Consider the following 115,343-nt stretch of genomic DNA (forward strand, 5'->3'; position numbering starts at 1 on the left):
ACCGAAATACACCACCACCTTGGGGTTGGACAGGTTGGTGGCGAGCCCGGCGCGCAGTGCCTGGCGGGCACTGGCCGCCGCTACGGTGGCAACGGCCGCCGTGGGCAGCGGGCGCAGTGCACCGCGCAGCAGGTGCGCGCCCATCCACACGAGGTACACCCCGCCAGCCACTGCCACCACCTGCGCCAGCACGCTGGCCCGCGCGAACAGCCACGTCAGCCCGGCCAGTGCCAGCGCCGCCCAGATCGCGACCCCGAGCGCGATGCCCGCCACGCCGGCCAGCGCCTCGCGCCGGGAGCGGCTGGCCGCGGTCTGCGACACATAGAAAAAATCCGGCCCCGGACTCATCAGTGCCACCCATTGCACCAGCGCCAGCGTCAACCATTGCCCCACGCACTTCTCCTTCCTGTCCAGCGGCTTGCCGCGTCAGCAACCCATCTTCTACGCTGCGACGATTCCAGCACCAAGGCCACGGGCTCGTTCCCGGCCACCCCGGGGAGATGCCATGCGCCTCAAGCTGCGCCTGATCGTGATGAACTTCCTCCAGTTCTACATCTGGGGGGCGTGGCTGCTGACGATCGGCACCTGGTGGTTCCACACCCAGCACTGGTCGGGCACCAGCTTTGGCGCGATCTTTTCGACCATGGGCATCGCCTCGCTGTTCATGCCCTCGATCGCCGGGATCATCGCCGACAAGTGGATCAACGCCGAGCGGCTGTACGGGCTGTTCCAGATTGCCGGCGCGCTGGTACTGCTGGCGCTGCCAATGGTCGGCGACCCGCACCTGATGTTCTGGGTGATGCTGCTCAACATGTGTTTCTACATGCCGACGATCGCGCTGTCGATTGCGGTCGCCTACAACGCGCTCAAGCAGGATGGCCAGGACGTGGTGGTGGCCTACCCGCCGATCCGGGTGTGGGGCACGGTGGGTTTCATTGCGGCAACCTGGACCGTGAGCCTGCTCGGCTTCGAGGCTTCCGCCACGCAGTTCCACGTGGCCGCCGGCGCCTCGCTGCTGCTTGGCGTGTACGCCTTCACGCTGCCCAAGTGCCCACCCAAACTCGATGCCGCGCACAGCCGCACGCTGGTCGATCGCCTCGGCCTCACCTCGTTCGTGCTGTTCAGGAACCGCAACATGGCGGTGTTCTTCATCTTTGCCATGCTGCTGGGCGCCGCGCTGCAGCTCACCAACGCCTATCAGGCTGTTGAGAAACTCCCTGCGGCGCCGGCTGTCATAGACGCGATCAATCACCAGGCCCACTTTGATGCGCAGCCCCGACGTCCAGCAGCTTGGCATGTTTTCGTACGTATCCGTCGAACAGCGCGTGCCGACCGATCATCCGATCCGCAAGCTGCGCGTGCTGGTGGACGTGATCCTCGGTGAGCTGGACGGGCTGCTGGACGAACGCTACGCCGAAGGCGGACGGCCTTCGATCCCGCCCGAACGCATCCTGCGCGCCTCGCTGTTGCAGGTGGTCTACAGCGTGCGCAGCGAGCGCCTGCTGATGGAGCAGATGAACTACAACCTGCTGTTCCGCTGGTTCGTCGGGCTCAACATCGACGACGCGGTGTGGGATCACTCCACGTTCTCGTTCAACCGCGAGCGGTTGTTCGATGAGCAGGTCGCGCAGCGCTTCTTCGAGCACACCGTGCTGATGGCGCGCGTGCGCGATCTGGTCAGCGACGAGCATTTCTCGGTGGACGGCACGCTGCTGGAGGCGTGGGCCTCGCACAAGAGCTTCCGCCCGAAGGATGGCAGCGGCGGTGACGGCACCGACTTCCGAGACGAGAAGCGCAACAACGACACGCACGCCTCCACCACCGACCCGGACGCGCGCTTGATGCGCAAGGGCAAGGGCAAGGAAGCCAAGCTTAGCTACCTGGCCAACAGCCTGATGGAGAACCGTCATGGCCTGGTCATTGGCGTGGACGTCCGCCACGCCAGCGGCACCGGGGAGCGCGATGGCGCACTCGATTTGTTGGACGCAGAGGGTGTGCGTCAAGGCGCCACGCTGGGTGCGGACAAGGGCTACGACACGCACGATTTCGTGGAAGCGTTGGATCGACGCGGCATCAAGCCCCACATCGCACGCAATACCAAGGGGCGACGCAGCGCCATCGACGCGCGCAAGGCGCGAGGCAAGGGGTATGCAATGAGCCTGCAGGTGCGCAAACGCATCGAGCAGGGTTTCGGCTGGATCAAGACGGTTGGCGGGCTGCACAAGCTGCCGCTGGTGTCGCTGCCCAAGGTGCGCGGTTGGGTGACATGGACCTTTGCCGCCTACAACCTGATTCGCCTCGGCGGCATCGGCGAGTGGTGGAATCCCTCGCCAACATGAACCAAGACAGGAAACGTGCGTCCCGTGTTCGAGAAACAGGCCTTGCCGAAGCCGACATGAACCCCCGACGATAGAAATACCCTATCGCGATGCCCTCGGAAGAGGCATTCTCAACAGCCTGCTATGGCGACACCTTCCTCAAGGATTTTTCCAAGGTACCGGCCTACGCCAACCTGCTGACCGTCAAATACTCGGCGATCATCATTTCGATCTCGCAGTTCTCGGAAACCGCGTTCATCCTCACCATCCCGTTTTTCCTGAAGCGCTTCGGCATCAAGGCGGTGATGACGATGAGCATGCTGGCGTGGGTGCTGCGCTTCGGCCTGTTCGGTTTCGGCAACCCCGGCGACGGGCTATGGATGATCGTGCTGTCGTGCCTCATCTACGGCATGGCGTTCGACTTCTTCAACATCTCCGGCTCGCTGTTCGTCGAGAGCCAGGCCGACCCGAAGATCCGCGCCAGCGCGCAGGGGCTGTTCATGCTGATGACGAACGGGGTCGGCGCGGTGCTCGGCAGCCTCGTCGCCGGCTGGATGATCGACCGTTTCTTCACCAACCCGGTGTGCAACGACGCGGTCGCCATCTGCAAGAACTGGCAGGGCATCTGGCTGGCGTTTGCCGCCTATGCGCTGGTGATGGCATTGCTGTTCGTGCCGCTGTTCAAGCAAAAACACGACCCGGCGGCAGCCCGCCGGGTCGTGCCGACACACTGACTTCCGTGCTCAGCCGGCGACCGCCACCGCCGCGGCCGGCATCACCGCCGGCGCGGTGGCCGTGCGCGCTTCCATCGACGCCAGGAACCGCCACACGAACAGCACCGTCACCAGCAGCAGGCCGGGATAGCCGATGCCAGCCAGCAGGTACGGCAAGGTCGGATCGCCATCCACGCGTACCCGCGGCAGGTTGTAGCTCAGGAGACTGAGCGTGACGATACCGCCGAACACCCACATCGCGGTCAGCCAGATCCCGGCCTCGAACCCCGACAACGGCCGCCCCCAACCGGATGCCGCACGCGGCGCACGATGGTTGGCCATGACACTGCGGGTGCGTTTGCCGATGGTCGCCAGATCGAACGCGATGAGTCCGGCACCCACGGCCAGCAGGAAACCGAACACCGCCACCAGCAGGCGATACACACCCATCGCCGGGAACAGGTCGCCACCAAACCAGTGCAATCCGAGCGTGCGGTAGACGTAGATCTGCACCGTGCCGCCCAGCGCAAAGGAGAGCGCCATGCCGAGCACGCCGATCATCACCATCCAGAACGCCAGGCGCCCGATGCGCTGGTCGAAGTTGGCCGCCTCGCGCATCGCCGGCACTGCGTAATACGCCGCACCGATGCCAAGCATGCCAAAGGTGCCGAACAACGCCAGATGCGCGTGCGCCGGCGTGATCCAGGTGCCGTGCGACCATGCGTTGGTGAGCGCAAACGTCATGCTGAAACCGAGGATGCCGGCACCCACCTGCTCCAGTACCACCGAGCCCAGGATGAAGTAGAACGCGGGCGCGTTTTCCAGTGGTCGACGATTCTGGTGCGCATCGAGATAGATGTGCCAGAAACAGAACACCAGCGGCAACGGTTCCATCGCGCTCAACAGCGAGCCCCAGAACTGCCAGAACTCCGGCGTGCCGATCCAGAAGTAATGGTGTGCATTACCCAAGAGTCCGGATAACCATACCAGCGCCACACCCCAGAACACGGCATAACCGACCGATTTCACATCCACCTTGAACAGCAATACCAGGAGGAAACCAATCAGGCTGATGTGGATCACCTCCCACACGCCTTCCACCCAGTAATGCACGACAAACCAGCGGAAGTATTCCTGCAAATCCAGGCGGCTTACGTAAAACATGCCGAACAGCCAAACCGCGGTCAACGCCACCACGCCAATCGCCAACCCCCAGTGGATTTCATTCCACTCCTTGCGGGGCGGGAATGTGCGCAATACCACGCCGGCAAGAATGCTGAAGCCAATCAGGATCACGACCTGCGCAGCGCGCCCGGCTTCGAGATATTCCAACCCTTGCTGCAACCACGGCTGGCCTTCCCACCATCCGGCAATGCCCTTCATCGCCAGCGATTGGGTGGCCATGTTCCAGACAATGGTGACGATCAGCGCATAGAACAGGAACTTGATGAGCCATGGTGCCGCCAGCTCGCGCTTGGACAGCAGCGGACCGACAAACAGGATGGCGCCGATGAACCCGGAGAGGATCCAGAATATGCCGAGGCTCAGGTGCTCGGCGCGCACCACGTTGAAATTGAGCGTGCCGGCGAGCACCGTCGGGTCGGCCTGCTGCAAGCCCAGCAACAGGCCAAAGCCCACTTGCACGACAAACAAGGTGGCCATCAGCATGAAGAACCGCATGCTCAAGCGTTGTGTCTGGTATGAAATCTGCATCATCGCTTCTCCAGGCTGCGGATATACGCAACGATGGCCTTGACGTCATCCGGCTTGAGCAGTTGGTCGTACTGCTGCGGCATCACGCCAGGGGTATAGCCGGCCACGATCTTCGCGTTCGGCTTGAGGATCGACTCGGTGAGGTAGGCATCGTCGGCGGCCACACTGCTGCCGTCGGTCAACTTGACCTGCGCGCCGTACAAATGGCCCCAGTCCGGGCCGACCAGCGGCTTGCCGTCGACCGCGTGGCAGGCGAGGCAACCAAAGTCCTTCGCCACCGCCTCGCCGTGTTCGGCAAGATCGTGCGTGTCTGCCACATTGGCTGCCGCTGCGGGTGCAACCGGTGCGGCGACCACGAGTGGTGTGCCGTGCAGCAGCGCCAAACGGTGATCGAGGGTGCCGGTCATGACCTTCGGCGGCCAGCCTTCGGTATCCATTTCCGAGGTGTACTTGAGATAGGCGATCAGCTCGCCGACCTCGTTGCCGTGGAACGGCAGGTTCGGCATGAACGTGGTTTTGCCGCCACGCCGATCAACGCGATCCTTTGCGCCCGGATACTTGCGGTAATACGCATCCAGTGAATCGACACCGGCATCCGCCGCCACCTCCTTGTTCAGGAGCTGGGTGCGCAGCGCGGCCTCGGTCGGCCAGCCACCGGCGGAAGGCAGGAACGCGGCCAGCCAGGCCGGGCCGGCATCCTGGTACTCCTTGGTGAGGTCGGGTGCGAGATACGCACCATTGCCAACCAGCGTGTGGCAATCCATGCAGTTGTACGCCTGGAATACCCGCTTGCCGGCGGTGGCCTGATTGGCGCCGAACGAAACCTGGTCGGGCGTGACCTGCCCACGCGAGCTGAGGAACGAGAAGCCGGACAGCACGATGAATACCAGCATCATCAAGCCGAACATCACCAGCGCGAGGCGCCGTCGGCGCACCTCCGGGCAGTTTTTTTCGTCGAGGCAACTCATGGCGCACGCCCCTCGTCTTTACCGTTGATGGGGGCCTGCTTGCCCAAAGCGTCGTGCGCAAACAAAGTGCGCAGACAAATGACGAAAACGTAGAACACGTAAATTGCCAGCAAGAAACCGGTGCCGATATAAACCCACCACATTTCCGGCGATTCGGCCCAATAGCGGTGGTCGCGGAAAAACGGCCACGAAAGCAGAACGCCGGCAAATGCCGCCAGCGTGGAAAGCGATAAATCGATGGTGCGTTGAGACATGGGACAACCCCTTACACGATGGCCGAGATGGATCGGTACCGCGCCACCGTGTCGAACGCGCAACGGACACTGTGGACACGGACGAATATAGAAAGTGTGGCCGGGGTTTGGGCTTGACGCGTATCAAGAGTGGCGGCACTTCGGCACGGCGCACATTGACCAGCACCGGGGATTGAAACGGGATGCCACAAGGCTTGCGCAGCGATTGCCCCGGCGCCACGCGCACCTGCGGCAAATTGTCCCAGCGCTTGAAATAGCCGTTATCAACCCACGGCAGCGTTCACGCCGCGCGCGGCGGCGCCACTCATGAGCCAGCCACGACGCTCGCGGCCACGACGCGGTTGCGCCCATAGGATTTTGCCGAATACAACGCGCTGTCCGCCGCCCGCATCCAGCCGCTGAGGTCGCGGCAGCAGCGGCCGTCAAACATCGCCACACCGATGCTGATCGTCATGCGTTGTGTCTCCACGGCCGCCGGCATCGGCAGCGCCGCCACCGCGGCACGCAAACCCTCCGCCAGCCGCACACCGCTTTCCGCCCCCACCCGTGGGCACAGCACGGCAAACTCCTCACCGCCGACGCGCGCCACCAAGCTGGGCTCGAGCACGCGTTGCGCGAGGCAGGCAGCCACCAGCGTCAACACACGGTCGCCCACCGGATGGCCGGCGCTGTCGTTGATGCGCTTGAAGTGATCGAAGTCGATCAGCATCAGCACATGCCCGGCGGTCGGGCCGGGGTCGGTCGCCAACAGCTCACCCGCGCGCTGCATGAACGCCCGCCGGTTGGGGATGCCGGTCAACGGATCGCGCAACGTCTGCTGCTGCAGCTCGGCGGCATACCGGCTCTTGGCGCGCAACAGCAACACCAGCATCGCCACTACCGCCAGCAAGCCGATAGCCACGGTCACGATGGTGACACTGACCATGCGTTGCCGCTGCTCGTGCTCGTGCCGCCGCGCCGCTTCGGCGCGCACCGCTTTGAGCTGCAGCGCCTGCATCTGGTTGGCGCGCTCCAGTTCGTTGATGCGCAGCTCCTTCTCGCGTACCGCGTAACGCTGGGACAGCTCCGCTTCGATCGCGCGCACGGCCGGGGTTTCGTAACGGGCCTCCAGCGCGGTCGCTTCGCGCTCGTCGGCCAATGCCTGGTGCAGATCGCCGACGCGCTCGGCGAGGCCGCCTTCGATCCGCAGAAAGTCGATCAATTGCCCTTTGATGCCGGCCTTGCGCGCCTGCGCCACCACGGCGCGCATGCCGGCGTACGCCTTGCGGTGATGGCCAAGCGCCGCTTCGGCGCGCGCGATGTCGGTCATCGACCCCAGCGCGTCGCTGACGCGGCCAGAGGCCTGCTCCTGCTTGAGCGAGGCTCGCGACAAGGCCAGCGCCTCCCGTGCGCGGCCCTGTTGCAGATACATCTGGGCCAGGTTGTCGCCCACCATGACCACCAGCTCGTCCGCACGTGCTTCGCGGAAATGCTGGCGCGCGCGGTGGTACGCGGCAGCGGCGTCGTCCACGCGGTTTTGCGTGGCCAGCGCCAGTCCGACGTCGTTCTCCGCGTCGCCCATGCCATACGCGTCGCCGAGCGCGCGGTATGCCGCCACCGCCTGGTAACAAGAGGGCAACGCCTTGTCTGGCTTTTCGTCCAGCGTATAGGCGTCGCACAACTGGAAGCGCGCCCACGCAGCCAGCGCCGGCTCGACCTGCCCCTGCACCGCGCTCGCGGCGCGCAACGCCTCGCCCAGACCGTCGCCATCGCCATTGGCAATGCCGTGCCGCGCCCGCAAAAAGCCGGCGGTAGCAGCGGCCACGGGATCATGGGTTGCCGTGGCAAGACCATCCAGGCGCAGCGTGGCCTCGGCCAGCGCCGCATCGTCGTTGAGGTTGATCGCGGCAGTGCCCATGCCCCAGAGCATCGCGCGTTCACGCTCCGGTGCCAGCGTGGACCCGGCCTGATCCAGCGCCCGGCGCACATCGGCAATCACGCCGCGCGGGTCGACCACCGCACGTTCGCGATACGTGTTGATGGACGTCGCCAGCGCCGGCAACGCCGCCACCAGCAGCAGACATCCAAAAGCCCCCTGTCGTCGCATCGGTCGCCCGCCTCCCATCAAGCGCCTGATCGGTGCCGATCATACGGATTTCGATGCCAATCTGCGCCCCATTACAATGCGCGCATGCAGATCGGGCTCTACCGCATCGACCCACCGCTCGCGCTGGCACCGATGGCCGGCGTGACCGACAAACCGTTTCGCCTCCTGTGCAAGCGGCTCGGCGCAGGGCTGGCGGTATCCGAGATGACCACCGCCGACCCCACGCTGTGGCATACGGCCAAGTCGCTGCACCGCATGGATCACGCCGGCGAGCCGGAGCCGGTCAGCGTGCAGATTGCCGGCGCCGACCCGCTGGTGCTGGCCGAGGCCGCGCGCGTCAACGTGGCGAACGGTGCGCAGCTGATCGACATCAACATGGGCTGCCCGGCGAAGAAGGTGTGCAATGTGTGGGCCGGCTCGGCGCTGCTGCAGGACGAAGCGCTGGTGGCGCGCATCCTGCACGCGGTGGCCAGCGCGGTCGAAGTGCCGGTGACGCTCAAGATGCGCACCGGCTGGGATCGCGAGCATCGCAACGCGCTGGCGATCGCGCATGTCGCCGAGGACGCCGGCATCGCTGCGCTGGCGATCCACGGCCGCACGCGCGCCGACAAGTACCTGGGCGAGGCGGAGTACGCCACCATCGCCGCGGTGAAGGCCGCGGTGCGCATTCCGGTGTTCGCCAATGGCGACGTCGCCTCGCCGCTGCAGGCGCGCCACGTGCTGGACGCCACTGGCGCCGACGCGCTGATGATCGGCCGCGGTGCGCAGGGGCGGCCGTGGATCTTCCGCGAGATCGCACATTACCTCGCCACCGGCGAAACGCTGCCGGAGCCGACGCCGGCGGAAGTGGCGGCGATCCTCATCGGCCACCTCGAAGCGCTGTATGCGTTTTACGGCGAGGAGACCGGCGTGCGCATCGCGCGCAAGCACCTCGGCTGGTACGCCAAGGATCGCCCGGAGAACGCCGCGTTCCGGCAGGTGGTCAACCGTGCCGAAACCGCGCGCGAGCAACTGCGCCTCACCCGCAATTACTTCGCCGCGCTGGCCGCCGGCGTCGCGCTGGCGGCCTGATCCGGATTCAAGCCTCGCCGCTGCCACGCGCCCAGCGCCGATGCAGCCATTGCGCGGCGCCGTCGAGCAGAAAGCCGAGCGCACCAATCAGAAGGATGGCCGCCATCAGCTCGGAATAGGCGAGGCGGTCGCGGGTATCCAGGATGAAATAGCCGAGGCCGGAGCTCACGCCGAGCATTTCGCACGGGATCAGCAAGATCCAGATCATGCCGATCGCGACCCGCACACCGGTCAGCACGTGGCCGAGGATGCCGGGCACCACGATCCGCCGCAGCATCTCCCCGCGCGTGGCGCACAGGCTGCGGCCGAGCAGCAGCCAGCCGGGGTCGAGCTGGCGCACGCCGGCGGCGGTGTTGAGGATGATCGGCCACACCGCGGTGATGGTCAAAAGAAAATAGATCGGCATGTCGCCGATGCCGAACGCCATCACCGCGATCGGCATCCACGACAACGGCGAGATCATGCGCAGGAACTGGAATGGCGCGCTGGTGGCGGCATCCAGCGTGTGCGAGCTGCCGACCGCGACGCCGATCGGCACGCCGAGGATCAGCGCGGCGGCCAGGCTCACCAGCACCCGGCGCAGGCTGGTGAGCGTGTGGCGCGTGAGCTCGTTGTCGGCGATGAGTTCCCACAGGCTGCGGAACGCGTCGGCGGGCGCAAGGTTGGCGGCCATCGGGGTGTCGTCCCGGAGCAGACGGATACCGACCGACCACAGGGCCAGCAGGGCGCCGAGGCCGATGAGGCCAAGCGCGATGCGGGTGCTGGAGCGGGGAACGGCGATACGGGCATTCATGGCAAAAACCGGTGGCGTGGTGCCGCGCAAAGTCAGGTGGTGATCTGTTCGGTGCGGGTGAAACCGTTCGGCACGCCGAACGCCTGCATGCCGCCCGCGGCCGCAATCGCCTGCTTGACGAAGCGGTCGTCGACCAGGTCGCGCGCGGCAAACGCCGGGTCGAGTTTGGCGAGAAATTCGTTGCGGCCTTCGACGTAGGTGCCTTTGAGCATCTGCACCAGGGTTTCGGTGTAGCTCGGGTACGGATACGGCTGGAAATCGATGCGGTGCTCGTGCCACTCCGGGTGACGGATGGCGCCGCTCTTGACGTAGGCGGCATCGTCCGACGCCGGCGGCGCCAGCACCTTGGCCAGCGCCGGGTAGCCGTGCGGGGTGTAGCGGCCGGGCGCATCCTTGGCCAAGAGGCGCGCGGTGTCGTCGCGGTGCGTGCGCGTCCACGCCTGCGCCTGCACGATGGCGTTGACCACTTTCTGCGTCCACTGCGGTCGCTGGTTCAGATCGCGCTCATGCATCTGCACCACGCAGCAGGCGTGGTCCTTCCACACGTCGCCGGTGAAGCGCAGCACCTTGCCGACCCTCAAAATCTCGGCCAGCGCCACGAACGGCTCGGCCACGATGTAGCCCGAGATGCGCCCGCCGGCGAGCGCAGGCAGCATGTCCGAAGGCGCCATCACCGCCAGCTTCACCTGCTTCGGCCCCGGCTTGCCGCTGCCGATCGAGGTCAGGCCTTCGTGCTTCAAAAGGTGCTGCAGCACCACGTTGTGCACCGAGTACCAGAACGGAATGGCGAACGTGGTGCCGGCGATGTCGGCCAGCTTGGCCACGTTCGGCCTGACCGCGGCGGCGAGCGCCGAGCCGCACACGTGGTTCCACGCCACCACCTTGGAGGGCGACTTGGAGCCGTAGCGCGCCCACACCGTCATCGGCGAGAGCATGTGCACCACGTTCACCTGCCCGCTCAGGAACGCCTCGACGATCTCGGCCCAACTGCGGAACAGCCGCGGGCGTTCGACCTTGAGTCCCTGGGCCTGATACAGACCGCGCTCGTGCGCCACCAAGAGCGGCGTGGCATCGGTAATCGGCAGGTAGCCGATGCGCAGCGGCGCATCCGGCTCGGCCGCCACGGCACGCTCGAAGTTCTGCAGCAGCGGCAAGGCACCGGCGGCAGTGAACAGCGCCGACAGCTTGAGAAAGCGGCGGCGCGAGGAAACGGTATCCCCAGTATCGGCAGTCATGGTGATCTCGATCGGAAAAGGGTAGCGCGGCGTCAGGCGACGGCGCGTTCGGCCGCGGCCGGCGCGTCCGTGCGCGCGGCGCGCAGCGCCTGCACGATGTCCACCCGCATGCGCGTCAGCTCGCCGGACACCGCGTCGCGCGGCTGCGCGGCGGCGAGCGTCCATTCGCCGAGCAGTTCAGCCGGCACGCCACCGAGCAGCAGGATGCGGTCGGCGAGCAGCAAGGCCTCGTCGATGTCGTGGGTGACCAGCACCGCTGCAGTCTGGCTGCGCTTGGCCAGCACGAGCAGCAGTTGCTGCATCTCGCCGCGGGTGATCTCGTCCAGCGCGCTGAAGGGTTCGTCCAGCAGCAGCAGCTCCGGCCGACGCACCAGGCTGCGCGCGAGCGCCACGCGCTGCGCCATGCCGCCCGAAAGCTCGGACGGATAGCGCCCGAGCGCCGAAGTCAGGCCAACCTCGTCGATCAAGGCATGCACGCGGCGACGACGCTCATTGCGGTCCAGCACCGGCTGGCGCGCAAAATCCAGGCCGAAACCGACGTTCTCTTCGAGTGTCAGCCACGGCAACAGGCAGGGGTCCTGGAACATCAGGCTCACGCGCGGATGGGTGTCGTGCAGCACTTCGCCGCGCACGCGCACGCTGCCGCGGTCAGGCTTCTGCAAGCCGCCGAGCACGCGCAGGAGCGAGGATTTGCCGGCGCCACTCGGGCCGAGCACGGCGACGATCTCCCCCGCGCGCAGCTGCAACGAGAAATCGCGCAGCACCGGGTACCGCACCTGGCCGTGGCGGCCGTAGCTCAGGGCGATGTGGCTGGCATCGAGAAGGGCCGGATGTAGCGGCGTGGGTTGGTCGGTCATGGCGGTGAAGCTCGCAGCCGGAGAGAGGGGTTCGTCCTTGCGTACAGCCGTGTCAGGGCCACACCCTGCGTCCGACTTCCATGCGTCGACCGCACGCACCGTCACGCCGCCTCGGCGCGTGACGCCGCCTGCTCAAGGTCATGGATCTCCTTGCGCAGATGCTTGAGTGCCGGAGTGACAATGGCGACGAACACCGCTTCGCGCAGCAGACGCTGCGCCGCGTGGCGGCGAATGTAGCCGCGTGCGCCGGCATGCAGCACCGCCGCGTTGCCAGCGCGCAGCGCCAGCTCCGAAGCCTCCGCGCGCAGGCGCAACACCGGCAGCAGCGCGGCCTTGCCCACTTGCGCCTGGGCGGCCAACAACGCCGTCTCGGCCACCAACACGTCGCGGGCAGCCTGCAGATCGTCTTCCTGCACGTCGAGATAGGCGTTGACGTCGTTCTGTCCACCGCCGTGTTCGTGCAGCACCTTGATGCAGGCGTCGACCACGCCGAGGCCCATGCCAACCTGGCCCAGCAGAAAACCCGGCTTGATGCGCGCGATGAAGGCGTCGAACTGCTCCGGATGCGCCAGCACCTGGTCGGCGGCGACCCGCACCTGCTTGAAGCGCAGGCTGAGCGTGCGCGAGCCCTCCATGCCGGAAAACTCCGGGCACGGATGATTGGCGTAGCCGGGCGTGCCGGTTTCCACCGCAAACATCGCGTAGCCGCCGGTATCCACCGCGGCGGCCACGATCACCAGATGGTGCGCGGCCAGGTTCGACACCCACGGCAACACGCCGTTCAGCACGTAGCCGTCGCCTTCGCGGCGGGCGCTCAAGCGGATCTTCTCGATGCCGGCAAGGTGCTTCATGGTGTTGGACATGCCGGTGCCGGCCAGCAGCTCGCCGCGCACCACGGCATCGAGATAGCGCGCGCGCGTTGCCGGCACCGTCGCGTGGCGCAAGTACCACGCGCAGGTGAACTGGCACCACACCGCAAACGCCGCCGCACCGGATACCGCGCCCACGTGCGCAGCCACCGTCAGCACGTGGCGCAGATCGAGCGGATGGTGCTCGTCGGCCACCAGGCTGGCGCCGTAACCACCCAGCGCACCGAGGTGACGCAGGAACGCCTCCGGGTAGACGCCGTCGACGTCGATATCGACCGCCAGCGGCGCCAACTCGGCGTGCACCGCGGCGTCGATGGCCTCAAGGGATGGCAAGGAAGCGTTCACGGCAGGCCTCGCGGGACTCAGGCGTACGCCTGCAGTTCGGGATTGATCGGCGTGCGGGCCAGGTTGTTGCTGTAGTTGCACAAGGTGGCGAGGCTCACGCCCAGCACCACTTCGAGCGCATTGCCTTGGCTGTAGCCGGCGGCCAGGAACTGCTTGAGTTCGTCATCGGTGACGCCGCCCTTGTGCTCGATCACGGCCAGCGTGAAGCGCGCCAGCGCATTGAGTTTGGAGTCTTCCAGCGCATGCGTGTGGCGCAGCGCATCGACCAGCTCGGCCGGCAGGTTGAGCTTGTTGCGCGCGATCTTGGTATGCCCGGCTACGCAGAACCCGCAACCGTTGCGGCTGGCGGCGGTGATCTGGATGACCTCGCGCTCGGTCGCGGTGAGGCCGTTGCGCGCATTGATCGCGCTCACGGTCTGGTAGGTCTCGAGCGCAGTCGGTGCGTTTGCCAGCACCCCGAGCAGATTGGGCACGAACCCGCTGGCCTTGCGTGCCGATTCAAGACGTGGGCGCGCCTCGGCCGGTGCACTGTCGGGGGTCTGGATGGCGATGCGACTCATGGTAAGGACCTTCATTTGGACGTCTGGACGTCTGCGCACGTTACTTATTGGCGGCGTGCGGCAACAAAGGACGCTTGCGCATTCCGATATAACCAGAACGCATGTTTGCCAAACCGGATCGCCTGACCATGGTCATTGACGCGCGCTCGTCCGACTCACTACCGTTGGCGTCAATTGCTTGCATCTTTCTATTCGAATCGAAAGATATACGACAGAAAACCGCGATCGGTCCGGCCCTGCCAACCGGCTCACCAGCGGAACAACGACGGCAAATGCACCCGCTGGCACACCGCCGCCTTTGGTTCGCCACACCATTGCAACGAGGAATCAACCGATGTCTACCGTCACCTATGCAGGCTTCCCGCGCATCGGACTCAAGCGCGAGCTCAAGCGCGCGCTGGAAGCCCACTGGAGCGGCGAGTTGGATGCCGCCAGCCTGCTGGAAACCGCACGCACACTGCGCGCCCGCCACTGGCAACTTGGCCGCGATGCCGGCGCCGGCGTGGTGCCCAGCAATGATTTCAGCCTGTACGACCACGTGCTCGACACCGCGGTGCTGTTCGACGCCATCCCGGCGCGCTACCGCCCGGTGTTTGCGAAGGATCCGCTCGCCGGCTACTTCGCCATGGCGCGCGGCCACAAGCGCGATGGCTTCGACCTGCACGCGCTGGAAATGACCAAGTGGTTCGACACCAACTACCACTACCTGGTGCCGGAGCTCGAGGCCAGGCAGAAGTTCCGGCTGGTGGGCGACAAGCCGGTCGCGGAGTTTCTCGAAGCCCGGGCGCTCGGCCACCGCGCGCGGCCGGTGCTGGTCGGTCCGGTCACCTTCCTGCTGCTGTCCAAGACAGTGGACGACAGCGACCGCCTCGCCCTGCTCGATGCGCTGCTGCCCGCCTACGCCGAACTGCTGCAGAAGCTGGCGGCTGCCGGCGCCGACTGGGTGCAACTGGATGAACCCTGCCTGGTGCTCGACCTGGACGCCGCGACGCACGCCGCCTACCGCAAGGCCTATGCCGCGCTGGCGGCCGCGGGCGGACCGAAGATCCTGCTGGCCACGTATTTCGGCGCGCTCGGCGACAACCTTGCGCTGGCCGCGAGCCTGCCGGTGGCCGGCCTGCACGTGGATCTCGTGCGTGCGCCGCAGCAGCTCGACACCGTGCTCGCCGCGCTGCCCGCCGACCGCGTGCTCAGCGCCGGCGTGATCGACGGCCGCAACGTGTGGCGCAGCCGGCCGAACGCGGTGCTGGCGCGCCTGCACCAGGCGCAGGATCGGGTCGGCAGCGAACAGCTCTGGATCGCGCCCTCGTGCTCGCTGCTGCATGTGCCGATCGACATCGAGGCGGAAACCGCGCTCGATCCCACCCGCCGCGCGACGATGGCATTTGCCCGGCAGAAGCTCGAAGAGCTGCGCGTCTACGCCGATGCACTCGCCGGCCAGACCGAAGCCGCCGCCGCGCTCCAGGCGCAGCAGACCCTGCTCGACCACCAGGCCGAACACGTCGGCGTGAAAAACCCGGCGGTGCGCGCCCGCCTGCATGCGATCAGCCCGCAGATGGCGCTGCGCCGCTCGCCTTACGCTACCCGCCGCGTGGCGCAGGCCGAAGCACTCACGCTGCCGCCGCTGCCCACCACCACCATCGGCTCGTTCCCGCAGACCGAGGAGGTGCGCAAGGCGCGCGCCGCGCACCGCGCCGGCAAGCTCGACGACGCCAGCTACGAGGCCCGCATCAAGGCCGAGGTGGAGCGCGTGATCCGCTTCCAGGAGCGCATCGGGCTGGACGTGCTGGTGCACGGCGAGCCGGAGCGCAACGACATGGTGGAGTATTTCGGCGAGCAGCTCGACGGGTTCCTGTTCACCAAGCTCGGCTGGGTGCAAAGCTACGGTTCGCGCTGCGTGAAGCCGCCGGTGATCTGGGGCGACGTCGCGCGCCCGCAGCCGATGACCGTGACCTGGGCCACCTACGCGCAATCGCTCACACCGAAGCCGGTGAAGGGCATGCTCACCGGCCCGGTAACCATGCTGCAGTGGTCGTTCGTGCGCGACGACCTGCCGCGCGAAACCGTGTGCCACGAAATCGCGCTCGCGCTGCGCGACGAAGTGCACGACCTCGAAGCGGCCGGCATCCAGGTGATCCAGATCGACGAGCCGGCGTTCCGCGAAGGGCTGCCGCTGCGGCGCGCCGAGTGGCCGGCATATCTCGCCTGGGCAGTGGAGTGCTTCCGCATCACCGCTGGCGGCGTGCGCGACACCACGCAGATCCACACCCACATGTGCTACTCGGAGTTCAACGACATCATCGAGGCGGTGGCCGCGATGGACGCCGACGTGATCTCGATCGAGACCAGCCGCTCGCGGATGGAACTGCTGGACGCCTTCGTGCGCTTCAAGTACCCGAACGGGATCGGCCCCGGCGTGTACGACATCCACTCGCCGCGCGTGCCAGCCAAGGCCGAGATGACCGAACTGGTGCACAAGGCGCTCAAGGTGCTGCGCCCCGACCAGCTGTGGATCAACCCCGACTGCGGGCTGAAGACCCGGCGCTGGGCCGAGGTGGAGCCGGCACTCGAACACATGGCGGCCAGTGCGCGCGAGTTGCGCGGCGAAATCACTGTGTAAACGCGCTGGCGCGGGCCTCGACCGCCCGCGCCAGCGCCTGCCGCCGGCACCCATTCCCACTAGAATCACGGCGTCCTGCCTGGCCGGAGCCGCCAATGGAACCAGTGCAACCCGATTCGCCGACGCTTGCCTCGATCGAACAGATCCAGCAACGCGAGCAGCAATGGCGGCGGGTGGGTGAACTGCTGCACCGGCTGCTCGCCCAACTGGCAAAACCCGCAGAAACCGGCGGCGCCGCGCTGGATGCGACGCTGGGAGAGTTGCGCCGGATTGTGCGCCAGCCGACCGATGCCGCCCGCATCCCCACCCTGCTGCGCGCCCTCGCACAGGCGATGCAGAACGTTGACCCGCCAGGCAGCGCGCCAGCGCCTCTCCCGGCTGCGGCCACGTCGCCCGTGCCGGCGCTGGATGAACTCCTGCTTGCCGTGCTCGACCGGCTCGACCCCGACGAAGGCTCGGCCGCCGAGATGACGGCCTTGCGTACGGCCATCGTCGGTTGCACCGACGTTGAGGCTCTGCGCGAACACGGCCGCAAACTCGCCGAGCTGGTGAGCTGCCAGTTGCACCGGCTCGCCACCGACCACCGCGCCGCCTTGCGCCTGCTGCACCAGATCGGCAGCGAGCTGGGCGACATGGCGGAGTTCATCGAGGAAAACGCGGCCGAGTACAGCGACGCCGCGGCAGCGCGCGTCACGCTGGACGCCAGCGTGCTGGACGATGTCGAAGCCATCGATGACTGCATCGAAACCGCCAGCGACCTTGCCGAACTGCGCACCACGTTACGCGCCCACCTGGCGACGATCCGCGGCCACCTCGCCGCCACCCAGAAACGCGAGCACGCACGCGAAGACGCCTGGCGCCAACGCGTCGACAACCTGCGCCGGCGCGTGCAAAAGCTCGAACAAAGCACGCGCGACATGGAAACCATGCTGGTGACCAAGGGCCACCTGCTGGATACCGACGCATTGACCGGCCTCGCCAACCGGCGTGCGCTCGACGCGCGCATGGCCACGCTCAAGGCGCCGGCAACCGGCACGTTGTGCGTGCTGATGATGGACATCGATCATTTCAAGAGCATCAACGATCGTCTCGGCCACGGCGCCGGCGACCGTGCACTGCGCATCGTGGCCGAGCAATTGCAAACCACGCTGCGCCCGGGCGATTTTCTTGCCCGTTACGGCGGCGAGGAATTCCTTGCCATCGTCGAAGCCGATCTGCCCGAAGCGCTGGAAATGGCCGAGCGCCTGCGCAGCCGACTCGAACGCACACGCTTCCGCAGTCAGCAAGAGCCGGTGCAACTGACGCTTTCCTGTGGCGTCACCGCGGTGCGCACGGGCGACACACCTGAAAGCGTGATCGAGCGCGCCGACCAGGCGCTGTACCGCGCCAAGCGCGCCGGACGCAACCGTTGCGAGTCGCTGTAACACCAGCCCCGTCACGCAGGGTGGTTCAGGTCCTCCGGCGCACCGCCACCCGCCGGCGGCCCCAGTCAGTGCACGGCTACACCCCGTGTCGGGCCGAGAATGGCGAATGCGGCGATGGTGCATTGCACGGAGCCGTCAGCACGTCCGCCAGACGTCCATCCGTCCATTTGCCCGACATGGTTGCTGCATCGGCATCGCGCCAAATGCTATGATGTCGAACCTTTGTTTATCTCTCTATCCGTAGAGAAGGATATTTCCCGCGATGAGCAACTCCCTGTTCACCTCCGAATCGGTTTCCGAAGGCCATCCGGACAAGGTTGCCGACCAGATTTCCGACGCCGTGCTGGACGCGATCATCGCGCAGGATCCGCGCGCCCGCGTCGCCTGCGAGACCATGGTCAAGACCGGCGTGGCGATCGTCGCCGGCGAGATCACCACCAATGCGTGGATCGACCTTGAGGCCATCACCCGCAAGGTGATCCTGGACATCGGCTACAACTCGTCCGACGTCGGCTTCGACGGCGCCACCTGCGGCGTGATCAACCTGATCGGCAAGCAGTCGCCCAACATCAACCAGGGCGTGGACCGCAAGAAGCCGGAGGAACAGGGTGCTGGCGACCAGGGCCTGATGTTCGGCTACGCGACCAACGAAACCCAGGACTACATGCCGGCGGCGATCTACTACTCGCACCGGCTGGTCGAGCGCCAGGCCAAGGTGCGCAAGCAGAAGAACTCGCCGCTGCCGTGGCTGCGCCCGGACGCGAAGAGCCAGGTCACGCTGCGCTACGAGAACGGCGTCGCCACCGCCATCGACGCGGTCGTCCTCAGCACCCAGCACGCGCCGGGCGTCAAGCAGAAGGACCTGATCGAAGCCGTGCGCGAGCACATCATCAAGCCGGTGCTGCCGGCCAAGCTCCTGCACAAGGGCACCAAGTTCCACATCAACCCGACCGGCCGGTTTGAGATCGGCGGTCCGGTGGGCGACTGCGGCCTGACCGGCCGCAAGATCATCGTCGACACCTACGGCGGCTGGGCCCGGCATGGCGGTGGCGCGTTCAGCGGCAAGGATCCGTCCAAGGTCGACCGTTCGGCCGCCTACGCCGCGCGCTACGTGGCCAAGAACATCGTGGCCGCCGGCATCGCCGACCGCTGCGAGGTGCAGGTGAGCTACGCCATCGGCGTGGCCGAGCCGACCTCGATCTCGGTCACCACCTTCGGCACCGGCAAGATCAGCGACGACAAGATCGAACGGCTGATCCGCAAGCACTTCGACCTGCGGCCCTACGGCATCCTCAAGATGCTTGACCTGATCCACCCGATCTACCAGCGCACCGCCAGCTACGGCCACTTCGGCCGCAAGCCGGTACAGGTCAAGGGTGCCGACGGCAGCGTGTTCACCGCGTTCTCGTGGGAGAACACGGACAAGGCCGAAGCGCTGCGCGCGGACGCCAAGCTCAAGTAAGCCGGCAACGGCTCTCCGCCATGCAAACGGGCCGCCCTTGAGCGGCCCGTTCCTGTTTCGGCGTCGACGCCCTGTACCTGCAGGTCGGATGTAGGTCGGACTTCAGTCCGACAAGCCGGCCGGCGACGCGGGGTGTGCGGAAAATCGCCACAGAACACGCGGCCATATCGCCGCAAACTCCGCCTCTGCGCGACGCGCCACACAAAACCCCCGGCACCCCAAAGCCGCATTCCCGCGGGTCGGGATTCAGCCCGGCAGGCTTTCCGCAACGTGTTGTCGGGCCGAAGCCCAACCCACAAAGGTGGATTTCAAGCGGCTCCGCGCTCAGCCATCCACCTGGCGGCGGGCGGCAACGACCACCGCCTTCTTCGTCGGGTGATGGGCGGCGACGCGGGTGGTTGCCGCGTGGCGCACACGGCGCGACGCGGTCGCGCGGCGGCAAGCGGCAGTGTGCCGGGTGCAAGCGCTGGCCGCGGCAACCTTGCGATCCGACCGCGACTGGTGGGTGTGCGCGGCAACCCGCACCGAATGCGCGGACTTGGCGCGCCGCGAGGCCACGGCGGGCAACGGCGTGCGCGAGGCATCGGCGATGACGGCCAGCGGCGTTTCCTGCCCCGCGAAGCCGTCGTCCAGCAACCGCGCCATGAGGTTGTCGCGCACCGCAGCGGTGCGCCCGCCCAGCACCACGGCAAACAGCCGGCGCCCGTCGCGCACGGCGGTGGAGGCAAGGTTGAAACCGGAAGCGTCGATGTAGCCCGTCTTCAAGCCATCCATGCCGGGGTAGCGGTACATCAGGTGGTTGTGTCCGCGCACGATCTGGCCGCGAAACACGAACTCCTGGGTGGCGAAGAAATGCGCGTATTGCGGGAAATCGCGATACAGCGCCATTGCCAGCCGCACCAGGTCGTGCGCGGTGGAGGTGTTGTCGGGGTTGGGCAACCCGGAGGCATTCGCGAAATGGGTTTCGCCCATGCCCAGCAGATGCGCCTGCGCAGTCATCATGTCGGCAAACGCCGGTTCGCTGCCGCCAATGTTCTCGGCCATCACCGCGGCGGCATCGTTCGCCGACTTGGTGATCATGCCAAGGATGCAATCCCGCACGGAAATGGTCTGTCCGGCGCGCAGGCCAAGCCGGGTCGGCGACATGTTGGCGGCATGCGCGGAAACCTGCATTGGTTCATCGAGCTGCAGCTTGCCGCTCTTCAGCCCCTGAAACGTGAGGTACAGCGTCATCATCTTGGTGAGCGAAGCCGGATAATCGCGCTGGTCGGCATTCACCTGCTGCAGCACCTGGCCACTCGACGCGTCGACCACGATGGCGGCGTAACCCGCGTGCGCGGCACCGGCAAAGCCGGTCAGACACAGCAGCGCAACCCACGCGCGCATGCGCCAGCGCCGCAACACGCCCCCCCACGTCATCGGCTTCATTGTCACCCGGATTCCTCGCAACAGCCACATCGTCACCACATATTGCCGCCGACCATAACGCAACGCCGCCGTCAGTTCCACACGCGGTGCATCAACTCGCTGCGTTAAATATATGTTTTGGCACACAATGTCGACGGCGAAGCATCGCGCGTGCCGGTATTGGCTTGGCAGCCCGTTAGAATAAGGCATGTCCCTGATCCAATTGCAGCGCGTCGACTTCAGCATCGGCGGCCCGCTCCTGCTCGAACACGTCGATCTTGCGATCGAACCCCGCGAACGCATCTGCATCGTCGGCCGCAACGGTGAGGGCAAATCCACCCTGCTGCGCCTGATCGACGGCGAGTTCAAACCCGACGACGGCGAAATCCGCGTGCAAAGCGGCACCGTGATTGCGCGCATGGCACAAGAAGTGCCGCAACACACCGCGGGCAGCGTGTTTCACGTCGTGGCGCAAGGGTTGGGCGACCTCGGCGCACTGCTGGCGCGCTACCACCAATTGCTGGGCGCCAACGATCTCGATGCACTCGGCGAAGTGCAGCAGGCGATCGAAGCGCGTCACGGGTGGGACCTCGACCGCCGCGTGGCCGGCGTGCTGGAGCGGCTGGAGTTGCCGGGCGATGCCGATTTCGCCGCGCTTTCCGGCGGCATGAAGCGCCGCGTGCTGCTCGCGCAGGCGCTGGTGGCGCAGCCCGACGTGCTGCTGCTGGATGAGCCGACCAACCACCTCGACATCGAGGCGATCGACTGGCTCGAAGGCTTTCTCAAGGCGTTTGCCGGCACCCTGCTGTTCATCACCCACGACCGCAGCTTTCTGCAGGCGCTGGCCACGCGCATCGTCGAGATCGACCGCGGCGCAGTGACGGACTGGCCGGGCGACTACGCCAATTACCTGCGCCGCCGCGACGAACGCCTGCACGCCGAGGCGCAGGCCAACGCGCACTTCGACAAGAAGCTGGCGCAGGAGGAGGCCTGGATCCGCCAGGGCATCAAGGCCCGGCGCACGCGCAACGAAGGGCGCGTGCGGGCGCTGAAATCGCTGCGCGTCGAACGCGCGCAGCGGCGCGAACTGACCGGCAAGGCACGGATGACGGCCGCCACCGCGCAGGCTTCCGGCAAAAAAGTGATCGAGCTGGAGCACGTGTCCCAAAGCTTTGCCGGGCACGTGCTGTTTGACGACCTCTCCACCACCGTGATGCGCGGCGACCGGGTTGGCATCATCGGCCCGAACGGCGCCGGCAAAAGCACGCTGATCCGCATCATGCTGGGCGAGCTCACGCCCGCGCACGGCAGCGTGACGCGCGGCACCGGCATCGAACTGGCGTATTTCGACCAGCACCGCGTGCAGCTCGACGACACGCTGAACGCGCTGGACAACGTGGCCGAGGGTCGCGAGTACATCGAGCTGAACGGCCAACGCAAGCACATCATCGGTTACCTGCAGGATTTCCTGTTTTCCCCCGAGCGCGCCCGCGCGCCGATCACCCGACTTTCCGGCGGCGAGCGCAACCGCCTGCTGCTGGCCAAGCTGTTCGCCCAACCGTCCAACCTGCTGGTGATGGACGAGCCCACCAACGACCTCGACGTGGAGACGCTGGAGCTGCTCGAAGAACTGCTCACCGACTACACCGGCACCCTGCTCTTGGTGTCGCACGACCGCGCGTTTCTCGACAACGTGGTGTCCTCCACGCTGGTGCTCGAAGGCAATGGCCACGTGGGCGAATACGTGGGCGGCTACAGCGACTGGCTGCGCCAGCGGCCGGTCGCCGCCACCCCGGTCGTACCCGCACCTGCGCCGGCGGCGGTACCGCCACCCGTTGCCATCGCCAAGCGCAAGCTGAGCTACAAGGACCAGCGCGAACTGGAACAGCTGCCGGCCCGCATCGAAGCGCTGGAACAGGACATTGCCGCACGCGGCGCAGCGATGAATGCACCGGCTTTCTTCCAGCAGGAAAGCACCACCATCGTCGCCGCCAACGAGGCCCTGGCCAAGCTGCAGGGCGAACTCGACGCCGCCTACGTGCGCTGGACGGAACTGGACGGCTGAGCGCCGCGTATCATCGGCGGATACATCCTATGGAACGCGCCATGTACACGCTCTATTACGCCCCCGGATCGGCCAACCTCGTCGTGCATCTCGCACTGATCGAAACCGGCGCCCGCTACGAGCTCAAGAAGATCGACATCGAAAACGGCGAGCAGCGCACGCCGGCTTACCTCGCCATCAATCCGCTCGGCGTGGTACCAACGCTGATCGTCGATGGTGTCGCGCATACCGAGGCCGCGTCGCTAGCGATGCTGCTTGCCGAACGCCACCCGGATGCACGCCTCGCCCCAGCCGTCGGCAGCGCCCAACGTGCCGATTACCTGCAGTGGATGTTCTATCTCGCCAACAACCTGCAGTCGCTGTTCCGCCAGTGGTTCTACCCGGGCGACCACCTCGCCGAAGGCGCTGAGGCCGTCAAGGAACATTCGCGCATCGGCATCGAGAAGGGCTGGACCTTCCTCGACCGCCATCTCGCCGAACACGGTCCCTACCTGTTGGGCGACACCTTCACCCTGCCCGACCTCTACGCCCTGATGCTGATGCGCTGGGCGCGCCACATGCCCAGGCCCGCCACCGAATGGCCGCACATTGCGGCGCTGGCCACGCGGCTCAAGGCACGACCGGCGTGGCAGCGGATGTGCGAGGAAGAAGCGCTGGTGGAGTGGGCCTGAAAGGCCGGGATTCGGAAACGCTGTTCCCTTCGCCCCTGGCCGATCTACGCGATGACCTGCAGGGCGGCGTCGCCGCCCTGCACCGCGCTGGTCACCAGGCGCTTGTCGAAAGTGGCGAGTTTGCCGCCGCGCTGCACCGCCAACGCGAGCAGCCAGGTGTCGGTGACCTGCTCTGAAGTGAGCAGCCGGCTGCGATCGATCAGCGGCGAATCGAGCAGACTGAGGTCGGCGGGCCAGTACACGTGGCCGGGCTGACTGCACAGCTCAGCCAGCAAGTCGGCGGCGATGGCCGTGGTGGCCACGGCGTTGCCATAGCGCGGATGCGACATGTTGTGCAGTGCGCCGTTCTCGGTGAGGTTGCAGCTGGCCCGCGACGCACGCGCGGTGGCAAACCACGCGTGCGCCGGGGCGTGGTGCGGATGAGTCGGATCGAGCAGCGCGAGCAGCACGTTGACGTCGAGTAGCCACGTCGTGGCGCCGTTCGACCACTCGCCGCGTGCGTCGCGCACCCCTTGCTTCGCCTTGCGGGTCACGGTGCCCATGGCGACTCGTCGCGCAGGGCATTGATCTCGGCCAGGCTGGTCGGCTTCGCATCGGCGCGCACTGGCATCAGCCGGATGCCGTTGCGGAATTGCGGCGCTGCGACCGGTGCCAACCCCTTGCGGGCCAGCTCGGACACCACCTCGCCCAGCGTGCGCCCTTCGCGCTCCGCCAGCGCCCGCGCTGCGGCCAGCACGTCTTCATCGAGTTGGATCGTGGTGCGCATGGCAGGCTCCAGACGCCAGCTGCACGACTGGCCGGTGTCAGGCATCACGCATCACGCATCACGCATCACTGGTCAACTCGTGCGGCCGCATCGCATAGCGTCGCCCAGCATGGCTGGCGCTCCGCATGCACCGCCTCAACCCGTGTTCTGCAGCCCCTGCGCCACGCCGTTGACGCAGGCCACCAGCGACTTCAGCAGCGCGGCATCTTTCCGGTCGCTGGCCCGCCAGCGCTGGAGCAGGTCGACTTGCAGCAGGCTGACGGGGTCGATGTAGGGGTTGCGCAACGTGATCGAGGCGGCCAGCCGGGGGTTGCCGGCGAGCAGGTCGGCGTGGCCCTGCAGACGCAGCAGCCAGTGGCGGGTGCGCTCATATTCGTCGCGGATCAGCGCGTAGAAGCCGCCATGCAACGAGCCGGAAAGCCGGGAATAGGTTTCGGCAATGTCGAGGTCGCACTTGGCCAGCACCATTTCCACGTCGTCGACGACGTTGGCGAAGAACGGCCAGTCACGCGCCATTTCCGCCAATGCCTGCTCGCCGAATTGCTGCGCGCCGCGTTCGAGCGCGCTGCCCAGGCCATACCAGCCGGTGAGGATCGAGCGGTTCTGCGTCCACGCGAACACCCACGGGATGCAGCGCAGATCCTGTACGCCGTGCATGCTGCGGCGGCTCGCCGGGCGCGAGCCGAGCGTCATCTTTTCGATCACGTCGATCGGCGTCGCGCTGCGAAAATATTCGACGAAGCCTTCGCGCTCGACGAATGCGCGATAGGTTTGCCGGCTCACCGCGGACAGCACGCCCATGCGCGCGATCCATTGCTCCTCGCGTGGCTCGGCGCTGCGCGGACGCAGGCTGGCGCGCAGCACGGCACCCACGGTCTGCTCCAGGTTGCGCAGCGCCAGCGCGCGGATGCCGTACTTGCGGTGGATCACCTCGCCCTGCTCGGTGACGCGCAGCACGCCGGCCACCGAGCCGCGCGGCGAGGACATCAGCGCCGGGGTGACGCGCGCGCCGCCGCGACTGGCCGAGCCGCCGCGGCCGTGGAAAAACGCCAGCTCGATGCCGCCCTCACGCGCCACTTTCAGCAGCTCCGCCTGCGCGCGCTGCAAACCCCAGCGCGAGGCCAAGGTGCCGCCATCCTTGCCGCTGTCGGAGTAGCCGAGCATCACCCACTGCTGGTCGTTGCGCGCACGCAAGTGGTCGCGATACACCGGATCGGCCAGCAGGGCGCACAGCGTTGCCGGCGCGCTCTCCAGGTCGTCCACGGTTTCGAACAGCGGCGCAATGTCGATCGGCACCCGGCTGCCGGCCGCATCGACCAACCCGCCGTGGCGCGCCAGCGCCAGCACCGCGAGTACGTCGGCGGGCGTGCGCGCCATGCTGATGATGTACAGCCCGGTCGCATCCACGCCATAGCGCGTGCGGCTGGTCTTGACGGTGGCGAACACCGCCTGCAAGCGGGTGACGACGGGGTCGTCGGACGCCGCAAACGCCGCTTCGCCGCGCGCATACGGGCGCAGACGCTCGGCACGCGCCTCGGCGCTGCGGCCCGCCCACTCGGGGTCGGCAAACAGGATCGCCAGTGCGTCGTCGTGCACGCGCGAATCCTGGCGCACGTCGAGCCGCGCCAGATGGAAACCGAAGCTGCGCACGCGCCACACCAGGCGACGCACCGCATAGGCGCCGGCGTGGTCGCCCTTGTTGGCGGCCAGGCTGGTCTCGATGAGGCGGAGATCGCCGAGCCATTCGTCGACGCTGGGGTAGCCGCCTTCGGCATCGTCCTGGGTCAGTGCGAGACGCGCGCCGATCAGGTGCAGCAGGCAGCGGTACGGCATGTCCGCGTGGCGTGGGCGGATGGTCGCCGCCGCCTGCGGGAAACGCGCGCGGTAGGCGGCAAGGCGTTCCTGCAAGGCATCCGTCACCGCCACGCGGTCGTCGGTCTGGCTGAGCAGGCGGCCAAGCGCCGCAACATCCTCGCGATAACGCGCCAGTACCAGCTCGCGCTGCGCGTGCAGGCATTCCTCAATGGTGTCGGCACCCACCGCCGGGTTGCCGTCCATGTCGCCACCCACCCAGCTGGCAAACCGCAGCAGGCGCGGCAGGGGCACTGCCACGCCGTACACCTGGTTCAGGGCCTGCGCCAGCGATTCATACAACGCCGGCACGATGCGGTAGAGCGGATCGGCCAGATAGAAGTCCACATGCTCGCGCTCGTCCTGCACGCTCGGCTGCACCGGCGAGGCTTCGGCCGTTTGCCAGCCGGAGGTGAGCGCCATGTACATGCGTGCCTCGTCCTCCTGCTGCTCCTGCGGAGTACGCCCGCCGTCAAAGCCGTCGACCAGGGCACGCACGATCGCCTGCTCTTTTTCCAGCAACGAAGCGCGCACGGCTTCGGTCGGATGCGCGGTGAACACCGGCTCGACGTGCAGGCGGTTGAGCCACGCGATCAGCTCATCGGCCGTGACGCCGGCGGCTTTGAGGCGGGTGAGCACATCCAGCAGCGACTCCGGCTGCATCGCGTCGCCGGCACGCTGGTAGTCGCGACGCCGGCGGATGCGATGCACCCGCTCGGCAATATTCACTGCCTGGAAATAGGTGGCGAACGCGCGCGCCAGCGCTTCGGCGTGCGCCGGCGGCAAGCCGGCAAGCGGGTCGGCAAGCTTTGCCAGCGGGGAGTTTTTCTGTCGCCGTGCAATTGCTGCGGTGCGTATGCGCTCCACCTCCGCGAGAAAGCCGGGGTCGGCTTGCTCGGCCAGCATCTGGCCGACAAGCGCGCCAAGCCGCCGCACATCGTTGCGCAACGGCGCGTCGGGCAGGGCGGCATCGGGACTGCGGGAAGCATTCGGCACAGCGGCGTCAACTCGCACGAAGGAAGTCCAAGCCTAACGCAAGCGCCGTGGTTTTGTGCATCGCCGCAAAACTTTTTTTGCAAATGGACGTCTGAATGCGGAAAGCCGCCGCGGCAACCCGGGGCATGGGGCAAAGCCGTTTGGCGTCAGCGCGTACGCAGGTTCCCCTGCCCGGTGCTGTGCCACTGGCCGCTCAAGACGCCCAGGACGGATGCGGTCGCAGCGGCTGGCGTCGCTGCCATCCCCGACTCCCCAGCCCGCAACGGTCTGCGCGTGGCAGGTGCGCCGCTATACTTTGCAGCTCCCGTCGAGGGGCGCTGCGACCACGGCAATCGAACCGTGGCCAGGCTCGGCGGAACCTGACTGCAACGGCGCCCGGTTGGCTGCAATGCACCTGTCTGACAGGCGCGGCGCGGCACCGGCCACACGGCCGGCCCCCTACAAGAACCGGAGTACGCATGAACGCTGTCACCCAGATCCTCGCCACCGCCGCCAACAAGGTGCGCGACATCGGTCTCGCCGATTTCGGCCGCAAGGAGCTCGACATTGCCGAGCACGAAATGCCCGGCCTGATGGCGATCCGCAAGAAGCACGCCGCCACGCAGCCGCTCAAGGGCGTGCGCGTGTCCGGCTCGCTGCACATGACGATCCAGACCGCGGTGCTGATCGAGACGCTGAAAGCCGTGGGCGCCGACGTGCGCTGGGCTTCGTGCAACATTTTCAGCACCCAGGACCACGCCGCGGCCGCGATCGCCGCCACCGGCACCCCGGTGTTCGCCTGGAAGGGCGAGACGCTGGAGGAATACTGGGATTGCACGCTCGCCGCGCTCTCCTTCCCCGACGGCAACGGCGGCTTTCTCGGCCCGCAGCTGGTGGTGGACGACGGCGGCGACGCCACGCTCCTGATCCACAAGGGCTACGAGCTGGAAAACGGCAGCGACTGGGTCAACGGCGCCGCCGGCAGCCACGAGGAGCAGGTCATCAAGAACCTGCTGAAGCGCGTGGCGCAGGAGCGCCCGGGTTTCTGGCACACCGTGGTGCGCGACTGGAAGGGCGTTTCCGAGGAAACCACCACCGGCGTGCACCGCCTCTACCAGCTCGCCGAGGCGGGCAAGCTGCTGGTGCCGGCGATCAACGTCAACGACTCGGTGACCAAGAGCAAATTCGACAACCTGTACGGCTGCCGCGAATCGCTGGCCGACGGCCTGAAGCGCGCGATGGACGTGATGCTCGCCGGCAAGGTGGCCGTGGTGTGCGGCTACGGCGACGTCGGCAAGGGCTGCTCGCACTCCCTGCGCAACTACGGCGCGCGCGTGATCGTGACCGAGGTCGACCCGATCTGCGCGCTGCAGGCGGCGATGGAAGGCTTCGAGGTGAACACGGTGGAATCCACGCTCGGCGTGGGCGACATCTACGTCACCACCACCGGCAACTGCGACATCATCCGGCTGGAACACATGCAGGCGATGAAGGACCAGGCCATCGTCTGCAACATCGGCCACTTCGACAACGAGATCCAGGTGGACGCGCTGAACGAGTGCGGCGCGGTGCGCCTCAACATCAAGCCGCAGGTGGACAAGTACACCTTCAAGGATGGCCACGCGATCTTCCTGCTCGCCGAAGGCCGGCTGGTGAACCTCGGCTGCGCCACCGGTCACCCGAGCTTCGTGATGAGCAACAGCTTCGCCAACCAGACGCTGGCGCAGATCGACCTGTGGGAACACAAGGACAGCTACCAGCCCAAGGTCTACATGCTGCCGAAGAAGCTCGACGAGGAGGTCGCCCGCCTGCACCTGGACAAGATCGGCGTGAAGCTCACCACGCTCACCGCCAAGCAGGCCGCCTACCTCGGCGTGCCGGTGGAAGGGCCGTACAAGGCGGGGCATTACCGTTATTGAGCCGCTGGTTCAAGCCGGTGAAACACAACGGGCGCCGCGGGGCGCCCGTTGTGTTTCAGGCCAGCTGCACAATCTGGTTCAGTACCAGCAGCACCTCGGCAAACGGCCGGTCATCCAGGCTGCGCATCGGATGCGGCCTGCCGCCGCGCAGGCGCCAGTCGAACGACTTGGGCTGGTGGCACAGCACATAGCCGGTTGCGCCGGCTTTGCGTCCGCCGACCACACCTGCCGCGACCGCGAACGGGTTGGAGGCGTTATGGGCGGCCGTCGTCATGGGCAGTCCGACGACCAGCGAGGTGTGTTCATTGAAGGCTCGTGGCGAAAGCACCAGGAACGGACGCACATCGCGCATTTCCCGCCCGGCCTGCGGGCTGCAGTCGATCCAGATCACATCCTGACGATCCGGTACCCAGCTCTGCTTCGCCTTGGCTACCACCGTTCGGCACCGATTCGCCCATCGGCAACCATGGCCTCGCCGCCGTGCTTGCGTGGATCGAACCGGGCCAACCGTTGTTCGAGCGTCAGTGGCACGCCTTCCATTGGCGTCACCACCACGCGGCCATCTTCCACCGCCACGCTCACCCGTTGATCCGCGCGCAGACGGGCTGCGCGCACGATGGCCGCAGGCAAGCGCACGCCGAGATTGTTGCCCCAGTGCTTGATGTCCAGCTCGACGCTCGTCATGGCATGTCCTGTCCGATGTTTATACGCGGTTTAAACAAAGGTGCGTACAACGGCAACGGTGCGTCACCGGCGGACCGTCTCACATCACAGCCCCGGTCGGCATACATCCCGCCCTACCGATCACCGGAGCGGCACGCGGCATTCAACCATGCCCCATCACGCCCGCCAGTTCGCATGCCGCTCCCAGAAATCCACGCTGTGGCGGTACGCGGCGTGGTTGAGCGGCACGCCGGAACCGCCCTCGTCGACGCCCAGCGCGTTGCGCATCATGGTGATCGGCGCCATCGGGATTTCTTCCGGCGCCAGCGTATACAGGCAACCAACGATGCCCCACTGGGCAGTGATCGGCTCGTGCTCCTTGGCCAGTTGCTCGCGGCTGTAAAGAATCACGACGAGGTATTCGGCCACCGGCGGCTCGACGCCTTCGAACCAGCGCACCAGCACCGGCAGTTCGGTCTTGGTGCGCGCCTCGTAACCGCTGCGCAACAGGTGCCGGTTGGCGTCGGTGATGGGCTGGGTCAGGCAGCGTGTACTGGTCCAGTTGCGGTGGACATGCAACTTGCAGAACGGCGCGTAACCATCCAGCACACGCAGCGGCGGCTCGGCGTTCAGGCGTTCGACAAAGCTTTCGGGCGTGCAGTCGCGAATGGTGTTGGCCCGCGCCTCGCGCGGAAACAGGCGGGCACGGGCAAACGGGGTGAGTTCGATCGACATGGCAGGGTCGCTGCGGAAACCGGCCGCCAGCGTAGCCCAAGCGCCGGCAGGGCATTTCCTACCTTATGCATTCGGACGTCTATCTTTGCATCGCGATAGATGTATACAATGACTGCCGCCACGCCCCGAAGGACCTCCATGGCCGCGTTCAGCTTTGAATTCTTTCCGCCCAAGACCGACGAACAGCGCGCGCAGCTCGACCAGACCGCTGCGCAGCTGCTGGCCTGGCACCCGGATTACGTCTCGGTGACCTTCGGCGCCGGGGGCTCCACCCTCAGCTACACCGCGGAAACCGCGCAGCACCTCAAGCAGACCCACGGGCTCAAGGTGGCCCCGCACCTGTCATGCATGGGCGGCAGCCGCGCGGAGATTGCCGCGCTGCTCGACCAGTACCGGACAGCGGGCTTTCGGCGCATCGTCGCGCTGCGCGGCGACCTGCCCTCGGGCATGGCTTCGCCGGGCGATTTCCGCTACGCCGCCGAGCTGGTGCGTTTCATCCGCGAGCACGCCGGAGATCAGTTCCACATTGAGGTGGCCGCCTACCCGGAAACCCACCCGCAGGCGGAAAACGCGCATGCCGACCTGCGCAACTTCAAGGCCAAGGTGGACGCCGGCGCAAACGGCGCCATCACCCAGTACTTTTTCAACCCGGATGCGTATTTCCGCTTTGTCGACGATGTGCGCAAGCTCGGGGTGAACGTGCCGGTGGTGCCGGGCATCATGCCGATCGCCAATTACAGCCAGCTGCAGCGGTTCTCCGACATGTGTGGCGCCGAGATTCCGCGCTGGATCGGCAAGCGCATGCAGGCGCACGGCGACGATGCCGCGTCGATCCGCGCGCTGGGCGCCGAAGTGGTGGCGCAACTATGTCGCCGGCTGCTCGATGGCGGTGCGCCGGGGCTGCATTTCTACACGCTCAACCGCGTGCGGGCGACCCGTGCGGTGCTGGAGCAGCTCGACTGACGCACGGTTCGCGGCGGGCGCACACGCTACGCTCGAGGCCATGCGTTGCACGATCTTCCTGTGGTGGCTGGCCTTGCTTGCCTGCGCCTTGCCGGCGCACGCGCAAACCACCGTGCATCGCTGCATCGACGCCCATGGCTCGCCGGTGTTCAGCGATCAACCCTGCGCCACGCTGGCTGCCACACCGGTGCAGCAACCCGCTGCCGCGCGCAGCGCAGCAGGGCCGACAGGTGGGCCGGTCCCGCTGCAGCGTTGCGCTGCCTCGCCCGCAGCGTTGCGCCAGCACGTGATCGACGCCTTCGCCGCACGCGACCCCAACCGACTCGCCGGCCTCATGCTGTGGCGCGGCTACGGCAGCCATGCAGCCGTGGGCGATATCCGCACCCTGGACGCGCTGGTGCGCGCGCCACTGATCGGCATCCATCTGGGCGACGAGGAAGAAACCGAAGCCGCGCCCGCGACCAGCGCGCCACCTCCCACACAAACCGTTGACGCCCGCAGCTTGCAAGTGCGTACCGGCGGCGCCGGCGGACGCCGCGCACGTTTCGAGATCGCGCGTCGGGCGGGCTGCCTCTGGCTGCGTTTCGCCGGCTGATTGCGTGCGGGCGCAGCATGCTTGCGTGCGGGGCGCGGACTACCATACGCAGTCCCCCAATGGAGCATTGTCATGGCGCAGCAGTACCCGGATTGGCTTTGGCAGAACGGCGAGATGAAGCCGTGGGCCCAAGCCACCACCCACGTGATGTCGCACGCGTTGCATTACGGCTCCTCGGTGTTCGAAGGCATCCGCAGCTACGCGACGCCGGACGGCGCAGCGATTTTCCGCCTTACCGACCACCTCAAGCGCTTCTACAACTCCGCCAAGATCTATGACATGGCGCTACCGTACACGCGCGAGGAACTCGCGGCGGTATGCCGCGACGTGTTGCGCAAGAACAAGCAGACGGCGTCCTATATCCGACCGGTCGCCTGGCGCGGCCTGGGCGGCTTTGGCATCTCGGCCGAAACCCCGATCGAAGTGGCGGTTGCCGCCTGGCCGATGGGCCCTTACCTCGGGCCAGAGGCGCTGGAAAACGGCATCACCGCGTGCGTGTCGAGCTGGCACCGGTTTGCCCCCAACACCATCCCGGCCGGCGCGAAAGCCGGCGGCAATTACCTTTCCGGCCAGCTGATCGCGCGTGAAGCGCGCAGCCGCGGGTTCGGCGAAGGCATTGCCCTTACGCCGAACGGCCTGCTGTCCGAGGGTGCCGGGGAAAACCTGTTCCTGGTGTTTGACGGCGCGCTGCACACCACCCCGGCCAGCGCATCGATCCTGTCCGGCATCACCCGCCACTCGCTGATCACGCTGGCGCACGAAAACGGTATCGAGGTGATCGAGCGCGACCTGCCGCGCGAGTATCTCTACCTCGCCGACGAGGTGTTCATGTGCGGCACCGCCGCCGAAATCACCCCGATCCGCGAAGTGGACGGCAAGCAGGTCGGCGCCGGCAAGGCCGGCCCGGTCACCCGCCACCTGCAGGAGTTGTTCTTCGGCCTGTTCAACGGCAAGACCAACGACCAGTGGGGGTGGCTGGAAGCGGTCTGACCGGACGGTTGGCCGACGCGACACGACGAGGCCCCGGCGCAAGCCGGGGCTTTGTTTTGCCGGATCGCCGGCGCCCAAGGCGCGGGAAGCCGGACAACGACCGCTATCATGGCCACATGCCCGACTCCCCTGCCGCACTGCCCGCCATCCAGCTCAAATCCGACCGCGCGCCCGGCCACCCGTGGGTGTGGTCGGCCCAGGTGGTCAAGCCCGAAACCCGGCTGCCGCCCGGCAGCGTGGTCGACGTGCTAGATGCCAAGGGCCGCTTTGTCGGCCGCGGTTTCTGGAACGGCCACGCGCGCATCGCGCTGCGCCTCCTGACCCAGCACGCCAATGAAATCATCGACGCCAACTGGATCGCCGCGCGCATCGATCGCGCTGTGCGCCTGCGCCGCGAGCTGCTGGATCTCGACCGCGACACCGACGCTTGGCGCGTCGTGCACAGCGAGGGCGACGGGCTTTCCGGCCTGGTCGTCGACCGTTACGCCGACGTGCTGGTGGTCGAATACTTCGCCGCCGGCATGTGGAAGTTCCGCGATGCGATCCACGCCGCGCTGCTCACGCAGTTTCCCGGCGCGCGCATCTACCGCTTTGCCGAAGCCCACGTGCAGAAGCAGGAATCCTTCGACTGCCGCGCCGAGGAGCCGCCCGCACCGGTTGCCGTGCATGAATTCGGCCTCACGTTCCACGCCGCCCCCGGCGCCGGCCACAAGACCGGTTTCTTTGCCGACCAGCGCGATAACCGCCGCCGCTTCGCCCAGCTCGCCCGCGGCCGCCGCGTGCTCGACCTGTGCTGCAACGCCGGCGGCTTCGCGGTGCACGCGCGGGCACACGGCGCACAGGCGGCCATTGGCGTGGACATGGATGCCGGCATTCTCGACATCGCCCGCGCCAACGCGCAGGCCAACCGCGTGGCGGTGGATTTCCAGCAGGCCGACATTTTCGACTGGCTGCGCGCCGCCGTTGCGCGCGGCGAGCGCTACGACGCGGTGGTGCTCGACCCGGCGAAGCTCACGCGCGACCGCAGCAAGCTCCACGACGCGCTGAAAAAATATTTCGCCATGAATCGCCTCGCGCTGGATGCGCTGGCGTCCGGCGGCATCCTCCTCACCTGCTCATGCACCGGGCTGGTCACCACCGCGGATTTTCTCGAAATGCTGCGCCGGGTGGCGCTCAACGCCGGGCGCGGGATCCAGATCCTCGGCGTGCATGGTGCCGGCCCCGACCACCCGGTGCGCACCGACGTGCCGGAAAGCCGCTACCTCAAGGCGGTGTTCTGCCGGGTGGAATGACGTCTCGCCGCGCGGCTTGCGGCAATCCCGGTCGGGATGAATCCCGACCCACAAGACGCGGCGCTTCGTGGATCGGACTTCAGTCCGACAACGACCTCGCGAAAAGCCCAGTCGGGCCTCAGCCCGACCGGCTTCTACCTAAAGCGCCGCCATCACCCCGCCACCGGCAACCGCCCCTTGAGCGTGGTGGCGTCGAACGGCCCCTTCTCCGCGATCAGCGCGCGCGCGGCGTCGACCTGGCCCCACACGTTCCACAGCAGCACGCCGCGCACGCGGCCGTGCTCGAGGTAATACACGACCCCTTCGCGGTACGGCACCTTCCAGTCCTCGACCATCTGCAGGCGCGCGTCGAGCAGGCCGACGGCCTCGTAGCCCAGGTCGAACAGGTCGGAATAGAAGAACGGCAGAGTGTCGTAGCTGGCGTCCTTGCCGGCCATCGACAGGCCGGCAACGCGGCCCTGCGAAAGCGCGGCGTCTTCGTGCTCCACGCGCAGGTTGCGTTCGAGCGCATCGCTGCGGAAATTGGCGACGTCGCCGGCGGCCCAGATGTCCGGGTCGCTGGTGCGCATGTGCGCGTTGACCAGGATGCCGTTGTCCACCGCCAGCCCGGCCTGCTCGGCCAGCGCCACGTTGGGCACCACGCCGATCCCGGCTACCACCAGTTGCACGCGCAACAGCTCGCGCTCGGGCAGGGTGAGCTCGACGCCGCCGTCAATCGGCTGGCTGCCGGCGATGCGGGTGTCGTTGCGCACGATCACGCCGTGCTGGCGGTAATAGTCGTCGAGAAACTTCGCCAACCCATCGGGGTAGCGCAGTGCGCCGATGTGCGCGTCCGGAAACAACATGCACACCTCGCAGCCCACGCCGGCAAGTGCAGCGGCGATTTCGGCGCCGATGAAACCGGCGCCGACCACGCCGACGATCGACCCGCGCTCAACCTGCCCGCGCAGCGCCTGATAGTCGTCCAACGTGCGGAAGTGAATGATCTTTTCGCCGCCTTCCAGCGGCAACTGCCTGGGGCTGGTACCGGTCGCCAACAGCAACCGCCGATAGTGGTACTGGTCGCCGCGGTCGTCGTGCACCACGTGCGCCTTGCGGTCCGCCATCACCGCGCGTCGGCCGAGGTGCAACGTGGCACCGGTGGCGGCAGTACCGAGATCGATCTCGGCCACCGTCTTGTCACCCTTCCACAGCGCCTTGGACAGCGGTGGGCGCTGGTACGGGGCGTGGTTCTCGGCGCCGACGATGCCGATGCTTGCTGCCGCATCCACTTCGCGAATGGCCTTGGCTGCCGCATCCGCGGTCATGCCCCCGCCGACAATCAGGTAATCGTGCGTATGTTCCATCTCCACTCCCCTCGCTGGGCGGCTGGCGTCGTCGGTGACGATGGCGAAAGCCGCGTGAATCCGGCGTCGCAAGCCGTGCGACGTCAGGTCGTAAACTGCCGGTCGATCCTACCTGCGTGAAACCCGTTCATGGAAGCTGGCTCCATCATGCTGATCGTCCTGCTGTTGCTGCTCATCCTCGTGCTCGTGCTGCAAGGCGTGCTGCTCGTGCGTGGCCGCGGCGACGACGGCCTCGCGACGCGGCTGGACGGCCTGCGTGACGACAACGAACGCCTCGAGCGCGCGTTGCGCGAGGAACAACGCAGCGGCCGCGAGGAGCTGCAGCAGGGTTTCGAGCGCTTCCGCGGCCACGTCAACGAGCAGCTCGACGGCATGTCGCGCGCGCAGGCCGAGCGCATCGACGGCTTCGGCCAGCGCCTCGCCACACTGACCACGCAAACCAGTGGCGGACTGGACACCCTGGCCCAGCGGCTCACCGAGGACGCGCGCAAGAGCCGCGCCGAGCTGGCACAGGCACTGGCGAACTTCGGCGAGCAGCAGCAGCAACGCCTGGGCGCGCTCGGCGCCGAGCACGAAAAGCGCATGGGCGAAGTGCGCGCCACGCTCGAAGGCCAGCTCAAGACGCTGCGCGAGGACAACGCCGCACAGCTCGAAAAAATGCGTGCCACGGTGGACGAAAAACTGCAGAACACGCTGGAAAACCGCCTCGGCCAATCGTTCAAGCTGGTCTCCGAGCGGCTCGAAGCGGTACAGCGCGGGCTGGGCGAAATGCAGAGCCTCGCCACCGGCGTGGGCGACCTGAAGCGCGTGCTGGGCAACGTCAAGAACCGCGGCATCCTGGGCGAAGTGCAGCTCGGCGCGCTGCTGGAACAACTGCTCACGCCCGACCAGTACGCCGCCAACTGCGCCACCGTGCCGGGCTCGAACGAGCGCGTGGAATACGCCATCCGCCTGCCGGGCGCCGAACGCGACCACCCGGTATGGCTGCCGGTGGACGCGAAGTTTCCGCGCGAGGACTACGAGCGCCTGCTCGACGCCCAGGAGCGTGCCGATGCCGAAGCCGCGGGCGCCGCCGCCCTCGCGCTCGAACGCCGCATCCGCGACGAGGCCAGGACCATCCGCGACAAATACGTGGCCCCGCCGCACACCACCGACTTCGCCATCCTGTTCCTGCCCACCGAAGGCCTGTACGCCGAAGTCATCCGCCGCCCCGGCCTGTTCGAGGCACTGCAGCGCGAGCAGCGGGTGACGGTGGCCGGGCCAACCACGCTCAGCGCGCTGCTCAACAGCCTGCAGATGGGCTTTCGCACGCTGGCGATCCAGCAGCGTTCGAGCGAGGTGTGGCAACTGCTGGGCGCGGTGAAAACCGAGTTCGGCAAGTTCGGCGACATTCTGGACAAGGCCAAGCGCCAGCTCGACAGCGCGCGCAACAACCTTGACGACCTGGTCGGCAAGCGCAGCCGCGCGATCGCGCGCAAGCTGCGCGGCGTCGAGTCGCTTGGCGGCGACGATGCGCAACGCCTGCTTGGCGGCCCCGCGGTCGACGACGAGATCGGTGACGAGGCCGGCGACGATGAAGCGTGAGCGGGCGCGAACGCTACACTGATGCTTTCGGAACCTTCGAGAATCCCATGAGCGAACCACCGTCGCCGCGCACCGTCACCCGCGAACAGGCCGAAGACGCCGTGCGCACGCTGCTGCGCTGGGCCGGCGACGATCCGGCGCGCGAAGGCCTGCTGGACACCCCGGCGCGCGTCGCGCGCGCCTACCGCGACTGGTTCTCCGGCTACGACGAGGACCCGGCCGAATTCCTGCTGCGCACGTTCAAGGAAGTGGACGGCTACGACGAGATGGTGGTGCTGCGCGACATCGAGTTCGAGAGCCATTGCGAACACCACCTCGCGCCGATCATCGGCCGCGCGCACGTGGGCTACCTGCCGACCAACCGCGTGGTCGGCATCTCGAAGCTCGCGCGCGTGGTCGACGGTTTCGCGCGCCGCCTGCAGGTGCAGGAAAAACTCACGGCGCAGATCGCCCAGTGCATCCAGGACACGCTGCAGCCGGCCGGCGTCGCGGTGGTGATCGACGCCACCCACGGCTGCATGACCACCCGCGGCGTGCACAAGACGGGGGTGTCGATGATCACCAGCCACATGCTCGGCGCGTTCCGCAACGACGCCCGCACCCGCGCGGAGTTCCTCGAATTCATAGGCCTGCACGGCAGCATGCGGCGGTGAGAGCCGCGGCAGTCGCCGCGCTGCTTGCGCTGCTGCCGCTCGCGGCGGCGGCGCAAACCACGCGCCACGCCTACCTGGATCAATTCGACACCGACGGCGATGGCTGCGTGAGCGAGGCGGAATACGTGGCCTACATGATGCGCGGTTTCGACCAGATGGACACCAACCACGATGGCGCGCTCGCAGCCGAAGAGCTGCCTGGCCACCATGGCAAGCCGGTCACGCGCACGCAGTGGCAAGCCGATCTGCACCGCCAGTTTCATCGGCTCGACCGCCGCCATACCGGCTGCCTCGACGCGCAAGAACTCACGGCGCCGCCGGGCTGACCGGCGCATTTCGCCACGGGCCAGCCGCACGGTGCGGCACTGCGTTATCGTTGTCCATTCGTTGCCGTTTCCGCCTGCATGAACGAGCCTGCCCTCTCTGCGTCGCGCCACCATGCCGCGCTCGCCTTCATCTTCGTCACCGTCACGCTCGACATGCTGGCGTTCGGCATCATCATCCCGGTGCTGCCGCACCTGGTGCTGGAGCTGACCGGCGGCGGGCTGGCGCACGCGGCGATGTGGGTGGGCGTCATCAGCACCTTGTTCATGCTGATGCAGTTCGTGTTTTCGCCGGTGCAGGGCGCGCTGTCGGACCGCTACGGGCGGCGCGCGGTGATCCTGGTGTCGAGCTTCGGGCTCGGTGTGGATTTCATCCTGATGGCGCTGGCGCCGGTGATGTGGCTGCTGCTCATCGGCCGTGCGGTGTCGGGTATCTGCTCGGCGAGTTTCTCCACCGCCAACGCCTACATTGCCGACGTGGTACCGCATGAAAAACGCGCGGCGGCATTTGGCATGCTGGGCGCGGCCTTCAGCATCGGCTTCGTGCTCGGGCCCGCGCTGGGTGGCGTGCTCGGCCACTGGCACCTGCGCCTGCCGTTCTGGGTCGCCGCTGCGCTGGCGCTGGCCAATTTCGTCTACGGCTGGTTCGTGCTGCCCGAGTCGCTGCCGAAGGAGCGCCGCACGCCGCGGGTTGTCTGGCGCGACGCGAACCCGCTGGGCGCCATCGTGCTGCTGCGCCGCTACCCGCAGGTGTTCGGCCTGGCGGTGGTGTTTTTCCTGATCAACCTCGCGCAGTTCTCGCTCAACTCCACCTACGTGCTGTATGCCGATTACCGCTTCGGCTGGGGCCCGCAGGCGGTCGGCTATGCGCTGGCGCTGCTCGGCGTGTGTGCCGGCATCGTGCAGGGCGGGATGGTGCGCCGGCTGATGCCGCGGCTGGGCGAGCGGCGCATGATCATCGCCGGCCTGGCGTTGTGCGTGGCCGGCTACCTGCTGTTCGGGCTGGCCGGTTCGGTGACGCTGTTCATCCTCGCCATCCCGGTGTTCAGCCTCGGCGGCCTCGCCGGCCCGCCGGCGCAATCGCTGATGACGCATCAGGTCGATCCGCACGAACAGGGCCGCCTGCAGGGCGCGCTGTCCAGCCTGCGCGGGCTCGCCGGCATCGTCGGCCCGGTGCTGTTCGCCGATCTGTTCGCGCTGTCCATCAGCAAGCACGCGCCGGTGCCGCACCTGCCCGGCGCCGCGTTCCTGCTGGCCGCGCTGCTGTGCGCGCTGGCGGTCTGGGTCGCGCTGCGTGCGATGCGGATGCGAACCGCCGACAATGGCGGCAGCCACAAGGATTCTTCCCCCGGTTCCATGGAGCAAACGTCATGAGTCTTTCGATGCACCAATCTTCCATCGCCGTTTTCGCCCGCGCGCTGCGCAACCTGCGCCACGTGCTGCAACAGGGCGAGGCATGGGCGAAAAGCCACAACGTCAGCGACGCCGTACTGCTGCAGACGCGGCTGATCCCCGACATGTTCCCGCTGGTGAAGCAGGTGCAGATCGCCTGCGATACCGCCGCGCGCAGCGCCGCGCGGCTGGCGAACGCCGAGGCCAAGTCGTTCCCCGACAACGAGGCCACACTGGTTGATCTCTACGCCCGCATCGACGGCACCATCGCCTACATCGAGAGCTTCAAGCCGACTCAGATCGACGGCGCGGAAACCCGCACCATCACCCTGCCGCGCCACTCCGGCGACGTGAAGCTCAGCGGCGAGGCCTATCTGCACGAGTACGCGCTGCCCAACTTCTTCTTCCACTGCACCACGGCCTACGCGCTGCTGCGCCGCGCCGGCACGCAGATCGGCAAGAGCGATTTCCTCGGCAAGATCTGATTCGTCGCTGCAACCCGCCCTTGCCGTTCGCGGCAGGGGCGTTTTTTCGGGCTGACGGCTGCGATCTGCGAGAATCGCCGCATCTTCTCCACCTCCGCCCGCCATGCTTCGCCTCACCGATCTCAAGCTGCCGCTCGACCACGCCGAGGAGGCGCTGCCCGCCGCCATCTGCGCGAAGCTGGGCATCGCGCGCGCCGCGCTGCGCAGCTTCCGCGTGGCGCGCCGCGGCTACGACGCGCGCAAGCGCGGGCACATCGCGCTGATCTACACGGTGGACGTGGAACTGGCCGACGAGCCGGCGCTGCTCGCACGCCACGCCGACGACCGCCACGTGCAAGTCACACCGGATACCGGCTACCACTTCGTGGCGCGCGCGCCGGAGCAGTTCGAACACCGGCCGATCGTGATCGGCTTCGGGCCGTGCGGCATCTTTGCCGCGCTGATCCTCGCCCAGTCCGGCTTCCGCCCGATCGTGCTCGAACGCGGCAAGGCGGTGCGCGAGCGCACCAGGGACACCTGGGACCTGTGGCGCAAGCGCGAGCTGCACCCCGACTCCAACGTGCAGTTCGGCGAAGGCGGCGCCGGCACGTTTTCCGACGGCAAGCTGCACAGTCAGATCCGCGATCCGCTCCATCACGGCCGCAAGGTGCTGGAGGAATTCGTCAAGGCCGGTGCGCCGGAGGAAATCCTCACCGTCAGCAAACCGCACATCGGTACCTTTCGGCTGGTGACGATGGTGCAGAGTCTGCGCGCCAGCATCGAGGCGCTGGGCGGCGAAATTCGCTTCGGTGCGCGCGTGGATGATCTTCTCGTGGACACCGACGCGCGCGGCGAGCGCCACGTGCGCGGCGTGCACCTGACCGACGGCAGCACGCTGCGCAGCGACCACGTGGTGCTCGCGCCAGGCCACAGCGCGCGCGAGCTGTTCGCGCTGCTCGCCGCCCGCGGCGTGCATCTGGAGGCCAAGCCGTTCTCGATCGGCTTCCGCATCGAGCATCCGCAATCCTTGATCGACCACGCGCGTTTCGGTCCGCAGGCGGGCAACCCGATTCTCGGCGCCGCCGACTATCACCTGGTGCATCACCTCGGCACCGGCCGCTCGGTGTACAGCTTCTGCATGTGCCCCGGCGGCACCGTGGTCGCCGCCACCAGCGAACCGGAGCGGGTGGTGACCAACGGCATGAGCCAGTACTCGCGCAGCGAGCGCAACGCCAACGCGGCCATCGTGTGCGACATCGCGCCGGCCGACTACGCGGCCTACGGCAGCGGGCCGCTCGCCGGCATCGCGTTGCAGCGGCACTGGGAGTCGCACGCCTACCAGCTCGGCGGCGGCGACTACAGCGCGCCGGCGCAGCGGGTGGGTGATTTCCTCGCCGGCCGCGCCACGCGCGCCCTTGGCGACGTCGTGCCGTCCTACCAGCCCGGCGTGCAGCTCACCGATCTCTCCACCGCGCTGCCTGACTACGCCATCGCCGCCATCCGTGCGGCGATCCCGGCGTTCGAGCGCCAGATCCGCGGCTACTCCCTGCCCGACGCGATGCTCACCGGCGTCGAGACCCGCACCTCGTCACCCGTGCGCATCCGCCGCAACGACGGCGACCTGCAAAGCGTCAATACCCACGGCCTGTACCCCGCCGGCGAAGGCGCGGGCTACGCCGGCGGCATCCTCTCCGCCGCGGTGGACGGCATCCGCGTCGCGGAAGCCGTGGCTCTTGCCATCACCGCGTAGAAGCCCGTTCCGGGCGACACTGCAAAAAAGCCATCAATGCCAGGCCACGCGACCCACCACGCGGCCAAGCGCGGCATCCATTTTCTTGCACAGTTTCGGCGTGCCGTTGACCAGCACCGGCTCAGCCGCAACCTTGAGCATGGGCACATCCTGCAGCGCGTCGGTGTAGGCACAGCGGCAGGCGTGCACGCCGTGCTCGGCCAGCACCTTGAGCTTGTTGGCGCCAACGTTGTGGAACCCGGTGCGCATGCCGAGCCAGGTGGGCCGCAGGCGCGAGGCACACAGCTCGACGTCGCCCAGCCCGAGCTCGCGCATGATCGCGCCCACCAGCGCCTCTTCGCAGCCAGTCACCACGATCACCCGTTCGCCGGCCTGCTGATGGTGGCGCAACTGGCGCAAGCCATCGCGGCAAAAGCGCCGCGAGTGGCGCACGAGGTCCGCTGCATAGGCGCTGGCGCGCGCGCGATAGTGCGCGGCGCTCATGCCAAACAGCGCCGCGTGCACCAGCGCGCGCGCGGCCAGCCGCCGCGAAAACGGCAACATCACGACGAGCCACGGCACATATGGCAGCACCAGCAAACAACGCAGCCACGAACGCGCGTAGCGGTTGCGGATGAACAGGTTGAACGCGTCGCCGTGCAACAGCACGCCATCGAAATCAAACAGCACCACGCGCGCAGGGGACGCGGGCGCGCCGGCCGCCGGTGGCGGCACGGTTTCCAGCATGGGCATGGGTTTCACTTTGTGGCAAACAGCCGCTTGAGTTCCGCACCGGGGTCCTCGGCGCGCATGAACGCCTCGCCGACCAGGAACGCATTGATGCCACCGGCACGCAGCACGGCCACGTCCTCCGGCGTGCGGATGCCGGACTCGGCCACCAGGATGCGGTCGTACTCCATCTGCTCCTGCAGCCGCAATGAGGTTTCCAGCGAGGTTTCAAAGCTGCGCAGGTTGCGGTTGTTGACGCCGATCAGCGGCACCGGCAATGCCTGCGCGCGTTCGAGCTCTTCCTCGTCATGCACCTCGCACAGTACGTCCAGATCCAGCTCGGCGGCCTGCAGCGAAAGCTCCAGCAGCACGTCGTCGTCGAGCGCGGCCACGATCAGCAAAATGCAATCGGCGCCAATCACGCGCGCCTCGTGCACCTGGTAGGGGTCGATGATGAAATCCTTGCGCAGCACCGGCAGTTTGCAAGCATCGCGCGCCTGCTGCAGAAACGCCTCGCTGCCCTGGAAAAAATCCGCGTCGGTCAGCACCGAGAGGCAGGTGGCACCACCGTGCGCGTAACCCTTGGCAATCTTTGCCGGGTCGAAATCGGGGCGAATCACGCCCTTGCTCGGGCTGGCTTTCTTGACCTCGGCGATTACCGCCGGTTTGCCGGCGTTGATTTTCGCTTCGATCGCCGCCGCGAAGCCGCGTGTGCCCGGCACGTCGGCGATGCGTGCCACCAGCTCGGCCAGCGGCTGCCGCGCCTTGCGCTCGGCGACTTCTTCCGCCTTGCGGGCGAGGATGCGGTTGAGGATGTCGGTCATGGGTGTCATGGCGTGCAAAGTCAAAAGCATCGTGGTTACGCAAACGTCGTCATGCCGTCAAGCCGGTTGCGGCTGCGCGGCAAGGCGCACGGTGGCGGCCACGAAAGCGTGCATTTTCGCACGCGCCGCGCCGCTCGCAATCGCTGCGCGTGCCTGCGCAATGCCGGCTTCGATCGACTCCGCGCGATCGACAGCGTATAGCGCGGCACCGGCATTCAGGCACACGATGTCGTGCGCCACACCGGCTTTGCCTTCGAGCACGCCAAGCAGTATCGCCTTGGATTCGCCCGCATCGGCCACGCGCAGGTTGCGGCTGGAGGCCATGGCCAGGCCGAAATCCTCCGGCTCGATCTCGTACTCGCGCACCACGCCATCCTTGAGCTCGCCCACCAGTGTGGCGGCGCCAAGCGAAATCTCGTCCATGCCGTCGCGCCCCCACACCACCAGCGCGCGTTGGGCACCCAGTTGCTGCAACACGCGCACCTGGATGCCGACGAGGTCGGGGTGAAACACGCCCAACAGGATATTCGGTGCGCCGGCCGGGTTGGTGAGCGGCCCCAGGATGTTGAAGATGGTGCGCACGCCCATCTCCTTGCGCACCGGCGCCACCGCCTTCATGGCCGGGTGGTGGTTCGGCGCAAACATGAAACCGATGCCGGTTTCGGCCAGGCATTGCGCGACCTGCGCGGGCTTCAGGTCGATTCGCACGCCGAGCGCTTCGAGCACATCGGCGCTGCCCGATTTGGACGACACGCTGCGCCCGCCGTGCTTGGCCACCCGCGCGCCGCAGGCGGCGGCGACGAACATCGAGCAGGTGGAGATATTGAAACTGCATGCGCCATCGCCGCCGGTACCAACGATATCGAGCAGATGGCTGGTGTCGCCCGCCACGTCGACCTTGTTCGCCAGCTCGCGCATCACGCGCGCGGCGCCGGTGATCTCGCCCACGGTCTCCTTTTTCACCCGCAGGCCGGTGATGATCGCCGCCGTCATCAGCGGACTCACCTTGCCGGCCATGATCTGGCGCATCAGCGCGATCATTTCGTCGTGGAAGATCTCGCGGTGCTCGATCGTGCGCTGCAAGGCTTCCCGCGGGGTGATGGTGATTTCGCGCGCGCTCATGCGGCAAGCCTCCGGTGCGGCAGACCGAGAAAGTTTTCGAGAATGGCGTAGCCCTGCCGAGTGAGAATCGACTCGGGGTGGAACTGCACGCCTTCGACCGGCAGCGTCTTGTGCCTGAGGCCCATGATCTCATCCAGCGAACCGTCGGGGTTTGCCGTCCACGCCGTCACTTCGAGGCACTCGGGCAAGGACGCCTGCTCGACCACCAGCGAGTGATAGCGCGTGGCCTCGAACGGCTCGGGCAAACCGGCAAACACGCCGTGCCCGCGGTGATGCATCGGCGAGGTCTTGCCGTGCATGATCTGCTTGGCGCGCACCACCTTGCCGCCAAACGCCTGCCCGATTGCCTGATGGCCAAGGCACACGCCGAAAATCGGTACCTCGCCCGCCATCTCGCGCAGCAGCGGCAGCGTCACGCCCGCATCGTCCGGCGTGCCCGGCCCCGGCGAAATCATGATGTGCCCAGGATGCAGCGCACGGATGCCGGCGACATCGATCGCGTCGTTGCGCACCACCTTCACTTCCTGCCCCAGCTCGCCCAGGTACTGCACGAGGTTGTAGGTAAAGCTGTCGTAGTTGTCGATCATAAGCAGCATAAAAAGCCTATCTACTTGTTTTACTTAGAGTGCATGCCGACATCATCGTCTTGATACCCGCATGGATACCCGCAATTTCACTGGATACCCTGTAGACGGCCAATCGGTGCCACACAAGCATTCTTGCACGTATCCCGCGGCTGCCAAATGAAAGGCACACGTGCGCTTATGCACTGCGGCCCACACAAGAGCCAACGGCGGCGAGTAGCCGCATCGTGTCCAGTGTCCGTAAGAATTGGCTAGACTTGGCCAGCTATAGCCGACAGGGGGCGAAGCCACAACATGACCGGTTCCGACGGAGAAATCCTCACGCTCGACGAAGTTGCCGCCTACCTCAAGGCCGGCAAACGGACGGTCTATCGCTTTGCCCAGAACGGCGACATCCCGGCCTTCAAGCTCGGGGGCACCTGGCGCTTCCGTCGCTCCGAACTGGAGCGCTGGATTGACGCCAACAGCAACCAGCACAAGACGACAGGCAAGGGACGCCGCTGATGGAAATCCTCGACAACATCAATCACCTCTTCGGCGACGACCTCAAGCAAGCGCTCAAGCCGGGAGCCAAGCTCAAGATCGCCGCCTCCTGCTTCTCGATGTATGCCTACGAGGCGCTGAAGACTGAGCTGGAGCAGATCGAGGAGCTGCGCTTCATCTTCACCTCGCCCACGTTTGTGACCGACGAAGTCACCGATCAGGTGAAGCGCGAGCGGCGCGAATTCCACATCCCCAAGTTGGATAGGGAACGCAGCCTCTATGGCAGCGAGTTCGAGATACAGCTGCGCAACAAGCTCACCCAGCGCGCCATTGCCCGCGAATGCGCTGACTGGCTGCGCCGCAAGGCGCAGTTCCGCAGCAACCGGAGCAAGGCACCGATGCAGCAGTTTGCCGGTGTCGTGGCCCCCTTGGGGGCCACGGCATATATGCCGCTGCATGGCTTCACTGCCGTCGATCTCGGCTACCAACACGGCAATGCCGTCTCCAACCTCATCAACAAGTTGGACGACCACGCCTCAACGGCAACGTATCTGAATCTCTTCGAGCAAATCTGGAACGACTCCGAGAAACTTGAAGACGTCACCACGCAAATCTGCCAGCACATTGCTTCCGTTTATCAGGAGAACTCACCGGAGAACGTCTACTTCCTGATGCTCTACAACATCTTCAACGAGTTCCTCGACGACCTCGACGAAGACGTGCTGCCCAATGACCGCACGGGCTACCAGGACACTCTGGTCTGGAACAAGCTCTTCAACTACCAGCGCGACGCTGCCATCGGCATCATCAACAAGCTGGAGACCTACAGCGGCTGCATCCTCGCCGACAGCGTTGGCCTGGGCAAGACCTTCACGGCGCTGGCCGTCATCAAGTACTACGAGCTGCGCAACAAGTCAGTGCTTGTGCTCTGCCCCAAGAAGCTTGCGGACAACTGGCTCAACTACAACCGCAACCTGAAGACCAACCTATTCGCGAAGGATCGCTTCAACTACGACGTGCTGTGCCACACCGACCTTTCCCGCACCAGCGGCGAGTCCTTCGGCACGCCACTCAATCGCATCAACTGGGGCAACTATGACCTGGTGGTGATCGACGAGTCGCACAATTTCCGCAACAACGATGCGGTGAAGGAGCGCGAAACCCGCTACCAGAAACTAATGCGCAAGGTGATGCGCGAGGGCGTCAAGACGAAGGTGCTTATGCTCTCGGCCACGCCCGTCAACAACCGTTTCAACGACCTGCGCAACCAGCTGGCGCTGGCGTACGAGGGTGACTCGGAAAACCTCAACAAGAAGTTGCGCACCAGCAAGTCGGTCGAAGAGGTATTCCGAAACGCGCAGAGGGCCTTCAACGCCTGGTCGCTTCTGCCGCTGGAGCAGCGCACGCCCCGCGCTATCCTCGACGCACTGGACTTCGATTTCTTCGAGCTGTTGGACAGCGTCACCATCGCCCGCTCGCGCAAGCATATCCAGACGTTTTACGACACCCGCGACATCGGCCCTTTCCCGGAACGCCGCAAACCGTTGTCGTTTCGCTGCCCGCTGACCACGCGGACTGACGTGATGAGCTTCAACGAGATTTTCGAGCAACTTGCCAAGCTCAACCTCGCGATTTATGCCCCACTGAGCTACATCCTTCCCAGCCGCATCAAGAAGTACGAGGAGATGTACGACACCCAGGTATCGAGTGGCGGCGGCGCCCTGCGACAGATAGATCGCGAGCAAAGCCTGAAGAAGCTGCTCACGGTCAATCTGCTCAAGCGCCTGGAAAGCTCGGTCGCTGCCTTCCGACTGACCTTGAAGATGTTGCTAGACAACCACCAGCACACATTGGGCAAAGTCGAAGTCTTCGATACCAATGGCGGCAAGGGCAGCGTGAGCGACCATACTGCCGCGCTGGAAAACCTCGAAGCGGATGACGACGACTGGCTGGACGAAGGCAACAGCGATTTCAACGTGGGCGGAAAGGTCAAGATCGACCTGGCGGACATGGACCTGCCGCGCTGGCAGTTCGATCTGCAGCGCGACCTCGACGTGATCGCCACGCTGTTCGCGGAAATGGAAAAGATCACGCCCGCGGACGACGCCAAGTTGCAACACCTGAAATCCCTGCTGCACGACAAGATCGCCCATCCGATCAACCCAGGCAACAAGAAGGCGCTGGTCTTCACCGCTTTCGCCGATACCGCCAACTACCTCTACACCAACCTGGCGCCGGAGCTTTGGGCCAAGGGGCGGTTGCACAGTGCCAAGGTCACAGGCAGTTCCCGACCTCAATCCACCCTCGCTACCCGCTACGACTTCCAGGAGCTGTTGACGCTGTTCTCGCCACGCTCCAAGGAAAAGGCCGTCGTGCTGCCACAAGAGCCGGCTGAAATCGACTTGCTGATCGGCACCGACTGCATCTCCGAAGGCCAGAACCTGCAGGACTGCGACTACCTCGTCAACTACGACATCCACTGGAATCCGGTGCGCATCATCCAGCGCTTCGGCCGCATCGACCGCATCGGGTCGCCGAACAGCAGCATCCAGCTGGCGAACTACTGGCCTGACATCTCGCTGGACGAGTACATCAACCTCAAGGAGCGCGTGGAAAGCCGCATGACCATCGTCGACGTCACCGCCACTGGCGACGACAACGTGCTCTCGGCCCAAGCCAATGACGTGGCCTACCGCAAGGAACAACTCAGGCGCTTGCAGGAGGAAGTGATCGAACTGGAAGACGTCAAGGCCGGCGTGTCGATCACCGACCTCGGTCTCAACGACTTCCGCATGGATCTCTTGAACTACGTCAAGGCCCACGGCGAGCTGAAGAACGCCCCCAATGGCCTGCATGCCGTCGTACCCGCCCATGCCGAACTCGGCCTGCCGCCCGGCGTGCTGTTTACCCTGCGCAATCGCAACGCGGGCATCAACCCGACAGCCAATCAGCCTCAGCACAACCGCCTGCATCCGTACTACTTGATCTACATCGGCCGCGACGGCAACGTCGTCCACGACCAGACCGAAGTGAAGCGTCTGCTCGACCTGGCGCGTACTTGCTGCAAGGGGCAAGACGAACCCTTCCTTCCACTGTGCGACCAGTTCAACTGGGAGACGGCGGACGGCCGCAACATGCAGGCCTACTCTGACCTCCTGGGCAAAGCCATTCGCACGATGGTGGAGGTGAAGGAAGAAAGGGACATCGACAGCTTGTTCTCCGGGGGCAAGACCACCGCACTAACCCAAACCATCGCCGGGTTGGACGACTTCGAGCTGATTGCCTTCCTCGTCGTGCTGGAAGCGGAATGACGCGGCGCGCACGTACAGCCCTGTTCGCCTATCCCGGCAAGGCCGCCTTCGGGCGCGTCGTCCCCAAGGCCAAGCTTTACGAACACGGCACAGTCGGCGGCCGTCTCAAAGGCCTGTTCGCCGAACAGGTCGAACAGATCGTGTGGCAATACAAGCTGGCACCTGAAACCACCAATTTGTCCGCTTCACCCGGCGCACCCGAGATCCAGGTCTTCAGCGTGCGGCTCAGGGCGTCAGAGCTTCACCACGACATCCTGCGGTGCATCGACAAGGCCATCCCGTTTCCGCTCCTGTTTGAGCTGCATGACGAGGATCGTCTTCAGGTGGTCGCCTGCTACAAGCGCCCCAGCGAAACCGAGGCCAGCCGCTGGGTATGCTCGGATTATTTCGCTACCGATTGGATTGCCGCGGAGAGCCCACGTGCCGCCCTGCCGGTCGCGCTGAACCTGGGCGGGCTGTACGAGCAGCTGCTGCACGCGCTGATCCCGCTGACCCATCGCTCGAAAGAGTCGTTGTCCGATCTGGTCGAACGCGTGAGCAAGGTGCGTATGCTACGGAAAGAGATGGACAAGACAGTCTCGCAGCTTGCGACGGAGAGGCAGTTCAATCGTAGGGTGACGATCAACGCCACGGCGCGAGAGCTGAAGCACAACCTGAAATTGCTGGAGAGTGGCGAATGAGCGAGGCTGAGATAAGCGTACCGACAACGGCACGCAAATATGACGCCGCCATCCAAAGTCGAGCCGATGGCAAGTTCATCAGCCGATTCAAGGAACAGACGCGGATTATGTTCGCCACCAATTACGGCGGCCCGTTTTTCGCGATATCCCGTCTTGCCCCCGAGCTCTACGCCAAGCCGAACGTCAACCTTCTGCTTGCCGACGCTGGAGGCTGGTACGCGGAGGCGGGCGGGCGCTGGCTCACGCTCTACGCCAAGGCACTCCAACCAGCGCGCAAGCACACCATCACTGTGTGCTCATCCAGGCGCCCCGAGTACGGGAAGGCCCCTAAGCCAATTCTGTTCCAGCCTCCGCAACAAGTATTGCTGAAGAGCTGGGACAAGCATCTGCAGGGCCTGGATACCCTGCCAGATCTTACAATCCTGCCTGTTCCGGATGATTTCGAGCGCACGGTGGCGCTAGTGGAGTCGCTACGCACAATTGCCGCCGGCCACAAGGCCCTGATCTCTTGTCATCTCCACGCCCAGGCGCTCCTCGTGGGCGCGCTACTCCGCGCCTACGGATTCAAAACCAGCCAAATCGTTGGATTCGATCTCGCCGACGGCGAACCCCAACACCTTGCACAGGGCACTTGGTGGTTGTCGGCCATTGTTCCCACGAAGGAACACGCTACCCAGCCCGCCAAGGAAGTCATTGATGAGCTCGGCCTTACCTTCCACTGCCTGCGAAGTCAGGTCGCTCAAGGGGCGACAAGGGAGGATGCCGCCCTGGTCGCAGCCACAATTGCCACGCGAGCGACCGTCCCTGTGGAGGGAAAGGACATCCGTGCTGTCCGCGTTCCACCGCTTGGCGGCATCGACCTTTGTACGGGGCGATTTTTCAACGTCACCGAAGAATCCAAAGGCAAACCCATAGCCTGGGACGCCCTGACCACGAATGCGGACCTCTTGGCCCAAGCACCCACGGAGGACAAGGACCATTCGGCAGACGATGATCGCCTCAACCTGATGCTCTGGGTCGCGAAAGTCCTGGCCGAACTCGACAAGCGCGAGCCCGATGAGCCCGAGACCAGTCCTGCCCTTCAAGGCTCCGACCAAGAAACACCGGCTGACAGCAAGTCCGAGGGGCTCCAAAAGAAGCCTGTAGCAGATGGTGCCGTTGACGCCGACGCTAATCACTCTCGCGAAGTTCGACCCGACACCATACGTGCTACGCGTCCGCAACGACCCCGCCTCTCGCGACGCGCCGGCACCATCAACGTGCTTGCTCTCGCTGCGCGACTGGGACGCGCAGGGCAACGCACGGAAAAGACCTTCGACACGACCAGGGCACGTATCCTGCTCTGGCTGAACAACAAGGGCTTCCACACCACCGATCCAATGGGCAATAACCACATCGAGTCGCTGGACGGCGAGGTGACCATCGAGAGCGATGGCTCACGCATCTGGTCGCTGCGCTTCGACGACCGACGGTCCATGGAACAAGGTGCCATCTGGCGCGTGGAAGCAACACTCATCAATGGCGATCACCCCGCCATGGGCCTGCGCTTGATTCAGGTTCGGAGCACCGAGGAAGCGCCCCTTCCAGTGGCCAGCGGTGTACCGCAGGTTGTCGCAGACATCGCCAAGGATATCGGCCTGATGGATGCGGGCACCGCCCTACTCAACACGGCCACGCACCTGTCCGGCGAGGACGATGCACCACGTCTTATCCAGCTACTCCTTAACGCCGAGCGTATCCAGCCCGTCATCGTGATCGCTGGCGATATCGACGCTTCGGCTGACCGCCTGGCCAGGCGCCTCACCGGCGTGGCCCACATCGTCTGCATCGACACGCCTGTCTCGCATCAGCTTGTCCGACGGCTTGGCCGTGAGCGCTCGGTCTACGGCCATGCCGTGCGTTTGTACCGACCCGGATTCAATGCCGAAGCCGACCCCTACCTGCACCCGGTATGGCCCCTGAAAACCAACCAGTTGCCCAAGTGGCTGGTTAACGACCTCTTCGAGGAGGCTTGCGCCACCAGTACGGCCGCCGAGGATCTGGACGAACGCGTCCCACCTTTCCAGGCCATACGCCAACACCTAGCCACCGAGCGCGTCCGTAACTCGGAAGCGCGACTGGCGACCTTGCGAGAACAGTCCACCCATGCCGCGGCCTCCAAGGATGAGCAGATAAGCCAGCTCCTGACCATCCGAGCGGAGCTGGAATCTGCACTGACCGCGCATCAAACCAAGGCCAGCGAGCTTGACGCAGAGATGGCCGACCTGCAGGAGGAACTCAGGGCAACCCGCCGCGAACGCGATGAGGCTCGCGGCGAATTGCGCCGGAGTCAATACCAATTCCACGCCCAGTGGAATGAAAGCGAAGAGCAAGAAACGGGAACGGCCGACGAGAGCTACTACCCCGATACCTGGGACGAGCTGGAGGATTGGGTGGAGATTTACGGCGACAACAAACTGGTGCTGTTGCCGCAGGCCGCCAAAGCTGCCCACGAGTCGCCGTTCAAGAACATCCCGCTGGCCTACAAGGCGCTGGACTACCTGGCGCACTACTACGTGCCCATGCGCACTCGCGATACGGACGACACCGCCTCCTATCAAGCCAGCCAGCAAGCCTTGGCCGAACTGGGGCTGGAACTTTCCGCTGTGGGCACGGCGCTGGACGACAGGCGCTACAAACAGGACTATCGCCGCCAACATGAAGGGCGAGATATCTGGCTGGATCAACACTTGAAGGCCGGCGTCGGCTTCGATCCTGCGACTATATTCCGGTTGTACTTCTGGTACGACGCAGACACCGCAAAGGTGGTGGTGGGTCACCTGCCCACCCACCTGACCAACCGCACCACTCACTCGGGCTGACCGCTCGTCACCAGCTACGCCATGCAAACAGAATCGAAACGCAAGAGAACACCATGGACAAACTAAAGATGCACTCGCCCGACCTCACCCAGGACAACATCGCGCGCATACGTGAGCTGTTTCCGGACTGCGTGACTGAGGCCAAGGGTGAGGGCGGCGGAGTGCGGCTGGCGGTGGATTTCGACCAGCTAAGGCAGGCCTTGTCCGAATCGTTGGTGGAAGGGCCGCAGGAGCGTTACCAGCTCAATTGGCCGGGCAAGCGCGAGGCGCTGCTGACGGCGAACGCACCGATCGCCAAGACCTTGCGGCCTTGCCGTGAGGAAAGCCTGGACTTCGACACGACGAAGAACCTGTTCATCGAGGGCGACAATCTGGAGGCGCTCAAGCTGCTGCAAGAGACGTATCTGGGTAAGGTCAAGATGATCTACATCGACCCGCCGTACAACACTGGCAACGATTTCATCTACGAAGACGACTTTGCCGAGGAAGCTGGCGAATACCTACGCCGATCCAATCAGGTGAGTTATGAAGGCGATCGAATGGTCGCTAACACCTCAGCCAACGGACGATTCCACTCGGATTGGCTGAGCATGATCCTTCCCAGACTGAAGTTAGCTCGAAACCTTCTTCGGGATGATGGCGTCATCTTTGTTTCCATAGACGACAACGAAGCCGACAACCTTAAAAAGTCTTGCTGTGAGGTGTTTGGAGAAGCAAACTTCATTGCCCAGCTCGTCTGGGAGGGCGCCAACAAGAATGATGCACGCCAAGTCGGAGTTTCACACGAGTACGTCATCGTCTTTGCGAAAAGTAGGCAAGATGTTCCGAGGGAATGGAGCATCCGCAAGGAGGGGGTTGATGAAGTCATAAAGGAGGTTTCACGCCTGAAGAAACACTACGGCACTGATTTTGAATCAGCAACGCTGGATTTGGGTGGGTGGTTTCGCGCCATGAAGGCCAAACCAGCATTCGCCTTGCGTCGCTTCCGCTACGTCGACTCTCGTGGTGCCTATAAGGAAGATGACCCGACAGCACCAGGTGGTCGTCGATTCCAATTGGTCAATCCCAAGAGTGGAGATTTAATTCCGCTAAGACGCAACCGCGGGTGGAGCTTTGATCAAGCAGAATTCAACCGTCTAGTTGACGAAGATAGAGTGAGCTTCGTAACCCCAACAAGCATAATGATCCGGCGGTATTTGCACGAGACGGACGCACTAACACCACCCAGTGTCTTCTACCAGCCTGCCCGATCAGCGTCGGAGCGTCTCGCCTCACTTATTGGGCCAGGCATCTTCGATTTCCCTAAGGACGATACAACCCTTGCTAAATTTGTAGAGATGGCAACCACGGGAGGCGACGACGATTGCATCGTTCTCGATTTCTTCGCTGGTTCAGGCACTACTGCTCACGCAGTTATGGCACAGAACGTCGAGGACGGCGGTAATCGCCGCTTCATCATGGTGCAGTTGCCTGAAGAGTGTGCCGAGAATTCTGATGCGTTCAAGGCCGGCTACAAGACTATCGCCGACATCAGCAAGGAGCGTATCCGCCGTGCCGGCAAGAGGATTAGGGAGGGCAGCCCACAGGCAGACACCGGGTTCCGCGTCCTCAAGATCGATACCTCAAACATGGCCGACGTGTTCTACACGCCTGACGCCATGACCCAGGAAGGCCTGTTCGCTGCCGTGGACAACATCAAGCCCGACCGCACGGCCTTCGACCTGCTGTTCCAGGTGATGCTGGACTGGGGTGTAGACCTGGCCCTGCCCATCGAGAAGAAGGTGATTCAGGGCAAGGACGTGTACTTGGTGGACGGCAACGCACTGGCTGCTTGCTTTGATAACGCAGGCGGCATCGACGACGCCTTCGCCAAGGAGCTGGCCACGAACCAGCCGCTGCGCGCCGTATTCCGCGATGCCGGTTTCAAGGACAGCACGGTGAAGATCAACATCGAGCAGATCTTCAAGCTGCTCTCACCCGCCACCGAAGTGAAGTGCCTGTGAGGTGGTGCCATGGAGCCAGTTGACTGACGCGATTGCTGGACGGTCTGATCGTTACCTGGGAAAACGAGGTGGCGGAGTTCAAGCAGGCCGGCAGCGACTACTGCACAAGTACTTCTCCGCGTCGGCCCACGAGGCTACCTAGGCTGGACGTATGCAGAATGAAAGCGCGCCTTGCTTAGTCATAAGCACTTATAAATCAAATCGTTATGTCTTTCTGCAAGCAAGGCTTGCAGAGTACTTGCAGAAAGGAACGCCGCAGGAAAACCATGAAGCTCAAGTTCAAGATCCAGCCTTACCAGACCGCCGCCGTACAAGCGGTGGTGGACTGCTTTGCCGGCCAACCGCCCGCCAGCGCCCGCGCTGTGAGCTACCGCATCGACCCGGGCAAGGTGGCCAAGGGGCAGACCATCGGCAGCACTCTGGATGCTGGTGACGGCTTCAGGAATGCCGACATTCTTTTGCCGGAGAAAAATCTGCTGGACAACATCCAACAGGTGCAACACGCCCGGAATCTGCCTATTTCGTCTTCACTGTCCGATTACTACACGACCAACGGCAAGGGCGAGCGAATATCTGTCACGGCCACCTACCTCAAAGCGGCGAAAGAAATCTCAAATGTCCACCTCGACATCGAGATGGAAACTGGCACCGGCAAGACGTATTGCTACATCAAAACCATGTTCGAGCTGAACCAGCGCTATGGCTGGGGCAAGTTCATCGTGGTGGTGCCATCCATTGCCATTCGCGAAGGCGTAGCCAAGTCGCTGAAGATCACGGCCGAGCACTTCCTGGAAGCCTACGGCAAGAAGGCTCGGTTCTTCATCTACAACTCCAAAGATCTCTCGCCTCTGGAGAGCTTTTCTTCAGACGCTGGCATCAACGTGATGGTTATCAATGTTCAGTCCTTCAACGCCACTAGCAAGGACAACCTGCGCATCTACCAAGAGCTGGACGACTTCCAGTCACGCAAGCCCATCGACGTCATCAGTGCCAACCGGCCTATATTGATTCTTGACGAACCCCAGAAGATGGAAGGCGGAAAGACGCTGGATTCGCTGGCGAAGTTCAAGCCACTATTCGTGCTGCGCTACTCGGCCACACACAAGACGCGCCACAACCAGGTACATCGTCTCGATGCACTGGACGCCTACAATCAGAAGCTAGTGAAGAAGATCGCCGTGCGCGGCATCACCATGAAGGGGCTGACCGGCACGAACGCCTATCTGTACCTGCAGTCCATCGAGATTTCCAGCAAGAAGCCACCTGAAGCCCGTGTAGAGTTCGAGCGGAAGCTCGCCGGCGGCAAGATCAAGCGTACGGTGCGCAAACTGAAGAAGGGCGACAACCTGTTCACGCTTTCCGATGAGCTGGACCAATACCGCCAGGGCTTCGTCGTCTCCGACATCAATGCCAACACCGACACCCTGAGCTTCACCAACGGCGTGGATCTGGTGGTGGGTGATGCGACGGGCAACGTGAACGAGGCCATGCTGCGCCGCATCCAGATCCGCGAGGCGATCAAGGCGCACTTCGACAAGGAACAGGCCTTGTTCTCACAGGGCGTAAAGGTGCTGAGCCTGTTCTTCATCGACGAGGTGGCGAAGTACCGCGACTACGCTGTAGCCGACACCAAGGGCGAATACGCGCGCATCTTTGAAGAGGAATATCAGCTGTATTTGAACGAGGTACTTGAGCTGGAGGAAACGCCCTGGACCAAATACCTCAAGGGCATCGCAGTGGAGAAGACCCATAGCGGTTACTTCTCCATCGACAAGAAAACCAAACACCTCACCGACCCCACCGTGGCGAAGCGCGGCGAGAATGCGGGTCAGTCCGACGATGTAGACGCCTACGACCTGATCCTGAAAGACAAGGAGCGCCTGCTGTCGCTCACCGAGCCGGTGCGCTTCATCTTCTCGCACTCCGCCCTACGCGAAGGCTGGGACAACCCCAACGTGTTCGTGATCTGCGCACTGAAGCACAGCGACAACACCGTCTCGCGCCGCCAGGAGGTGGGTCGCGGCCTGCGCCTCGCCGTGAATCAGCAAGGCGAGCGCATGGACAACCCGGTCACCGTCCACGACGTCAACCTGCTCACTGTAGTGGCCAGTGAGAGCTACAAGGATTTCGTAGCCGGTCTGCAGGAGGACATGACCAAGGCGCTGTCCGAGCGCCCGCGCAAGGCTGACGAGCACTACTTCGCCGGCAAAGTGCTCAAGACCGACCAAGGCGATGTATCCGTCACGCCGGCCATGGCGAAGCAGATCTACAAGTACCTGCTCAAGAACGATTACACCGACGACAACGACGGCATCACGAACGTCTACCACCAGGCTAAAAAGGATGGTGCCTTGGCCGAACTGCCAGCAGAGCTGCGTCCTTACGAGGCACAGGTCGTCATGCTGATCGACAGCGTCTTCAGCGCAGCGCAGCTGCCTGACATCGACGATGGCCGCAAGCCGAAGCGCAATCCGCTCAACGCGAACTTCGACAAGCAAGAGTTCAAGGCACTGTGGAACCGCATTAACCGCAAGGCGGCCTACAGCGTGCATTTCGACAGCGATGAGCTGGTGAAGAAGGCCGTGAGCACGATCAACGATCGGGCCGACAGCGTCGGCCTGCGGGTGACACCGCTGCAATACGTGATCGTCAGTGGTGAGCAGGAAAACACGGTGGATCGTGACCAGCTCGAAAGCGGAAAGGGTTTCCGCGTCGGCGAGAGCGTGGTCGAGAATCATCGTGCCTCCGTCCATTCCGACGTGCGTTACGACCTCATCGGCAAGCTAGCCGAAGGAACCAAGCTCACCAGGCGCACGGTAGCCGACATCCTCAAGGGGATGAACGCCGCAGTCTTTGCACAGTACAGGCTCAACCCCGAGAGTTTCATCGCCGAGGCCATCCGGCTCATCAACGAGCAGAAAGCCACCATGATCGTCGAGCACCTGGCTTACGACCCGGTGGAGGAACGCTACGACACGGACATCTTCACGGCCGGGATGACCAAGCAGGACTTCACTCATGCCGGCGACAAGCTCAAGCACCACATCTACGACTACGTGATGACCGACTCGACGGTGGAGCGCAACTTCGTCACCGAGCTGGACACCAGCAGTGACGTGGTCGTCTACGCCAAGCTGCCGCGTGGGTTCCTGATCCCCACCCCGGTAGGCGACTACAACCCCGACTGGGCCATCAGTTTCAAGGAAGGCCAGGTCAAGCACGTCTACTTCGTGGCGGAGACCAAGGGTTCCATGTCCAAGATGGAACTGCGCAAGATCGAGGAGACCAAGATCGAATGCGCCAGCAAGTTCTTCGACGAAATGAACCGGCGATACGCACCCCAGAACGTCAAGTACGAGGTGGTGGACAGCTTCAGCAAACTGATGGAGATGGTGAAGTGACAACGAACAAGGAATGCGCCATGTACAAGCCCCGCTTCGACTTCGGCAAAGAGTTCGATCCCAGCGGAGAACAGACTGGAACCGTTAAAGCCCTGCTCGAAGAGCTCAACTACGAGAAATTCAAGACAGCTACAGGCACCCACGCAGAGGGAGGTAACTCGAATGGGACATCAGTGACTTTCGATTCGCTAAGCGGCGTGTTCGAATTCCTGAACGATGTCACCGGCATGAGCCAGCCCAAACTCGCCCAAGACATCCCTCTATCGACGCTGAAGACCGTCAAGCTTCTTTACGTCACAAACGACACCAACGACACACAGCTGTTCAGACTACTCAAGTCACCGCTTCGTGGGGGCAAGCCATCGCTGGAGTTCTATACCACCGAAACACCTTCGAGAAATCAGAAGGGTATTGCCATCGTCGATCACCTGCTATCGACCTTGAGTATAGAGGTTGATCCAGCCGTACTGCGGAGGATAGACACTTCGTTCCTGACCTATCCAAAGCTGCTCGAATGCATAGCACAGGAGAATCTCGAAATTCTCGAACCTATCTACGAAAGGCATCACGGACAGTCAGCGTCGATAGCCAAAGCCATCGCCCATTTGGCCGAGGCAGTCGAGCATCACAAGCCGATGCCCCATAGGTCCGATCGCTCGCTTCCTGAAGCCCTATACACGTATCTGCGCATCCTCCCATTTCTAAATTTCGTTGGGGAGTATCAAGAAGTCATCGAACTATCACGCATCGGGAATCAGATCGATCCGATTTTGGACAAGATCGATACTTTCTGCAGCGAACTTTCTATTGCCATGCAGTCGGAAGTTCATCACAACACACCGATAACTTCCGTGGAAGGATTCCCTGCCTTTGTCGATACCAACTCTCTGGCATTAGCCAAACTGGTGCAGCATGCAACCGGCATCGCCAGTGAAAGAAGAGACATCCTGAAAATCGTCAATGCATCCAGCAAGGTTCTCTGCTCATACGTCCATCATGAGTGGGGCATCATTTCACTGGATACGAAGAACATCACAGTGGTCGACTGTATCGCTACCCTTTGCACCATTCGCCACCAGCAGAAGGTGAAGACAAACTATTCCGCCTACTGGCTGGGCCAAGAACAGTCCGACAAGGGTACCGGCGTGCTACGTCAGATGGATGATGCCAGGAGTTCCGAGGAACTTTTCGAGCACGACTACATACCACATGGCATCAACCAGCTGTTGTTCAGTCGCTTCAATCAATTCCACATGGCAATCACCGGGAAAACCGGGCGCTACTCGGCGTGGATGGAATTACAGCTGGCTCGATTGACAAAATATGCTGAGTGCTATCAATCCAACGACGTTTCCATTTGCGACGATGCTGTTCAGCGCTTCTACGAATATTGCAGGCGAGAAGCAATCAAAGCAGCAGACATCACGTGATCTGAGTAACTTTTTACACCGTTCCATCTATGTATATGAAGATGGAGTCGGTGTCTTGATGATAGTCAGGTGGCAGAGGAGTGCTCAGCAAAGAACTACTGCTATAGAGGGGGGGGGATTGCGGTAGCGCACATACCCTTTCTCTCTACTCATCGTCAAAACAACCGAAAACTCATCTCCAAGGCAGCCGGCGAGGATTATCCCCGCCGGTTTTTTATTGACCAACGAGAAAGGGTAGTACAAACATGGCCAGCTTTCATCATCGAATCAAGAGCGGCAAGAAAGGCGCCGCCCGGGAACACGCTGCTTACATTGAGCGACTGGGAAGGTACGAGGATCGCGAGGATTTGATCCATGCCGAGAATGGGAACCTGCCCGATTGGGCGGAAGGCAATCCTGCCACGTTCTGGAAAGCTGCGGATGCCTATGAGCGCGCCAACGGTGCGGCGTACCGTGAGCACGTGGTCGCCCTGCCGAACGAGCTCAATTTGGAACAGAACCGCGCGCTGGCGATGCGACTTGCCCGTGAACTGGTGGGAAGCAAACCCTTCCAGCTCGCCATCCATGCGCCCGAGGGTACGCTTGGTGGCATAACGAATTCGCACATGCACTTGATGTACTCGGACAGGGTACAGGACGGGATCAGTCGATCACCAGAACGGATGTTTTCCAGGTACAACCCTGGGCGACCCGAAGCCGGCGGTTGTCGCAAGGATAGCGGCGGCAAGAGTCCGATGGTGCTTCGCGACGAAGTCATCGCAACACGGAAGAAGATCGCCGACATTCAGAACCAGGCACTCGCCGAGCATGGCCAGGCTGCGCGAGTAGATCACCGCAGCTTACGCGAGCAAGGTCTGCAACGTCGCCCAGAGCGCCACCTCGGGCCAACACGTATCAAGAACATGTCCGACGAAGAGAAGGCCCTGTTCGCCACGCTGCGTGCCGGTGGTACCGAGAACTGACTCCCGCAGACCCATGACCATCTGCCAACCACGCGATTCTGCGACAAAATCGCAAGAGTCGCATGGTTTTTGCCGATCCACTTGCAGGCAGGATCTCAAGCAAAGAGCCCCGGCCATAGCTGGCCGGGGCGTCAGGTTCACAACCAGCGGCTACAGACCGCCGAAATACCAGTCACTGAGTCGAACGAAACGCTGCTTGCCTTTGGTGGCGACCACGATCCAGACGGCCTGCTGGCCTTCAAGGAGGCGAAGGGCAGCATTGAGCCGATCACGATTGCGCACGGGCCCGTACCGCAGCACATGGTTCTTCGGGATGTATGTATCGGAGTTGGGCCCCCGCCAGACACACTCGCGAAGGTACTTCACCACTGCTTGTGCATCGACCTGCTCTTGCGAGAGTGTGAACTGCGGAGAGAACAACCGCCTGTATTCTTCCAGGTGCCACTGCACAACCGTGAATGCGCGCTCCAGCGTGTCCAATGTGATCTTGCCTACCTCGCCACTAAAGCAGTGGAACACGGCGGCCAGGCGGCCAAGCAGCTCCATGATCTTCGACGCGAAGTCGTTGATGTCGTGCAGGTAGTCTCCAGGCCGCAGCATCCACTCCGTCTGCCTCGCCAGATCAAACCAACGCGCCCTTGCGTCGTCCGAGAACTCAACCAGTTCACGCTCGATCTCACCCGATCCCGCGATTGCATCGAACTGCTCCAGCAACTCCCGCATCCGTGCATGAAAGGTCGGAAGGCACTCCCAAACCAGTTCTTCGGTGTTGACCTGCCGGAAGCCCTGCGTCGATTCAGGCCAGCCCACGAGATACCGCGCCCAGTGGCCCGATCCCTTCGCGATCTCGCCGTGCTTGGCCAAATAGGCCTGAAGCACCGACCTCTGGGTCATGATGCTGATCGTCACGCGCGGATTCATGACCAAGACGTTGTCGAAGTCAGCTCGATCCAGCGTCAACATCGGCGCACCGTCCCATGCTTTGTTCAACAGACCAAGCTGCGCCATCGCGTCGCTCTTGAACATCACCTGACCTTCGTCAGTCGTGATCGCAATGGACTGACCATCGCCATGGAGTGCATCCATCATGGCCCGCGCTGTGATGTTCTGGCGCATGAAGCGACGCAGGCGAGGCTTTTTCGGCTTCAGCTTCGCGTGCTCCGCCATTTCTGCCTGAATCTCCTCGAACGACTCTCCCTTGCTGACTGCCTTGGCAAGCCGATTGCGAAGTCCCTGGCCTTTCGCGTCCCAAACCTCGCGCTCGGCCTGATAGCTATCCAGCGCAGCCTGGTATGCCAAGGCTTTGCGACGGTCATGCTCATACAGCGGCGCGAAGACCAATGCATCCACGGTGCTCTTGCGCTCGCCGGACTCGGCAATCCCAATCAGGTTCAGAGACGTCGGTCGGCACTGCCCGGTCGGAAGCTTCACATCGAACAGACCCTGGCAAGCCGTCGACATCCCGGCGATCAGCCCCATTCCGATCAGCGCGTCGGGCGCCTGAATGTTCCGCCGCAGCTCCCACGCCGTGAGTCGCACCCACATCAGGAAGGCGTCCAACGGGTAGGGCGGCGGCACAAAGTTGCTATCGTTCATGCTTCGTCTCCTTCCGCGTCTGCCTCGTCAGCCATGAGCGCCTGATGGCTATCCATCCCGAGCGGATGGCCACAGGAGCCGCACAACGGCATCTCTCCGTTCAACTGACGACGCTCCCGTTCGGCCTCAAGGAGCTGCCGAAACCCAGCCGGACTGACCTTCAGGCCATAGGCATTGTTGAAGGCCGTCAGAATCGACTTCTGCGGTACCTTCGCAGCCAAACGCTGCTCGATCTCGTCGTGCGCCTCACCGAAGGCTTCGCTATTCCGGCGCCGACTACTGGGCTGGATTGCCTGCAGCTCGTTCTTGAAGCGCTCGAATTCATTGTTCTCACTCATGCGTGTAGTCCTCGATGTTGTTGGTGTTGGTGCCAGTCTTCAGCTCGCGATCGCGCAACCAGGCAATCACCTGGTCGTACCACCAGAAGCGGGGCGAGCGGGGCGTGTCGAAAAGCGGCGTGCCTTTCGGGAAGGTCGGGTCCTTCTTCAAAATCTTGTAGGCACTGCTGCGGCCAACTCGGACCACTTTGAGCAGCTCGGAAAACCGAACAGTCGGTCCGTCGGGTTGCCACGCCGTAAGCAGGCAAGTTGGTGGGTAGCTGTGTTGTGACCGATCAATCGGCTTCTTCCGCCGCGAACGAACATTGGGGTTGCGGTGCATTGCTTTTTTCATGTAACTTTCCTTTTCTGTCGAAGTACGGCCAGTTCGTACCAACCGTGCGGGCATTTCATCCATTTCGCCGACATCGTTCGACGGAAAAAAAATCAAAGTTTTTGCAGTCATGCCCCGTCTCACGCCAACGGCCGCTGCAACCGCCAAAAAAAGAAGCACTTATGAAAGAGAAGGGGCGCCTAGGCGCCCCTTCTCTTTCTCACGCTATTGCCGACGATTCGCCTACTCATCAAACCGGTCGTTCCCTTTCTGTAGAAATCTCACCAGTCCGTACAAGGCGAAGCCGTACACCACCGCGCCACCGATGATCTTGAACATCGTCGTCTCCTCATTGCTGTCTCAACCGGCGCCTGCGGACGCCACACGCGCATCTAGCCGACCCCGCAAGCTGGATGCCCCTTCGTTGACCCCATCAGTTCGGACGACCTGCTCCGCCTCGGGGTAGAACTCCTCGACCACGGCCTGCACATCCTCGGCCAAGTCCTCGAACGCACCATTGGCGAAACCTTTCCTCGCCGCCTCGTCCAAAGCCGCCTGATCGAAGCCGCTGGCTTGCCGCTGCTCGTCGAGTTCTCGCGCCTGCGTAATGGCCTGCTCCAGCGTGATGCCGGTACGCACCACGAGATCCACGTAATAGATCGGTGTGCCATAGCTCATCGTGGTGGACTTGCCGCGCAGCTTGAGTTCCAGTGGCATGCACGCCAGCCGCCCACCCGATACGGCGTGGAAATACTCCAGCCGAGCCGTCAGCGTGCGGATGGTGTTGTACGACGTGGTGCGAAGTACGAAGCTGCCTAGGGCATCACCCTCACCTTCACCGATCACCACGTTGAGGCGCGCGTAGGCTTTGCAGGCTTCCTTGGCGAATGCACAGGCATCCGGCCCCGGACACGGCAGGCTGGCCATACCGTCCTTGCCTGTGCGCCGACAGGTCTCGCCATTGCCAACACACACCGGCCTGCCGGTGGTGCGGTCGAATAGCGAGTAGTCCGCGCGCAGGTTGAGCGCCGGGTCGTTGAACAGCAGCCGCACCGGTATCGCGCGCAGCTTGTGGCCCTCCGCTTCCTTGCGCAACTTCTCGTCCAGCGGGTGCAACACCCATCCGTCCCGGCCTTGTACCTGGCTGGTCAAGGTGAACTGGTCGTCCTTCTCCGGCAGGCGCTTGCCGTTGCGCTCCACCACACGCCCGATGGAAATCCGCCCGATCACGGGCGGGGTAATCGCCAAGCCTTTCAGCATGTCGTCGTCCTCTCAGAGTTGTCAGAAGTCCGCGACAGCACGAACCGGCGTGCGCCGGGGCGGGTCACGGCGTAAGTGGCGGCGACATCCGGGCACTCGGCCATCAGTCGCTTCGTATCCAGCGTGGTGCTGTCCTTGGCTCGCTTGTATGTCACCTCGCCGTGGGCGAAGACCGCCCTGCTGGCGTCGCCCATCGCCTGCTGGATCACCTGCTTGAACGATTCGGCTTCGTGCTCCATCGCTTCCAGTTCAGTCTTGAGCCTCGTCAATGCATCAAAGGCCCGGCCCAGACCTTCATCGCTGGTGAAGTCCAGGCGAGTGTCGTTGCCGCGGTACAGTTTCCGCAGAGCCTTGGCCGCCGACTCACTGCCGTCGGCCGGTGGCTCGATGTCCTTCTCCACGTACTCCCAGAACCGGGTTTCCAGCACGACCAGACGGGCGATCACTTCGTCATCCCGTTCGATGCGGTGAATTTCCAGTTGCTGCCCGCACAGGAGCACGGCCACGTCTGCGGCCGCTTTGCCCGTGACGGCCAGCTGGTGCTGTACCTGCAACTGGACGTATTCGGGGACACCGTCCTTCCACAGCCGTGAACCGAACTCGCCGGCGGTCTTGCACTCCAGCACCTGCACGCCAGGCACACCGACCACTTCACGGTCGATATTCGCCAGCATGTACGGGAACGTCGGGTGTTGGAGTACGGCATTTAGCTTGCGCACCCTGTGGCCGGTGCGCTCCTGATAGGCCATGGCTACCATGGGTTCCAGCAGGGTGCCCCAGTAGCGTGGGTCGTCCTGACCGGGGCGCACTTCTTCCGGCAGCGTGCGGCCGGTCTTCTCCATCCACAGTTCGAGCTGACTCTTGTACGGACACAGGCCTACAGCGGCGGCGGCATCCGAGCTACCAATGCCGTTCCTGCGCACATCCAGCCACTGCCCATAGGGCAGTTTCTTGGTGTCTACCAGCCGCACGGCCGCGTTTTGCTTGCTCATCGGTTTCCTCCAGACATAAAAAAGCCCGGCCGATGCATGGGCATCAGCCGGGCGATGGGTGGTTGGCTTTCAATGTGTCGTTACCAACTGGCGCGGTAGTAGATATCCCACCCGCGTTCCTGCAACTTCTTCGCCTGCACCACGACTTTCAGCGTGTAGTCGATGTCGCCTTCGCTCATGGGTTCGTCGCCCTCGCTGACGAAGTGCTCGCTGGCACGCTCCGGATCGTCGCTGACCAGGTCGAGCCGTTCTTCCAGATCGGCCAGCACCTCCGGCGACATGTAAGCGGCCCGACAATCGTCGTAGCTTTCCAGAACGTTGCTCACGAACCACTGGTGCAGAGGATCAAACCTCCGCCAGTAGCCGACCCGCACAGTCACGCCCGTGATCTCCATCAGGGTTGCATCGTTGTCGGGCTTTTCCTTGGGCGGGGCGTAGCCAATTGCCCGTCCGATGGCTTCGCGGACAGGCGCAAGTCCCGTGTCATAGGGAGGCAAGTGAAACTGCGCCTCCAGGTACATATCCAGTCCCATGACATGTCTCCCTCAGGCCACCAGCTTCATGGCTTCGTCCCAGGCACGCTGCTTGATCTGCGCCCCTTGGCCAAACCACGCCGCATCACGGCGGTGGTCGTCGCTGCGTGCCCGACGGTGGTGATCGACGTACTCGGTCACGCTGTTGAGCACACCCCACGCCGTACCCCGGCTTGACGCCATCAACGCACCGCGCCCACCGCCTTCGTACAGTGAGCGCACGGTAGCCAGTGCCTGTTCGTTGACGATGACGGTCTTGCCCTCCGGGGCGGCGTAGGTGAGCACCCGACGCAGCAAGCCTTCCACCGTATCGGGATCCACTGGCCGCGCCACCAGCGCCCTCATGCGGGCCACAAAGCCGTCCCACGACGCCACGGTGATGCCCAGCTGGCGCTTGACCGCATCGGGATCGAACTGGCTGCGGTGCGGCACCTTGATGGCGCTACTGGCGTTCCCCAGCGCAATGGACAAGGTGTTGTTGCACACCACACGCACCGACGTGAACTGTGCCGTGGTCGCCAGCGTGCCGTCGCAGGCCGTAGCCAGCAACAGGTAGCCATCGACGCGGTCACGTCCCTTGAGGGCGGTGCTCTGACCGGTCTTCGCCAGCGCCCAGAACTTGCGGCCCTCACGCAAGACACCGGCCGTCTCCAACTCGAAACCGTTATAGGCCGTCAGGTCGCGATAGAACTCCAGGATTTCGCCCGGCTGCACCACGTGAAAGCGCTTGGATACCACGGCCAACGGTGCCTTGGTATCCGACCGATACAGCACCTTCTGCGCCGGGAAGGCGTTGATCACACCCAGATGGCTGTTGCCGGAGATATAGCGGACTTCAGATTGCTCAATCTGCCAGTCCATGCCCGCCTGCTTTTTCCATGTTTCGATGGATTGCTGCGGGTCCAATTTGTTGCCAAGGCCGTGCCACGGCGTCTCGCCGGCATAGGCCATCGTTTCAACCAGGTGCATTGTCGTTACCTCGTTAGTTGGCGGCATAAACGCCCAAGGCCCGGACATGCCGGGCCTTGGGCGCTGTGCTTGGGGTGGAGTGGATCAGGGGGCTTTGACGCTACCGCAACTGGTACATTTGATGATTCCCACCAGCACTGCAGTAGCAACGACCAGGACGCAGTAGACCGTGTCGAGTTTGCCGTTCATGTCGTCGGATGCCCATGGCGAACGCTGCGATGCGGAGCGTCCAGACGCGGAGCCGAAGGTCACGGACGTCAGATGGGTAATCTGGATGTCAGATTCTGTTCAATCGACGCCGTTGCGCGCTCCAACCGCGCAACGGTAGCCACCTGCCCGCCGCCACAGCAACTGACCAGCGTCGTCAGCTAAATTGACCATGGAAGTCGACGAGACCCCCCATTTCTGCCGTTCGCAGTGTCGATGAGTGACGGAAAAAAAGAGCCTTCATGTGAGACGATCCTAGTCGGTGTTTTTTTCGAATCTAGAATCCGACCCAGATCGATGTGTTAGGTAGTTAGCCCCGTCTTGGAGTTCGGTTCGTGCCAGAAGAGTTAGTGAACCCAACGGAGTGACGAATGGACGCAACGACATTCTTCGAATTTGACTTCAGCGGCACGTTGTTCCCGATGAAAACGAATTTGCTCCTGATGACCCATCATCAGGGAGCATTGGCGGCCTATGTGGCTCGTGTACTGTCAACCGATCCGGCTCACAACGCCGATAACTTCTTCCCACAGCTACGGGTGCACGCGGCCAAACCGAGAAACCATCTTCGCCGCACCGTCGTGCTCGATCCAGTCGCCACCTTTTTTATATATGACCTCATCGCCAGAAATAGCGCTGTCTTTGACGTCGCACTTCCCAATGGGCGCGCATTCTTCGGCTACCGATTCGAGGCCGGCACAGCAATCCCCGTCCACCGCGCTTACAAGGATTTCTCTGCGGCCATCGAGGAGAACAAAGCGCGGTATGACCACTACGTCAGCTTTGATATCGCTTCGTATTTCAACAGCATCTATCACCACGACGCCAAGAACTGGTTCGCGGCACTCCCAGGCGTGATTGGCGTGGATTCGAACGCTTTTGGTCGATTCTTCCGTGAGATCAACGCCGGCAAGTCGATCGATTTCCTACCGCAGGGCATATACCCGACCAAGATGATAGGCAGCGGATTTCTCACTTTTATCGAGGCCAGTGGGCAATTGAAATGCGCACAAACGCTCCGGTTCATGGACGATATCTATCTGTTCGATGATAACGAGGCCGTGCTAGCAGGCTGTTGAGAAACTCCCTGCGGCGCCGGCTGTCATAGACGCGATCAATCACCAGGCCCACTTTGATGCGCAGCCCCGACGTCCAGCAGCTTGGCATGTTTTCGTACGTATCCGTCGAACAGCGCGTGCCGACCGATCATCCGATCCGCAAGCTGCGCGTGCTGGTGGACGTGATCCTCGGTGAGCTGGACGGGCTGCTGGACGAACGCTACGCCGAAGGCGGACGGCCTTCGATCCCGCCCGAACGCATCCTGCGCGCCTCGCTGTTGCAGGTGGTCTACAGCGTGCGCAGCGAGCGCCTGCTGATGGAGCAGATGAACTACAACCTGCTGTTCCGCTGGTTCGTCGGGCTCAACATCGACGACGCGGTGTGGGATCACTCCACGTTCTCGTTCAACCGCGAGCGGTTGTTCGATGAGCAGGTCGCGCAGCGCTTCTTCGAGCACACCGTGCTGATGGCGCGCGTGCGCGATCTGGTCAGCGACGAGCATTTCTCGGTGGACGGCACGCTGCTGGAGGCGTGGGCCTCGCACAAGAGCTTCCGCCCGAAGGATGGCAGCGGCGGTGACGGCACCGACTTCCGAGACGAGAAGCGCAACAACGACACGCACGCCTCCACCACCGACCCGGACGCGCGCTTGATGCGCAAGGGCAAGGGCAAGGAAGCCAAGCTTAGCTACCTGGCCAACAGCCTGATGGAGAACCGTCATGGCCTGGTCATTGGCGTGGACGTCCGCCACGCCAGCGGCACCGGGGAGCGCGATGGCGCACTCGATTTGTTGGACGCAGAGGGTGTGCGTCAAGGCGCCACGCTGGGTGCGGACAAGGGCTACGACACGCACGATTTCGTGGAAGCGTTGGATCGACGCGGCATCAAGCCCCACATCGCACGCAATACCAAGGGGCGACGCAGCGCCATCGACGCGCGCAAGGCGCGAGGCAAGGGGTATGCAATGAGCCTGCAGGTGCGCAAACGCATCGAGCAGGGTTTCGGCTGGATCAAGACGGTTGGCGGGCTGCACAAGCTGCCGCTGGTGTCGCTGCCCAAGGTGCGCGGTTGGGTGACATGGACCTTTGCCGCCTACAACCTGATTCGCCTCGGCGGCATCGGCGAGTGGTGGAATCCCTCGCCAACATGAACCAAGACAGGAAACGTGCGTCCCGTGTTCGAGAAACAGGCCTTGCCGAAGCCGACATGAACCCCCGACGATAGAAATACCCTATCGCGATGCCCTCGGAAGAGGCATTCTCAACAGCCTGCTAGTGGCCGACTTTCATCGAGTCCAGGAGCTCCTTGGCTTGCAAGCGTTGAATATCAATCCGAGCAAGACCGTAAAGGACGGACAGCACGAGTCGGTCCGCGATGCGGTGTCGGCCATCAGTACGGAGCTCTCAGAGCTTTTGGGTGGGGACACATCGCGTTTCGCGGCACTTCCCTCGGGCATTGACCCTGACGACTTCGGGGATGGCTTTTTCGACGAAGACGACGAGGAGAGCGATATTGGCGACGAAGCGAGAGACCGCCTCCTTGAGCTCTTGGCGGATCCGCAAACCGACGAAGCCGAGGCGGAGCTGATCCTAGGCGTTCTTCGTGATCATGTAGATACCTTAGCACCGCAGGTGGCCGATATTTTCGCTCGGTTTCCCAATGTCGCCAAGCAGATTCACAACCTTGTTGGCGAGGCAAAACCGCATGACAGGGCAACCATCTGCGATGCGCTACGAACGCTTGTGCTTAGCGACACCTATCTGATCGAGTATCAACTCTTCTGGATTGCCGTGATCGCCGAGGATCATCTGGAGGAGGTAGCAGGTTACGGCCTCCTGCTGCTAGCCGTTTATGAGCGCTCCACGAATCATAAGATCGCGCTGGCAAAAATCCTTGAAATTCCAACACAGGCATTTGGGTTCAAGCAGATTCGCGACGAAATACTTAAGTCAGGATCATCAGACTGGCCCTCATGGGCAGCGGCCATGGGCACGCGAACGCTTGGGAAGGCAGAGCGAAACCAGACGCTCAAATATTTCGCGCGGGCCTCGCCACTCAATCATCTCATCGCCGAGTGCATCATCAATCTCCCGTAGTGCAGACTGCCAGTTTTTGACCCGGCATTGTCAGCACAGATGACCAAAGCTCGACCCAAAGCGGTCACTTCACCGCGGAAATGGCCCAGAGCATTGCTGCGCGCAAGAATGGTCCACGCACCGACGCGGCGATGGCGCAAGCAGATATCCGGCACATGCACACAAAATCGTCGCGACCGCCCAGATCGGTCATTCATTGAGTTGCCGCGCTTTCAACTTAATTTGGCTACCAGTGGAGGAGCCGATTGCGACACAAGCGATTAAAAAGTGACCGTTCGCTTGCCAATCGACCATTGCAAATCAGACAGGCAGAAATTGTCGGGAGGTGACATCGTTTCGATGTTTCTCACCTATTGATTGAAGAGCTCAATCTCGTCGAGCTCAAACCAATCCTGTCCGACCATTGCGTCGCGCGCGCGCGAGGTCTCGGCTGCGTAGTAGACAACTGCGAGGCTCTCCTCGGCACGGCTGCAGGTCACATAGAAAAGTCGACGCGTCCGGTCGATTGTGGTCTCCTTGCCCCCGGCCTCGTTTTCGAGGTCATTTTTGCTCTTTTCCTTCGCCCCGAAGAGCTTGTCGTAAGCAAACATAAACCCGCGCGCCTCCTCGTCGCTCACGATGACCATCACACGTGGGAACTCCAATCCTTTGACACCCTGGTGCGTATCGAACTGCGAAATGCCCCGGACATAGCGGTCATATTTCTCGATCTGATCGAATGGCGCCTCGAGCGCTTGGCGCCATCCCCAAAGTTCACTCTTGAGATCGACCTCTTCTTCCTCGCCCGCTTCATTCTCAGCCGCTCGACTAGCATCGCTTACACCTTCGTCGGCGTTGGCGAAAGGCACCAGCACGTCAGGAATGGTGAACAGATCGGTCTCGGCGACGTAGCACAAGACCGCGCGTGCCGAGGCTTTTTCATCACCCGACACCAGCGCAAGCAGACCGTCGCAGGCAGCTTTGGCTTTGCTGAGAATATCGGCCTGATTGTCACCCGCCTCTTCAAGCGCCCTTCGATCAAGAATCGGAGAGGTGCGCCGAACGATCGCTGCGGCCGCAAAGGGGTCCGACGCGCGCAGCGCGGTTACCAGCGGCAGGATTTCGCGCGTGAACAACCCGATGCCGGCGCCGGTTCCTTGGAGGAAGCTCGTCCGGGTACGCTCGACCGAATAGAGCGGCTCGAAGAACGCCTCAAACCCGAACCGGCGAGCCGACATTAGATGCTCCAGAGCGAGAGTCTTGATCGCCTCCGATCCTGCGGCCCAATTTTGATCGCCCGTGATCTCAGCCATTCTGGCGGCGATCGCCGTCTCCACCGCTGTCTTGTCGGCGGTCGCCTGCGGCACAATAAACAGACGGACGACACCGGCACCCGCATCGCTGCGCGGGATCTGTTCCTCGCGATCCTCGTCGTGGCGGATCCTATTGATGAGCTCGATGACCCTGGTCGGGCAGCGATGGTTCATCCGTTTGCGTGGCCTCGCCCAAGTCTCGGGGATCGCCTCTGCGAGGTGATCCTTCCCGTCGGCATATATGCGCTGCATCGTATCGCCGAAAAGACCAAGACAGAATGTATCTCGATACGCCGCCTCGACATCGATAAGCACATCCATGAGCCTACGGTTCGTGTCTTGGCTTTCGTCGATAAGCAGGATTGGAAAGCGGGTAACCAGCAGGCGTCGCAGACCGGGCTTCATGCCTAGGAAATCTGCCGTCATCGCGATGACCTCAGCATGGCTAAGGGAGTCGCGGGTACGGTTGTCGCCAGTCGGGCTGTAGACGAAGCGCGTGATTGCATCGAGCCCGGCGTGGCGGCGCCGCTTGCTCACAATCGAGTGGGCGCGGTCCGCGGCAGCCTTGCTGGCCGCCCGGCCCTTGGCCTGAGCCATCTCGAGTTCGGCGACATCCTGGATTAGCCTCGCGGTAAGCCATTTCCGGATGTCGGCGTCATAGCCGGCGATGAGTGACCAAGCGAACGCATGGATCGTCCTAACCTCAACGCGCGGGTCGAACTCGAGTCGTTGCTTGATCTCGTCGCATGCCGCGTTGGTATAGGTGATAACGCCGATCTTCTGCCCGGTCAGCGACAAGCGTCGACCTTGCTCGCGGCAGACCGTACGAATTGCCTCTACAAGCGAACGTGTCTTGCCGGAACCTGCGCCCGCATAGAGGAAGAAGCTTCTAGGGCTCTCCAGGCTTAGACAGTCGCGGATCGTCCCGTCGGCCTCGGCATCGAACTGGTCGTCGGCGACGCTCACGCTTCAGCCCTCTCGGACTGCTCCGTCTGATCCCCTAGGGGCAGTATCTCGACCTGCTTCTTCTTCAGCTGCGTGAGAAGCCATTCGAGCCCCTCGGCGATATAGCCCGGCACGACGATATCCTCGAACTTCTCAACCTCGAGGACTTCAAGCGCGAACTCGGCCTTCTTGCCGCTCTTAAGAGCATCGTACATGCGTTTGCCGATGGCGGCCGCACCGCCGCCGGTCGTGATTGCGTCGCGGAACTTGCAGACAAGACCGGGCCCGTCGAGCGCCGAGAAAAAGGCTAGATTCTCAAACGCAAGCGCATCCTCGAACGTATAGGGATAGGCTGTTTCCTGTTTGGTTGACCCAGGTGTGGTCACAGCCAGCGGAGTCTGATAAGCGACACGAACCGCGAACAGAGGATCACCGTCTACGCGAAGAGCCTTGGCCGCGGCATTGGCATCCATGAGGGCATCAACATCGTCGATGCCCGGCACCCAGGTTTTCAGAGTCGCGTTATTGGTCTTCTGATTGGCACCCTTTGCAGGTTGTACCGACGTGCCGCCGGTGCCGTCCAGGGTATCCAGATCGGTGATGATCAGCGTCAGCAGTCCAAGATGGTCAATGAGTGGCTTGAGACGATGCGCATGACTGCCACCGATCTCAAGTAGCGTGATGTAGCACTGGTTGAGCTCGTCGTAATGCGCACGAATGAAGTTAGGGACGAACATGCGCTCGGCCGGCCCTTCCACCAGGATCACGGCATCGGCGAAGAACAGATCGGCATGTTGCGCGCGCAGATAGCGAGTGACGAACCGTTCTGTCTTATTTCCGGGACCGAATACTTCGGACAGGTTTATGACTGTCGAGACTGGCACCTTGGCCGCCATCCCGGCGGGTAGCCGACGGAAATAGCGTAGGCATGAAAAGGAGGTTTCATGAGCCACATGGCTCGAGTGGGTACTGACCACGAGCTGTGTGCGCAGCTTTTTATTCTCGCCCAAGTCCTCATGTGCCCGTAGCACGGCATAGGCCTTCTTTATGAAAACCTGCTGGACCTGCGCGTGGAGGTGGGCCTCGGGTTCCTCGACTAGCACCAGATGGAGCGGCTCCGTGCTGGTGATCGTCGCACCCTTTGAGGCCTTGCCGACGCGCATCCACGCGTCGCGAAAGCTCATCAAGCGGAAGATCATCGAGATCAAATTCTGATAGCCGAGCCCGTTATTGGCCTCAGGCAATCTGAGCAAGGGTATGGCCGCACCATCCTCTGCGATTACATCGACTTCGAAGCTAATTGCCGCGCTGTGGTTGAGACCGTCAATTGCCTTCAGTCGGGTTGACACACGCGGTCGCGGATCGGTCACACCCGGATAGCCCATGCCTTCGACCTCAGTGAAGGCAGCCTTGAAGCTCTCGGTCAGCCGCTTGTCGAATGCGTCTTGGGCGGCCTCGATCGCCTGGAGCGCCCCGAGGTCCTTCGCATCGGGTCCCTTGGTCGGATCAAGGTGTTTGGAATAGTAGCTTCTCAGTTGGTCCGACAAACGGCTACCCGCCGCCGCGGCCGGGGCATCCTCGTCTTCTTGGCCGGGCTGTTCCTCACCGAACCCACGCTGTGCAGGAATGTCATGCACGTGAATCAGGCCGTTTAAAGGATCACCCTCGATCGGCATTGACGAGGCTGGCAGCGCTTGCGGTCGTGCTTGTGTCTTTTCGGGCGCCGCGAGACAGGCAGGATCCAGCGAATAAGCACGGATTGTGAAGTGGGTGGAGAGTCTCTTGCTAAGAAAGTCGACAAGATTCCCCGGCCAGATCGTTAGCTTGGGAGGATCCGGCGGCGGATTAGCGTCAGGGTGCTCCGCCGCCGCAGCGGCAATTGCGGCGACCTTCATCGCCTCGGCGTCGCCGATAGCACCCATGAAGTCCTTGTACAACAGGTCAAGATCCTTGGGCTCATAGCGAAGCCGGACGCCTAGCCTGCCGCCTTCCCAATCGAGCGTTGGGATCAAATCGCGGACGTGATGCATCTCACCAGTCTCGACATGCAACCAGAGATCAAGCGTTGGGAGAACACTGACCCAAGGGGCAACGACCAGATCGGCCACGTCCCCAGCGGCGTTCGCCGCGATCCAGCTTTCCCCGAGCGCAATGATCGTAGTCCAGTGGCACAAGGTAAAGTCGTACATCTCAAAGGGACAGCGGCGTGGCGACAGAAATCGGCGCATAGAGAGCATTGCCGACGTCTTGCCACTGTTGTTGGCCCCGACGAAGAGTGTTGTGGTAGTCGAGAGGTCGACGCGTGTCGACAGCAGCTTCCTAAAATTGGCGATTTCTACGAACTCAATGTGCATCCAGCATCCCCTAGCCAGCCCATGGCTTTAGTTACGCTTACACTGTCTGTGCCGCAACAGTGTAATACCGCCCTCCAACGTTTGAAGGACACCAATGGCCGTCGCGAAGATGGCTATCGCCTCGCCGTAACTCAACTGTTCGCGGAAACGGTATAGAGCCCGTGTAGGCTAGGGAGGGCGAGGAAGCTGCAGCGTCTAGCCTTCGCCGGTTCATCGCCTCCCATCCGGGAACAGCATCCAGTGGTCACGGATCATCCACGGCCAGGATGTGCCCCAGTCCTGCCGCGACCGTTTCGTCAACCTTCTCCCGTGTGAAGCGCTCGCACCGCTCGCGCCAGACATCCTCGTCCCACTCGAACGACGCAACGCGGTCGTCATACAGCGCCTCGAACTCCGCCGCCCAGTCCTTCGCGAGGTTATGGAACTCGTAGCTATCGTTAGGCTGGAACCGGGCGAGCGCCATGTTCCACGCAGTCTCCACCACCGTCTCGATCAGCTTGCCGTGGGTGCGAAGCGCGGCGGTGTTCTCGGCCAGCCGTTCGGGATAGGTTGTCATGCGCATCCCGAGTACCTCAACGGCGTGTTTCGTATGGCGCTTCCCCATCACATCAGCCCTCGACCGGCCATGCTGACGCACTCAGCGCCCACGACGATGTGGTCCAGAATCCGCACGCCAATCAACCTCAGGGCGTCACGGAGCTCGGTGGTGATGGCCCGGTCCGCGGCACTGGGTTCAGCGACGCCGCTAGGATGATTGTGCGCCAGAATGGCAGCGCAGGCATTGACGCTCAACGCGGCCCGTACGACTTCACGGGGATAGATGCTGGCGCCGTCTACGGTGCCGCTGAAGAGCTTCTGGCAGTCGATGATGCGATGACGGTTGTCCAGCCACAGTACGTGGAATTCTTCATGCGGCAGGGCACCCAGGCGCATGCGTAGGAAGTCGTTGGCATCGGCTGGGTTGCCGATACTTCCTTGCCGTTCAAGCCTTCCTTTGAGAATGCCTTCGGCGGCGGCAAGCACATTCTGTTCTGTCGTCTCGCCGCCGAGTTTGCAATGGGCATAGGCCATCATGTCGACGAAGTGCATGTTCGTTTCCTCTCGATGAGGCGGCATAAACGCCGAAGGCCCGGGGAGTCCCGGGCCTTCGGCGTATGTCGCGTGGTTAGTTGAATCAGGGCGCTTTCGTGGTGTTGCTGCTGCAGCGGGCGAAACCCAACAGCAGCGTGGCCACTACAACGAGCACGCAGGTGAGCGTGTCATTCTTCGACGGGATCATGCTTTCTCCCCACGACGGGCGCCTCAGGGCGGACACGCCCTCACGCGAGACCAGGCCTTCCCAGTCTCATGTGGGTGATATGTATCTGAAAATTGTTTCAATCGACGCCCACATCGCTGCTTCGCCCTCTCGCTCTCCAAGGTTGACCAAAAGCGTCTGAGCACGCCACCGCATGGGCTTGAGGACGATATGACCCAGGCGGCCCGCAGAAGGCAGGAAAGAATTCGGCCATGATCGAATTCCTCGTGAGAGCTCAATCAGAGCTGGCGCAACTTGTTGCACATTTCTTGACTGGTTCGGCTACGCAGTGGTCAGATTTGACTACCATTTGCCGCTCGACAGGTTCCGCTATCTTGCCCAACACATTGGCCACTTCGATCACGATCCGCTTTGTCCTCAATAAGGGCGACGGCGGGCCATTTCCGGCTCACCGGGACTTTTCTCCCGCCGAATTCGCCGACCTGCGCCCATGCCTGGACTTCATCCTCGACGCTGATCCCGGCAACATCGAGTCAGCATGGAAAGCCAAGATCCTTGAGGTGGCGTTCTTGTACGACGGCATCACCCCCATCCGGGGCGAAGAATTCGGTTATCGGTACCAGGTCCGCAAAAACCACTTTCAAGGCTACCCGGCCCCAATCCTCCGTTTCCTTCTGGATCGTCCAGTCAGACCTTCCCTGCTGTGCAGTGTGTTGGCCGGCTCTTGGTTCAACCTGACCACTTCGTCCCTGTCGGAGGCGGGAGAGACTCCCTACCTTGCCGAAGACCACAACGGATATTCTTCCGTGCTAGCGCCTGCCGATGTCACGGCGTGGTTGGCCTTGCTTGAGCACCATCATGCGTTTTGTGGCAAGACCTTCGTCTTCCCTGATGGATTGCCGGAGAACGGCTACCGGTTCAAGGCCACCGACTTCGCCCTTCCGCCTCAAAGTTAATCTGAAACCAGAAACTGGTGTTCAATCCAAGCGCTACGCATCGGCGGAGCGTGGTGGGCGAAGGTCGAGCAGAAGCCCGCGCCGCGTCGCGTCCGACTCACTTTCGTAACGGTGCTTGAGTAGTTCGAGCATGTCTTCCTGCCTGGGTTGACCAAATGTTAGGCGGTAAAGCTGCACGTCCCGCTTGAGTGAAGCAAGGCGCTCGTTGTCGATGCTGAGCGGGTACGGCATGACGATTCGCTCGATCTTTGCCGGCCCGGGGTAGGCCCACCACGGGGCGAACTCGCCGAATCGCTCTTGCTCGTCCAGACCGAGGCGGAACGCGGCCTTCCAGGGGTCGTAGTGGTCGCTACGAAGGATCGCCTCGCGGTGCTTCGCCACCATGTTGCGCCGGATCGCATGCCCGTCATAACGATCGACGCGCCCTTCACACTGCTCGAAATTCACCGGATTCCCCGGCGTGTTCCAGTGCACGACGGAGTGACTCCAGCGGTGAAAGTGGATTCCTTCCTAACCGACACTAGTGGAGGCTAGGGCGAACGGCCAGAGCGGGCTGTTGAACGCCTCGCGTACTTTGGGCATGCGTGCGTCCTCTTCGGATTCACGTTGGCCGCCATAGCGCAGAGCGAATCGACAAGGTAGTGCCGTGGGAGTCGCTGCTCGCGCACATTGAACCCAGCTATCCGACGTCCGACCGTTGTGGTGGACCGCCAAAGCCACGCGCGTAAACAAGCGACGCTACTTGTCGCAATCGCGGGGTAGGATGGAATTCGTCCATCCACCATGCCGCAGGCCCGTCGATGCCCACGCCAACCGTCACCCGTCTCTCGAAATCACGCATCGTCGCCGGCCTCCAGTGCGAGCGTCGTCTGTGGTTGGGCACGTATCGGCGCGATGCGATGGAGACCACTCCCGGGAACCAGGCTGTTCTCGATGCCGGCAATGATGTCGGAAACTTAGCCAGGGAGCTCTACGGACCGGGCTTGCTGATCGGCCATGCGGACAACACATCCAAGGCCCTTGCCGAAACAACCGAAGCGCTGCAGTGCAAAGGCAAGCGCCAGACACTGTTCGAGGCAGCATTCCAGCACAGGGATGTCCTGGTTCGCGCGGATGTCCTGATGCCCGTCCCGGGCGGCTACGACCTGATTGAGGTGAAGTCTTCCACCTCCGTGAAGGACTACCATCTTGTCGACTGCGCCATCCAGGCATGGGTGATCCAGAACGCCGGCATCAAGCTTCGCCGCGTGTATCTGGCGCATATCGACTCTACGTTCGTTTACGAGGGTAATGATGACTACAACGGCCTGGTGGTGGCCGCGGACATCACAACCGAAGCGACCAACCTCATGGAGCAAGTACCCACATGGATCCGCGGGCTTCAGAAAATTCTTCGTGGCAATGAACCAGCCATCACTACGGGCGAACAGTGCTCCAAGCCTTTCGACTGTCCCTTCTTCGAGCATTGCCGGTCGCAGGAACCCGAAGGGCCCAAGTATCCCGTCACGATCCTCAAACGATCCGCAGCACTCATCCGTGCGCTTATCGACGAAGGCTACGTGGACCTCCGTAAGGTTCCTATCAAGAGGCTGACCAACCCCATCCATCAGCGTATCCGCAAGGCCTCGGTGACGGGACGCCCCTTTCTGGATCCGGCCGCGGCCGAACAACTCGACGAGCTCGCCTACCCTCGCTACTACCTCGATTTCGAAACCATCAATTTCGCTGTCCCGCGCTGGGCTGGCGCACGCCCCTACCAGCAAGTCCCATTCCAATGGTCATGCCACATTGAACAGCGCGATGGCAGCCTCAACGAACACGCCTTCCTCGATTTGAGCGGCGACGATCCGACGCATAACTTTGCGGAGTCCTTACTTCGCTCGCTCGGCAAACGCGGCCCCATCCTCGTCTACAACAAGAGTTTCGAGGCCGGGAGGGTCACGGAACTGGCTGACTGGTTTCCGGACCTGGCAGATGCCTTGATGGCCCTGAACAAACGTATGGTGGACCTGTTGCCCATCACGCAAAAGCACTACTACCACCCCGCCATGATGGGCTCGTGGTCGCTCAAGAAGGTATTGCCCACCATTGCACCTGAGCTCGACTACGGCGAGCTGGACGATGTCGCGGACGGCGGCCAGGCACAACTGGCCTATCTCGAAGCCATCCATCCGGAAACGTCTGTCGATCGACGCACCACCTTAGACACGGCGCTGCGGCGTTACTGCGGCCAGGACACGATCGCGATGGTTCGCCTCCTGCAGGCTTTGGCTGGCCGCTGATCCGTTTCGTACCGGATGCCATTCCGGCACATCCCACTTCTACAAGAGCAACTTCGCCATGCAGTCGATCCACGACTTCCCGCTCGAACAGATATTCCGCGAGGCGTACCTTGCCCGGCTCGGCGCGACGTTCGACGAATTCCAGAAGAACCCTCAAGGCACCCTGGAGAAATATGGCCAGCACGACGCCATCGCGATCATGCGACTCGGCCACCGCCCATTGCTCCCGGTGCAGGTTCGCCTACGGGAGACGCTGCTGACCCAATGGCGTGCCGAAGGCACCTGGAACGATTCCATGATGGTTCATCCCGCTTCGCCCTCCTCCACGAACCGCTTCCGCCAGCGTATGCGGCAAGCCATGGGCGGCATGCTAGATACGGTGAAGCAACGCCTGACCAAGCATGGTCGGGCGGCGACAACCGGCCACGTTCAGGTCCAGCTCGTCACGCCTTGCACAAAGCGACACCAGATGTCGCATGGCATGACATGATGGCGTCAGACTCTGATCGGGGAAGCCAGATTCTGGAAACCACATGAACGATACCTCGCTGCGTTACCTTGAGATGTTGAAGCAGATTCCCCGCCTCCCGAACGGCATCACGGCGACGGATTTGCACCGCAGATTGCAGGGCCTCGGCCATGAAATCGACAAGCGCAGCATCGAGCGGGATCTCAACAAACTTTCCGGCATGTTTCCTCTGACCAGCAGCGAGGGCCGCCCCGCGTTGTGGAGCTGGGCACGCCAGGCCGACCTTACCCACCTGCCCGCCCTGAATCCGGCGACCGCACTGACCCTGGAACTGGCTTATCGCCATCTGGCTTCGCTTTTGCCGCGCAGCGCCCTCGTCGCGCTGGAGCCGCTGTTCAAGTCCGCTCGCAAAGCGCTGGATGAAACCTCCCAGACAGCGCTGGCACGTTGGTCGGACAAGGTGGCTGCCGTACCGGACAACCAGCCGCTGATGCCGCCAGCCATTTCCGCAAGCGTTCATGAAGCCGTGCATGAGGCCCTGCTGGCGGAAAAGCGCCTTGAGATCAGCTATCGGGCCGCCGGTCAGGAGCGCGCCAAACGCTACCCGGTCAACCCGCTGGGCCTGGTTGGTCGTGGCGGAAGCTACTATCTGGTGGCAACGGCCCGCGACTATCCAGAGCCGCGCATCTTCGCCTTGCACCGCATTCTTTCAGCCACGCTGCTGGACGAACCCGCCATCAAGCTGGCCGGCTTCAACCTGCGGCATTACATCTCGGAAGAACGCCGTTTCGAGTTGCCACTTGGCGGCGATCTCAATCTCGAACTGCGCGTCTCCCCCTGGCTGGCGGATTACCTGGACGAACGCAAGCTATCGCCAGACCAGAAACTCGCGCCCATTCGCGGCCGCCATGAGCAACGCCTCAACGCTACCGTGGCCAATACCGACCAACTGCGCTGGTGGCTGCGCAGCTTCGGCACTGCAGTGGAAGTACTTCGACCGCTGGCGCTGCGCCGGGAAATGGCTGCAGAAGTCGTCGAATTGGCCAAGACGTACCGCGCCCGAACCTGAGGACCGACCATGCCACACCTCATCGAGCACATCGACCAGACCACCAACCGGTTTGGCGCGAAGCTTACTGAAGCTCCATGGCCATAACCTCTGATGCGCTTGAGGTTCGAGGCAAACGCGCCATGACCCATTCGGACGAGCTGGTATCAATCGCACTGATCGCCTGGCTCGTAGCTCGGGACAATCACTTACGCCCTTCCCGTGTACGAATCACGGAATATCCACCCCTGCAAAGCCCCGAGGAGTGGCTTGGCGGCATCTCCATCCGATCCTGGGAGTGCGGCGACAAGGCGTCGCCTCACGTGGGCGAGTGTGGCTTTTCCCAGATCGTTGGAAGCCAGCGGTTCAAGGCGTACTACCTGTGGGGACCGCTAATCGGTGGGGAATACTTGCTGGAATGGCTTCCGGAGCGAAGTAGCTTCGAAGTCTCCGTGCTGAGCTTCACCTGATCGGCGGCACCCCATTAATACGATAGCCGTGAACCTCACCGGGCTCGGTATCCTCAGCGAAACGTGCCGTAGCAGTCCCCTTAGTACCACCATGTGCAACCGTCTCCTGCTGGGTCGCCCCCTCTCCTGCAGGCCAAGTAGAACATCTTGATGCGTATTGCCACCACAACTGACCACATCCGGCAAGTGAGTTGGCCATCCGACTGAAGGTCTCTTGCCGACCCTTTGAGGCCCGTCGCGAACGGCTGTTTTCGGGATGGTAATTGCGCGTCTGAACCGGGAGTCCTTGGAGCGCCAAAGCGCACGAGCTATTGATGCGGCACCGAACAACAACGCGTCGCACGCTCTTCAACTCCTCGCCGTCGGCATACACTCCGCAACGTCGGTTACTCCAGAACGGCCAGAGTAAACTGGACCAAGGCGCATCATCTGGCTGGATCAGATCGTCGTTGTAAAAATCAGTAGCACGCGCCGCTGCCTCTCTCGCCCCGCCATACACGAGATCTGAGCTTAATTCACTTCTGCTGGATAGAGAATTTCCACCAACTTCAGGACACCACCTTATGAGCGGTTACAGCTCTGCCACGAAATGGCTGCATTGGTTGATCCTGTTGCTGGTTCTGGCGCAGTTCGGGATCGCTATATTGATGCCTGACATCGGCCCGAAAACGGTGGCGGGGACACTGATCAACCTGCATTTTTCGTTGGGCATCCTGATCTTGATCGTGATGGTCATCCGGCTTTGCAACCGCTTACTCCATCCGGTGTCATTGGACATGCCCGGCTCGCCGGCATGGGAACGATGGATCGCCCTTGCTACCCACCGCTTGTTTTACCTCATTCTGATAGTTGGGCCGTTTCTGGGTTGGGCATCGGCCTCGGCCCACCGGCTCCGTGTCAATGTGTTCGGCATCATCTCGCTGCCTGGCATCGCCGCGCCACGAGCGCACTGGGCACTCACTGCCGGCAACATCCACATCTACATGATGTGGACACTGGCGGTGTTGATTGGATTGCATGCAGCCGCTGCGCTCTACCACCACTTTCTGCGGAACGATGGCGTACTTCAGCGGATATTGCCTACCCGCGCGCAGTGATATCCGCGCCTCATGTAAGAGGATGCAGGTCATTAGACCGATGCAAGGTTCAAGCTGCAGAGAGTCGCATGGCCCTTTGTCCGTCGCCGGCCACGATTGCCGGTCTGCACGGCCGTTCGCTCATGTGCCGTTTCTCTCTGCGCGATGGTGCGGATTACGGCCACTGAGGCACGAGCTATCCAGGGTGGTCGACATGGTCCGGTTGGCTGTAGCGAAGAAATGCCGGCGATGACCAGATGCCCATCCACACGCCGCGGAACGCATGGAAATAGAGCGCGCATCGTTGATCCCCCGGCACGGGATGGTTGGAATAGGTGACGAGCATCCCGGAGGGATGCGCTGCAGCCCAGGTCCGTCCTTCCCGGGGTCCCGCCAGAGAGGTGATGGGTGCTGTCAACCGGCCTAGGAAGTGGAACTGACCGTCGTAGGTTTCCACGTTGGCGACCGGCCGACCCTGTGACTGGGCGCGTGCGAGCAAGTCGGCAGCGGGCTGCAGGTCGAAGGCTGGCCAGAAGGATATCGTGAACATCGCATTGGCGGCGGCGACGCCAAGCAACGCTGCCGCCGCCGTGGTGCTGATCCGACTTTCAGCTCTCAGCAACCAGACAGCCAGAGCCAAGTAGACAATGCCCAGCAGCAGATGGAAGCGCAGCAGCGCGGTCAATTGCGGCCAATGCGACCCTAGCCCCAGCCCCTCTCGTTCCGATATCCAAGGCAGCATCAACAGGGAAACACCGATTGCACCGAAGAGCAACGCCAGGGGCCATGGCCCCAGCCAGCGGTTCTGCATTTGTGCTGGATGCGTTTTTCCCAGCCTCACGATGGCAACGGCCAGAAGCAGTGCGAAGCCGGCAAATTCCGGCAGCAGGTAGTACGCCTGCTTGCCGCTGATCAGCGAAAACACCAGCAGCACCGGGGCCAGCCACGAGACCAGGAATCGCATGCCCGGATCGAATGGCCGACGCAGCTTGGACAGTGCCAGCCACAAGCCGGGCCAGAGGGAGAACGGAAAGATCAGCACCCACAGGATGGGCAGATACCACCAGAACGGTTTGGCGTGGGCGAATGCGTCCACCACCCGGCCAGTCGTCTGATGAAACAGCAACTGCTCTCGGTACGCGGCACCACCAAGCATGGATGCCGGCAGCGCCCAGGTGGCCAGGACAGCGAGCCCAGCCAGCAAAACAAGCATACCGCCCATGTACCAGCGCCGCTGGTGTTGGCGTGCCCAATGATTCCAGCAGGGGCCGAGCAGCCACGGAAATGCGACATGCAGCAGCATGACGGGCCCCTTGGTCAGCAGGCCCGCTGCCAGCGCTAGGGCAAACAGGAACGGTCGCGGCGACTCACGGCGCGCGCTCGGCAACAGGGCCAGCAACGCCAGCAGCACGCAGTTCGCCAGCAGCACCTCGTACATGGTCTGCAAGCCGAACAGGAAGCCGTAGCTGAAGGCCATCAAAAGCCAGGGGGTCGCTCTGGCTACCGCTTCCCTGCCGGGGAACAGGCGACGTCCCAGCAACATGGCCATCCATAGCTCCGTTGCGCCGAGAGCGACCTCCAGCACACGCGGCCACGTGTCGCTCACGCCGGTCACGCTCCAGCCGAGCTGGATCAGCCAGAACAGCAGTGGTGGCTTGTCGCTGTAGGGTGCTCCATTGAGAAAGGGAACCATGAAGCTGTGCCGGTGCCACATCTCCCATGCCACAGAGAGGCTGCGAGTGGAGTACATCGGCATCGGCCCATGCTGAAAGATGCTCAGCAGGGCCACCATCACCCAGAGGGGAATGGACGGCCACCACGAATGGCGGTCTGCGAAGCCGACCGGCCCATCGAACAAGCTCATTGCCCTGCCTGGACAGGCGGGCCAGATGCGCGGGCTTTGCGTCGAATCACCACCAGGTTGCCTACCGCAGGATCGATCTCCTGGAAGGGCAGTCCGTCACGGCGCAACCGCTGCAGCACGCCCAACTTGACCACCGCCAGCGCATCGTGACTGGCTTTCCAGCGTACTTCGAACGCGGGCAGGTCGGCGATATAGCCTGCGGGGCGCGAGGCGAGCCCCGGCGCCAGGTCATCGCGATGTTCGGCAACCACGGTCACCAGTCTGCCAACGTAGAACGGAAGCCCACCCTGGTAGGCCTTGACGACAAATATTTCGGTGTCCGGATCCATTGCAGCCTTGACGACCCGGGCGACGGGAGCGGCCGACGTCAGCTCGACGTAGGGCTGTGACGAAACGAATACCAGCTGCCAGGCAACCAAGGAGCTCAGTGCCAGCACGTGGATGGCCAGAGGACGTCGCCCCCGCTGGGCTGCCCAACTCCCCACCATCGCGGCCAGCGAGACGATCGCCAGCCCCTCGGCCGCACCGCGCAGAGCTCCCCGGATAGTTTCCTCGTTAATGCTGCGTACCGTCAACATGCCAATCACCACCGCCGCTGCGGCGCAGGCGGCGAGCGTGGCCAGCCACCACAGACGCCGCACCAACGCATTGACTGACATGCGCGCGACCAGCCAGGCCAGCAGCAAGGCGGCGGCGGGCCACAGAGGCAGCACGTAGAAGGTGAGCTTGGAGTGCGAGGCGGAAAAGAACAGGAAGGTCACACCCACCCATACGAGCAGAAAGCGCCGGGCGGGATCGCGAACATCCAGCACCTTCCAGTCAGATCGCCGCCACGGCAGCATCAGGGTCCAGGGAAACAGTCCCAGCACGACGACAGGGATGAAGAATCCCAGGGGCTTGGAACGCCCATCGTCGCTGGTGAGGAATCGTGTGAAATGCTCCCGGATGAAAAAATAGTCGAAGAACTCCGGATGCACCCGGCAGATCATGACGAACCAAGGGGCTGCGATCAGCGCCATGACGAGCAGTCCGATCCACGGCGAAGTACGCCAGATCATTCGGAGGTCACGTTGCCACAGCACGAACACGACCAGCGCCAGTCCGGGCAGCACGACGCCGATCAGCCCCTTGGACAAAATCGCCAGCGCAAGTGAGGCCCACATGAGGACATTCAGCAACGTTCGTTGATGTGCTGCGGAGGGATCGAACTGGGCGACCAGGAAAAGGGCCATCCCGATGCCTAGAAATGCGGTCACGCCGACATCCAGGGTATCGATATGGGCGGCCAAGGCGAACAGCAGCGAGCTGCCGAGTATCACCATTGCGTAGCCCCCGACCTCACGGCCGAACACACGCCGGCCAGCCCATCCCACGGCGAGCATGGCCAGCAGCCCGGTCAGTGCACACCACAAGCGTGCGCTCCAGGGATGAACGCCAAACACCAGGTAAGCGGTGGCACTGGCCCAGTAGTGCAACGGGGGTTTGTCAAAGAACAGAAATCCGTCCAGGCGCGGTGTGACCCAGTCATGGCTGACCAGCATTTCCCGTGCAATCTCGGCGTAGCGCCCCTCATCCGGTTCGCCGAGCGAGCGCCGCAGGCCCACGCCCCAGGCAAACAGCCACAGGATGCCCAGCAGCACCGATCCGATCGGGGCTGGCAGCCAGGTGGGGCTGGCGGAAACTGATTCAACGTTCAAAGGCGTGCTTTTCATGCTTTTCCCTTACGACGTGTGGCAGGGCTGGATGAACCGCGAAACGAGGCCCCATCCCTCACCACGAGCCGGTTGTCCTGGAGCCACGGTCGGAACCACCCGCTACGCCGGCGCAAGTGCCTTTCAGAGACAGTGACCAACGAATCAAATAGGTCGGCATCAGACTTGGCTTCGATGGTTGGACTTCTCCGGGCCTGGATCACCACGCGCTAGCCCGGATGCACGGGAAGCACTTCCGGTGCGCATGAGGTTTGCTTCTGCACCGACATGGCAGCTCGGGGTCGAGCCGGGTCTTGGTCATGCGCGCCGATGGGGGCCACGACTGATGACCGGTCCAGCACCTCGGCGTAGGCGTCGACAATCCATTCGGCACAGTCTCGCGCCGAAAGGTCGCCCGTCTGGAGCGCCCGGCTGTCATGGCCGTACGGCTCGTAAACGGCAGAATCGGTGATCGAGAACAGGCCCACCGTGGGTACGCCGGAGGCAACTGCCAGGTGCATCACGCCACAATCGGCGCTGACCATCAGATCCGCCGCCGCCATCACAGATCCCATGCGCCGGATGTCGGACGAGTAGTAAGCCGGCCACGCGCCATCCAGCATGGACTGGCCATGCATGGGCAGGAACTCGACGATGCTGGCGTGGGGAAGTCCTTGCACCAGGGTCGCAATGAACTCTCGCCACCAGTCCTGCGGATACCGCTTGGCACCGGTCGCATTGGCAAAAATGCCCACCCGATGGCGAACGACTGAGTCGTCGAAGTCAGGCAGGATTTCAGCCAGCAGCGTCTTCCCTTGTTCGCGCTCGCCTGCGGTCAGGCGGATGTCCATCGAGGGAAACTCGGCGCCATCGCCGTCGGTGTGCTCGTTGATCCAGCGCACGAGGTTGATCGCTCGCTTGGCCATGTGTCGCATGGCTACCGAGCGTGGTACGGCATGAGTCAGCCCCGAGCCATTGAGCCGATCATCAAAGCCGAGCTTGTAGCGTCCATAAAGAAACTTCGTCATCGCGCGGCTGAAATTCGAGCCGAGACAAGGGTCGACGATCAAGTCATAGCGTGTCTTGCGAATGCGCAGCAGCAGTGACAGGAAGGCCCATGGATGCTTGAAGCCGCGTCGCGGCAGACAGTAGATGTTCTTCACGCTGAAGAACGTGGGAAAAACTTCGGCAGCAATCTGTCCTTCAGACAGGATGTCGATTTCCGCGCCCTTGAAGCGATGTTCCAGTTCGGCGATGAGCGGCGTGAGCAGCAGCGTATTGCCCAGCCGGTGGTTCGGCCGGCAGACCAGGATTCGGTAGATACCCTTCAATGGCATGGGTGGCTGCCACGGGCTGGCATCAGCGGCGTTCAATGGGCGCTCCAGGCAGGAGAATTCATGGTCCCGTCGGAGATCAAGCGGGGACCGTTGGTGCGGCATGCGCGGCTCACGGCAGGCCACCCGCGTACCGGCTGATCGCGGGAACCATCTTTTTCAGCGAATGATCGACAAGGCGCGGGCACAAAGCGTTCAGCCGCGCGAAGAAACTCTCCGGAAACCCCAGGTAAGCTTCGTCCTTTTCCTTTTCGATGGCTTTGGCGATGTGCTTGGCGACCCACGCCGGTTCGTCCATGCGCATCATTCCCTCGGCAGCCATGGCGTGCACCGCGCGTGGATTGAACGTCGTGCGCACGCCGCGCGGCGACACATAGGTGACCCCGATGCCGGAGCCCGTCAGTTCGCGACGCAGCGCCTGCGAGAACCCACGAAGGGCGAACTTCGTCGCCGAATACGTGGCGAACCCGGGGTAGCCGATGCTGCCGAACATCGAGCCGATGTTGACGATGCGTCCACTCCCCTGGGCAAGCATCGCCGGCAGGACTTCACGGGCCAGCTGCATCGGTGCCTGCAGGTTGATCTGCAGCATCTGCTGGATCGTGGCCGGGTCGGATGCACTGAACAGCTGGAAGTCCATCAGACCCGCCAGGTTGATCAGTATGTCGAGCCCCCCATAGGTCAGATGCGTCCGTCGGATCGCACATTCGCGCTCTTGTGCATGTGTGATGTCCGCCTGCACCACGACGGCATCTAGGCTCTTTTCTTCCACCAGGTGCCGCAAGCTTGCGATGGAGGCATCGGTGCGACCGACCAGACAAAGTCGCGCGCCCCGGCAGGCCAGCTCCTGACACAGGTCCCGGCCGATGCCCCCTGCGGCGCCAGTGAGCAGGATTCGTTTGCCTCGAAGGTCCATTTTTCCAGCCCTAGTCGTGGATCAGTGAACCGAGTTGATCGTCTGGATCAGTTGTCGGATCTGGCGACGGCGCCCCGCGTCGGCGAGTGGCTGATCGGCTCGTGGCGGCGCCGCCAACGCCTTGTCCAGCGCCGCCAGCGCACCCGTCTTGTCGCCACTGCGATAGAGGAAGTTGCCCTGGAAATAATTCGGATCGATGCCCTCAGGATTGAGCTGCAATGCCTTCTGGAACATGACGCGTGCCTTGTCCTTGTTGCCGAATCCAATCGGCCATCCGGGCACACCGTCGTAGAGGCTTCCGAGCGTCGTGTAGATCGAGCCGTGCATGACGTCCGGATTGATCTTCTCTGCTTGCAGCAGCAGGTCACGCGCCTTCCTCGCCATACCCAGCGCACCCAGCCCGCCGTGCTCACCGGCATGGGTACTGAGGATGATGGCTTGCCAGACTTTCGGTTCGGCGCGCTGCGGGTACTGTGCGACCAGTGCGGAAGCGTTGGCCTCCAGTGCCGTATAGGCATCATCCTGACCCGATACCGGGACCTCGTACGTCACGTGAGCCCAGCCGTGTTCGAGGGTGATCAGCGCCGCATCGAGCGTATCGGCCCGGGCAGCCGGCGCCAGCGCAGCGAGGACCAACGAACAAGCCATAAGACGCAGCAGCGAGACGATGTTCATCGCGCGGCCTCCGGCTGGCCGCAAGCAACGTCAACGGCTTGGAAGATCGCCCCATAGAGCCCGTAGAACCGGTTGGCTGCATGGATCACTGCGCGCTGGTCATCGGCTGCGTCCAGACGGTTGACCACGCCTTCGTAGAAGCCGGTATGTTCCTGGTCCAGCGTTCCGTGCGAGGTCAGGTAACGCAGTGCCTCCGCCGGCAGATCCAGGGCGCGGCGGATCGCATCGGCAGCAAGCGTGGCCAGGGCCGCACTAGTGCCCTCCAGCACGAACACCATGCCGAGAAAGCCCAGCGGGTTGCCACGGCGGATGGTGTCGTGGGCATAGGCAACCATCATCTCCGTCGCAGGCAGGGGAGGATTCAGCCGTGTCGCGCTCGAGTCGCCGCCGCAGGCGTCGATGTCATCGAGAATCCACTGCTCGTGGCCGATCTCCTCCTCGATGTATTCGGTGACCACCGGATGCATCCAGCGCAAGCGTTCGGGCAGGTGGTAGCCCATGCCCATCATCAGCGGCACGGTGTGCCGCACGTGGTGGTATGCCTGCTGAAGGAAGGCAAGGTATTCCGCGCGCACCACATCGCCGCGTAGGGCTCGCTGGATAATCGGGATGGCGAGAAAAGCCTGACGACTGGCTTCGGTCTCGTGCACTAGGCGCTCATACATCGACATGGTTTGCTTCGCTTGCATAGAGTTGTTCCAGAGCATCGGCAAAATGGTGTGCAATCGCCTCGCGATCAGGCAGCCCGGTGCTGCGCGCCAGACGATTGACCTGCGAAAACGGCGCGTCGGCGAGATACCAGGCGGCGACGCGTGCGTAATCGGGTAATCGCGCATTGGCCGCGGCTACGGCAGCGACGATCTGCTCGGGGTGTGCTGCGGGATGTACAACGAGTACGGCCACGTTGCGCGCGCGCCCCTCGCCGAATACCGCAGCTTGCATCACGGTGGAACCTGCGGTCAGTTCGCCTTCGACCCATTCCGGCGACACATTTCTGCCGAAGGCCGTAGCGAAGGCCGTTTTTTTGCGGCCGGTGACATGCAGGTACCCATCGGCATCGAGGTGCCCCAGGTCGCCGGTGGGCCACTCGGCAGGAGGCATGGCCGCACTGCCCAGGTAACCGCCGAACAAGCATCCGGCGACAACGATTTCGCCATCCTCCGCAATACGCACGACAGCATGCGGCAATGGCATGCCTACGCTGCCCGGTCGTTGTGCCTCTGCTCGATTCAGACTGACGACAGAGCCTGCCTCGGACAGACCATAACCTTCGTACACCGGCAGGCCGAGCCCGCGTGCGCGTTCGATCAGGGTCAACGCGCACGGTGCACCACCTACCGCGACAAAGCGCAGTGAGCCGGGCAGGCTCGCTCCGGCCGCAACACATTCCACCAGCAACTTCAGTAACTGCGGCACCAGGATGGTCGCGCTGGGCAGGTACCGATGGAGTGCGGCAATCAACATCGCAGGCTGCACCACACTCGATCCGGCAAAGCCGCAGCTGGCCAGCGATGGCAGGGCTGCCGTGCTTCCGGTCAGCAGCGGTACGTAGATGCCACCGATGTTTTCCAGCAGGGTTGACAGCGGCAGCAAGGCGAGGCTGCGGTCCTCCGCACCAGCACCCACCGCACCTGCCAGCGACAAAGTCACGGCCTCGATCGCCTGCGCGGAGAGGCAAACCCCGCGCGGTTGTCCGGTGGTGCCCGAGGTATAGGTGATCTTGCAGGTATCCGCTGGCAGCGAGTGCTGCGCTGCTGCCGGACGGGAAAACAGCAGCAGCTCGCGGCCGGCGATCTTCACCGACCCGGTGGGCAGCAGCTCGACAAGCAGTGCGACCCGCTGCGGCTGATCGGTAATGATCAGGTCGGGTGCCGCATCGTCGATCAGGTGGCGAATCTGCCCATCGGTGAAGAACTGCGGGATCGGAATGCTGACCGCCTCGTTGCGTGCCAAGGCCAGGTCCGTCACTGCCCACGCGTTGCCGTTGTCGATCATGCTCGCGACGCGCTGCGCTCTGAACATGGACGCGGCATGCGCGATGATGGCCGGCAGGTCGCCGTAAGTGAGCGATCCACGCTCGTCAAGCAGCGCCACGTTGCGGGGATGGTTGGCCGCATGGGCGGTAATGGCGTCCAATACGAGGCGCATCATTCAGCCCCGCACACCGCAGATGCAGGGCACGCGAACAGCCTCGCCCGTTCCTCCATCTCATCCAGTAACGAGCGGAGCATGGGTTGGGCGTGCCCTACGTGGCGGTGAAGTTTCTGATAGCCCGAAGCCACGTTGCCGGCACAGACGACAGGCCCCGTCTGGTAGTAGTTTCCCCACTGCGCCCCCTTGTCATCGAGCAGCAGCGGGCGGGCGGAAACCAGCGCAAGCGGCTGCAGTCCCAGTCGCTGAAATGTGTTGATCAGTGTGCGTGTCGCGGTAAACAGAACCCAGCGATATCCCAGCGCGTGCAGGAAACAGGTGGACGCAGCAATGACCCAGCGAGCGTCGCCCGGGTTCTCCAGCGCGAGGCTGCCCACCTCAACCAACTGTTCGCGCGAGATGGCCTCACCAATTCGCTCGCCAATCAATTCCTGGGCCGATTGATCGAGATATTGCTCGGCGAAAAGGCGGCCGGTCAGCGCACTCCGGAAACCGACCACCGCACGTGGGTGTCCCCGATCGCGAAAGCTGAGCAAGCTGGGATAGAACGACCGCACGTCGGCCCGATAGCGCCGGGAGAACACACTGTGGACGAAGCCTTCCGCTTCCCCGCGGTGATCGTGACGTGCATCCACCACATCGATGTGGATGGGCGCGCCAAGTTCCGAAAGCAGTGGTTGCACGCGATCGAGAACGCAGGGGTCGTTGCCGGATCGGTCGGCAGGAAAGTGCATGGATGCTTCGCTCGCGGCTGGAGGGCTTGTGCCTCCAAAGCGATATCCATGCCATCAAGTCATTTGCTTGATTAATCGATGTATTTCATGAAATGACCAGGCGGGCGAGGCGCGCAAATTCTGCAGCACGCAAGAAATGTCTGCACGGATTGTTGGTCGATACGCGAATTCAGGGTGCCACGTGCTCTGGACACGCCGCCGCCGCCGCGGTCGCGCTGGGCAAGCTCAACTCGAACACCACCCGCACGCTCGAATCCACATAGCAGGACGTCACGTAGCCGATGGCGCCAGGGGTGGCGGCCACGAAGCGCACGACTGCCTGTTGCGAGCCAAGCACATAAGGCGGGCTCACACCCTGGAAATACTGTCGATTCCAGTAGTCATCCTGTTGCGCGTCCGGCAGGTGGGTAACTTCCCGGGCAAACGCTTGTCGCAGCGGGGATCCGGCGGGCAAATTGACGGGAATCAGACGTAGGCCGTCCTTGTCGACGAAGATTTTCTTGAGAAAGACATTTCGCAGCGTATAGCGATCAAACGCAAGCCGGGGTGCCTGCGACGCAGTGATCACCACGATGTTCAATGATCCCGCCCATGCGCCGCCGATCCCTGTGGACAGGAGGCCGCAGATGGCAAGAGCATACAGCCGGAAGCGTGCACCGGAGTCGAGCATGACTTAGAAAAGCACCGCAGCGGAGGCCAGCCAGCCGGGAGGCGCGGACTCCGCATCGCGATTGCCCTCGCTACGCTCGATCTTCAGCACGATTCCCTGCACGGGACGGTAGTTGAGACCGAAGGTTCGCAAGGTCGTGACCTTGGCCGATACCGAAGTCTGATAGCGCTCGTATCGTCCGATCAGGTAGAGCTTTCGCCATAGTGGTACCGCCGCCTGCAGGAAGCCGCCCTGCTGGGTCTGCACGCCCGCATCGGGGCTAGTGCGGTGGATCGCTTCGCCGGTAAGGTTGACGTAGCGCGCCGTCCAGCTGAAATCCATGCCAACCAGCTGGAATCTCCGATGCGGCGACTGCAGGGTGTAGTCGAGGTAAGAGAAGCCGACGCTGAAGCGATCATCCAGCATGTGGTACAGCAATCGACCACCAAAGGCCTGGTGAAAATTGTTGCGGAGGGAGCCGTCCGCGCCGAACGAGCTGAAGGCCTTGTCCTGCTCCGGGCCGAAACCGAGGTTCTTGCTGTCGTCGGCGAAGACCCAGTAGTCAAGATCACGACCGTGCAGTGGAACCGTGCCAAATGCCATGACGCCGCTGGCATGACGTGCAAACGCGGCCGATGTCGTGAGCGGCCGGGAGACAGTCCAGGTCAGTGGATAGGCATGGATCAGGTTCCACTGCCCTACCGGTGTAAGGAATTTTCCGAACCGGAACGTGATGGCCTGGTTGGCATGGTAGTCGAGGTACAGGCGCTCGATATCCAGTTCGGAGTCTTCCCCGCTGGAGTGGCCCGCGAGACTGAGGCTGTCGCCGGCATCCACTTCGGAGAAGAACTGCCAACGCGTACCGATATCCTTGGTGATGAACAGGCTGGTATCACGAAAGCGCAGCGTGGCGGGAAGCCCTTCCACGTCGTAGTACTGGAGGTTGGCATAACCGCCGATGCGCAATCCCTGCTGCGGGAAATAGAGTCCCTGCCCGAGCTTGTACGGCGCTGGTTGCCAACTGCCATCATCGGCGGCACAGGCTACGTTGCCGCACCCAAGCCCACCAGCCAAAATGAGCAGGATCGCCAGGATCCGGCATCGCATTGTCAGCTCGCTGTAGGTGCTCATGGATAATTCTCGGTGCAACGGATGGGTGAAGCGCAGGGTACTTCGGAGCCAGCCGGAACAAGAACTGCCTTTCGGTGCGAGCAGGATGAAATCCATTCATACGTTCGACTTGGGCAGGTTGTCGACACGGCGGATTCTGCGGCATTGAACCTCCAGCAGCAAAGCATCCACCAACACTGCTTGCCGTTGATCCATTGCGTCGGCCACACTGATGGCCATGAAGGTCGACCGCAATGCGTCATGACCAGTTGTCTTCCGGATCCTCTCGGCATCCCATGAGCAAGTGCTTGTCCATTGCGGCTGAAGGGTACTCGTCGTGACCACCCGATCCGCCCTGTTCCGTTTGCTGGCCTGGATGCTTCTCGGTACGGTGACTGTCGTCGGTGCGCTGTCGTTCTACGAATTTCGCCGCGCGCTGCAGACCGAAATCGCCAGCAACCTCGAGTTTGGTGCCAGCACGGTAATGCAGCGTGTCGATATCTTCATGTTCTCACACGTGGAGAACATGCTGGTCTGGCGCGATCTGGAGGTAATGCAGGACATTCGCATCAGCGACGTCGACAAGCGTCTTTCGCATTTTCTGTCCAACCTCCGCGCTGGACAGGGTACGGTGTATCGCTCCCTGCTCTGCACAGATGACAGCGGTCGCATCGTTGCAGCGAGCGACGCTGCCTTGATCGGCCAGCAGGCACCGCTCGCTTCAGCCTGGATGCCTATTCCCGGTGTGCAACTGAGGGATGTCTCGATCGCCACTGCTCAAGGCAGCCGGCCACAGGCCACCATGCTGCGCACGCCGATTGCCAATGCGTTCGGCAAGGGAACGATCGGCTACCTCTACGTGCTGGTGAACTGGGACACCATCCGTGCCCTGCTTGACAGTGCTGTCGACAAGGGCAACCGCAGCCTGTTGCTGCTCGATCACGACGGCCAGATTATCGCCACATCCCGTTCCCTGCGCGACAGACCGGAGCGTCGGCAGATCAGCCTGCGGAACTGGTCACTGCCGGCACAAGGTGCGGTTTCCTATATCCATCCTGGTCGTGCGCTCGGTCTGGGCGAGCTGCTGGTCGGTGCAGCCACCTCCAGCGGATACCAGCAATTCCGGGGGCTGGGTTGGCACATCCTGATGGTTGAGCCAACTGCTGTTTCGTTCGCACCGATCTGGCGTCTGCTGTGGGCGATGCTCGCGGTGCTGCTGCTGACTCTTCTGACCGGCATCTGGATTTCATCACGTGTTGCCAGCCGGATATCGCGGCCCATCGTCGCGCTCACCGAATTCGCCCGGCAATTCCGCCAGGGAGCGGCGCAACTGCCGGCCGTGCCGGAGACAACCATTTCGGAGGTCGAGGAGCTGCATCATGCCTACGTCGAGATGATCGGTGCACTGGAGCAATCACGCGAGCAGATCGTGCGCGCCGGCAAGCTGGCGGTCGTCGGTGAGATGGCCGCCATCATGGCGCACGAGGTACGTACGCCGATGAGTATCGTGCGCAGTTCGGCCCAGCTGCTGGAGCGGCAACCCAATCTGGGCGAAAAGGAACGCGAGCTGATTGGCTTCATCATCAGCGAGACCGAGCGGTTGAACCGGTTGGTGACGATGCTGCTGGAGTGTGCCCGCCCGCAGCCACCTGATTTCAGGCCGCACGATCTGCATGCGATCATCGACGGCGTGCTTGGACTGCTTGCTTCCCGCGCTGAAAATGCCGGGGTCGCCCTGACCCGCGAAACCTCCGCAGTGGACATGGTGCTCGACTGCGACCGGGAGCAGATGATGCAGGTGTTCCTGAACCTGATCCTCAACGCGCTGTCTTTTGTGAATGCGGGAGGCCGGGTTGCCGTGAGTACGTATCGTGATACCGACGCCATGTGGATCAGCGTGGTGGACGATGGGCCGGGTGTGCCCGAGTCGCTGAGGCCGCGCGTTTTCGATCCTTTCTTCAGCCGGCGAGAAGGCGGAATTGGCCTTGGCCTGACCATCGTGCAGCAGATCGTGCAGGTACACGGTGGTGAGATCAACATCGACGAGAGCGCCTGGGGAGGTGCCGCTTTCAACCTTCGATTCAAGACACCATAGGCAAGTACAGATGAGCGTGAAGCGGATCCTCGTGGTCGACAACGAACCCAAGATGCGGCGTATCCTCGAGCTGGCGCTGAAGAACATGGGCCATCACGTGGAGCAGGCCGCCGATGGTGAGGAGGCACTCGCTGCGATTGAGCGCGGCGTCTTCGACCTGGTTCTGACCGACTTGCGCATGCCGCGCATGGATGGCATCGGGTTGCTCAACGCGCTACGCGATCGCAAGGTCGAAGTGCCTGTGATCGTACTCACTGCCTATGGCACGATCGAGACCGCCGTGACGGCCATGAAGCTCGGGGCGGTTGACTACATCATTCGACCGTTCGAGATGGAAACCCTCGAGCTGGCGGTAGGCAGGGTGCTGGCGATGCAAACCGTGCAGCGTGAGAACCAGTTCCTCAAGGACGAGTTATCCCGTGGCTGGGATGAATTCATCGGCATCAGCCAGCCCATGCAGGTTCTGTACGAGTTGATCCAGCAAATTGCACCCTCGCGCAGCAGTGTCTTCGTCGTCGGTGAAACCGGCACGGGCAAGGAGCTGGTCGCGCGCGCGCTCCATCGCGCATCTGGCCGGAAGGGCCTGTTCGTTCCGATCAACTGCGCCGCGATTCCCGCCGAATTGCTGGAGAGCGAACTGTTTGGTCATGCCAAAGGCGCCTTCACAGGGGCGCTCAGCGAACGCATCGGCAAATGCGAGTTAGCCAGCGGTGGCACGATCTTCCTCGACGAAATCACCGAAATGCCGTTGGCGCTGCAGGCCAAGCTGCTGCGTGTGCTGCAGGACGGCATCATCGAGCGGCTCGGTGCGAATGCATCCATCGCCGTCGACCTGCGTGTGATAGCAGCGACCAACCGTGACCCGCAGGCCGCCATCGACTCGGGTCAATTGCGCCGTGATCTTTACTTCCGCCTCAACGTGGTACGGGTTGCCGTCCCCCTGTTACGCGATCGGATGGGCGATGTTCCGGCACTTGCCGAGCATTTCCTTCACCAATATGCGCTTGAGCTGGGGCGGCGCACACCGCGGCTGGCGGCGTCGGCAATGAAAAAGCTCGAACACTATGCCTGGCCAGGCAACGTGCGCGAACTGGAAAACCTGATGGAACGCGCCGTCGTCCTGTGTCGCGGCGAGGAGATCCTGCCCGAACACCTGCCCTCCGAGATTGCACCGGTGGCCGACAAAATCAAGCCGGCATCCACGCCGGAACCGTTGTCCGATGCCGGCACCTCGCTATCGATGAAGACCCTTGTCGAGTCACTGGAGCGCCAACTCATCGAGGCCGCATTGAAGCGCAGCGACAACAACAAGGCCGGTGCTGCCCGTCTGCTTGAAGTCAGTGAACGAGCGCTCTGGTACAAGGTCAAGCGCTACGGCCTCTGAATGGGATTCCAGCCGGGTTGTCGCAGGATAATCCCGATGGCAGCGTAACGATCCACGCAGGCGGCTGGCATCGCTGCACGCAGCCGCCAGCCATTGATCCGAGGAGTTTGTGGGTGGACTTGCCATTGTCTCGAGAGAACTCCGGTCAGGCAGAGGCGCGGCACGGCTCGCGCGATGTGTTTGGCATCCTGCTGCTGATGTATTCGCTGATCCTCTATCCCCTGTTGCGTGCGGATCGCTACTACAACGACGACCTGAAGCGGGCGCTGGTTGGTCGTGCCGGATGGGATTCCAACGGGCGGCCGCTGACCACCCTGGTCATGCGCATGCTGCAGAGCTATGACCATGCGATGGTCGATATTTCGCCACTACCCCAGATCGGCGCGGTTGCGATACTGGCTTGGGTGGGAGTTCTTCTGGCGCGCCGATACTCGATCGGCTCGTCGTGGATGGCGGCGCTCGTCGCGTTTCCCCTGGGCGCACAGCCGTTCTACCTGGAGAACCTTTCCTTCAAGTTCGATGCCCTGAGCATGAGCCTTGCCATGCTTCTTGCTGTCCTTCCGATACTGCAGCTGAGCGATGACCGGCGTGGGTGGTGGCTCGGAGTGTTGGCTCTTTTCGGGAGCCTTTGCTTCTATCAGCCAGCGCTCAACGTCTACCTCGTATTCATGCTGGTCGGATGGGTGATGATGCAGTTGCAAAGGGTGCATCCATCCCTGCTGGCGAAGAAAATCATCTGGCGTTTCCTGCAGGTTGGCGTGGCCATGCTGATTTACTACCTGCTCGTTGGCATCCACATCAGTGGTTGGGTGAAGCACTCCTCGGAGAGAATTCACGGTTGGCGTGAGTCGCCGCTGCTATTGACCCATTTCGTCGATTTCTACGACTACATCGGGAGCAGTTTCAGCGGGCACTGGTGGATGTATTTCGGTCCGCTGCTGGCCACACTCGCGCTGTTTCCCGCCGTCATCGGCATACGCTATGCGCTCAGTTTCCGCACCGAACAGCAGTCACCGATTACGGTGCTGCTTTGCGTCGCGGCCGTGCTGACGCCATTAGCTGCGCTGGTCGCCGCGCTCGGCCCGATGTTGCTGTTGCGCCAGCCCGAAATCGGGCCACGGGTGCTGATGGGGCTGGGTGCCGTGCTGGCCGGATCGTTGGTCGTGATGCAGGCGGCGTTGCGTCAATGGCGCGGCTCACCCCAATGGGCGGTCGCGGCAGCGTGCATGTTGGCCTTGGGGATGTGCGTACTGGCCAGCGCCTACGGCAACGCCGCCCTTGCCCAGAAAAACTATGAAGACAATATAGCCAGCAGGCTGGCCGACGATCTTGCCCACTTGAAGGTGAGTCGCGGGGTTCATGCCTATCTGCTGGACGGCACGGCAGGTTACTCGCCGGCCACCGCACACGTGATCGAACAGCTACCACTGGTACGCGCCCTGGTGCCGTCGTATCTCACCTCTGACAATAGTTTTCAGACCCCCGACTTTCTAGCCTTCCATATCTCGGGCGTAACCAATCTGCAGGCACACGATGATGTGCCCGCCCAGTCACTGGTGTCGTCGTTGCTGGCGCGCGCCTGCCTGATGCCGGCTGATGTGATCACAGCCCACTACCGACTCTACGTTGTCGGCGACACTGCGGTGGTTCGGTTATCGGGCTCAGGCAAGTCGCCCAAATGTGTCGATGGAAATGAGGCTGAAAGCAGGCCGGAAGGCCAGCCGTGAACACGGGCCGTCGACGCGTGAAGTGGGTTTTTCTGGCAAGAGTTGTCCGGCCCTTGGTGAAATTTGGGGCAACTCCGCAACCGACATTCTTTGCAGACAAAGTTTGCAGACTGCAAGGAATGCAGGCAGCAAATGACCCCTGACAAGCGGGTAAAATTCATCAATTCAACGACTTGAACGGTTGGCGCGAATCTCGCTTGGTGTGGTCGAATCTCCCGCAACGCGTGCCGCATGCCCGCCATCGATCATCTCATCATTCGCGGTTCCCGCCCTTGGCTTCTGATCCGCTGTGGCGTGAGTTCACCGTGCCCTTCATTTTCAATCAGGGCACACGCCTGCGATACCGCCAAAGCGACGCTCCATGCATCTGCATTTCCTCAACTCGACGTCAGCGTCGGATCATCGGTGCGAATGGTACGTCTCACCGTCCGGGGGACCAGACTTTGACGGCTACTGGCATCTCTGCAAGGCCATCGTTGATCTCCGTGGTCATGCCCGCGTACAACGAGGAGGATACCCTCGGCGTCACGTTTCATCGGCTGGAGCAGACTTTCGCTGGTACGCCCCACGAATGGGAGCTGGTGTTTGTCAACGACGGCAGCGAGGATCGTACCCTGAAGAAAGCCACCACCTATCGTCCAACGGCGTTCCGTATGGTCGTGGTGGATTTGTCGCGGCACTTCGGAAAAGAGGCGGCGCTGAGCGCGGGGTTGCGTGCTGCTTCGGGTGATGCCGTGATACCGCTTGACGCCGACCTGCAGGATCCGCCGGAATTGCTGCTCGGCATGATCGCGCGTTGGGAGTGCGGGGCCGAAGTGGTGGTGGCAAAACGCTCGAACCGAAGTTCCGATGCGTGGGGAAAGCGGGTCTGGGCGAATTTGTTCTACCGCACATTCAACATGATCTCGGATGTGCACATCCCGGAAAATGTTGGTGACTTCCGGCTGATGGATCGCGCGGTGGTGGACGCCATCAATAACCTTCCCGAGAACCGGCGATTCATGAAGGGTCTGTTTGCCTGGGCCGGCTTCCGTACCGAGGAAATCGAGTACGTGCGCCCCGCGCGCGCAGCAGGTCAGACCAAATTCAACGGCTTCCGCCTGATGAGTCTAGCCATGGAGGGTGTCACCTCGTTCTCCACGGCGCCGCTTCGTCTGGTGACCTATGTTGGCGGCAGCGTCGCAATCGCGGCGATCCTCTATGGCGCATTCATCGTCATGCGCACCTTGGTCTACGGAATCGACCTGCCCGGTTTTGCCTCCATGGTATCTCTCATAACGTTTCTGTCGGGCATCCAGTTGCTCGGCCTCGGCATAGTCGGGGAGTACGTCGGGCGAACCTATATCGAATCGAAGTCGCGTCCTTCCTATGTCATTCGCAAGGTGTACCGTTCCGGTGCCGACTGACTGTCGCCGCTCCAAGCTGCCTTCGATGCGAGGCTTCTTGATCAGTCGGCTCATGAGGCACGGGATAGGAAGACAGCTGGCCTTCTACCTTGTCGTCGGGATTGCCCAGCTTGTCATTGATTGGATTTGTTTTGTCCTGCTTACCGCTTGGGGTATGCCGGTAGCTCCGGCCAACGTGATCGCGAGGGTGTGCGCCGCCATCCTTGGCTTCACAGCAAACGGCACGGTGACCTTCAAGTCCCGGCTCAAGCCTGCCCAATTCGCCCGCTTCGTGACGGCCTGGATTCCACTCACGCTAATAAACACGTCGGCCGTGTGGGCCCTTGATGCGATCGGCGGGCTTCATTTTGCATGGTTGATAAAACCTCTCCTGGACGCGTTGACCGCTGCTGCAGGGTTCATAGTGGCACGACACTGGATTTTCCGGGCCCACGTAAAGCAGCCAGAGGCGGTGTCGGGTTCACTCCAACTGAAGTCTGAATCGGTCAACGACCGGCCTGATATCAGAACTGCAAGCGACGAGCATCCCCAAAGGAAAGTCTGATCAATGCCCAACTATGTCGGTTCTCCACCCCTTCACTCAGCGGTGAAAGTATCCCCAAGGTCACTGACCACCGCGGGCTTGCAACCCGCGTTGCCCGTTGGCGCGCAGTTGGAAATCGCATCATGTTGACGAACGGGTGCTCAACTTGCGGGGTGCGGCAGAATTTCGTGTCCGCAGGTTCAAAATCGTGCGCCTTGCCCCAACCCCGTCGGCCCAATTCAATGCCCATGCGAGGCATCCGCCATTGCCACATTATGCGGAGCGCGATTGTTCCCGCGTTGGCGTCTTTCCTGGTTGCCTGCGCGGTAGCGCCTCCGCGCACCGACGACCCGCTGCAGAAGTTCAACCGGAAGATGTTCGCCTTCAATCAGGTCGCGGACAAGGTGGCGATTCGACCGGCTGCCAAGGCATACGTCAAGATCACGGGCCCCAAGGAACGAGCGCTGATCAGCAATTTCTTCTCCAACCTGCGCTCGCCCGTCACGATCATCAATGATGTGCTGCAATCGCGCCCCGGGCCAGCGCTGGAAACCACTGGTCGATTCGTGGTCAACACCACAGTCGGGTTACTCGGCTTTTTCGACCCAGCCAGCGCCATGCGGTTGCAGCCGAACCCCACCGATTTCGGGGTGACCCTGGCTCACTGGGGCGTGCCCGAGGGACCATATTTGGTGTTGCCGTTCGTCGGCCCAACCACCGCACGCGACGTCTGGGAATTGCCGGTGGACGGCTATCTCGATCCTCTGGGCTGGTACGCCCGCGACTATTCATTTGCATGGCACGCGCAATATCTGCCATCGGCCGTCTATCTCATAACCCTGCGCGCCAGTGCGCTTCCCCTCGACAAGTTACTCGCCTCGGCGTACGACCCGTACGCCTTCCTGCGCGACGCCTACCGTCAGCACCGCTTGTACGAAATCTATTACGGCAACCCACCGCTGTCGGCAATGGAGGAACTACAAGGTACCAGCCCCGCCGCGCAGAACAGCGAGGACATCGACCAGTTGCTCGAACAGCAGCATGCGTACGAAAAAGCGCACGGTCTCAATGACGGCGGTGCACCGGCGCCCGCCAGTTCGACGGCTCAGCCAGCGCACGCGAGCAGCGCGGTGCAGCCGGCGCCTGCAGCCACGGGTTCCTGATGCGGTTGCATGGATTGCGTGCTTGGCAAGTGCCGTCGCGACATAAGCGGCCGCCGAAGTTCTTCGATGCTCACGGTTTGAAGAGATGCACGAAACCGACCCCGAAGCAGCCGGGTAGCCAGCTCAGGCTCAGCGGCGAGTGTTCATGAGACGCCCAGATGCCGGTGGCAGTCCCGATGGCCCAGCCGACCAGCACGTCGATCTGCCAGTGGTCCCGAACTTTGCCGCAGGCGATGGCTTAGCCGGCAATTCTTTCAACGCACAAATCGTCGGATGATTCGGGCTGTACGAAATAGTTGAGCCCAGATTTTAGCGGTGTCCCTGCATGTTCGTGGCCAAGCCTTTTTCACTTGGATGTATCTCTTTTTGGCCAGTCGCGAACGGCAGCTTTACGGCGAGTGGCTGCAGCACCCGACCGGCAGCTATTGGCCGGTCAGCGACCGATCTCAGTCCTTCATGCCACATCACATGGCGCGGAAACGATGTCGGAATGCGTCGCTTACGCGGAGCGGCGCGCTAATGCCATGGAGCCAGACCAGCAAGCGACCATTCCCATCCGGCTTGACCTGCCGAATCGTCGACACGCGAACGATGGCGTTGCGGTGAATCCTCCAGAAGACTTCCGGATCGAGCTTGAGCATCAGATCCTTCAGCGGCGTGCGGATGAATGCGGCATCGGTGGCGGTGACGGTGGCTACGCGGGTGTACTTTTCCTCGGACTGGAAAAGAACGACGTCTTCGATGGGTATCATCCGGACGGTATCGCCGATGCTGGCGGTAATCCAGGTGATCGTCTCCGCTCGCGGCAACCGGCCGGCGAGGCTGTCGATCAATGCCGTCAGATCCACTCGCGTTGCGGACTGGCGGCTGCGCAGACGTGCCACCGTTTCGGTGAGACGATCGGTACGGATCGGTTTCAGCAGGTAGTCGATGGCGCCAGCGTCGAAGGCCTTCACCGCGAATTCGTCATGAGCGGTGATGAAGACGACCTGGGCTGGACTTTCAGCCTGCCGCGCCACCTCGAGGCCACCAAGTCCCGGCATGCGGATGTCGAGGAAGGCCACGTCCGGTTTCTTCGATGTCCACGCATCGAGCGCGCTGATGCCATTCTCGCACTCCGCGACGACGATCAGTTCCGGCCACAGGGTTGCCAGCATGCCGCGCAACTCCGTGCGCTGTGGTTCCTCGTCTTCGGCGATGATGGCTGTGATGGGTGCAGTCATGGGAGCGTAAGCGGAATCTGGATTCGTGCGCTCACCCCGCCTTCGGCACCTGATGCGATGTCGAAGCGCGCGCGTGTTCCGAAACGATCGCGAAGCTGGGCGCGAACATTCGCGAGGCCCAGGCCGGGCGTGGTGCCGGGCTGCAATCCCTGGCCATCGTCCTCGACGCGTACGCTGAGGAATCCATCCGCGGTGCCGGCGATGATCGCGATCATGCCGGGGCCGGGTTTCGGTTCGATACCATGGGTCATCGCGTTCTCCACCAGCGTGAGCAGAATCAATGGAGGGAACGGCAGAGCCCGGACCTCGTCGCTCGCATCGACGTGAATTTTGATGCGGCCGGCCGTACGGACATGCATGATCTCAAGATAGCCCAGGCAGAGATCGATCTGGCGACCGAGCGTGGCTTCCTCAATGCCTGTGGTGCGGAATCGCGGCACCGCGACGCGCAGATACGTCGCAAGCGCATCGATGGTTTTCGCCGCGCGTGCGGGTTCGCTGGCGATCAGGGACCGTACCGATGCCAGCGTATTGAAGAGGAAATGCGGTTCGATCTGGGCCTGGAGGACAGCTAGGCGCATGTCGGCTGCGTTCCGTTCTGCGCGCAGGCTTTCGATCTGGCGATCAGCTGCGTACCGGGAAACGCGTCGCTGTTCGCCGAGATAGTAGATGGCCGCGAAACCTCCACCCGCGAGGATCAGTACAAAAACGGACGCGTTGATGGTGGCGGCGAGAAAATTTGAAACGGCTTGGCCGAGCAGGTTGGGTCCCATGGGACGCCCGGAATAGGCCTGCATGAGATGGGCGTGATAGGCGCCCACCCAGTCCAGGACGATGACCCCGATCCAGAACCCGAACAAGATCGCCAGCAGCACCAGCGCGCGCTCCGCGACGAGCGGCAGACGCCAATGCCGAATCAGAGTGGCGAGCAAGGGGCCGGCCGAGACCGCGATCAGCGATGCGATACATGCTCTGAGTGCCAATCCAGGCCAGTCTCCCCATGCATCCATGGCCGACGAATGCCAGGTGGCATATGTGCAACCGGCGAGGGCCGCCAGCGGCCACAACACGATTCCCCGGCGCAGCAACCAGGGCCAGGTGAAGGTGCGGAAGTTCTGGTAGAGCGTCCAGCTGCCGAGATCCGACAGCACGCTTCGCGGCAGTCGGGCATGCAGGTCGTCGTCGGGAAAATCCATGGGTGACAAGTTAGCAAAGCAAGCGCCATCGCGCACACGAACCATCCGCGCCTGGACCGATTCATCGCATCGTCGACCGGTTCCGTCGCATGCTCATCACGTTGCGCCTGTGCGTGGACTATATCTGTCGCACACACGACATTGGGAGACACCATGCAGATCAAGATTCTGGCGCTCGCGGTCGTTGCGTTTGTGATTCTCGTCGGATCCGCGACCCTGCCGCTCCTTGCACACGCGCAAACCGTTGCACAGGCCACCGCGCAAGCCGAGCCATGGGTATCCACTGCGTGGCTGGAAACTCACCTGCACGACCCGAACCTCGTGCTGCTGCAGGTCGGCTCAGAGTCGCAGTACAAGTCTGCGCACATACCTGGTGCGCGTTTCGTCCGGCTTGCTGACGTTGCCGCCACGTCGGGCAAGCTTTCGCTGGAGATGCCGACCGCAGCGGCATTGCGCCAGAAACTTCAGAACCTCGGCATCTCCGACAACTCCCGCGTCGTGGTGTACTTCGGAAGCAATCAGGTTTCTCCGTCGACGCGCATATGGTTCACGCTGCAATCGGCTGGACTGGGGGCACACGCCGATCTACTCGACGGCGGCCTGCCGAAGTGGCGCCGCGAGGGCCGCATCCTGACCAACCAGGTCAGCGCGGCCATACACCCGGGAACGCTGGCACCCTTCCAGCTTCGGCCAACCATCGTCGATGCCGCGTTCGTGCGTGCGCACGCCCGGCAACCCGGTTACGTGTTGATCGATGCGCGCGCCCCGATGTACTACGACGGCCTGGAAGAGAGCGGCGCAGATGGCCACCCTCGTCGTGGCCACATTCCCGATGCGCGCAATCTGCCGTTCACCAGCATCACCAACGACGATCTGACCCTCAAGACACCGGCCGAACTGTTGGCCCTGTTTCGCAAGGCTGGTGTCAAGCCGGGCGATCGGGTAATCGCCTATTGCCACATCGGCCAGCAGGCGACGGCGGTGCTGTTCGCCGCGCGTGCTGTGGGGATTGATGCGGTGCTGTATGACGGCTCGTTCGAAGACTGGACCATGCGCGATCTGCCGGTTGAGCTGTGAGGATGGTGTTCCCGACTGGGGTGAGGAGGTCCTGAGTCCGCTGCTGCCGGCGAACGGCTCGCCCGCGGAATGTGCACGGATATCGGATTTGAGCCACTACTTCGGCGGTTCACCCCGGATCGGGGGAAACCAGGAAGGCGAGCTTGCCGGCGCGGCGCAGACCGTGAGCCGCTCGCGGAGGCGCGGATGCTAGCGCATGCAATGGAGCCCAACAATACGACCGAAATGGCAAAGCTATCGAATTCCGATCTCGGCCCTTGCGGGCGTCTTTCTTGTTTGATCTTAACTCTCCACGAAAGGCGGCTACTTACTAATGAGTCTTTTTGGTATGAGCTTGCCCACGAACTTCGTACCCCATAGCTATGCACCGGCGGGTTGACCCTGTCGCCACAACACAACCCCGGTGATATCGCCTAGATCATCGATGGTGTAGCCGAAACGCTCTGCCAGCGCTTGGCGCTCTTCTCGGGCTTCCGCATCACGGCCGGGAGCAGTGTCATTGATGCGTTGCATTTGGTGTTCGAAGTCCAGCCGTTGGGCTTCTACTGCGGCAGCTTGCGCGGCGACCTTTGCCTTGTGCTGGTCGAGATCGCGCTGCATGCTCTCGAAAACGCGCTCCACCGCGTCATGACCCAGCGGCGTCATGCTAAAGAAGGAAGCATCGAACATGTAGTTGTAGCGGTTGAGTATGTCGCGGGCGCGGGCCAGTAGCCGCTCGATTTGTTCGTAGAGCAGCTCCGGCAGTTTCGCGGCGGCACCTTGCTTGGAGAGCTTGGCGCCTCGGTGCGCCAGCACGCTGCTGCGATACACGATAAGTGCTGCGACATCCGAGTCCTGTCTCGAGCAAAGGTCGATGTCCTTCTCGAGCTGGACAGGGTCCGGCACGGCACCCTCGGGAAGCCACTGCATGAAGGGGTCGTCGGGACGGCATAGCTTCGCCGCGTCCTTGCCAAAGAGATGGGTGTGGTCGCGGATGCTTACGAGCCAGGAGCGCAAGTGAAGCGAACTCTGCTCCTGGTCAAACACGCGGGCCAAGCAGGCTAGGGCAGTTCGTTGGTGCGCTTGCTGCGTGTAATACCAGAAGGGCCACACCTCGGCTTGCACCTCGGGCCATTTCTCCAGCTGAGCCTGAAGCGCGTTGTGCTGGCCCCAGTAGATGTGAGCATCGACCACATCGCGGGCAAGGGCCTGGACGAGAGCGTTGAACTCGACGTCGTCGGCAATAGATATGGTTTTAAGGGCCATGGATCATGATAACGCAGGGCCTGCCGCGCCTAAGTATGAGTGAACAGCCATATTGAACGGCAGCTTTGCGGCATGAATCTAAGGTAGTCGACCGTCCCTATCTTGGCTGGTTCCTGCCCGTGGACCAACGCTGATCAGGATGCTGGCGCGCTGATCACGACCGATTGGTTCACGTGACCAACTTCGTCGGTGTGCGCAGGCAGCCCCAACTCCGCACCGATCCCGACATGAGGTTCAAAGCGCCGCGAATCGTAGTGGAGTATGCAGAACTCGTCGTCCTCGTCCAGGAATCCGAGGAGGATGTCCAGACGCTCGCGATAATAGATCGAGCCCGAATCGAACTTCCCATCGATGACCGGCTGCTCCAGCACATCCACTACGATCATCGGCATGTAATAGTCAGGTGTCCTGCGGTTCTTCATACCTGGCTTCCACTGCGCCAACATGCCCGGCCGGAGAGCTTTTTCGGTGCCGCTTGAGAACCTACGAAAGCTCGCTGCCAACTCCGAGCAGTACCTTCGCGCGGCCATGTCATTCTCATCGGCGTTAACGCCAACCAGCTTTAGCGAGCGGCCTTCGTGCGTTGCGTTTTCCATACTGACCTCCATCGGTTGATGGAGACCATGATGTCGTCTCTTGGCGACAGGCCGTGTCGCCTCAACCAAATTCACCAGCACGCAAACAAGCCGACATTACGTGTGGCCACGAAGACGTAGTCTCCCTCAACTTCTCTTTGGAATCATGAGTGTGTTTGGGGGTGGTGCCGTTAAAATGTCCGGAGTTTATCTTAGGATTTCACGCGCCATCTTTCTTCTCTTCAGATCTACCCGGTAACATCAGCCACCACTACATAATCGTCCGTTCTGGCCTCAGGCATTCTACACTACGCCCCACATGGACCTAGGCAAGTTCTTTGATTCGAAGTTCCTTAAACAACTCAATGGACATTTTTACCCAGCGGCCGTAGATTAGTTCGTAGACATACTTCCAATGGCCGTCGCCAATTTTTTTTGATTGGTCGATCCAATCTTCATTGAATTTTCCCCACTTCTGCTCGCAAAATGAATTTTCAAGCAAGTACGATTTTATACTTTTCTCGATACGATCTGGAAGGGCGGAGTTCAAGAACTTCCTGTTTGTGTCATTGACAGAAAGCTTCATGGCCGGCAGATCATCTTTGTCAGAGCGGTTCAATTGAAATGGCCACGCCCTGAAATTGCAAGGCTGATTATAAATATCTTTTAGCGGCGACGGAATATTTCGCTTGTTCTTTACGAGATTTTCAGGGGAAATGTGATCCCAATCGAAGGGGACATCCGTGTCGTCCAAACGGAACAGGTCATCCCTGAAGAAGCGTGGATCCGACAAGAACCTCCTTTGTATCCACAATAGTAGGTCTCTGTTGCACATCACATTCTCGAAGAATTCGATGTACCCCATATTCTGGAATTTTTCACCCCAGATGTTTGAGTTTTTTTGAACCTTACTTATAACGCCAAAGAAGCGTGGCTTCTTGGGCATCGGCTTTAACTCAAATTTCGGCAAGGAGTCGTGATCGTCTTCCTTGCCCATCGCCACGGAAATCAACTTGTTGCTCCACATTTCCTCGATCTGAAACGTCTTGACGCTCTTCCATACCTGCTCTAGAAGCTTGTTATGACGACTCCTTACATCCTTTCCATGCCACATGAAAATCAGGATGATGCCGATCATTTTTCGATGTTCATCGCTTCCGTAATTGAATACGTCTGGCTTTTTGTTGCCACCAAACAACAGGCGGTACATTAGCATGAACATTATTTCGCCTTGGGAAGCAGCAGCCACCTTGATAAGCAATGGGTAGGGTAGGCGATAGTCAGCAATGGATTCTTTGTAGCCATTCATTGCTTCACCGAATTTTAGTATAGATCTCACGTTCACAAGCAATCCGCTGATCAGTATTTTCTTGTCAATGAAATCAACGAAATTCTTGTGGTTTCGCATTTCCCGTTGAAACTGCTTTGGCTTGATTCGAAGATTGATCGAGTCCTCGTTGATACTCTTCTGATACAAGCGAAATGCGATCGTGATAAATCTGGCAGGCTTCATAATGCCTTCGCAAGCCGCCTCAATCCTTTTCTGAAAATCTTGGCCGACTTTTGCCTTAATGATGGAGTAGTTTAATTCCTCGCCACCGAGCGGTGTGCCCGCTGAATTCAAGCGAACAAAGACCTCCTCTATTTCATCACTTTCTTCTTTGTCGCTGTTGCCATCGGTATTTGATTTGATACTATCATAGTCTGAATTCGATACAGGGCCGTCATCATCAAGCATGCCTTCAGGAAGTGGCTGCATGGGAATACTGTATTCGTCAACCATTTCATTTATTTTTTTGTATATTTCCTCAATGGTGTATATCTCGTGTCGTCGTACCGCCTTGTTACTTATAGATGATTTATGGTTTTCAAGCCAAGTTCCAATGTTAGCCTCGCTTGTTAGCGTTGAAACGCTTTCAACCCAGTGCAGCAGATCCCGCCTCAACTGGCCAAGTCCATAGCCTTTAAGAGCCGCCTGCGTGAAGATGTTTAGCGGCAATGGACCGACAGCATCCCAAGGATAAGCTGACTCCAACACATCATCGGCAAATGGATCGCTTTTTTTCCAAAGCTTCAATGCTTTCAATTTATTGGCGGTTTCTATTGGCTTTGTGTTATCGGTGCGTTGATACCCCCACGGATGGGATCGGGTGATCACCCGAAAAGCATATGCTTTACCCTCTGTATCAGGGTCAGGTTTTCTCATGTCGATAAATATCCTGACGTTCTTGGTTGACGATCGAAGAACGTCGGCGTCCTTGATTGCGCCTTCAATATTGGCAAAGCCAAGGGCAATCGAGGTGATTCGCTGCTGACCATCAAGTAATTGAAAGGCATTATCACCATTGGATCTTGTGATAATGGCTCCTGAAGGATATTTTCGGAGAAGCGAATCCCAGAGAATTTCTATTTGACTGGGCTTCCAGACAAATCCCCTCTGCACGTTGGGCAAGTCAAGACGATTTTCGTTAACCAAGTTGATCAACTTTTTAATGTTCAAGAATTCTGCTTTGTCCATTTTTCTCGTCATGCCTCGCGTTGTTGACCAGTTATGGATAGTCTTGGGATCCAAGGATTCCAGCGATCAGCATGTCCCGCTGCTTTGTCTGGGAGGATATCCGCGCGGCGTCGCCTCTTCAACGATGGCAATTGAACCCGACCAACGATGCCGATATCACGACGCCCCGCTTTGATTAGCGGGACGGTTTAGAGTCTGCTGGCCCCTGCGACTCAGTGCACAAACCCAATCCCGGACTTGGACACCGCTTTGAGCGCCGTCTCAGCCCGCAGCGCTTCAACGAGCCCACCAAAGCTACCCGCAGGCCGAAACCGCTGCTGCCGCATCACGGCAGCGAAGTCGCCGGGCGTGATATAGCTCAAGTGCTTGACCGCAAGGCGCTCCAGTTCCGTGGGCATGGCCAGTCCAACCTGTGCGCAGCAGCGCCTCAACAGGCCTAACGTCTGCTGCACTTGCAGGTAATCGAACTTCACTTTCAGATCGAAGCGGCGCAAAGCCGCCTGATCCAGTCCGCCCATCAGGTTGGTGGACGCCACGAACACTCCCTGAAAGGTCTCCATTTGCGTCAGCATCTCGTTGACGAGGGTGGCTTCCCAGCTGCGGCTGGCGCCTTCGCGGTCGCGCAGAAAGCTGTCCACCTCGTCGATGAGGAGCAATGCGCCATCGCGTGAGGCCGCACGAAAAGCCGCGGCGATGTTCTGCTCGTTCTCGCCTACATACGGCGACATCAGGTCCGAGGCGCGCTTCACCAGCAAGGGCATGTCCAACTGGTCGGCCAGCCAGCGACCGTAGGCCGTCTTGCCCGTGCCAGGTGGCCCGTACAGGCACAGGCGTGCTGAGCGCGAATCCTTGAGCCGCTCGGCAATGGCTGCCAAATCCACATCCGCATTGATGAAAGCCGGGTCGTAAAAGTCAGGCAACTGTTGCGCGTCCTTGCCTCCTACGCGAGCGTGTCCCTGAGCCGCCAGCGTGCTGTCCACGAGATGCAGCAACACATTCCCTGCACGCTCCCGCGGCAGGCTGGATCCCAGGCAGCGCATGACGCCATTGGCTTGCGCCACTACGGCCGGCGCAAGCTTTTCCTCCTGCGCCAGTCGCTGAACGACGCTGTCTTCGACCGCGTCCGCGCAGAGCGCGCGGACGATGCGTTCGCGTTGCGCCCTGGGCGGAACGGGAACTTCCACCACCATGTCGAAGCGGCGGATGAAGGCAGCGTCTATGTCATCGACCCGGTTGGACAACCACAGTGTCGGGACAGCATTCCCCTCAAGCAGGCGGTTCATCCACGCCTTGTGCGACCTGGCCGTGCTATCGCGCATCAGGCCGCCGTCGCTGAACACGTCTTCGGCTTCATCGAAGACGATCATCGCCTCACGGCTGGCGAAGAAGCATTGGCCTGCGCGCACGGCGCGGAGCCGTTTCTCCGCATCCAGCGGATCGCCATCCTCATCGGCACCGGCCACCTCGAACAGCTCGCAGCCCACCTCGGCAGCAAGCACCCGTGCCAGTTGGCTCTTGCCCGTGCCCGGTGGGCCATGCAGGAAGATGTTCACGCCGGCACGGCTTTCCAGCAAAACCTGCTTGAGATAGGGCACAAGGATGTCGAGCGGGGTGTCCAGATGCGGGTAATCGGCCAACGTCAACGCCGCCTGGGAAGCCACCTCTACCTTGCCGCGAAGCAGTTCAATCGGATCCGCTTCCTCGCCCAGCATGATCTCCACAAAGTTGCCGGAGATGACATCCAGCCGGTTTTTCAGGTCGAAGCAGCTATCTCTGTCCAGCTTCACCAAGCCAGACCGTGATAGCACGCTTCGGCTGGAAAACGCATTCCGGACATGGGCCTCCGGAAGGCAAAGGATGCTGGAAAGACTGGCATACAGCTGCTGCATGGATTGATCGCCGAGGTAACCTGCTGCCGCGACCAAATGCTTGTCACTGTGGATCATGACGGCGAAGGCAAGCACGGCCTGCTCGATCGCGTTCAAACCGATCAGATCGGCCATGCGCCGGATGTTTCGACCCAGCGTCTCGGGCCAGTGACATTTCCCTGCCACCCTCTCGATCTCACGATGACGACCGCGCAACTCGGCGATCACCTTGCCCTGGTTGAATTCCTCGCCCTGCCTATCCACCCAGTTTTCCAGGCCAACGACCCTGGCCACATCATCGTTCTCCAAGTACTCCTTCTGGACAAGTCCGCGGAAGCCATGCAACGGCACGAGGCACCTAAGCATCCACAGGCGGACGACAGCCGGAGCCTCGGCATCCACCACAGAATGATCGGAGATCGAGCGCCTTTTTCTTGTCTTGATGGTCATGGAGACAGCCCCTCTGCTCCAAGCCATTATCCCCATCGAAGCGACACATAGCGTCGTATCGCACCGAGCCGTTCGCTCGTTCGGCGTAACGCCGCTGAGGCGACCCAACCAAGCCCGCCGCTAGACCACGGGGTAGGCAATAGCCTCAAACTCGTCGCCCTCGGCCTGCATCATCACCTCGAGCATGATGGGTACAAGCGTTCCTAGGATCGAGGCACCATCCTTCACCTGTGCCCGGTTGGTCTTGCCACCCCACGTGGCGCCGCCGTGGACCAACTGGTTCCGGAGCACGTAGAGGCGATCCAGCACGATGGAGAGCAGCGTGCCCGTGTCCTTGCCCATCAAGGCCTTCATGGCGACCTTCTTGCTGGAGACAAATGAAGCCTCCCAGGCTCCACTACCATCATGCTCGCGCAGCGCACGCCAGAACGGCTCGAAGACATGCTTGTTTTCGACCAGCGTGCGGATGGGGCCGCTGAACTGGCTAAACAGTGCGTGGTGGAGCTTGTTCTCGCGGTCCAGCCCAATCAGCTTTTCGATGAACTGCTTGACTCGCGCGCGCTCGGCCTGCTCGAAACCGAATTCGCTGGCGTAAGCGGCGTTGAAGGCGATCCACAGGAAGATGTAACGGGCATCGGGATCGTCCCTTTCCTGTTCGGCACGCGTGAGCCAACTGATCGCACGATGGATGCGGACACGCAACGGCTCCGGCTGGCTTTCCCGCACGCGTCGGTGCTGATCCTTCAATGCTCCCGCATCCATCGCCTTCTCCCCTTGTATTCAGCCTGGCGCGCAACGCAAACCAAACTAGCCTAAGCGCGTGCCAGACCCAATGACTGTCTAGCAACAATGCCACAACCGACTCAGGTCAAGCCCACTCAAGAGGTTTCTGGCACCGATTTGCGCGATCCATTGCTCTGGTTGTCCTTCTTCAACAAGCCGTCGATAAAGTTCGCCCATTCCTGCATCATCGCCTTGCGTTCTTCCATGTACTCGGCATGGTTGTAGCTCGCACGGACCTTGTCGCGTTCGGCGTGCGCCAGCTGACGTTCGATCACGTCTGAGCGATAGCCCATCTCGTTGAGGATGGTCGACGCCGTGGCGCGGAAGCCGTGAGCCGAAAAACCAATACTGTCCTTGCCATTGAATCCCATGCGCTCCAGTGCACGATTCAAGGTCGTGGCAGTCATGCATTCGTTTGGCCTGCGATAGTTCGGGAACAGGGCATCACGCCCTCCCGTATAAGTCTGCAACTCACGCAACAGACCTACCGCCTGCTGCGACAATGGGACGATGTGCGGTTCGCGCATCTTCATACGCTCCGCGGGTACCCGCCACTCGGCGTCATCCAGGTCGAATTCCGACCACTCGGCCTTGCGAAGCTCGACAGTACGAACAAAGGTAAGCAGCATCAGTCGTAGTGCGATTACGGTTGTGCGATACCCGCAGTACTTTCCCAACGCCTTGGTGAAGTCGACGATCTGACTGCGTGAAAGCGGCTTGTGATGTACAACCTTCGGGCGATGAATGGCCCCTTTCAATGCGGCCGCGGGATCGCCATCGGCGCGCAGTGTGGCAACGGCATACCTGAAGATGGCCGAAGACCACTGGCGAACCAACAAGGCAACGGACTCAGCGCCCCGACCTTCAATGCGACGGATGATTTCAAGCAAGTGTGCCGCCGTTACACTGCGAATCGGCAACCTGCCCACATGGGGAAATACATCCGACTCCAGGAACCGCTCCACCTGACGCAAGTAGTACGGCGTCCACCCGGGCGACTTCTTGGCAATCCATTCCTTCGCAACAGCTTCGAACGTGTTCGCGTTCGCCGCATGGTTCGATAGCCGTTCGGCCTGTCGGCTATGGGAAGGATGAATACCCTGCTTGACGAGTGCCCGCGCCTTTCCGTGCTCGGCCCGCACCTCGGCAAGAGCGATGCTCGGGTAATCCCCGATGGCGAAAACGTTCTCCTTGCCAGCGATGCGATAGCGAAAACGCCAGAGCTTCGCCCCGGTCGGACGCACTTCCAGATAGAGGCCACCACCATCTGCCAGCTTGATGGGTCTTGGACCAGGTTTGGTGTTGCGGATCTTGGCGTCAGTCAGCGACATGGTGCGGGTATCGGGCTTTGATACCCGCAACGGTACCCGCAATTTCTCTGGCTTACAACGGACCAGCGCGGATACCTACGGCATAAAAACCCTTGTTTTAAAGGATGTTTGTGCGCGTTCGCGGACTGTCATGGATATGCCTGGATACCGATGCTAGTTGTCGATCATCAGCAGCATGGCAATCACATCGGCATGGCGCGCGTCGCGCACCGCAAGCTTTGCAGTATAGCCGGCCAAATGCAGCGGCATTTCCCCCAGGAACGGATGCGAACCTTTGGCATCTCGCCATCACTTCATGGATGAACGCGATGGCTTGCCTGCAGGGGCTGCTTCTCGTCGTCGGCGCCGCGTCGCCCGGCACTGGCTACCGGCGTAATCAGCGCAAGCTGATGGTGGCCGCGGCCATCGTCCTGTTGCTTGCCGGCTCCGTCGATCAACTCGTCATCGGTTTTCTCGCCGGCATGCACGATGGTTTCGTTGCCAGCGCCACCAACTGAGCAGACAGGGCCTATAGCCCCTTCGCCGCCTGCGCCACCGCGCGGAATAGCGCGCGGCCCTTGTTCATCGTTTCTTCCCACTCGCTCGCGGGATCGGAGTCGTGGACGATGCCGGCGCCAGCCTGCACGTGCAGGCGACCGTCCTGGATGACGGCGGTGCGGATGGCGATGGCGGTGTCGGCGTCGCCCCACCAGCCGATCCAGCCGATCGCGCCGCCGTAGATGTTGCGCTTGAACGGCTCCAGCTCCTGGATGATTTCCAGCGCGCGGATTTTCGGCGCGCCGCTGAGCGTGCCGGCGGGGAACGTGGCCTTGAGCACATCCATGTAGGAGAGCCCCTCGCGCACCTCGCCCTGCACCTGCGAGACCAGATGCATGACATGCGAGTAGCGCTCGACCACAAACGAGTCGGTGACCTCGACGGTGCCGGTCTGGCTGATGCGGCCAACGTCGTTGCGACCGAGGTCGATCAGCATCAGATGCTCGGCGCGCTCCTTGGGGTCGGCGATGAGCTCGGCTTCGAGCGCCTTGTCCTCGGCGGCGCTGGCGCCGCGCTTGCGGGTGCCGGCGATCGGCCGCACCAATACCTTGCCGTCCTTCAGGCGGGCGAGAATCTCCGGCGAGGAGCCGACGATCTGGGTGGCGCCGAGATCCACGAAGTACATGTACGGCGACGGGTTCAGCGCGCGCAGCGCGCGGTACACATCGACCGGGCGCGCGCCGAAACGCACCGACAGGCGCTGTGAGGGCACCACCTGGAACACGTCGCCGGCGCGGATGTATTCCTTGCATTTCTCCACCATCGCCTCGAACTCCGGCTTGGTGTACGAGGATTTGAAATCGCTCTCGTCGAGCACCTCGGAATGCACGAGCTGCGGGTAGGCGGCGCCGCTCTGGCGCAGGCGATACACCAGCGCATCCAGCCGCCGCTGCGCTCTGGCGTACGCCTGCGGCTCGGCGGGATCGGCATGTACGATCAGATACAGCCGGCCCTTGAGGTTGTCGAACACGGCGACTTCTTCGGCCAGCATCAGGAGCACGTCGGGCGTGCCCAGCTCGTCCTCGCGATCCCACTGCGCCAGCCGCGGCTCGATATAGCCGATGGTCTCGAAGCCGAAGTAGCCGACCAGGCCGCCGCTGAACGCGGGCAACTCGGGCAGGCGCGGCACGTCGTACTGCCGGCGCAGCTTTTCGATTTCGCCCAGCGGGTCGTCGAGATGGCGGCGCTCCACCACCTCGCCGCACTCCTCCACCTCCAGCTCGTGCGCGCGCAGGCGGTACACCCGCCGCGCCGGCAGGCCGATGATCGAGTAGCGGCCCCAGGTTTCGCCGCTCGCCACCGACTCAAACAGGAACGTGTATGGGCCATCGGCCAGCTTGAGATACACCGACAGCGGCGTATCGAGATCGGAAAACACCTCGCGCACCAACGGGATGCGGGTGTGGCCCTGGGCGGCAAGGGCATCGAATTCGCTGTGGGAGATCACCGGGAACGATCCAGACGGGGCAGGTCGCACACGATAGCAGGGCGCTGCCGGTTTCCGGATGGACGTCCAGAACCGGCGTGCCGTGGCGAGCCCGATC

The 115,343-nt window shown here is 62.6% G+C and carries 94 protein-coding genes, 3 pseudogenes and 1 riboswitch (1 of these 98 running past the window's edge); of the genes and pseudogenes, 44 read left to right on the forward strand and 53 right to left on the reverse strand.

The window, feature by feature from the left end:
• Positions 1 to 393, reverse strand: the 5' portion of a protein-coding gene (locus AC3WP6_RS13840) for a LysE family transporter (RefSeq protein ID WP_492628195.1). The gene continues 231 nt to the left of window position 1, outside the view; only the first 393 of its 624 coding nucleotides appear in the window; the start codon lies at positions 391 to 393; the stop codon falls past the left edge of the window.
• Between the two features lie 112 nt (positions 394 to 505).
• Between AC3WP6_RS13840 and AC3WP6_RS13845 the strand changes: the two are divergent.
• From AC3WP6_RS13845 to AC3WP6_RS13855, 3 genes and pseudogenes are all read left to right on the forward strand, one after another.
• Positions 506 to 1,198, forward strand: a pseudogene (locus tag AC3WP6_RS13845) (MFS transporter); the annotation flags it as partial.
• 67 nt (positions 1,199 to 1,265) lie between these two features.
• Positions 1,266 to 2,339: an IS5 family transposase gene (locus AC3WP6_RS13850; protein WP_492628196.1), complete on the forward strand. Its 1,074-nt coding sequence runs from the start codon at positions 1,266 to 1,268 to the stop codon at positions 2,337 to 2,339.
• 113 nt (positions 2,340 to 2,452) lie between these two features.
• Positions 2,453 to 3,052: pseudogene (locus tag AC3WP6_RS13855) on the forward strand (MFS transporter); the annotation flags it as partial.
• 9 nt (positions 3,053 to 3,061) lie between these two features.
• Here AC3WP6_RS13855 and AC3WP6_RS13860 read toward each other — a convergent pair.
• From AC3WP6_RS13860 to AC3WP6_RS13875, 4 genes are all read right to left on the reverse strand, one after another.
• Complete coding sequence (locus AC3WP6_RS13860; RefSeq protein ID WP_492628197.1) at positions 3,062 to 4,747, reverse strand: cbb3-type cytochrome c oxidase subunit I; 1,686 nt, start codon at positions 4,745 to 4,747, stop codon at positions 3,062 to 3,064.
• On the reverse strand, positions 4,744 to 5,712 hold the full coding sequence (locus AC3WP6_RS13865) for a c-type cytochrome (RefSeq protein WP_492628198.1): 969 nt from the start codon (positions 5,710 to 5,712) through the stop codon (positions 4,744 to 4,746). Before AC3WP6_RS13865 ends, AC3WP6_RS13860 begins: the two co-directional genes overlap by 4 nt.
• On the reverse strand, positions 5,709 to 5,966 hold the full coding sequence (locus tag AC3WP6_RS13870) for a hypothetical protein (RefSeq protein ID WP_492628199.1): 258 nt from the start codon (positions 5,964 to 5,966) through the stop codon (positions 5,709 to 5,711). Before AC3WP6_RS13870 ends, AC3WP6_RS13865 begins: the two co-directional genes overlap by 4 nt.
• A 304-nt stretch (positions 5,967 to 6,270) precedes the next feature.
• Complete coding sequence (locus AC3WP6_RS13875; protein WP_492628200.1) at positions 6,271 to 8,052, reverse strand: GGDEF domain-containing protein; 1,782 nt, start codon at positions 8,050 to 8,052, stop codon at positions 6,271 to 6,273.
• A gap of 84 nt (positions 8,053 to 8,136) precedes the next feature.
• On the opposite strand from AC3WP6_RS13875, the gene dusB reads away from it, so the two are divergent.
• Positions 8,137 to 9,123 (forward strand): tRNA dihydrouridine synthase DusB, encoded by a 987-nt coding sequence (gene dusB / locus AC3WP6_RS13880; RefSeq protein WP_492628201.1) that lies wholly within the window; start codon positions 8,137 to 8,139, stop codon positions 9,121 to 9,123.
• Positions 9,124 to 9,130: 7 nt separating this feature from the next.
• Here the strand turns inward: dusB and AC3WP6_RS13885 are convergent, their stop codons facing one another.
• From AC3WP6_RS13885 to AC3WP6_RS13905, 5 genes and pseudogenes are all read right to left on the reverse strand, one after another.
• A complete protein-coding gene (locus AC3WP6_RS13885; RefSeq protein WP_492628202.1) occupies positions 9,131 to 9,916 on the reverse strand; it encodes an ABC transporter permease in 786 nt (261 codons plus the stop codon).
• Between the two features lie 32 nt (positions 9,917 to 9,948).
• The gene (locus AC3WP6_RS13890) at positions 9,949 to 11,151 is read right to left on the reverse strand and encodes an ABC transporter substrate-binding protein (protein ID WP_492628203.1); all 1,203 of its coding nucleotides are present in this window, start codon (positions 11,149 to 11,151) and stop codon (positions 9,949 to 9,951) included.
• 32 nt (positions 11,152 to 11,183) lie between these two features.
• Positions 11,184 to 11,900, reverse strand: a pseudogene (locus tag AC3WP6_RS13895) (ABC transporter ATP-binding protein); the annotation flags it as partial.
• A 209-nt stretch (positions 11,901 to 12,109) separates the two neighbouring features.
• Positions 12,110 to 13,222, reverse strand: a complete 1,113-nt coding sequence (locus AC3WP6_RS13900) for an acyl-CoA dehydrogenase family protein (RefSeq protein WP_492628204.1) — start codon at positions 13,220 to 13,222, stop codon at positions 12,110 to 12,112.
• Positions 13,223 to 13,239: 17 nt separating this feature from the next.
• Complete coding sequence (locus AC3WP6_RS13905) at positions 13,240 to 13,782, reverse strand: carboxymuconolactone decarboxylase family protein (protein ID WP_492628205.1); 543 nt, start codon at positions 13,780 to 13,782, stop codon at positions 13,240 to 13,242.
• A 334-nt stretch (positions 13,783 to 14,116) separates the two neighbouring features.
• Between AC3WP6_RS13905 and metE the strand changes: the two genes are divergently transcribed.
• The 3 genes from metE (at position 14,117) to metK (ending at position 19,288) form a co-directional block, all read left to right on the forward strand.
• Entirely contained in the window at positions 14,117 to 16,402 is a 2,286-nt protein-coding gene (metE, locus tag AC3WP6_RS13910; RefSeq protein WP_492628206.1) for a 5-methyltetrahydropteroyltriglutamate--homocysteine S-methyltransferase, read from the forward strand.
• 95 nt (positions 16,403 to 16,497) lie between these two features.
• Positions 16,498 to 17,826, forward strand: a complete 1,329-nt coding sequence (locus AC3WP6_RS13915) for a GGDEF domain-containing protein (RefSeq protein WP_492628207.1) — start codon at positions 16,498 to 16,500, stop codon at positions 17,824 to 17,826.
• Positions 17,827 to 18,088: 262 nt separating this feature from the next.
• Positions 18,089 to 19,288, forward strand: coding sequence for a methionine adenosyltransferase (gene metK / locus AC3WP6_RS13920; protein WP_492628208.1), 1,200 nt, complete (start codon positions 18,089 to 18,091; stop codon positions 19,286 to 19,288).
• A gap of 324 nt (positions 19,289 to 19,612) precedes the next feature.
• Here metK and AC3WP6_RS13925 read toward each other — a convergent pair whose 3' ends face one another.
• Positions 19,613 to 20,716: a D-alanyl-D-alanine carboxypeptidase family protein gene (locus AC3WP6_RS13925; protein ID WP_492628209.1), complete on the reverse strand. Its 1,104-nt coding sequence runs from the start codon at positions 20,714 to 20,716 to the stop codon at positions 19,613 to 19,615.
• Between the two features lie 187 nt (positions 20,717 to 20,903).
• Here AC3WP6_RS13925 and abc-f point away from each other — a divergent pair, with 187 nt between their 5' ends.
• A complete protein-coding gene (gene abc-f / locus AC3WP6_RS13930) occupies positions 20,904 to 22,760 on the forward strand; it encodes a ribosomal protection-like ABC-F family protein (RefSeq protein WP_492628210.1) in 1,857 nt (618 codons plus the stop codon).
• Positions 22,761 to 22,789: 29 nt separating this feature from the next.
• The gene (locus AC3WP6_RS13935) at positions 22,790 to 23,431 is read left to right on the forward strand and encodes a glutathione S-transferase family protein (RefSeq protein ID WP_492628211.1); all 642 of its coding nucleotides are present in this window, start codon (positions 22,790 to 22,792) and stop codon (positions 23,429 to 23,431) included.
• A gap of 44 nt (positions 23,432 to 23,475) precedes the next feature.
• Here AC3WP6_RS13935 and AC3WP6_RS13940 read toward each other — a convergent pair whose 3' ends face one another.
• The 3 genes from AC3WP6_RS13940 to ppc all read right to left on the reverse strand — a co-directional run bounded on the left by AC3WP6_RS13940 (position 23,476) and on the right by ppc (position 27,062).
• Complete coding sequence (locus AC3WP6_RS13940) at positions 23,476 to 23,973, reverse strand: TA system VapC family ribonuclease toxin (RefSeq protein ID WP_492628212.1); 498 nt, start codon at positions 23,971 to 23,973, stop codon at positions 23,476 to 23,478.
• Complete coding sequence (locus AC3WP6_RS13945) at positions 23,961 to 24,197, reverse strand: hypothetical protein (RefSeq protein WP_492628213.1); 237 nt, start codon at positions 24,195 to 24,197, stop codon at positions 23,961 to 23,963. Before AC3WP6_RS13945 ends, AC3WP6_RS13940 begins: the two co-directional genes overlap by 13 nt.
• Before the next feature lie 135 nt (positions 24,198 to 24,332).
• Entirely contained in the window at positions 24,333 to 27,062 is a 2,730-nt protein-coding gene (gene ppc / locus AC3WP6_RS13950; protein ID WP_492628214.1) for a phosphoenolpyruvate carboxylase, read from the reverse strand.
• Positions 27,063 to 27,347: 285 nt separating this feature from the next.
• Positions 27,348 to 27,428: riboswitch (S-adenosyl-L-homocysteine riboswitch) on the forward strand.
• Positions 27,429 to 27,502: 74 nt separating this feature from the next.
• Between ppc and ahcY the strand changes: the two genes are divergently transcribed.
• Positions 27,503 to 28,942, forward strand: a complete 1,440-nt coding sequence (gene ahcY, locus AC3WP6_RS13955) for an adenosylhomocysteinase (protein ID WP_492628215.1) — start codon at positions 27,503 to 27,505, stop codon at positions 28,940 to 28,942.
• Positions 28,943 to 28,997: 55 nt separating this feature from the next.
• On the opposite strand, the gene AC3WP6_RS13960 is transcribed toward ahcY, so the two are convergent.
• From AC3WP6_RS13960 to AC3WP6_RS13970, 3 genes are all read right to left on the reverse strand, one after another.
• Positions 28,998 to 29,378, reverse strand: a complete 381-nt coding sequence (locus AC3WP6_RS13960) for a type II toxin-antitoxin system PemK/MazF family toxin (protein ID WP_492628216.1) — start codon at positions 29,376 to 29,378, stop codon at positions 28,998 to 29,000.
• Positions 29,372 to 29,626: an AbrB/MazE/SpoVT family DNA-binding domain-containing protein gene (locus AC3WP6_RS13965; protein ID WP_492628217.1), complete on the reverse strand. Its 255-nt coding sequence runs from the start codon at positions 29,624 to 29,626 to the stop codon at positions 29,372 to 29,374. The genes AC3WP6_RS13960 and AC3WP6_RS13965 overlap by 7 nt, the downstream gene beginning before the upstream one ends.
• Before the next feature lie 156 nt (positions 29,627 to 29,782).
• Positions 29,783 to 30,340, reverse strand: a complete 558-nt coding sequence (locus AC3WP6_RS13970; RefSeq protein ID WP_492628218.1) for a DUF3228 family protein — start codon at positions 30,338 to 30,340, stop codon at positions 29,783 to 29,785.
• A 138-nt stretch (positions 30,341 to 30,478) separates the two neighbouring features.
• Between AC3WP6_RS13970 and metF the strand changes: the two genes are divergently transcribed.
• From metF to AC3WP6_RS13990, 4 genes are all read left to right on the forward strand, one after another.
• Entirely contained in the window at positions 30,479 to 31,303 is an 825-nt protein-coding gene (metF, locus tag AC3WP6_RS13975) for a methylenetetrahydrofolate reductase [NAD(P)H] (protein WP_492628219.1), read from the forward strand.
• Between the two features lie 40 nt (positions 31,304 to 31,343).
• Positions 31,344 to 31,898: a DUF4124 domain-containing protein gene (locus AC3WP6_RS13980; RefSeq protein WP_492628220.1), complete on the forward strand. Its 555-nt coding sequence runs from the start codon at positions 31,344 to 31,346 to the stop codon at positions 31,896 to 31,898.
• 72 nt (positions 31,899 to 31,970) lie between these two features.
• On the forward strand, positions 31,971 to 32,888 hold the full coding sequence (locus tag AC3WP6_RS13985) for a branched-chain amino acid transaminase (RefSeq protein WP_492628221.1): 918 nt from the start codon (positions 31,971 to 31,973) through the stop codon (positions 32,886 to 32,888).
• Positions 32,889 to 33,004: 116 nt separating this feature from the next.
• The gene (locus tag AC3WP6_RS13990; protein WP_492628222.1) at positions 33,005 to 34,180 is read left to right on the forward strand and encodes a class I SAM-dependent rRNA methyltransferase; all 1,176 of its coding nucleotides are present in this window, start codon (positions 33,005 to 33,007) and stop codon (positions 34,178 to 34,180) included.
• A gap of 152 nt (positions 34,181 to 34,332) precedes the next feature.
• On the opposite strand, the gene AC3WP6_RS13995 is transcribed toward AC3WP6_RS13990, so the two are convergent.
• On the reverse strand, positions 34,333 to 35,526 hold the full coding sequence (locus AC3WP6_RS13995) for an NAD(P)/FAD-dependent oxidoreductase (protein WP_492628223.1): 1,194 nt from the start codon (positions 35,524 to 35,526) through the stop codon (positions 34,333 to 34,335).
• 129 nt (positions 35,527 to 35,655) lie between these two features.
• Between AC3WP6_RS13995 and AC3WP6_RS14000 the strand changes: the two genes are divergently transcribed.
• From AC3WP6_RS14000 to AC3WP6_RS14025, 6 genes are all read left to right on the forward strand, one after another.
• Positions 35,656 to 37,110 (forward strand): DNA recombination protein RmuC, encoded by a 1,455-nt coding sequence (locus tag AC3WP6_RS14000; RefSeq protein ID WP_492628224.1) that lies wholly within the window; start codon positions 35,656 to 35,658, stop codon positions 37,108 to 37,110.
• 47 nt (positions 37,111 to 37,157) lie between these two features.
• Positions 37,158 to 37,763 carry a GTP cyclohydrolase I FolE gene (gene folE, locus AC3WP6_RS14005; protein ID WP_492628225.1) on the forward strand — a complete coding sequence of 202 codons (606 nt, stop codon included), beginning with the start codon at positions 37,158 to 37,160 and terminating at the stop codon, positions 37,761 to 37,763.
• Entirely contained in the window at positions 37,760 to 38,089 is a 330-nt protein-coding gene (locus AC3WP6_RS14010) for an EF-hand domain-containing protein (RefSeq protein WP_492628226.1), read from the forward strand. Before folE ends, AC3WP6_RS14010 begins: the two co-directional genes overlap by 4 nt.
• Positions 38,090 to 38,167: 78 nt before the next feature.
• Complete coding sequence (locus AC3WP6_RS14015) at positions 38,168 to 39,460, forward strand: TCR/Tet family MFS transporter (RefSeq protein WP_492628227.1); 1,293 nt, start codon at positions 38,168 to 38,170, stop codon at positions 39,458 to 39,460.
• Positions 39,457 to 39,963 carry a DUF1993 domain-containing protein gene (locus tag AC3WP6_RS14020; protein WP_492628228.1) on the forward strand — a complete coding sequence of 169 codons (507 nt, stop codon included), beginning with the start codon at positions 39,457 to 39,459 and terminating at the stop codon, positions 39,961 to 39,963. Before AC3WP6_RS14015 ends, AC3WP6_RS14020 begins: the two co-directional genes overlap by 4 nt.
• Positions 39,964 to 40,066: 103 nt before the next feature.
• Complete coding sequence (locus AC3WP6_RS14025) at positions 40,067 to 41,692, forward strand: NAD(P)/FAD-dependent oxidoreductase (protein ID WP_492628229.1); 1,626 nt, start codon at positions 40,067 to 40,069, stop codon at positions 41,690 to 41,692.
• A 33-nt stretch (positions 41,693 to 41,725) separates the two neighbouring features.
• Here the strand turns inward: AC3WP6_RS14025 and AC3WP6_RS14030 are convergent, their stop codons facing one another.
• From AC3WP6_RS14030 to AC3WP6_RS14045, 4 genes are read right to left on the reverse strand one after another with little or no spacing between them, the layout of a single operon-like run.
• Positions 41,726 to 42,424 carry an HAD family hydrolase gene (locus AC3WP6_RS14030; protein ID WP_492628230.1) on the reverse strand — a complete coding sequence of 233 codons (699 nt, stop codon included), beginning with the start codon at positions 42,422 to 42,424 and terminating at the stop codon, positions 41,726 to 41,728.
• Positions 42,425 to 42,429: 5 nt separating this feature from the next.
• Positions 42,430 to 43,224: an indole-3-glycerol phosphate synthase TrpC gene (gene trpC, locus AC3WP6_RS14035; RefSeq protein ID WP_492628231.1), complete on the reverse strand. Its 795-nt coding sequence runs from the start codon at positions 43,222 to 43,224 to the stop codon at positions 42,430 to 42,432.
• 57 nt (positions 43,225 to 43,281) lie between these two features.
• Positions 43,282 to 44,346: an anthranilate phosphoribosyltransferase gene (gene trpD / locus AC3WP6_RS14040; RefSeq protein ID WP_492628232.1), complete on the reverse strand. Its 1,065-nt coding sequence runs from the start codon at positions 44,344 to 44,346 to the stop codon at positions 43,282 to 43,284.
• On the reverse strand, positions 44,343 to 44,942 hold the full coding sequence (locus AC3WP6_RS14045) for an anthranilate synthase component II (RefSeq protein WP_492628233.1): 600 nt from the start codon (positions 44,940 to 44,942) through the stop codon (positions 44,343 to 44,345). The genes trpD and AC3WP6_RS14045 overlap by 4 nt, the downstream gene beginning before the upstream one ends.
• Before the next feature lie 282 nt (positions 44,943 to 45,224).
• Between AC3WP6_RS14045 and AC3WP6_RS14050 the strand changes: the two genes are divergently transcribed.
• The 8 genes from AC3WP6_RS14050 (at position 45,225) to AC3WP6_RS14085 (ending at position 60,061) form a co-directional block, all read left to right on the forward strand.
• The gene (locus AC3WP6_RS14050; protein ID WP_447106701.1) at positions 45,225 to 45,434 is read left to right on the forward strand and encodes a helix-turn-helix domain-containing protein; all 210 of its coding nucleotides are present in this window, start codon (positions 45,225 to 45,227) and stop codon (positions 45,432 to 45,434) included.
• Positions 45,434 to 48,724, forward strand: coding sequence for an SNF2-related protein (locus tag AC3WP6_RS14055; protein ID WP_492628234.1), 3,291 nt, complete (start codon positions 45,434 to 45,436; stop codon positions 48,722 to 48,724). The genes AC3WP6_RS14050 and AC3WP6_RS14055 overlap by 1 nt, the downstream gene beginning before the upstream one ends.
• Positions 48,721 to 49,404 carry a DUF4391 domain-containing protein gene (locus AC3WP6_RS14060; protein ID WP_492628235.1) on the forward strand — a complete coding sequence of 228 codons (684 nt, stop codon included), beginning with the start codon at positions 48,721 to 48,723 and terminating at the stop codon, positions 49,402 to 49,404. Before AC3WP6_RS14055 ends, AC3WP6_RS14060 begins: the two co-directional genes overlap by 4 nt.
• Complete coding sequence (locus AC3WP6_RS14065) at positions 49,401 to 52,265, forward strand: hypothetical protein (protein WP_492628236.1); 2,865 nt, start codon at positions 49,401 to 49,403, stop codon at positions 52,263 to 52,265. Before AC3WP6_RS14060 ends, AC3WP6_RS14065 begins: the two co-directional genes overlap by 4 nt.
• A 53-nt stretch (positions 52,266 to 52,318) precedes the next feature.
• Positions 52,319 to 54,268: a site-specific DNA-methyltransferase gene (locus tag AC3WP6_RS14070; protein ID WP_492628237.1), complete on the forward strand. Its 1,950-nt coding sequence runs from the start codon at positions 52,319 to 52,321 to the stop codon at positions 54,266 to 54,268.
• A gap of 266 nt (positions 54,269 to 54,534) precedes the next feature.
• Entirely contained in the window at positions 54,535 to 57,669 is a 3,135-nt protein-coding gene (locus AC3WP6_RS14075; RefSeq protein ID WP_492628238.1) for a type III restriction-modification system endonuclease, read from the forward strand.
• Positions 57,670 to 57,689: 20 nt separating this feature from the next.
• Positions 57,690 to 59,099, forward strand: coding sequence for a hypothetical protein (locus AC3WP6_RS14080; protein WP_492628239.1), 1,410 nt, complete (start codon positions 57,690 to 57,692; stop codon positions 59,097 to 59,099).
• A 245-nt stretch (positions 59,100 to 59,344) separates the two neighbouring features.
• Entirely contained in the window at positions 59,345 to 60,061 is a 717-nt protein-coding gene (locus AC3WP6_RS14085; protein WP_492628240.1) for a MobA/MobL family protein, read from the forward strand.
• A 150-nt stretch (positions 60,062 to 60,211) separates the two neighbouring features.
• Here AC3WP6_RS14085 and AC3WP6_RS14090 read toward each other — a convergent pair whose 3' ends face one another.
• The 7 genes from AC3WP6_RS14090 to AC3WP6_RS14120 all read right to left on the reverse strand — a co-directional run bounded on the left by AC3WP6_RS14090 (position 60,212) and on the right by AC3WP6_RS14120 (position 66,062).
• On the reverse strand, positions 60,212 to 61,657 hold the full coding sequence (locus AC3WP6_RS14090) for a YfjI family protein (RefSeq protein ID WP_492628241.1): 1,446 nt from the start codon (positions 61,655 to 61,657) through the stop codon (positions 60,212 to 60,214).
• Positions 61,654 to 61,995 carry a hypothetical protein gene (locus AC3WP6_RS14095; protein ID WP_492628242.1) on the reverse strand — a complete coding sequence of 114 codons (342 nt, stop codon included), beginning with the start codon at positions 61,993 to 61,995 and terminating at the stop codon, positions 61,654 to 61,656. Before AC3WP6_RS14095 ends, AC3WP6_RS14090 begins: the two co-directional genes overlap by 4 nt.
• Positions 61,988 to 62,440, reverse strand: coding sequence for a hypothetical protein (locus tag AC3WP6_RS14100; RefSeq protein WP_492628243.1), 453 nt, complete (start codon positions 62,438 to 62,440; stop codon positions 61,988 to 61,990). The genes AC3WP6_RS14095 and AC3WP6_RS14100 overlap by 8 nt, the downstream gene beginning before the upstream one ends.
• A 228-nt stretch (positions 62,441 to 62,668) precedes the next feature.
• Positions 62,669 to 63,568, reverse strand: a complete 900-nt coding sequence (locus AC3WP6_RS14105) for a recombination directionality factor (RefSeq protein WP_492628244.1) — start codon at positions 63,566 to 63,568, stop codon at positions 62,669 to 62,671.
• Positions 63,562 to 64,560, reverse strand: coding sequence for a YqaJ viral recombinase family nuclease (locus AC3WP6_RS14110; RefSeq protein ID WP_492628245.1), 999 nt, complete (start codon positions 64,558 to 64,560; stop codon positions 63,562 to 63,564). The genes AC3WP6_RS14105 and AC3WP6_RS14110 overlap by 7 nt, the downstream gene beginning before the upstream one ends.
• An 80-nt stretch (positions 64,561 to 64,640) precedes the next feature.
• Positions 64,641 to 65,093, reverse strand: coding sequence for a hypothetical protein (locus tag AC3WP6_RS14115; RefSeq protein WP_492628246.1), 453 nt, complete (start codon positions 65,091 to 65,093; stop codon positions 64,641 to 64,643).
• A gap of 12 nt (positions 65,094 to 65,105) precedes the next feature.
• Positions 65,106 to 66,062, reverse strand: coding sequence for a DUF932 domain-containing protein (locus tag AC3WP6_RS14120; protein WP_492628247.1), 957 nt, complete (start codon positions 66,060 to 66,062; stop codon positions 65,106 to 65,108).
• Between the two features lie 578 nt (positions 66,063 to 66,640).
• Between AC3WP6_RS14120 and AC3WP6_RS14125 the strand changes: the two genes are divergently transcribed.
• The 3 genes from AC3WP6_RS14125 to AC3WP6_RS14135 all read left to right on the forward strand — a co-directional run bounded on the left by AC3WP6_RS14125 (position 66,641) and on the right by AC3WP6_RS14135 (position 69,424).
• On the forward strand, positions 66,641 to 67,348 hold the full coding sequence (locus AC3WP6_RS14125; protein WP_492628248.1) for an RNA-dependent RNA polymerase family protein: 708 nt from the start codon (positions 66,641 to 66,643) through the stop codon (positions 67,346 to 67,348).
• Between the two features lie 56 nt (positions 67,349 to 67,404).
• Complete coding sequence (locus AC3WP6_RS14130; RefSeq protein WP_492628196.1) at positions 67,405 to 68,478, forward strand: IS5 family transposase; 1,074 nt, start codon at positions 67,405 to 67,407, stop codon at positions 68,476 to 68,478.
• A gap of 160 nt (positions 68,479 to 68,638) precedes the next feature.
• Complete coding sequence (locus AC3WP6_RS14135) at positions 68,639 to 69,424, forward strand: hypothetical protein (protein WP_492628249.1); 786 nt, start codon at positions 68,639 to 68,641, stop codon at positions 69,422 to 69,424.
• A gap of 350 nt (positions 69,425 to 69,774) precedes the next feature.
• On the opposite strand, the gene AC3WP6_RS14140 is transcribed toward AC3WP6_RS14135, so the two are convergent.
• The 4 genes from AC3WP6_RS14140 to AC3WP6_RS14155 form a co-directional block, all read right to left on the reverse strand.
• Complete coding sequence (locus AC3WP6_RS14140) at positions 69,775 to 71,682, reverse strand: UvrD-helicase domain-containing protein (RefSeq protein WP_492628250.1); 1,908 nt, start codon at positions 71,680 to 71,682, stop codon at positions 69,775 to 69,777.
• Positions 71,679 to 74,015, reverse strand: a complete 2,337-nt coding sequence (locus tag AC3WP6_RS14145) for an AAA family ATPase (protein WP_492628251.1) — start codon at positions 74,013 to 74,015, stop codon at positions 71,679 to 71,681. The genes AC3WP6_RS14140 and AC3WP6_RS14145 overlap by 4 nt, the downstream gene beginning before the upstream one ends.
• Positions 74,016 to 74,259: 244 nt before the next feature.
• Positions 74,260 to 74,571, reverse strand: coding sequence for a hypothetical protein (locus AC3WP6_RS14150; RefSeq protein WP_492628252.1), 312 nt, complete (start codon positions 74,569 to 74,571; stop codon positions 74,260 to 74,262).
• A gap of 47 nt (positions 74,572 to 74,618) precedes the next feature.
• Positions 74,619 to 75,104, reverse strand: a complete 486-nt coding sequence (locus AC3WP6_RS14155; RefSeq protein WP_492628253.1) for a JAB domain-containing protein — start codon at positions 75,102 to 75,104, stop codon at positions 74,619 to 74,621.
• 420 nt (positions 75,105 to 75,524) lie between these two features.
• Between AC3WP6_RS14155 and AC3WP6_RS14160 the strand changes: the two genes are divergently transcribed.
• Positions 75,525 to 76,229: a hypothetical protein gene (locus tag AC3WP6_RS14160; RefSeq protein WP_492628254.1), complete on the forward strand. Its 705-nt coding sequence runs from the start codon at positions 75,525 to 75,527 to the stop codon at positions 76,227 to 76,229.
• A 33-nt stretch (positions 76,230 to 76,262) separates the two neighbouring features.
• On the opposite strand, the gene AC3WP6_RS14165 is transcribed toward AC3WP6_RS14160, so the two are convergent.
• A complete protein-coding gene (locus AC3WP6_RS14165) occupies positions 76,263 to 76,703 on the reverse strand; it encodes a hypothetical protein (protein ID WP_492628255.1) in 441 nt (146 codons plus the stop codon).
• 326 nt (positions 76,704 to 77,029) lie between these two features.
• Between AC3WP6_RS14165 and AC3WP6_RS14170 the strand changes: the two genes are divergently transcribed.
• The 4 genes from AC3WP6_RS14170 (at position 77,030) to AC3WP6_RS14185 (ending at position 81,595) form a co-directional block, all read left to right on the forward strand.
• Entirely contained in the window at positions 77,030 to 78,511 is a 1,482-nt protein-coding gene (locus AC3WP6_RS14170; protein WP_492628256.1) for a DUF2779 domain-containing protein, read from the forward strand.
• A 58-nt stretch (positions 78,512 to 78,569) separates the two neighbouring features.
• Entirely contained in the window at positions 78,570 to 79,001 is a 432-nt protein-coding gene (locus AC3WP6_RS14175) for a hypothetical protein (protein ID WP_492628257.1), read from the forward strand.
• Between the two features lie 43 nt (positions 79,002 to 79,044).
• Complete coding sequence (locus AC3WP6_RS14180; RefSeq protein WP_492628258.1) at positions 79,045 to 80,049, forward strand: helix-turn-helix transcriptional regulator; 1,005 nt, start codon at positions 79,045 to 79,047, stop codon at positions 80,047 to 80,049.
• Between the two features lie 1,012 nt (positions 80,050 to 81,061).
• The gene (locus tag AC3WP6_RS14185; RefSeq protein WP_492628259.1) at positions 81,062 to 81,595 is read left to right on the forward strand and encodes a cytochrome b; all 534 of its coding nucleotides are present in this window, start codon (positions 81,062 to 81,064) and stop codon (positions 81,593 to 81,595) included.
• 175 nt (positions 81,596 to 81,770) lie between these two features.
• Here AC3WP6_RS14185 and AC3WP6_RS14190 read toward each other — a convergent pair whose 3' ends face one another.
• The 10 genes from AC3WP6_RS14190 to AC3WP6_RS14235 all read right to left on the reverse strand — a co-directional run bounded on the left by AC3WP6_RS14190 (position 81,771) and on the right by AC3WP6_RS14235 (position 92,815).
• Positions 81,771 to 83,438: an ArnT family glycosyltransferase gene (locus AC3WP6_RS14190; RefSeq protein WP_492628260.1), complete on the reverse strand. Its 1,668-nt coding sequence runs from the start codon at positions 83,436 to 83,438 to the stop codon at positions 81,771 to 81,773.
• Complete coding sequence (locus AC3WP6_RS14195; RefSeq protein WP_492628261.1) at positions 83,435 to 85,150, reverse strand: glycosyltransferase family 39 protein; 1,716 nt, start codon at positions 85,148 to 85,150, stop codon at positions 83,435 to 83,437. Before AC3WP6_RS14195 ends, AC3WP6_RS14190 begins: the two co-directional genes overlap by 4 nt.
• Positions 85,151 to 85,359: 209 nt before the next feature.
• A complete protein-coding gene (locus AC3WP6_RS14200) occupies positions 85,360 to 86,502 on the reverse strand; it encodes a glycosyltransferase family 9 protein (RefSeq protein ID WP_492628262.1) in 1,143 nt (380 codons plus the stop codon).
• A 73-nt stretch (positions 86,503 to 86,575) separates the two neighbouring features.
• Positions 86,576 to 87,379, reverse strand: coding sequence for an SDR family oxidoreductase (locus tag AC3WP6_RS14205; RefSeq protein WP_492628263.1), 804 nt, complete (start codon positions 87,377 to 87,379; stop codon positions 86,576 to 86,578).
• Between the two features lie 21 nt (positions 87,380 to 87,400).
• Positions 87,401 to 88,054 carry a tetratricopeptide repeat protein gene (locus AC3WP6_RS14210; protein WP_492628264.1) on the reverse strand — a complete coding sequence of 218 codons (654 nt, stop codon included), beginning with the start codon at positions 88,052 to 88,054 and terminating at the stop codon, positions 87,401 to 87,403.
• On the reverse strand, positions 88,051 to 88,725 hold the full coding sequence (locus tag AC3WP6_RS14215; protein WP_492628712.1) for an iron-containing redox enzyme family protein: 675 nt from the start codon (positions 88,723 to 88,725) through the stop codon (positions 88,051 to 88,053). The genes AC3WP6_RS14210 and AC3WP6_RS14215 overlap by 4 nt, the downstream gene beginning before the upstream one ends.
• On the reverse strand, positions 88,712 to 90,205 hold the full coding sequence (locus tag AC3WP6_RS14220) for an AMP-binding protein (RefSeq protein ID WP_492628265.1): 1,494 nt from the start codon (positions 90,203 to 90,205) through the stop codon (positions 88,712 to 88,714). The genes AC3WP6_RS14215 and AC3WP6_RS14220 overlap by 14 nt, the downstream gene beginning before the upstream one ends.
• A complete protein-coding gene (locus AC3WP6_RS14225; protein WP_492628266.1) occupies positions 90,202 to 90,939 on the reverse strand; it encodes a thermostable hemolysin in 738 nt (245 codons plus the stop codon). The genes AC3WP6_RS14220 and AC3WP6_RS14225 overlap by 4 nt, the downstream gene beginning before the upstream one ends.
• Positions 90,940 to 91,108: 169 nt before the next feature.
• Positions 91,109 to 91,609 carry a hypothetical protein gene (locus AC3WP6_RS14230; RefSeq protein WP_492628267.1) on the reverse strand — a complete coding sequence of 167 codons (501 nt, stop codon included), beginning with the start codon at positions 91,607 to 91,609 and terminating at the stop codon, positions 91,109 to 91,111.
• A 3-nt stretch (positions 91,610 to 91,612) separates the two neighbouring features.
• The gene (locus AC3WP6_RS14235; RefSeq protein WP_492628268.1) at positions 91,613 to 92,815 is read right to left on the reverse strand and encodes a hypothetical protein; all 1,203 of its coding nucleotides are present in this window, start codon (positions 92,813 to 92,815) and stop codon (positions 91,613 to 91,615) included.
• 220 nt (positions 92,816 to 93,035) lie between these two features.
• Here AC3WP6_RS14235 and AC3WP6_RS14240 point away from each other — a divergent pair, with 220 nt between their 5' ends.
• The 6 genes from AC3WP6_RS14240 to AC3WP6_RS14265 all read left to right on the forward strand — a co-directional run bounded on the left by AC3WP6_RS14240 (position 93,036) and on the right by AC3WP6_RS14265 (position 100,996).
• The gene (locus AC3WP6_RS14240; RefSeq protein WP_492628269.1) at positions 93,036 to 94,793 is read left to right on the forward strand and encodes a sensor histidine kinase; all 1,758 of its coding nucleotides are present in this window, start codon (positions 93,036 to 93,038) and stop codon (positions 94,791 to 94,793) included.
• 10 nt (positions 94,794 to 94,803) lie between these two features.
• Positions 94,804 to 96,177: a sigma-54-dependent transcriptional regulator gene (locus AC3WP6_RS14245; protein ID WP_492628270.1), complete on the forward strand. Its 1,374-nt coding sequence runs from the start codon at positions 94,804 to 94,806 to the stop codon at positions 96,175 to 96,177.
• Between the two features lie 113 nt (positions 96,178 to 96,290).
• On the forward strand, positions 96,291 to 97,904 hold the full coding sequence (locus AC3WP6_RS14250) for a glucosyltransferase domain-containing protein (RefSeq protein WP_492628271.1): 1,614 nt from the start codon (positions 96,291 to 96,293) through the stop codon (positions 97,902 to 97,904).
• A 491-nt stretch (positions 97,905 to 98,395) separates the two neighbouring features.
• Positions 98,396 to 99,310 (forward strand): glycosyltransferase family 2 protein, encoded by a 915-nt coding sequence (locus AC3WP6_RS14255; RefSeq protein WP_492628272.1) that lies wholly within the window; start codon positions 98,396 to 98,398, stop codon positions 99,308 to 99,310.
• A 52-nt stretch (positions 99,311 to 99,362) separates the two neighbouring features.
• A complete protein-coding gene (locus tag AC3WP6_RS14260; protein WP_492628273.1) occupies positions 99,363 to 99,854 on the forward strand; it encodes a GtrA family protein in 492 nt (163 codons plus the stop codon).
• A 227-nt stretch (positions 99,855 to 100,081) separates the two neighbouring features.
• Positions 100,082 to 100,996, forward strand: a complete 915-nt coding sequence (locus AC3WP6_RS14265) for an MlaA family lipoprotein (RefSeq protein WP_492628274.1) — start codon at positions 100,082 to 100,084, stop codon at positions 100,994 to 100,996.
• Between the two features lie 464 nt (positions 100,997 to 101,460).
• On the opposite strand, the gene AC3WP6_RS14270 is transcribed toward AC3WP6_RS14265, so the two are convergent.
• Together AC3WP6_RS14270 and AC3WP6_RS14275 are read right to left on the reverse strand one after the other, a co-directional pair.
• On the reverse strand, positions 101,461 to 102,219 hold the full coding sequence (locus AC3WP6_RS14270) for a LytR/AlgR family response regulator transcription factor (RefSeq protein ID WP_492628275.1): 759 nt from the start codon (positions 102,217 to 102,219) through the stop codon (positions 101,461 to 101,463).
• Entirely contained in the window at positions 102,216 to 103,415 is a 1,200-nt protein-coding gene (locus tag AC3WP6_RS14275; RefSeq protein WP_492628276.1) for a sensor histidine kinase, read from the reverse strand. The genes AC3WP6_RS14270 and AC3WP6_RS14275 overlap by 4 nt, the downstream gene beginning before the upstream one ends.
• A gap of 153 nt (positions 103,416 to 103,568) precedes the next feature.
• Between AC3WP6_RS14275 and AC3WP6_RS14280 the strand changes: the two genes are divergently transcribed.
• Positions 103,569 to 104,492, forward strand: a complete 924-nt coding sequence (locus AC3WP6_RS14280; RefSeq protein WP_492628277.1) for a sulfurtransferase — start codon at positions 103,569 to 103,571, stop codon at positions 104,490 to 104,492.
• Positions 104,493 to 104,852: 360 nt separating this feature from the next.
• On the opposite strand, the gene AC3WP6_RS14285 is transcribed toward AC3WP6_RS14280, so the two are convergent.
• From AC3WP6_RS14285 to AC3WP6_RS14310, 6 genes are all read right to left on the reverse strand, one after another.
• Positions 104,853 to 105,737 (reverse strand): AbiU2 domain-containing protein, encoded by an 885-nt coding sequence (locus AC3WP6_RS14285; protein ID WP_492628278.1) that lies wholly within the window; start codon positions 105,735 to 105,737, stop codon positions 104,853 to 104,855.
• A 134-nt stretch (positions 105,738 to 105,871) separates the two neighbouring features.
• The gene (locus AC3WP6_RS14290; protein WP_492628279.1) at positions 105,872 to 106,333 is read right to left on the reverse strand and encodes a hypothetical protein; all 462 of its coding nucleotides are present in this window, start codon (positions 106,331 to 106,333) and stop codon (positions 105,872 to 105,874) included.
• Between the two features lie 304 nt (positions 106,334 to 106,637).
• Positions 106,638 to 108,830, reverse strand: a complete 2,193-nt coding sequence (locus AC3WP6_RS14295) for a DUF262 domain-containing protein (protein ID WP_492628280.1) — start codon at positions 108,828 to 108,830, stop codon at positions 106,638 to 106,640.
• Between the two features lie 212 nt (positions 108,831 to 109,042).
• Positions 109,043 to 111,148 carry an AAA family ATPase gene (locus AC3WP6_RS14300; RefSeq protein ID WP_492628281.1) on the reverse strand — a complete coding sequence of 702 codons (2,106 nt, stop codon included), beginning with the start codon at positions 111,146 to 111,148 and terminating at the stop codon, positions 109,043 to 109,045.
• Between the two features lie 120 nt (positions 111,149 to 111,268).
• Positions 111,269 to 111,910 (reverse strand): hypothetical protein, encoded by a 642-nt coding sequence (locus AC3WP6_RS14305; RefSeq protein ID WP_492628282.1) that lies wholly within the window; start codon positions 111,908 to 111,910, stop codon positions 111,269 to 111,271.
• A 116-nt stretch (positions 111,911 to 112,026) separates the two neighbouring features.
• Positions 112,027 to 113,262 (reverse strand): tyrosine-type recombinase/integrase, encoded by a 1,236-nt coding sequence (locus tag AC3WP6_RS14310; RefSeq protein ID WP_492628283.1) that lies wholly within the window; start codon positions 113,260 to 113,262, stop codon positions 112,027 to 112,029.
• Between the two features lie 308 nt (positions 113,263 to 113,570).
• Here AC3WP6_RS14310 and AC3WP6_RS14315 point away from each other — a divergent pair, with 308 nt between their 5' ends.
• Complete coding sequence (locus AC3WP6_RS14315) at positions 113,571 to 113,759, forward strand: hypothetical protein (protein ID WP_492628284.1); 189 nt, start codon at positions 113,571 to 113,573, stop codon at positions 113,757 to 113,759.
• Between the two features lie 11 nt (positions 113,760 to 113,770).
• On the opposite strand, the gene trpE is transcribed toward AC3WP6_RS14315, so the two are convergent.
• On the reverse strand, positions 113,771 to 115,246 hold the full coding sequence (gene trpE / locus AC3WP6_RS14320; RefSeq protein WP_492628285.1) for an anthranilate synthase component I: 1,476 nt from the start codon (positions 115,244 to 115,246) through the stop codon (positions 113,771 to 113,773).
• Positions 115,247 to 115,343: the final 97 nt, after the last annotated feature.

The organism is Rhodanobacter sp. FW106-HT46G03 (assembly GCF_058789895.1).

Bases quoted from the DNA above. Each gene is read 5' to 3' on its own strand.
- AC3WP6_RS13850 (WP_492628196.1), top strand. From the start codon at position 1,266: ATGCGCAGCCCCGACGTCCAGCAGCTTGGCATGTTTTCGTACGTATCC.
- AC3WP6_RS13860 (WP_492628197.1), bottom strand. From the start codon at position 4,747: ATGATGCAGATTTCATACCAGACACAACGCTTGAGCATGCGGTTCTTC.
- AC3WP6_RS13865 (WP_492628198.1), bottom strand. From the start codon at position 5,712: ATGAGTTGCCTCGACGAAAAAAACTGCCCGGAGGTGCGCCGACGGCGC.
- AC3WP6_RS13870 (WP_492628199.1), bottom strand. From the start codon at position 5,966: ATGTCTCAACGCACCATCGATTTATCGCTTTCCACGCTGGCGGCATTT.
- AC3WP6_RS13875 (WP_492628200.1), bottom strand. From the start codon at position 8,052: ATGCGACGACAGGGGGCTTTTGGATGTCTGCTGCTGGTGGCGGCGTTG.
- dusB (WP_492628201.1), top strand. From the start codon at position 8,137: ATGCAGATCGGGCTCTACCGCATCGACCCACCGCTCGCGCTGGCACCG.
- AC3WP6_RS13885 (WP_492628202.1), bottom strand. From the start codon at position 9,916: ATGAATGCCCGTATCGCCGTTCCCCGCTCCAGCACCCGCATCGCGCTT.
- AC3WP6_RS13890 (WP_492628203.1), bottom strand. From the start codon at position 11,151: ATGACTGCCGATACTGGGGATACCGTTTCCTCGCGCCGCCGCTTTCTC.
- AC3WP6_RS13905 (WP_492628205.1), bottom strand. From the start codon at position 13,782: ATGAGTCGCATCGCCATCCAGACCCCCGACAGTGCACCGGCCGAGGCG.
- metE (WP_492628206.1), top strand. From the start codon at position 14,117: ATGTCTACCGTCACCTATGCAGGCTTCCCGCGCATCGGACTCAAGCGC.
- AC3WP6_RS13915 (WP_492628207.1), top strand. From the start codon at position 16,498: ATGGAACCAGTGCAACCCGATTCGCCGACGCTTGCCTCGATCGAACAG.
- metK (WP_492628208.1), top strand. From the start codon at position 18,089: ATGAGCAACTCCCTGTTCACCTCCGAATCGGTTTCCGAAGGCCATCCG.
- AC3WP6_RS13925 (WP_492628209.1), bottom strand. From the start codon at position 20,716: ATGAAGCCGATGACGTGGGGGGGCGTGTTGCGGCGCTGGCGCATGCGC.
- abc-f (WP_492628210.1), top strand. From the start codon at position 20,904: ATGTCCCTGATCCAATTGCAGCGCGTCGACTTCAGCATCGGCGGCCCG.
- AC3WP6_RS13935 (WP_492628211.1), top strand. From the start codon at position 22,790: ATGGAACGCGCCATGTACACGCTCTATTACGCCCCCGGATCGGCCAAC.
- AC3WP6_RS13940 (WP_492628212.1), bottom strand. From the start codon at position 23,973: ATGGGCACCGTGACCCGCAAGGCGAAGCAAGGGGTGCGCGACGCACGC.
- AC3WP6_RS13945 (WP_492628213.1), bottom strand. From the start codon at position 24,197: ATGCGCACCACGATCCAACTCGATGAAGACGTGCTGGCCGCAGCGCGG.
- ahcY (WP_492628215.1), top strand. From the start codon at position 27,503: ATGAACGCTGTCACCCAGATCCTCGCCACCGCCGCCAACAAGGTGCGC.
- AC3WP6_RS13965 (WP_492628217.1), bottom strand. From the start codon at position 29,626: ATGACGAGCGTCGAGCTGGACATCAAGCACTGGGGCAACAATCTCGGC.
- AC3WP6_RS13970 (WP_492628218.1), bottom strand. From the start codon at position 30,340: ATGTCGATCGAACTCACCCCGTTTGCCCGTGCCCGCCTGTTTCCGCGC.
- metF (WP_492628219.1), top strand. From the start codon at position 30,479: ATGGCCGCGTTCAGCTTTGAATTCTTTCCGCCCAAGACCGACGAACAG.
- AC3WP6_RS13980 (WP_492628220.1), top strand. From the start codon at position 31,344: ATGCGTTGCACGATCTTCCTGTGGTGGCTGGCCTTGCTTGCCTGCGCC.
- AC3WP6_RS13985 (WP_492628221.1), top strand. From the start codon at position 31,971: ATGGCGCAGCAGTACCCGGATTGGCTTTGGCAGAACGGCGAGATGAAG.
- AC3WP6_RS13990 (WP_492628222.1), top strand. From the start codon at position 33,005: ATGCCCGACTCCCCTGCCGCACTGCCCGCCATCCAGCTCAAATCCGAC.
- AC3WP6_RS13995 (WP_492628223.1), bottom strand. From the start codon at position 35,526: ATGGAACATACGCACGATTACCTGATTGTCGGCGGGGGCATGACCGCG.
- AC3WP6_RS14000 (WP_492628224.1), top strand. From the start codon at position 35,656: ATGGAAGCTGGCTCCATCATGCTGATCGTCCTGCTGTTGCTGCTCATC.
- folE (WP_492628225.1), top strand. From the start codon at position 37,158: ATGAGCGAACCACCGTCGCCGCGCACCGTCACCCGCGAACAGGCCGAA.
- AC3WP6_RS14015 (WP_492628227.1), top strand. From the start codon at position 38,168: ATGAACGAGCCTGCCCTCTCTGCGTCGCGCCACCATGCCGCGCTCGCC.
- AC3WP6_RS14020 (WP_492628228.1), top strand. From the start codon at position 39,457: ATGAGTCTTTCGATGCACCAATCTTCCATCGCCGTTTTCGCCCGCGCG.
- AC3WP6_RS14025 (WP_492628229.1), top strand. From the start codon at position 40,067: ATGCTTCGCCTCACCGATCTCAAGCTGCCGCTCGACCACGCCGAGGAG.
- AC3WP6_RS14030 (WP_492628230.1), bottom strand. From the start codon at position 42,424: ATGCCCATGCTGGAAACCGTGCCGCCACCGGCGGCCGGCGCGCCCGCG.
- trpC (WP_492628231.1), bottom strand. From the start codon at position 43,224: ATGACCGACATCCTCAACCGCATCCTCGCCCGCAAGGCGGAAGAAGTC.
- trpD (WP_492628232.1), bottom strand. From the start codon at position 44,346: ATGAGCGCGCGCGAAATCACCATCACCCCGCGGGAAGCCTTGCAGCGC.
- AC3WP6_RS14045 (WP_492628233.1), bottom strand. From the start codon at position 44,942: ATGCTGCTTATGATCGACAACTACGACAGCTTTACCTACAACCTCGTG.
- AC3WP6_RS14050 (WP_447106701.1), top strand. From the start codon at position 45,225: ATGACCGGTTCCGACGGAGAAATCCTCACGCTCGACGAAGTTGCCGCC.
- AC3WP6_RS14055 (WP_492628234.1), top strand. From the start codon at position 45,434: ATGGAAATCCTCGACAACATCAATCACCTCTTCGGCGACGACCTCAAG.
- AC3WP6_RS14060 (WP_492628235.1), top strand. From the start codon at position 48,721: ATGACGCGGCGCGCACGTACAGCCCTGTTCGCCTATCCCGGCAAGGCC.
- AC3WP6_RS14065 (WP_492628236.1), top strand. From the start codon at position 49,401: ATGAGCGAGGCTGAGATAAGCGTACCGACAACGGCACGCAAATATGAC.
- AC3WP6_RS14070 (WP_492628237.1), top strand. From the start codon at position 52,319: ATGGACAAACTAAAGATGCACTCGCCCGACCTCACCCAGGACAACATC.
- AC3WP6_RS14075 (WP_492628238.1), top strand. From the start codon at position 54,535: ATGAAGCTCAAGTTCAAGATCCAGCCTTACCAGACCGCCGCCGTACAA.
- AC3WP6_RS14080 (WP_492628239.1), top strand. From the start codon at position 57,690: ATGTACAAGCCCCGCTTCGACTTCGGCAAAGAGTTCGATCCCAGCGGA.
- AC3WP6_RS14085 (WP_492628240.1), top strand. From the start codon at position 59,345: ATGGCCAGCTTTCATCATCGAATCAAGAGCGGCAAGAAAGGCGCCGCC.
- AC3WP6_RS14090 (WP_492628241.1), bottom strand. From the start codon at position 61,657: ATGAACGATAGCAACTTTGTGCCGCCGCCCTACCCGTTGGACGCCTTC.
- AC3WP6_RS14095 (WP_492628242.1), bottom strand. From the start codon at position 61,995: ATGAGTGAGAACAATGAATTCGAGCGCTTCAAGAACGAGCTGCAGGCA.
- AC3WP6_RS14100 (WP_492628243.1), bottom strand. From the start codon at position 62,440: ATGACTGCAAAAACTTTGATTTTTTTTCCGTCGAACGATGTCGGCGAA.
- AC3WP6_RS14105 (WP_492628244.1), bottom strand. From the start codon at position 63,568: ATGCTGAAAGGCTTGGCGATTACCCCGCCCGTGATCGGGCGGATTTCC.
- AC3WP6_RS14110 (WP_492628245.1), bottom strand. From the start codon at position 64,560: ATGAGCAAGCAAAACGCGGCCGTGCGGCTGGTAGACACCAAGAAACTG.
- AC3WP6_RS14115 (WP_492628246.1), bottom strand. From the start codon at position 65,093: ATGGGACTGGATATGTACCTGGAGGCGCAGTTTCACTTGCCTCCCTAT.
- AC3WP6_RS14120 (WP_492628247.1), bottom strand. From the start codon at position 66,062: ATGCACCTGGTTGAAACGATGGCCTATGCCGGCGAGACGCCGTGGCAC.
- AC3WP6_RS14125 (WP_492628248.1), top strand. From the start codon at position 66,641: ATGGACGCAACGACATTCTTCGAATTTGACTTCAGCGGCACGTTGTTC.
- AC3WP6_RS14130 (WP_492628196.1), top strand. From the start codon at position 67,405: ATGCGCAGCCCCGACGTCCAGCAGCTTGGCATGTTTTCGTACGTATCC.
- AC3WP6_RS14145 (WP_492628251.1), bottom strand. From the start codon at position 74,015: ATGCACATTGAGTTCGTAGAAATCGCCAATTTTAGGAAGCTGCTGTCG.
- AC3WP6_RS14150 (WP_492628252.1), bottom strand. From the start codon at position 74,571: ATGACAACCTATCCCGAACGGCTGGCCGAGAACACCGCCGCGCTTCGC.
- AC3WP6_RS14155 (WP_492628253.1), bottom strand. From the start codon at position 75,104: ATGCACTTCGTCGACATGATGGCCTATGCCCATTGCAAACTCGGCGGC.
- AC3WP6_RS14160 (WP_492628254.1), top strand. From the start codon at position 75,525: ATGATCGAATTCCTCGTGAGAGCTCAATCAGAGCTGGCGCAACTTGTT.
- AC3WP6_RS14170 (WP_492628256.1), top strand. From the start codon at position 77,030: ATGCCCACGCCAACCGTCACCCGTCTCTCGAAATCACGCATCGTCGCC.
- AC3WP6_RS14175 (WP_492628257.1), top strand. From the start codon at position 78,570: ATGCAGTCGATCCACGACTTCCCGCTCGAACAGATATTCCGCGAGGCG.
- AC3WP6_RS14180 (WP_492628258.1), top strand. From the start codon at position 79,045: ATGAACGATACCTCGCTGCGTTACCTTGAGATGTTGAAGCAGATTCCC.
- AC3WP6_RS14185 (WP_492628259.1), top strand. From the start codon at position 81,062: ATGAGCGGTTACAGCTCTGCCACGAAATGGCTGCATTGGTTGATCCTG.
- AC3WP6_RS14190 (WP_492628260.1), bottom strand. From the start codon at position 83,438: ATGAGCTTGTTCGATGGGCCGGTCGGCTTCGCAGACCGCCATTCGTGG.
- AC3WP6_RS14195 (WP_492628261.1), bottom strand. From the start codon at position 85,150: ATGAAAAGCACGCCTTTGAACGTTGAATCAGTTTCCGCCAGCCCCACC.
- AC3WP6_RS14205 (WP_492628263.1), bottom strand. From the start codon at position 87,379: ATGGACCTTCGAGGCAAACGAATCCTGCTCACTGGCGCCGCAGGGGGC.
- AC3WP6_RS14210 (WP_492628264.1), bottom strand. From the start codon at position 88,054: ATGAACATCGTCTCGCTGCTGCGTCTTATGGCTTGTTCGTTGGTCCTC.
- AC3WP6_RS14215 (WP_492628712.1), bottom strand. From the start codon at position 88,725: ATGTCGATGTATGAGCGCCTAGTGCACGAGACCGAAGCCAGTCGTCAG.
- AC3WP6_RS14220 (WP_492628265.1), bottom strand. From the start codon at position 90,205: ATGATGCGCCTCGTATTGGACGCCATTACCGCCCATGCGGCCAACCAT.
- AC3WP6_RS14225 (WP_492628266.1), bottom strand. From the start codon at position 90,939: ATGCACTTTCCTGCCGACCGATCCGGCAACGACCCCTGCGTTCTCGAT.
- AC3WP6_RS14230 (WP_492628267.1), bottom strand. From the start codon at position 91,609: ATGCTCGACTCCGGTGCACGCTTCCGGCTGTATGCTCTTGCCATCTGC.
- AC3WP6_RS14235 (WP_492628268.1), bottom strand. From the start codon at position 92,815: ATGGATTTCATCCTGCTCGCACCGAAAGGCAGTTCTTGTTCCGGCTGG.
- AC3WP6_RS14245 (WP_492628270.1), top strand. From the start codon at position 94,804: ATGAGCGTGAAGCGGATCCTCGTGGTCGACAACGAACCCAAGATGCGG.
- AC3WP6_RS14255 (WP_492628272.1), top strand. From the start codon at position 98,396: ATGCCCGCGTACAACGAGGAGGATACCCTCGGCGTCACGTTTCATCGG.
- AC3WP6_RS14260 (WP_492628273.1), top strand. From the start codon at position 99,363: ATGAGGCACGGGATAGGAAGACAGCTGGCCTTCTACCTTGTCGTCGGG.
- AC3WP6_RS14265 (WP_492628274.1), top strand. From the start codon at position 100,082: ATGCGAGGCATCCGCCATTGCCACATTATGCGGAGCGCGATTGTTCCC.
- AC3WP6_RS14270 (WP_492628275.1), bottom strand. From the start codon at position 102,219: ATGACTGCACCCATCACAGCCATCATCGCCGAAGACGAGGAACCACAG.
- AC3WP6_RS14275 (WP_492628276.1), bottom strand. From the start codon at position 103,415: ATGGATTTTCCCGACGACGACCTGCATGCCCGACTGCCGCGAAGCGTG.
- AC3WP6_RS14280 (WP_492628277.1), top strand. From the start codon at position 103,569: ATGCAGATCAAGATTCTGGCGCTCGCGGTCGTTGCGTTTGTGATTCTC.
- AC3WP6_RS14285 (WP_492628278.1), bottom strand. From the start codon at position 105,737: ATGGCCCTTAAAACCATATCTATTGCCGACGACGTCGAGTTCAACGCT.
- AC3WP6_RS14290 (WP_492628279.1), bottom strand. From the start codon at position 106,333: ATGGAAAACGCAACGCACGAAGGCCGCTCGCTAAAGCTGGTTGGCGTT.
- AC3WP6_RS14295 (WP_492628280.1), bottom strand. From the start codon at position 108,830: ATGGACAAAGCAGAATTCTTGAACATTAAAAAGTTGATCAACTTGGTT.
- AC3WP6_RS14300 (WP_492628281.1), bottom strand. From the start codon at position 111,148: ATGACCATCAAGACAAGAAAAAGGCGCTCGATCTCCGATCATTCTGTG.
- AC3WP6_RS14305 (WP_492628282.1), bottom strand. From the start codon at position 111,910: ATGGATGCGGGAGCATTGAAGGATCAGCACCGACGCGTGCGGGAAAGC.
- AC3WP6_RS14310 (WP_492628283.1), bottom strand. From the start codon at position 113,262: ATGTCGCTGACTGACGCCAAGATCCGCAACACCAAACCTGGTCCAAGA.
- AC3WP6_RS14315 (WP_492628284.1), top strand. From the start codon at position 113,571: ATGGCTTGCCTGCAGGGGCTGCTTCTCGTCGTCGGCGCCGCGTCGCCC.